Here is a 109,682-nt window from a genome sequence, read left to right as displayed (position 1 = left end):
GTGGCGGTGGGCAGCTTGCCCTTCGTCAGCACCCAGCGGACCTCGTCGTCGAGGATCTCGGCGGCGGTGCCGGGGATCGAGTCGAGCCCCGCCTCCTTCGCCGCCGTCAGCCACTCGCGGATCGAGAGCCCCGTGCGGGTGGCGCCGTTGACGACCTCCATCGGGGAGAAGGCGTGCACGTGCATCCCGGGGACGCGCGCCTTCACGGCCCGCGCGATGTCGAAGTACGCGGTGCCGGGCAGGTCCGGGTGGATGCCGCCCTGCATGCAGACCTCGACCGCGCCGACCTCCCACGCCTGCTGGGCCCGGTCGGCGACCTGGTCCAGGGAGAGGGTGTACGCGTCGGCGTCGGTACGGCGCTGGGCGAAGGCGCAGAAACGGCAGCCGGTGTAGCAGACGTTGGTGAAGTTGATGTTCCGGGTGACGACGTACGTCACCTCGTCGCCGGAGACCGACTTCCGCACGTCGTCCGCGACCGCGCACAGCGCGTCCAGCGCCGGCCCTTCCGCGTGCAGCAGGGCGAGCGCCTGCGGGTCGGTGAGCCGCGTCGGGTCGTCGGCGGCGACCCGGAGGGCCTCGCGGACGTCGGCGTCGATCCGCTCCGGGACCATGCCGGGCGCGGCGGCCTCCCGCAGCGCCTCCCAGTCGCCGTACACCTCGTCGAAGTCGGCCCGCCGGTCGCCGGTGCGGCCCTCGGTGTCGATGGCCGTGTGGAGGTCCGTGCGGCCGGTGGACGCGAACGCCTCGTCCGGCTCCTGCCACGGCAGACCGCGGACCACCGCGTCCGGGTTCGCGAGGCCGGTCTCCGGGTCGGCGAGCGCGCGGACGTGCGGCACGATCCGCGGGTCCAGCCACGGCTCGCCCCGGCGGACGAACTCCGGGTAGACACACAGCCGTTCACGCAGCTCGAAGCCGGCCGCCGCGGAACGCTCCGCGAGCTCGTCGATCCGCGGCCACGGCCGCTCGGGGTTGACGTGGTCGATGGTGAGGGGCGAGACACCGCCCCAGTCGTCGATACCGGCCGCGATCAGCCGCTCGTACTCCGCGTCCACCAGGTTCGGCGGCGCCTGCAGGCACGCGGACGGACCCATGATGAGGCGCGCGACGGCGACCGCCGCCACCAGGTCGTCGAGTTCGGCGTCCGGCATCGAGCGCATCGCCGTGTCCGGCTTCGCCCGGAAGTTCTGGATGATCAGTTCCTGGATGCCGTGGTACGCCCGCGCGACGCGGCGCAGCGCGAACAGCGACTCCGCCCGCTCCTCGTACGTCTCCCCGATGCCGAGGAGCAGCCCCGAGGTGAAGGGCACGGAGGAGCGGCCCGCGTCCTCCAGGACCCGCAGCCGCACGGCCGGTTCCTTGTCCGGCGAGCCGAAGTGCGGGCCGCCGGGCTCGGACCAGAGACGGGTGGCGGTGGTCTCCAGCATCATGCCCATCGACGGCGCCACCGGCTTCAGCCGCTGGAAGTCCGTCCAGGACAGCACGCCCGGGTTGAGGTGCGGCAGCAGCCCGGTCTCCTCCAGGATCCGCACCGACATGGCCCGCACGTACGCGAGCGTGTCGTCGTACCCGTGCGCGTCCAGCCACTCGCGGGCCTCGGGCCACCGGTCCTCCGGCTTGTCGCCGAGGGTGATGAGGGCTTCCTTGCAGCCCAGCGCGGCGCCCTTGCGCGCGATGTCCAGCACCTCGTCCGGCGACAGGAACATGCCGTGGCCCTCGCGCCGCAGCTTGCCGGGCACGGTCACGAAGGTGCAGTAGTGGCACTTGTCCCGGCACAGGCGCGTCAGCGGTATGAACACGCTCTTCGAGTACGTGATCACCCCGGGCCGCCCGGCCGCCTCAAGCCCGGCGTCCCGCACCCGCCCGGCGACCGCCACGAGCTCCGCCAGGTCCTCCCCGCGCGCCCGCAGCAGCACCGCCGCCTCGCCGACGTCGAGCGCGACCCCGTCCCTGGCCCGCCGCAGCGCCCGCCGCATCGCGTTCCTGGTCGGGGCCGCACCGCTCTGCCCGTCGCCCTGCCCCTGCTCCCGGTCGCCCACCCGCTGGTCCGTCATCCCCCGAGCATACGAGCGCGGCCCGCGCCGCGGAGACGGGTCCCCGTACCTGGTCACGGGCCCGTCACCCCAGGTGCTCCGCGTAGGCGTCCAGGACCCGCAGCACCTCGGACTCGCCGGCGGACGGGAGCTGGAGGACGGTCTCCTCGCAGCCGAGTTCGGCGTAGTGGGCGAGCTTGCCCGGGGTGGGGAGGACGGCGTACGGGACGACCTGGAGGGCCTTGGGATCGCGGCCCGCCTCCTCCCACGCGGCACGCAGCGGGGGCAGGGACTCCGTGAGGCCGCGCCCGCCGATCGGCATCCAGCCGTCCGTCTGTCCGGCGATCGCGGCGAAGAGCTTGGGTCCCGCGGCGCCGCCCAGCAGGATCCGCGGGGCGCCGCCGACCGGCTTCGGCCAGACCTCGGAGGCACGCACCGAGAACCCGGAATCGCCCTCGTACGCGGTCGGTTCCGGCGCCCACAGGGCCCGCATGAGGGCCAGCCGGTCGCGGACGAGCTCCCGGCGGCCGGCCCAGGCGACGCCGTGGTCGGCGGCCTCCTCGCGGTTCCAGCCGTAGCCGAGGCCGAGGGTGAACCGGCCGCCGGAGAGGTGGTCGAGGGTGGCGATCTGCTTGGCGAGCGCGATCGGGTCGTGCTGCGCGAGCAGCGTGATGCCGGTGCCGAGCGCGAGCCGTTCGGTGACGGCGGCGGCCTGGGCGAGCGCGACGAAGGGGTCGAGGGTGCGCGCGTACTCGCGCGGCAGCTCGCCGCCGGCCGGGTAGGGGGTCTCCCGGGAGACGGGGATGTGGGTGTGCTCGGGCAGATAGAGCCCGGCGAAGCCGCGCGCCTCCAGCTCGCGGGCGAGCCGCACGGGCGAGATGGTCTCGTCGGTCAGGAAGATCGTGGTCGAGATCCGCATGACGGCACGGTAGGGGCTACGGCCACGGATTCCGAGGCCCGTGACATCACCGGCTCGTCAGGTGGCGGGCGCCGGCCTCCTGACCATGAACACGTCCACCCCGTCCTCCGCCTCCACGGTGAACCCGGCCCGTTCGTAGAGCCGGCGGGCCGCGCTGCCCCGGAGGACGGCGAGGCGTACGACGGCGTCGGCCGCGTCGGCGCGGGCCAGCAGCCGGGCGAGGACGGCCGTGCCGAGGCCCCCGCCCTGGAGGTCCGGGGCGAGGTAGAAGTGCTCCAGGTGGAGGCCGTCTCCGCCGCTGTCCGGGCGGAGGGTGACGCAGCCGGCGAGCGCCCCGTCGCGGGTCTCGACGATCGAGGTGTACGCGGGCGAGAAACCGTCGCGCAGCCGCTGCCGGACCCGGTGCGGGTCGTACCGGCCGAGCCGTTCCAGGTCGGGGCGCATGACGAAGGCGCGCAGCTCCGCGACCGCCTCGACGTCCTCCGCCCGGCCGGGCCGCAGCGACCAGTCCCTCGTCACACGCATGGCGCGATGGTAGGCAGCGGTCCGTAACCGCTCCCCGCCGACCCCCGTTGGAGCGGGCATGAAGAAGCTCCTCACCGCAGCCGCCCTGACCGCCTTCGCCGCCACCGGCGGCCTCGCCTCCGCAGGCTCCGCCGCCGCCGACACGAGCGGCCTGAACCTGCCGTCGGTCGTCCCCCTCAGCGGCGTCCTGAACCCGAAGCCGCTCCCGCCGCAGGCGGCCGACCTGCCGCCCGCCAACCAGGCGGTGAGCAAGCTGCTGCCCGGGCAGAAGTAGCCCGGGCGAACGAAAGCGGCGGGACCCCCCACGGGCCCGCCGCTTTCGCGTTCTGGGTGACTCAGGTGTGTGCGGAGGCGGTCAGTCGGTGACCACCAGGGAGGGGGTTTCCTTCGTGAGGATCTCGCCTCGGAAGAAGGCGGGGCTGCGGCGCTGCATGACGAGCATGATGACGGCGCCGAGGAGGAGGAGGCCGACGGCGATGACGAAGACGGAGCCGACGCCGAAGACGGCGGAGCCGGAGCCGTAGGCCGGGTCCCACATGTCGTAGAGGGTCTTGCCGAAGACCGCGGTGAGCATGACGCCGCCGAGGGCCGGCATGAGGCCCTTGAAGGCGAAGTCGCGGAAGGAGCGGAAGAGCTCGGCGCGGAAGTACCAGACGCAGGCGAAGGCCGTGATGCCGTAGTAGAAGCAGATCATGAGGCCGAGCGCGTAGATGGTGTCGACCAGGACGTGCTCGCTGACCAGGGTCATCACCGTGTAGAAGGCGCCGGTGGCGACGCCCGCGACGACGGTGGCCTTGCCGGGGGTCTTGAAGACCGGGTGGACCTTGGTGAAGGACTTCGGCAGCGCCTCGTACGTGGACATGGCGAGGACCGTGCGGGCGACCGGGATGAAGGTGGTCTGGAGGCTCGCGGCGGCGGAGGCCAGGACGGCGACGAAGAGGAAGACGCCGAGGACGGGGCCCATGACCGGTCCCGCGAGGGCGGCGAAGACGTTGTCGGAGGTCTCCGGGTTGGCGAGGCCGAGGCCCTGGTCGCCGGAGCCGACGGCCATCTGCGCGGCGATGCCGGTGGCGAGGTAGGAGCCGACGAGGACGACCATCGCGATGAGCGCGGCGCGGCCGGGGGTCTTGTCGCTGCCGGTGGTCTCCTCGTTGGTCGCCATGCAGGCGTCCCAGCCCCAGTACATGAAGATCGAGAGGGAGAGGCCGGCGGTGAAGGCGGCGAAGGACTGGACCGCGAAGGGGTTCATCCAGGACCAGGAGAAGTCGACCGAGGTCTCGAAGGAGCCGGCCTTGGAGAGGGCCAGGGCGACGAAGACGGCGAGGACGACGAGCTGGAGCCCGACGAGCGCGTACTGGACGCCCTTGGTGGCCGTCATGCCGCGGTAGCTGATCGCGGTGGCGGTGGCGATGAGGGCGAGGCAGGTGAGGATGTGGACGGCCTTGTTGCCGTCGAGGGCGGCGATGGACTCGCTGCCGGTGATCTCGCCCGCGAGGAGCCAGAAGTAGGAGGTGGCGACGCCGGCGAGGTTGGAGAGCACGATGATCGTGGCGATCACCAGGCCCCAGCCGCACATCCAGCCGATCTTGGGGCCGAACGCCTTCACGGTCCAGGTGAAGGAGGTGCCGCAGTCGGGCATGGCCCGGTTGAGCTCCCGGTACGCGAAGGCGACGAGGAGCATCGGGAGGAAGCCCGCGAGGAAGACGGCGGGCATCTGGAGGCCGACCTCGCCGGCGGTGGAGCCGAGGGTGGAGGTCAGGCAGTACACCGGGGCGACGGTGGAGATGCCGATGATCGCGTTGCCGAAGAGGCCGACGGAGTTGCCGCCCAGGCCCTTCTTGCGCACACCGGGGGTGTCGCCGGGGGCGGTGGCGCCCCTTACCGTGTCTCCGGCCTGGGGCCGCGCTTCCACCTGAGTCATGAACAGGACGTTAAGTGCTGCGGTTTCCTTATCCGGAGGGGCGAACTCCGCTCAGGTGATCGATCAACGCCTTGCATTGCGAGGCCAGACCGGGCCGCTCGCCAATGATTGAAAGATCGACCACCCTGCCGTACCGACCAACTGGTAGGTCGGGCGGCGGGTGTCCGATATGCGGGAACCGCAGCAAGGGGCGAAATGTCCGTTTCGAAATTTTCCCGAGGAATTTTCCCGGGCGCCGCCGAGAGGGCCGGAACCCTTGGGAGGACTGGGCTCCGGCCTTTTGTACCGGGCGGTCAGCCGGGCCAGACCACCGCCTGGAGCTCGCTGTAGGCGTGGAGGGCGTAGGAACCGACGTCCCGGCCCACCCCGCTCTTCTTGAAGCCGCCGAAGGGGGCCTCCATGTTCCGGCCGACGGTGTTGATCCCGACCCCGCCGGCCCGCAGCCGGGCGGCGATCCGGAAGGCGCGGGCGACGTCCCCGGACCAGACGTAGTCGAGCAGGCCGTAGTCGCTGTCGTTGGCCAGCGCGACGCCCTCCTCCTCGTCGTCGAAGGGGACGACCACGACGACCGGGCCGAAAATCTCCTCCCGCACCACCCGCATCTCGGGGGTGCAGTCGGCGAGGAGCGTCGGGGCCACGTAGAAGCCGCGGTCGAGGTCGGGGCGCTCGCCGCCGGCGACGACCCTGGCGCCCTCCTTCCGCCCCAGCTCGACGTAGGACTCCACCCGGTCGCGGTGGGCGGCCGAGATCACCGGACCGACGACCGTGCCCGGCGCGGCCGGGTCCCCCACCGTCATGAAGGCGAGGTAGCCGGTGAGCTTCTCCACGAGCCGCTCGTAGATCCCGCGCTGGGCGAGCACCCGGGTCGGCGCGGTGCAGATCTGGCCGCTGTAGAAGGAGAAGGTCGTGCCGATGCCCAGGACGGCCGAGTCGAGGTCGGCGTCGTCGAACACGAGCGCGGCGCCCTTGCCGCCCAGCTCCATGAGCTGCCGCTTCATGCCCCGGCCGCAGACCTCTCCGATGGCCTGGCCGACGGCCGTGGAGCCGGTGAAGGAGACCATGTCGACGTCCGGGGAGTCGACGGCCGCCTCGCCGACGGCGGGCGCCGAGCCGGTGACCAGGTTGACCACGCCGGGCGGGACTCCGGCCTCCTCCAGGGCGCGGACCATGGCGAAGACCGACAGCGGGTCCTGCGGGGCCGGCTTCACCAGGACGGTGTTGCCCATGGCGAGCGCGGGCGCGATCTTGCCGGCCGGGTTGGCCCAGGGGTTGTTGTACGAGGTGACGCAGGTGACGACGCCGACCGGGCGCCGGACCGCGACGGCACCGAAGACGCCCGCCTTCCCCATCGGGCCCGCCTCGTTGACCTGCGGCGGGAGGGGCTGTTCGACCGGCTCCAGGGCGCCCCTGGCGTACCGCCGGAAGCGGGAGGAGCCGACGGCCACCTGCATGCCGCGGGCGGTGCCGGTGGTGGCGCCGGTCTCGGCGCGGGCGAGGGCGGTGTGCGCGTCGGCGTCGCGGGCCATGATCGCGGCGGCCCGGTCGAGGAGCGCGGCCCGCTCCTCGGGCTTCGTCCGGGACCAGGACGCGAAGGCGTCGCGGGCGGCGGCGGCCGCCTCGTACACCTGGGCCCTGGACGCCTCCGGGGCGAGCCCGACGACCTCCTCGGTGGCCGGGTCGACCACCTCGTAGTGCCCGCCGTCGGGCTCGGTCCACTCCCCTCCTATGTACAGCCGCTCGGTGATGCCGCTCATCGGGTGCTCACCGTCCTCGTGTCGCGGCCCGAGCGCAGCACGCGCCCGGGGACGGCTCCGGTGACCTCGTCGTCCCTGACCGTCTCCACGCCGTTGACGCGGACGGAGACGATGCCGACCGCCCGCGAGTCCAGGCGGGGGCTGTCGCCGGGCAGGTCGTGGACGAGGGTGGCGGGTCCCGCGTCGATCCGCTCGGGGTCGAAGAGGACCAGGTCGGCGTGGAAGCCCTCGGCGATCCGGCCGCGCTCGCGGAGCCCGAAGAGCCGGGCCGGGTCGTCGCTGAGCATCCGCACGGCCTGCTCCAGCGGCACCAGCCTCCGGCCGCGCAGGCAGTCGCCGAGGAAGCGGGTGGTGTACGGGGCTCCGCACATGCGGTCCAGGTGGGCGCCGGCGTCGGAGCCGCCGAGCAGGACGTCCTCGTGCTGCCAGGTCTCGGCGCGCAGCGCCCAGGAGGCGGGGTCGTTGTCGGTGGGCATCGGCCACAGGACGGTCCGCAGGTCGTCGTTGGCGCAGATCTCGACGAGGCACTGGAAGGGGTCCTGGCCGCGTTCGGCGGCGATCTCCCCGACGACCCGGCCGGTCAGGCCCTCGTTCTCGCGGCTGTACGTGTCGCCGACGACGTACCGGCCGAAGTGCGCGAGGCGGCGGAAGACGCCGGCCTCCTTGGAGTCGGCGCGGCGCAGCATCTCGGCGCGGACGTCCGGGTCGCGCAGCCGCTCGATCCGCTCGGGGACGGGGAGGCCCAGGATCTCGCCCCAGCCGGGGATGAGGTTGAGGGCGCAGAAGGTGCCGAGGGACATGTTCATGGGGGTGAGGATCGGCATGGTGAGGGCGACGATCCGGCCGCCGGACTTGCGGGCGCGTTCGGAGGCGGTGAGCTGGCGGGGGACGCGTTCGGGGACGGCGGCGTCGATGGTGAGGACGTTCCAGTTGAGGGGGCGTCCGGCGGCGGCGGACATCTCGACGAAGAGGTCGATCTCGGCGTCGGAGAACTGGTCGAGGCAGCCCGCGAGGATGGCCTCGATCTGGGTGCCCTCGTGTTCGCCGACGGCCGTGGAGAGGGCGATGAGTTCGGCGGGGGTGGCGTGCCGGGAGGCGACGGGGGCGCCGTCGCCGTCGGAGTGGGTGGCGGACTGGGTGGTGGACAGGCCCCAGGCGCCGGCCTCCATGGCCTCCTTGAGGAGGGCGGTCATGGCCGCGAGCTGTTCGGGGGTGGGCGTGCCGCCGACGGCGTCCTCGCCCATGACGTACCGGCGCAGGGCGCAGTGGCCGACCATGAAGCCGGCGTTGACGGCGATCCGCCCCTCCAGGGCGTCGAGGTACTCGCCGAAGGTGGACCAGCTCCAGTCGACGCCCTCTTCGAGGGCGGCCAGGGCCATGCCCTCGACCTTGGACATCATGCGGCGGGTGTAGTCGGCGTCCTCGGGCCGGTCGGGGTGGAGCGGGGCGAGGGTGAAGCCGCAGTTGCCGCCGGCGACGGTGGTGACGCCGTGGTTCATGGAGGGGGTGGCGTACGGGTCCCAGAAGAGCTGGGCGTCGTAGTGGGTGTGCGGGTCGACGAAGCCGGGGGCGAGGACGAGTCCGGTGGCGTCCTCGGTGGTGCGGGCGGTGGCGCCGGGTGGGGGGAGGGTGATCCGGCCGTCGCGGATGCCGACGTCGGCTACGCGGGCGGGGGCGCCGGTGCCGTCCACGACGGTGGCGCCCTTGATGAGGTGGTCGAGCATGGCGATCCCTTTCTGTACGTGCCTGTGCGTGCCTGTGCGTGCCCGTGCGTGCCTGTACGGGGCCACGCGTGTGCCCCGGCCGGGGCCGCCGCGGAACGGCCGCCGGCCGGGGCGGGTACGGGGCGGCGGTCCGGGAAGACACCGCCCCGCGTTTCGGTCCGTTGTGGGCAGGCGTTCCGCGGGGCGGAACGGGTGGGCACAACGGGACGGCGCCCTGCCGGCGCCAGAGGCTTCCGGGCCTGGACCCGCACCGGGACGGCGCCGCACTCGTGGTGCGGGTCCAGGCGCGGAACGCGGAGGCGCCGCTGAGGGCGCCGTTCCGTGTGCCCACCCTCCCCCAAGCTCTCGGCTTCGCTCGAGCAGGGGGGACCCCCATCGCCCCTGCGGAACGCCTGCCCACACGGCGGTGGTGGGGGTGGGCGCGTCTCGTGTGCCCGCGCGCGGCGGCCGCCGCCCCGCCGCCCCGCCCCCCCCCCCCCGGGCCCCCGGCGGCGCCGCCCCCCCCGCCGCCCCGCGGGGCGGGCGGGACCGGGACGCGGGCCGCCGCGCCGGGGGCGCTACGCGCTCGAGGACTGGCGGAAGCGGGTGGTGCGGTGGATCGGGTCGGTGTCGATCTCGGGGATCACGTGTTCGCCGATCAGCTTGATCGAGTTCATCGTGTCCTCGTAGGAGATCCCGATCGGGAGGCCGAAGGAGAGCTGGTCGGCGCCGGCCTGCTCCCAGCGGCGGCACTGGGCGAGGACCTCGGAGGGGTCGCCGCAGATCATCAGTTCCTCGGCGATGAGGAGTTCGATGATCTCGGCGGAGTACTCGGGGAGCAGCTCGGGCCACTCGGGGATGCCCTCGGGGCGCGGGAAGGTGTCGTGGTAGCGGAAGAGGAGCGACTGGAGGTAGTTGAGCCCGCCGCCGACGGCGATCTCGACGGCCTTGTCGTGGGTCTCGGCGCAGATCGCGGTGGAGGTGACCATGACGTTGTCGTTGACGAAGTCGCCGACGGCCTTGGCCTCCTTGATCGCGTTCTTGTAGGACTCGACGACCCACTCCATGTCGGAGACCTTCTGGACGCTGAAGCCGAGGACGCCGAGGCCCATCTTCCCGGCCATGGCGTACGAGGAGGGGGAGCCGGCGGCGTACCACATGGCGGGGTGGGAGGCGCCGTACGGCTTGGGGAGGATCTTGCGGGGCGGGAGGGACCAGTGTTTGCCCTGGAAGCCGGCGTACTCGTCCTGGAGCCACATCTTGGGGAACTCGGCGATGGTCTCTTCCCAGAGTTCCTTGGTGTGGTTCATGTCGGTGATGCCCGGGAAGAAGCCGAGGATCTCGTGGCTGCCGGCGCCGCGGCCGGAGCCGAACTCGAAGCGGCCTTCGGAGAGGTGGTCGAGCATCGCGACCTTCTCGGCGACCTTGACCGGGTGGTTGACCGGGGCGAGCGGGTTGAAGATGCCGGAGCCGAGGTGGATGCGCTCGGTGGCGTGGGCGAGGTAGCCCAGGTAGACGTCGTTGGCCGAGAGGTGCGAGTACTCCTCCAGGAAGTGGTGCTCGGAGGCCCAGGCGTACTTGAAGTTGGACTTGTCCGCCTGGATGACGTACTCGGTCTCCTCCATGAGGGCCTTGTGCTCGGCTTCGGGATCGGTCTCGGCGCGCTTGCCGACGTATCCCTGTACGAAGATCCCGAATTCCACGGAAGTCACCGTCCTCGTGAGTTTCTGACGTGTCGTCAGATTCTTGGATGCACTGCGCCGTGTCAATACCTGACGACTCGTCAGATCGGTTTGTGGGGGCGGTCAGAAGAGGGAGACGCCGGCCAGCCAGCCGCCGTCGACGACGAAGGGCTGGCCCGTCACGTACGAGGAGTCCTCCGAGGTCAGGAAGAGGGCGAGGGCCGCCACCTCCTCCGGGCGGCCGATCCGGCCGAGCGGCACGAGCGAGCGGTACAGCTCGGCGGTGGCCGCCGGGTCCACCCCCTCCGGGTTGCTCATCGGGGTGTCGATCGCTCCCGGGCAGACCGCGTTCACCCGGATCCCCTGCGCCGCCAGCTCCAGCGCCGCCACCCGGGTCAGGCCGACCACCGCGTGCTTGGAGGCCGCGTAGGCGCCGACCCCGGCCATCCCGGTCACGCCGGTGTACGAGGCGGTGTTGACGATCGTGCCGCCGCCGGCCGCCGCGATCTCCGGGGCGACCGCCCTGATGCCCAGGAAGCAGCCGGTCTGGTTGACCGCGACGATCGCCTGGAACTCCTCCAGCGGCGTGGAGAGCAGCGCGTTGAAGCGGAGGATGCCGGCGTTGTTCACCAGCGCGTCGATCTTCCCGAACCGCTCCTTGGCGGCGGCCACCGCGGCCGTCCACTCCTCCTCGCGGGTCACGTCCAGGTGCACGTAGACGGCCCGGTCCTCCCCCAGCTCCTTGGCCAGGGCCTCCCCGGGGCCGTCCAGCACGTCCGCGAGGACGACCCTGGCCCCCTCGGCGGCGAAGAGCCGCGCCTCCCGCTCGCCCTGCCCGCGCGCCGCCCCCGTGACGATCGCGACCCGCCCGTCCAGCTTGCCCATGCCCACACTCCCTACAGCTGCGGGGCGACCTCCGACGCGAAGGCCGCCATCTGGTCGATGAGTTCGGTACGGCTCCGGCTGCGGAACCGCACCTGGATCTGGCCGACGCCCATCGCCCCGTACTCCCGGAGCGAGGCCGCCAGCTCCTCCGGCGGGCCGGCCAGCGTGCGCCGCCCGACCTCCCAGCCGGGGGCGCCCACGTACAGCGGCTCGGCGATCGCGCCGAAGACGAAGGGCCCGGTGAGCCCGGCCTCCTCGCGCAGCCGCCGGATCCGCTCGATCCGGCGGGCCAGCACCTCCCGGGGGTCGCCCTGCGGCAGCCAGCCGTCCCCCCTGAGCGCGGCCCGCCGCACGGCCGCCGGGGAGGAGCCGCCCACCCAGACCGGGACCCGCTCCTGCGCGGGCCGGGGCCGCTGCCCGAGGTCCTTGAAGGCGAACCGCTCCCCCAGGTGCTCCGGGTACTCCTCCGGGCCGAGCGCCGCCCGCAGCGCGTCGATCGTCTCGTCGAGGACCCCGCCCCGGCCCGCGAAGTCCGCCCCGACCGCCTCGAACTCCTCCTGCACGTGCCCGGCGCCCACCCCGAGGACCAGCCGGCCGCCGGAGAGGTGGTCGACGGTCGCGTACGCCTTGGCGGAGACCAGCGGATGCCGGAGCCCGACGACGGCGACGTGCGAGAGCAGCCGGACCCGCTCGGTGGCGGCGGCGAGGAAGGAGAGCGTGGCGACCGGGTCGTACCAGACGGTGCTCATCCCGGCGGCGAGCCGGCGCGGGATGGCGACGTGGTCGCAGCAGGCGACGTAGTCGAAGCCGTGCGCGTCGGCGGCGCGGGCGACGGCGAGCAGGTCGGCGGGGCCGGCCGTCGCCTCCCAGGCTTCGGCGTAGATCGCGGACTGGGACTGGACCGGCAGCTGCATTCCGTAGACCACCACGGGAATCCCCTCCATCTGACGCAGCGTCAGTTATGGCGCGTGGGCCATGCTGGCGGCTGACGGCTCATCAGGCAAGGGGCTGTCGGCGGCGGTGCGAAAGGGCGGGCGAGCGAGCGCCGGATCGCCCTGCGTGCCGGATGTGGAAGGAGTACAATTTTTTGTACATGTTCCCTAGAGACGGAGGGACCGCCGTGGCCGTGACCCAGATCGACATAGACGAGGACGCGCTGGAGCGGGCCATGGCCCTGTCCAAGGCGCGGACCAAGAAGGAAGCTGTCAACCTGGCCCTGCGCTTCTACGCCGACCGGCAAGAGCGCGCGGCTCGTATCGGGCGGCACTTCGAGCGCGCCCGCCACTGGGGGGCGGTCGAGGACGCGGAGCGGCGTCATCGGGCCGAGAAGGACGCCGGGTGATCTACCTCCTCGACACGTCCGGCCTCGTCCGGATCCTGGGCGACCCCGCACTCCAGTCGGCCTGGTACGACGCGATCGACGCCGAGGCGATCGCGTCGTGCTACCCGCAGCGCGCCGAGTTCCTGCACAGCGCCCGGAACGGGCGCGAGTACGACGAGATCGCCGAGATGTTCACCGAGCTCTACCCCGACGTCGCCGTGCCCAAGAACGCCGGACGCTGGATCGACTCCGTGCAGCGCCGGATGGCGCGGGCGGGGGAGCACCGGAGCGCCTCGGCCGTCGGCCTGATCATCGCGGCCACCGCGGCCCACCACGGCCTGACCGTCCTCCACGACGATGACGACTACCGGACCGTCGCCCGGCACGCGCCCGACGTGAGCGAGCACAACGTCCGGAACGTCCTGCCGTAGGCGACACGGGGCGGAGATCCCCGGAGGGGCGGCCGCCCCGCCCCTCACCCTCGCCTCACGGCCGCCACAGGCCCTCCGGGGTCAGGCCCAGCAGGTCGATGGCGTTGCCGCGGACGATCCGGTCCACGACGTCCGGGGCCAGGTGGCCCATCTGCGCCGCGCCGACCTCCTTGGACTTCGGCCAGGTCGAGTCGGAGTGCGGGTAGTCCGTCTCGTAGAGGACGTTCGCCGCGCCGATCGCGTCGAGGTTGCGCAGGCCGAAGGCGTCGTCGAAGAAGCAGCCGAAGACGTGCCCGGCGAAGAGCTCCGACGGCGGCCGGGTCACCTTGTCGGCGACCCCGCCCCAGGCGCGGTTCTCCTCCCAGACCACGTCCGCCCGCTCCAGGATGTACGGGATCCAGCCGATCTGGCCCTCCGCGTACATGATCCGCAGGTTCGGGAAGCGCTCGAACTTGCCGCTCATCAGCCAGTCGACCATCGAGAAGCAGCAGTTGGCGAAGGTGATCGTGGAGCCGACCGCCGGCGGGGCGTCCGCCGAGGTGGACGGCATCCGGCTGGACGAGCCGATGTGCATCGCGACGACCGTGCCGGTCTCGTCGCAGGCCCGGAGGAACGGGTCCCAGTGGTCGGTGTGGACCGACGGCAGCCCCAGATGCGGCGGGATCTCGGAGAAGGCCACCGCCCGCACCCCGCGCGCCGCGTTCCGCCGCACCTCGGCGGCGGCCAGCTCCGGGTCCCAGAGCGGGACGAGGGTCAGCGGGATCAGCCGGCCGCGCGCCTCCGGCCCGCACCACTCCTCCACCATCCAGTCGTTGTACGCGCGCACGCACAGCAGGCCGAGATCGCGGTCGGCCGCCTCGGTGAAGGTCTGGCCGCAGAAGCGCGGGAAGGTCGGGAAGCAGAGCGCGGACTGGACGTGGTTGACGTCCATGTCGGCGAGCCGGTCGGGGACGGAGAAGGATCCCGGCCGCATCTGCTCGTACGTGATGACTTCGAGGCGTATCTCGTCGCGGTCGTAGCCGACGGCGGTGTCCAGGCGAGTGAGGGGCCTGTGCAGATCCTCGTAGACCCACCAGTCGCCGATCGGGCCGTCGTCGCCGGGCGCGCCCATGACGGGCGCGAACTTGCCGCCGAGGAAGGTCATCTCCTTCAGCGGCGCCCGGACGATCCGCGGGCCGGTGTCCCGATACCGGGACGGGAGCCGGTCCCGCCAGACGTGCGGGGGCTCCACGGTGTGGTCGTCCACCGAGATGATCCTGGGGAAGGTCTCCTGGGTCTCCATGCCCTTCACGGTAGCGCCGATCTGACGAACCGTCAGCTACCGCGACGGCCGGAACGCGACACGGTGCGGGGAGACCCGGTCACAGCTCCCCCACAACCGCGCCCCGATGCTGACGCGCTCCCTCCGGACAAGGCAGACTGACGGGGCGATACCACCGGTAGGGGCAGGGGGAGCCATGGGGCAGGAGAACGGGCCGCGCGTCCCGGCGCAGGGCCCCGGCGGGAACGAGGCCGGGCCGGACGTCGGCGTGCCCCGGCAGCGGGCACGGACGGGCGGGGGTACGGGAGCGGGTTCGGGTTCGGGAGCGGGTTCGGGAGCGGGTACGGGAGCGGTCACCGGTACGGGAGCGGGCGCCGGCGCGGGGGCGAGCAGCGGCGCCGGCGTGGGTAGCGGCGCGGGCCCCGGAGCCGCTGCCGGCACCGGCGCGGCCCCCGGCGGCAACTCCGGAACCGGAACCAACGCGGCCCCCGGCGGCACTACCGGAACCGGAACCGGCACCGACACCGGCGCCGGCAGTGACACCCGCACCGGCACCGGGCTTCGTTTCGGTGTGCTCGGGCCCGTGCGGGCCTGGCGGGACGGGGAGGCGCTGGCCACCGGCTCGCCCCAGCAGCGGGCCCTGCTCGCCGCCCTGCTCCTGCGCGAGGGCCGTACCGCCACCGCCGCCGAGCTCATCGACGCCCTCTGGGGCGAGGAACCCCCCTCCCAGGCGCTCGCCGCGCTCCGCACGTACGCCTCCCGGCTCCGCAAGGTCCTCGGCCCCGAGGTCCTGGTCAGCGAGTCCGGGGGCTACGCGCTGCGGACCACGGGACTGGACCTCACGCGCGCCCGCGCGCTCGCCGCCGACGCGGAGAAGCTGCGGGCCGGCGGCGAGCGGACCGCCGCCCGCGCCCGGCTCGCCGAAGCCCTCGACCTGTGGGACGGCGAGGTCCTGGCCTCCGTGCCGGGGCCGTACGCCGACACCCAGCGGACCCGCCTGGAGGAGTGGCGGCTCACCCTCCTGGAGACCCGCGTCGACGTCGACCTGGAGATCGGCGCGCACGCCGAGGCCGTCTCCGAGCTGACCGCGCTCACCGCCGCGCACCCGCTGCGCGAACGCCTCCGCGAACTGCTGATGCTCGCCCTCTACCGGGGCGGACGGCAGGCCGAGGCGCTCGCCGTGTACGCCGACACCCGCCGGCTCCTCGCCGACGAGCTCGGCGTCGACCCGACCCCCGAACTCTCCCGGCTCCAGCAGCGCATCCTCCAGGGCGACACCGAACTGGCCCGCCCCGTCGAGGAGCAGGCCCCCGCCGCCGCCCCGCTCGCGCGTCCCGCGCAACTCCCGGCCACGGTCGCCGACTTCACCGGCCGGGCGGCGTTCGTACGGGAGCTGGGCGCCCGGCTCGCCACCGCCGAGGGCTCGGTCATGGCGGTCTCCGCGCTGGCCGGCATCGGCGGCGTCGGCAAGACCACCCTCGCCGTCCACGTGGCGCACGAGGCCCGCCCGCACTTCCCCGACGGACAGCTGTACGTCGACCTCCAGGGCGCCGGGGCCCGCGCCGCCGCCCCCGAGACCGTCCTCGGCTCCTTCCTCCGCGCCCTCGGCACCCCTGACTCGGCCATCCCCGACTCGCTGGAGGACCGGGCCGCGCTCTACCGCTCGACGCTGGACGGCCGCCGGGTCCTGATCCTCCTCGACAACGCGCGGGACGCGGCCCAGATCCGGCCCCTGCTGCCCGGGACGGCGGGCTGCGCGGCCCTCGTCACCAGCCGGATCCGCATGGTGGACCTGGCGGGCGCGCACCTGGTCGACCTCGACGTGATGTCCCCCGAGGAGGCGCTCCAGCTCTTCACCAGGATCGTCGGCGAGGAGCGGGTGCGGGCGGAGCGGGAGGCGGCGCTCGACGTGGTCGCCGCGTGCGGGTTCCTGCCGCTGGCGATCCGCATCGCCGCGTCGCGCCTGGCGGCCCGCCGCACGTGGACGGTGTCGGTCCTCGCCGCCAAGCTGGCCGACGAGCGGCGCCGCCTCGACGAGCTCCAGGCCGGCGACCTCGCGGTGAAGGCCACCTTCGAGCTGGGCTACGGCCAGCTGGAGCCCGCCCAGGCGCGGGCCTTCCGCCTCCTGGGCCTCGCGGACGGCCCGGACATCTCCCTGGCGGCGGCCGCGGCCGTCCTGGACCTGCCCCTCTGGGACACCGAGGACCTCCTGGAGGCCCTGGTGGACACGTCGCTCCTGGAGTCGGCGGCCCCCGGCCGCTACCGCTACCACGACCTGGTCCGCCTCTACGCCCGCGCCTGCGCCGACCGCGACGAGCACCCGCCCACGGAGAAGGCGGCGGCCCTCTCGCGCCTCCTCGACTTCTACCTCTCGACGGCGGCGCGGGTGTACGCCATCGAGCGGCCCGGCGACCGGCTCGTCGACCACCTGGAGCCGACGACGTACGAGGGCCTGTCCTTCACCGACCGCCACGAGGCCCAGGACTGGCTCTACGCCGAGTCCCACTGCCTCCTCGCCTGCGTCCGCCAGTCGGCCACGACCCCCGGCACCCTCCGCCGCGCGGTGGACCTGCTGTGGGCGTCGCTGGACCTCGGCGAGTCGGGAGCCAATTCGAGAGAGTTCGAGGCGACCGGGGCCGTCGTCCGGGATGCCGCCCGCGGCTGCCGGGACGACAAGGCCGAAGGGCGCGCCTTGATGGTCCTCGCGGGAGTCCACCACACGGCGGGCCGCTTCCAGGAGGCCGATCGTGACGCCGAGTCGGCGCTGCCGTGCGCGGAACGCGCCGGGGACCCCATCCCGGCCTGCTGGTCCGCCAACGCCCGAGGCATCATCGCGCTGTACCAGAACCGCTTCGCGGAGGGCGAGCAGCACCTCACCCAGGCCATCGAAAGGTTCCGGGGGATCGGTGACGAGCCCGGTGAGGCGAGCGCCCTCTGCAACCTCTCACGCATGCATCTCGCGATGGGACGGACCTCGAGCGCGATCGAGCTGGCCCTGCGCGGAACGGAGATCTACGACTCCATGGGGCATGCCCTGCGCGGTGCCAACGGACGGTACGCGCTCGGGCTGGCCCTCACCCAGGACAACCAGCTCGCCGCCGCGAGCGAGCGGCTGCGGGAAGCCCTGGCCGTCTTCGCCGACAGCCGCCAGAGGCTGTGGGAGGGCATGACCCTGTTCCGCCTCTCGGAGCTCGACCTGGCCGCCCGCAGGTACGCCCACGGGGCGTCCAACGCCGAGATGGCGCTCACGGTCCTCCGGGGCATCGGCGGCGAGTGGCGGCGGGCCAACGTACTGACCGTCCTCGGCCGCGCCCTCCACCACCTCGGTCAGACCGGACGGGCACAGGCGTGCTGGAAGGAGGCGCTGGGCGTCTTCGACTCCCTGGCGTCTCCGGAGGCGGCTCAGGTGAGGGAGCTCCTGGCACCGGCCACGGCCGCCTAGACCCGCCCCCGCCAGCACGTTCATCGTTCGTTTATCGCCGCCCGGCATGCTCGTACCCACAACAGGCCGCCGCCTCGGGGGGCAGGCGGACTGACGGCGAGGCCGAAGACCCTGGGGGTTAGGGTGATCGGCCCGGGAGATTCGGCCGGTCGTCCACGGGGGAAGGCCGGCCGGATCTCCTCACCTCTCTTATCCCACACGCAGGAGTTGACGAGCATGACCGATCCGCTGAAGCAGGACCCGATCATCAAGCCCCTGGACATGCACGCGACCTCGACGCCCGCCGTCGACGCCATCACCGACAAGGTCACGGGCCCGGGCGAAGCGGACATCACCACCAAGGACATGCACGCCACTTCGGAGCCGGCCGTCGACGCCATCACGGAGAAGGTCGTCGGCGAGGGCCACGAGCCCGCGGCCAAGTAGACCATTCCCCACGGGGAGATCGGCACCGGCGACGCCATCGGGGGAGCCGCCGGGGCCGTCCGCAGCGGCCCGCTCGACGGGGGAGCGCGAGGTCCCGGGGGACCCAGTACGGAACCAGGGGGGATCCGTACGGGAGGGATCGCGCGCGACGCGATCGGGCCGCCGACTGGAGGGCCGGGCAACTGCCCGGCCCTCCAGTCGGTTTCGGCCACCTGACGAAGTAGAACCTTCCACTTCGCGGCCGGTGGAGTTCCGCCACGAGGATCGATCCGCCCGATTCCCACCCCTTCATGAGGAGTCAGTAATGCGCAGCGCCAAGCGCCTCTTCGCCCTCGCAGTCGTCACCGTGGCCCTCGCCCTCGGAGTTGCCGCACCCGCCTCGGCGGACATGCACATCACCGGCACCACCGCCTACAACGACCTCCGCGCCGACTGACCCCCCGCGGGGAAGCGGGCCACCAGCAAGGCGCCGCCCAGCTCCGTGTCCTCGATGGTGAGGGTGCCGGCGTGGGCGGTGGCGAGGTCGCGGGCGATGGGGAGGCCCAGGCCCGCGCCGCCCGCCGCGCGGGTGCGGGACTCGTCGAGGCGGGTGAAGCGGGCGAAGACGCGGGCGCGGTCGGCGGGCGGGATGCCGGGGCCGTCGTCGCGGACCGTGAGGGTCAGGTGCGCGGGCGACGTGCGGACGGTGACCGTGACCTCGGATGTCGCGTGGCGGCAGGCGTTCGCCAGGAGGTTGCGCAGGAGGCGGTCCAGGTGGCCGGGGTTGCCCGGGAGGACCGCCGGGACCGGCGCGTCGCAGCGGAGGCGCAGCGCGGCCGCCTCCGGGAGGTGCTGGTGCTCGCGTACCAGGTCCTCCGCCAGGGCCGACAGGTCGACCGGTTCGCGTACCGGGGGGACCGAGCCGTGGCTGGCCAGCAGGAGCAGGTCGTCGGCGAGGTGCTGGAGGCGGACGACGTCCGCCGCCGCCTCCGTCACGACCTCCCGCCAGTTGTCCACCGACTCGGGGTGGCGCAGGGCCGACTCCAGCTGGACCCGCACCGCGGCCAGCGGGCTGCGGAGTTCGTGGGCGGCGTCGGCGGTGAACTCGCGCTGTCGCGCCGAGGCCGTCTCCAGCCGGTCGAGCGTCGCGTTCGTCGTGCGGGCGAGGTCGGCGATGACGTCGGCCGTCGGCGGGACGGGGACGCGCCGGTCGAGCGACTGGCCGCTGATGTCGGCGAGTTCGCGGCGGATCGCCTCGACGGGACGCAGGGCGCGGGCGACCATCCGGTGGACCAGGAAGCCGGTCAGGAGCGCCGCCAGCGGGGCCCCGGTGGTGAGGGCGATCCAGTAGACCTTGTCGAGGTCGTCGTGGGCCTCCTCGATGGTCTGGAAGGTGTGGACCGCCCCGAGGAACAGCGCCCCCGTCACCGCCCCGGCGGTGAGCGCCACCCGCCCCCGGAAGGAGATCCGGGCGCCGCCCCGCCCGACCGCGACCGCGACCGCCGCCGCCGTGATGACGCCCGCGGAGGGGCCGACGCAGGCGACGGCCCAGCGGAGCGCCTTCTCCGCGACGTCGACCTTGCCGAACTCGTTCTCCTTCAGCAGCCAGCTGCCGTACGTGGCGTACAGGGCGGCCGTCACCGTCGCCGCGACCGCCGCGCCCCGGAGCCGTACCCACCACGGGCCGCCCTTGCCCGCGACGAGGCAGACGGCGGCCACGTACGCCGCCCCCGCCCAGGTGCCCCAGGTGGTGATCGCCTCGATCTGGGGGCCGACGCGGTCGTGGTTGATGTGGACGGCGGGCCAGGTGGAGCGCAGGCCGGCGGCCCGGTCGGCGTACTGGAGCCAGGCCACGGCGCAGCCGACGACCAGGGCCGCCGCCAGGCCGGAGGCCCAGACCGGGCGGGTCGCCCACGCGGGGCGTGCGGTGTCACGCACGGCCGCTCACCCGGTAGCCGGCGCCTCTCACCGTCTCGATGGTCTCCCGCCCGAAGGGGGCGTCGATCTTCTTCCGTACGGCGCTGATGTAGACGTGCACGATGTTCGGGTCGCCGGTGAAGTCCGCGGACCACACCTCGTCGAGGACGTCGACGACGGGCACGACCTCGTCGAGGCGGCCCAGCAGGCAGTGCAGCACCGCGAACTCCTTCGGGGTGAGGTCGATCCGCTCGCTCCCCCGGCCGCAGGTGCGGCGGGCCGGGTCGAGCCACAGGTCGCCGGCCTCCAGGAGGGCGGGGACGCGGGCGCCGCCACGGCGGACGAGGGCGCGCAGCCGGGCCTCCAGGACGACGTACGAGAAGGGCTTGGCGAGGTAGTCGTCGGCTCCGGTGTCGAGGCCCTCGGCCTCGTCGTACTCGCCGTTCTTCGCGGTCAGCATCATCACCGGCACATCGTTGCCCTCGGCGCGCAGCCGGGCGCAGACCTGGTAGCCGCTGAGGCCGGGCAGCATGAGGTCGAGGAGGACGGCGGAGTAGCGGTGTTCGCGGGCCAGGTGGAGTCCGGTGACGCCGTCGTGGGCGACGTCGACGGTGTAGCCGACGGCTGTGAGGCCGCGCCGGAGCGAGGCGGCTATCCGTTCCTCGTCCTCGATCGCCAGGATGCGCATGGCCCCGAGTATCGCCTGCGTGGTCACAGCGGCCTGAGGAAATCCTCAGGGAGCTTCAGGGAGGCTTCAGGGGCTCGTGGCGAAGCTGCCTCGCATGCTCATGATCACCACGCCCGAAGCGACCCATACGGCTGAGGCGCCCGCCCTCCGCCGGCCGGAGGTCCCGTCCAGGACCGGGCCCGCGTTCGTCGCCGCCGTCCTCTTCGTCCTGCACTGCGCCTTCGCGCTGCGCAACCACGCCCGGTTCCGGACGACCGGCTACGACCTGGGGATCTTCGGGCAGGCGGTGCGGTCCTGGGCGGAGGGGCGGCTGCCCGCTTCGGAGATCCGGACGGCGACGGCCCCGGCGGGGTTCGGGGGCGAGGCGCTGCCGCTGCTCGGGGACCACTTCCATCCGGTGCTCGCGCTGCTCGGTCCGGTGTACCGGCTGGTGCCGCACGTGGAGGTGCTGCTGGTGGCGCAGGCGGCGCTGGTCGCGGTGGCGGTGTACGTGACCGGGCGGACGGCCCAGGCGCACCTGCCGGGGCGGCCGTTCGCGGGGCCGCTGGTCGGGGTGGCGTGCGGGCTCGCGTGGGGGACGCAGACGCTGGTCGGCTTCGACTTCCACGAGGTGGCGTTCGCGCTGCCGCCGCTGGCGCTGGCCTGCCGGGCGTATCTGGACGGGCGGCTGCGGGCGGCGGTCTGGTGGGCGGCGGCGCTGCTGCTCGTGAAGGAGGACCTGGGGGCGACGGCGGCGGTGTTCGGGCTGCTGGTCGCGCACCGGGCGCGGGGCCTCGGGGACCGGCGGGGGCGGCGGGCGGGGTGGCTGCTGGCCGGTGGGTCGGTGCTGGCGGCGGCGCTGGTGCTGAAGGTGGTGATCCCGGGGTTCGCGCCGGACGGACGGTATCTGTACGCGGAGCAGGTGGGGGGCGCGTACGGGCTCCTGGACGGCTGGCCGGTCAAGGCGCTGACGGTCCTGGCGCTGCTGGCCGTCACGGGCGGTCTGGTGGTGCGCAGTCCGCTGGCGTGGCTGCTGCTGCCGACGCTGGCGTGGCGGTTCACGTCGTCGGTGCCGTCGCACTGGGAGCCGGGGCTGCACTACTCGGCGGTGCTGGTGCCGGTGGCGTTCGCGGCGCTGGTGGACGCGGTACGGCGCGGGGCGCGGCCGCCGGTGCCGGGGCTGCGCGGGGCGGGGCGGCAGGGGCCGGGGCCGCTCCGGGCGGGGGCTCCGCTGCTCGTACCGCTCGGGGTGGCGCTCCTGCTGCTGCCGCTCCAGCCCACCGCCCAGCTCGCCACGCCGGGCTTCTGGCGGGAGAGTCCGCGCGAGGCGGCGGCGCGGGCGGCGGTGGAGCTGGTGCCGGACGGGGTGCGGGTGGCGGCGAGCAACACGCTGGCGCCGCACCTCACGGACCGGACGGTGGTGCGGCTCGCGGCGCCGGGGCTGCTGGACCGGGACCCGGCGGTGGAGTGGCTGGTCGCGGACCGGCTCGACGGCTTCCCGGCGGGCGCGGTGGACGGCGCCCTGCGGGAGGCGGCGGCGGATCCGGGGTGGCGGGTGGTGCGGGAGGAGGCCGGGATCGTCCTCCTGACCCGCGTCCCGTGACGGCCCGGAGCCCGCGCCCGCGCCCGTACCCGCGTCCCGTGACGGTCAGCCGCGCGCGTACGACCCCAGCCCCACCAGGCAGTAGACGTACTCGCTGATGGTGGTGCCGTTCATCGTGTAGCGGTGCGAGAAGGCGTACTGGGTCTTGGGGTTGGCGTTGCACCGGTCCATGTCGGAGGTGAAGGGGAAGGTCTGGATGACCTTGTAGTGGGCGTCCGAGGCCGAGCAGGGGACCTCCTCGACGCCGCTGACGGACTGGGCGGTCTCCGAGTCCGGGAGGGTGCCGTTGAGGCAGGTGCCCTTCTCGTACGGGTCGGGCTCCTCCTCGGTGGGGGTGGCGGCGGGGTCGGTGGGGAGGTCGAGGTCGAGGCTGGGGAAGGGCGAGACGGAGAAGGTGGGGAAGGTCGGGCGGGAGTCGGCGGGTTCGTCCTTGTCGTTGCTGTTGAAGAGGTACGAGCCGCCGATGATCGCGCCGATCACGAGCAGCGGGACGAGGCAGCCGGCGACGCCCGACTTCCGCTGCCGCGGGCCCTGCCCGGCGGCGACGGTGATGCGGAGGAGGACGGTCGTGCCCGCGAAGGGGACGGGGATGACGTCGCCGTTCCGGCAGGGCGGGACGTGGAGCTGGGTCGGGCCGCCGGCGTTGCCGGGCAGGGTGACCGGGATGACGACTCCGGTGGCGGCCTGCTGGGGGGTGAGCGTGAGCGGGAACTCCTGCATGGACACCTGGTGCTCCTCGGTGGGAGAAGAAGGGGGAGGTGGGGAGGTGGGGTGCGCCGGTATGACGTGCACACGCCGTCGTCCGGTTGCCGCTCCCCCACCATTTCCATAAACGGATTCCAATACTCCGGAGTGGGGCGGACACCGGCGTCAACCCCGCTTCCGCAGCTCCCCCTTGACCACCTTCCCGCTCGCGTTCCGGGGAAGTTCGGTCACGAACTCCACCTGCCGGGGCACCTTGTAGTTCGCCATCTCCCGCCGCGACCAGGCGATCAGGTCGTCGGCGGTGACCCGCGCGCCCGGCCGCCGCACCGCGAACGCCTTGCCGACCTCGCCGAGCCGGGGGTCGGGGATCCCCACGACGGCGACGTCGGCGATGTCCGGGTGGAGGCCGAGGAGCTGCTCGATCTCGGCGGGATAGGCGTTGAAGCCGCCGACGATGAACATGTCCTTGAGCCGGTCGGTGATCCGCAGGTTCCCGGCCTCGTCGAGGACGCCGACGTCGCCGGTGCGCAGCCAGCCGTCCGCGTCGATCGCGGCGGCCGTCGCCTCCTCGTCCTCGAAGTAGCCGCGCATCACGTTGTGCCCCCGGACCAGCACCTCTCCCGAGGCGGAGAGCCGGACCTCGGTGCCGGGGACGGCGCGCCCGGAGGTCGTGGCGATCGTCTCGTCGGGGTCGTCGCGGCGGCACATGGTGACCAGGCCGCTCGCCTCGGAGAGGCCGTACGCGGTGAGGACGGTGCCGATGCCCAGCTCGGAGCGGAGGCGCTCGACGAGCAGCAGCGGGACGACGGCGGCGCCGGTGACCACCAGGCGGAGGCTGGAGAGGTCGTGGGCGGCGCGGGCCGGGTGGTCGAGGAGGGACTGGTGGAGGGTGGGCGGGCCGGGGAGCACGCTGATCCGCTCGGCGGCGATGTTGGCGAGGACGGTGTCGACGGTGAAGACGGGCTGCGGCACGATCACCGCCCCGCGCATCAGGCAGGCGAGGACGCCCGCCTTGTAGCCGAAGGTGTGGAAGAAGGGGTTCACCACCAGGTACCGGTCGCCCTCGGCGAGGCCGGCGAGGGCGGCCCACTCCTCGTAGCAGCGCAGCGTCTGGGCGTGGCTGATGACGGCGCCCTTGGGCCGGCCGGTGGTGCCGGAGGTGTAGACGATGTCCGAGGGGCTGTGGGGGTCGATGGCGTCGGCGCGGGCCCGGACGCGGGCGGCGGGGGTCTGGTCGCCCTCGGCGAGGAACGCCTTCCAGGTGGTCCACTCGGCCTCGTCGGGCGCGGTGTCGCCGAGGACGACGACCCGCTCCAGGTCGGGCAGGGGCACCCCGGCGCGGCGCAGCGAGGCGACGTACGAGGTGCCGAGGAAGGTGCCGGTGACGAAGAGGAGCCGGGCGCGGGAGCGAGCGAGGACGTCGGCGGCCTCGGTGCCCTTGAAGCGGGTGTTGAGGGGGACGAGGACGGCGCCGGCGGTGACGGCGCCGAGGGCGGCGACGATCCAGTCGAGGCTGTTGGGGGCCCAGACCGCGACCCGGTCCCCGGTCCGTACCCCGGTGGCCAGGCAGGCCGCGGCGGACCGCTCGACGCGGGCGGCGAGTTCGGCGTACGAGACCCGGGTGCGCCCGTCGGCGACCGCCTCCCGCTCGCCGTACCGCTCCCCCGCCGACCGGACGAGTCCCGGGATCGTGCCCCACTCCAGGTCACCGCGCATCTGATGCCTCCACCGTTCCGGCGCCACACCGTAGCTGACTATCCGTCAGATTAGTTGTAGCCTGACGCGCTGTCAGCAGTGCTGCCCCATGAGGAGGTCCGGTGCTCAAGGACGCCACCGCCATCGTCGGCATAGGACAGACCGCCTTCGCGAAACAGCTCCCCGAGACCGAGAGGACACTCGCCTGCCGGGCGATCCTCGCCGCCCTCGACGACGCTGGCATCGCCCCGTCCGAGGTCGACGCCTTCGCCTCGTACACCATGGAGGAGACCGACGAGGTCGAGGTCGCCAAGGCCATCGGCGCCGGCGACGTCACCTTCTTCTCCAAGGTCGGCTACGGCGGCGGCGGCTCCTGCGCCACCGTCGGCCACCTCGCCGCCGCCATCGCCACCGGCCAGGCGAGCGTCGGCGTCGCCTGGCGCTCCCGCAAACGCGGCTCGGGCCCCCGCCCCTGGAAGAACACCGCCGTCCAGCTCCCCACCCCGGGCCAGTGGACCCGCCCCTACGGGCTGCTCCGCCCCGCCGACGAGATCGGCATGCTCGCCCGCCGCTACATGCACGAGTACGGCGCCACCCGCGACCACCTCTTCAACGTCGCCCTCGCCTGCCGCAACCGCGCCAACCAGAACCCCGCCGCGATCATGTACGAGCGCCCGCTGACCCGGGAGATGTACATGACCTCCCGCTGGATCAGCGAACCCCTCTGCCTCTTCGACAACTGCCTGGAGACCGACGGCGCCCTCGCCTGCGTCATCGTCTCCGCCGAACGCGCCCGCGACTGCCGGCAGAAGCCCGTCTACGTCCACTCCGCCGCCCAGGGCCTGCCCGCCCAGCACCACGGCATGGTCAACTACTGGAACGACGACCCGCTCTCCGGCCCCGCCTGGACCGCCGCCCGCCACCTGTGGAAGACCGCCGACTTCGGCCCCCAGGACGTCGACGTCGCCCAGATCTACGACGCCTTCACCCCCCTCGTCCCGCTCTCCCTGGAGGGCTACGGCTTCTGCGGCCGCGGCGAGGGCGCCGCCTTCACCGAGGGCGGCGCCCTAGAACTCGGCGGCCAGCTCCCCCTCAACACCGGCGGCGGCGGCCTCTCCGAGGCGTACGTCCACGGCTTCAACCTCATCAACGAGGGCGTGAAACAGCTCCGCGGCACCTCCACCGCCCAGGTCCCGAACGCCGCCACCTGCCTCGTCACCGCCGGCGAGGGCGTCCCCACCTCCGCCGTCCTGCTGCGCGCCTGAACCCGAGGAGCCGATCACCGTGCTGAACCCCGTCATCGACGAAGACGGCGCCCCCTTCTGGGAGTTCACCGCCCGCGGCGAACTCAGGATCCAGGCGTGCGCCGAGAAGAACTGCGGAGAACTCCGCTTCCCGCCCCGCCCCTGCTGCCCCCACTGCCAGTCCTTCGCCACCGAGTGGCGGCTCATGTCCGGCCGCGGCCGGATCTGGTCCTACGTGCTCCCGCACCCGCCTCTCCTGCCCGACTACGCCGACCAGGCCCCGTACAACGCCGTCCTCGTCGAACTCGCCGACGCGCCCCGCATCCGCCTCGCCGGGAACGTCGTCGCCGAAGCCGGCGCCCGCCTCGACTCCGTCGACCCGGCCCGCCTCCGCATCGGCGCCCCCGTCCGCGTCGCCTTCACCGAGATCGACGGCGTCGCCGTCCCCCGCTGGATCCTGGAGCGCGGATGACACCCCCCGACACCCCCGGCGCCCCCGGCGCCCCCGGCGTCACGGTCGAGCGCGACAAGGAGACCGGCGTCGCCGTCGTCACCCTCGACCGGCCCGAACGCCTCAACGCGATCACCCTCGCCATGGCCCGCGAACTCGCCGCCGTCTGGCGGGGGTTCCGGTACGAGGACGACATCCGGGCGATCGTCCTCACCGGCGCCGGCGGGCGGGCCTTCTGCACCGGCATCGACCGAGACGACGCCGGCCGGGTGCCGCAGCCCGCCTCCCCGTACACGATCGACGACCCGCTGCTCACGATCGGCCCCAAGGCCAACGACCTGTGGAAACCGGTGATCGCCGCGGTGGAGGGGATGGCCTGCGGCGGCGCCTTCTACCTGCTCGGCGAGGCCGAGTTCCTGATCGCCGGCGAGACGGCGTCCTTCTTCGACCCGCACACCACCTACGGCATGGTCAGCGCCTTCGAGACCATCCACATGGCCCAGCGCATGCCCTTCGGCGAGATCGCCCGGATGGCCCTCATGGGCTCCGCCGAACGGGTCTCCGCCCGGCGGGCCTACGAGACCGGGCTCGTCAGCGAGGTGACCGAGCCCGGCGGGGCGCTCGCCGCCGCGCGGGAGGCGGCGGCCGTCATCGCCTCCTGCCCCACCGAGGCCGTCCAGGGCACCGTACGGGCCCTGTGGACCGCCAAGGAGGCCGTCAGGTCCCAGGCCCTCGCCCAGGCCCCGCACCTGGTCGCGCTCGGCAACCTGCCGGCGGACCGGCAGGCGGAACTGTTCACGAGGAGGGCTACGGGGTACCGGACGCGGTAGGCACCACGATCTCGACGGCGTCGCGGATCACGCACGTCCGCACCTTGTCGACGAGCCGGGGCTTCGCCATCTTCACCTCGAAGTCCTTCCGCTGCCCGCCCTCGACCGTCACGGTCGTCTCCGCCGTGTCCACGACCGAACCGGCGGCGTTCCTGAACTCCAGGGTCACCCGGCGGGTCTCAGTGGTGCTGTACAGCCCCTCGTTGACGATCCGCAGCGTGGCCGTGGTGTCCGCCTTGCGGGCGGGCTTGCCCTTGCGCTTCTTCTGCGCGGGCTTCACGCAGTCGACCACCAGCACGTCGACACCGGGGCCGTACGTGGCCGTGGCGGTGGCCGTCGGCTCGGCGGTGTACTCGCCGCCGCTGCCGCTGCCGCTGCCGCCGTCGCCGTTCGACCCGGAGCCCTGGTAGTCGTCGTTGTCCTTCTTGTCGCTGGAACAGCCGCCGCTGCTCTTGCTCTTGCTCTTCCCGCTGCCACCCTTGCCGCCCGAGCTCGTCTGGAAGCCGGTCAGCGCCAGCACCACCACGGTCAGCGTGGCCGCCATCTTCAGCCGCGTCCGTCCCACCGTCACCGTCTCCCCGTCCGTCCGGTCATGTGCGCGCCACACCCTAGCGGGCGCCCGCATCCCGCATGGCGGGCCCCCGCCACCGGGCGTAGCGTCGACAGCGAGAGCCGGACCGCGAAGCCCCCGAGGAGGCCGATCGATGATCCGCAACGTCGTCGGCTCGGTCCTGGCCCTCGCCGGAGCGACGGCCGCCGTCTGGAGCCCCTTCCGTGCCTGGTACGACGGCCGTCACGGCAGCGACTACGCGATCGGCGACCTCTTCACCGGCATCACCGGCACCGGGTCCGGGGTGATCGGCTCGACCCTGCTGCCGTTCGCCTTCGCCGCCCTCGTCACCGTCCTCGGCGTGGTGCTGCGCTCCCGGCTGCTCGTCGCCACCGCCGGTCTCGTCGTCCTCGGCTTCACGGTGCTGTGGATGGTCCGCGTCGGACAGGCCGAGGGCAGCCTGGTCGTCTCCGGGGACGGGCGCGGTCTCGGCGACGGCGTCGCCAACGCCTTCGGCGGCGCGGTGCTGCTCCTGCTCGGCGCCCTCGTCATGTCCGGCCGGCCGAAGGCCCACCGCCTGGAGCCCGCCGCGCCCCGGCCCACGCAGCCGACGCTCGACGACCGGCCGCCCGAGGAACCGTACGGAACGGGGCAGCCGTACGGGACGGGGCAGCCGTACGACACCGAGACCCGCTCGATGCCGTACGCCGCCCCCGGCCGCTTCGACGTCCCCGTCGAGCCGCCGCGCGACCGGGACGACCGCCCCGGGACCGGCTAGGGCCTGCCCCGGCCGGTGGCCGTGCCCTTCGCCGCGTCGAGCGCGTACACGCAGCGGTCCTTGCTGCACGCGTACACGACCCCGCCCTTCGCCACCGGCGAGCCGGTGATCTCGCCGCCGGTGGCGAGCTTCCAGCGCAGCTGGCCGCCGGTCGCGTCCAGGGTGTAGAGGACGTGGTCGGCGGAGCCGAAGTGGACCCGGCCCTCGGCGACGACGGGGGTGCCGACCAGCTCGCCGCCGGCCGCGAACCGCCACCGGGGGGTGCCGGTGACCGCGTCCAGCGTGTACAGCGCGCTGCCGCTGCCGACGTGCACGTTGCCGTCCGCGACGAGCACCGGCTCGGACGACTGGCGCTGCTCGGTCGCGATCCTCCACCGGTCCTGGCCGGTGGTGGCGTCGATCGCGTACACCGTGCCGAGGTGGTCGGCGAGGTACACGCCGCCGCCGGTGACGGCCGGGCCGGGCGCGAAGGCGGGCGGGGAGAGGAAGACGGCGGGCGCCTCGAAGTGCCAGCGGACGTGCCCGGCGGCGATGTCGATGGACAGCACGCGGGTGCCGGCGGAGACGTACACGCAGCCGTCCTCGGCCGGGGCGACCCGGACCGGCACGTGGCCGCAGGAGGCGGCGTCGCCGATCGGGTACGACCAGCGCTCGGTGCCCGTGCGGGCGTCGAGGGCCTGGAGCCGCGCGTCCCGCCACACGTACACCGTGTCGCCGTGCACGGCCGGGCCCGCGTCCGGGGTCTCGAAGTCCGTCTGGCAGCCGGTGATCTCCCACAGCTTGGCGCCGTTGGACGCCTCCCAGCCCTGCACGCCACCGCCCCGGGTGCCGGTGACGACGGTCCCCCGGTCCACCTGGAGGGAGTACACCCAGGCGTCGGTGCCCAGCCGCCACCGCTCGCTGCCGTCGGTGGCGTCCAGGGCGTACAGCGTCGGCCCGTCGGAGGCGTGGATACGGCCCTGGGCCACCGCCATCGACCAGGCGACGTCCCGGGTCTTGAACTGGCGCCGGCCCGAGCCGGTGTCCAGCGCGTGCACCTCGAAGGAGGTCACGTACAGCAGGTCGCCTTCGACGACCGGCGTCCCCCACACGTCGTTCGACATGCGGAAGCGCCACGGCCGCCACGGTCCCGGCTGCTCGGGCCCGGCCTGCGACTGTCCCTGCGGCTGCGGCTGCCGGGGTACGGGCGCGGGCGCGGGCTCGCCGCCGCCGGGCGGCCGGAGCCAGCCGGTGGCGTGCGGGTCGGCGGCCTGGCCGAGGGCGAGGGCCGCGCGGGTGTCGGCGACCCGGGGACCCGGCCCGATCGGCACGGTGGCGCCGCCGAGCCGCACCGGACCGCCGGACTCCTCCGCCGGTCCCGCGTGCCGGCCGCCCGCGTGGGCGGGCTCCGGGTCGCGGGGATCGCGGCCGTCGTACGGGACGGGCGGGCGCGGCGGCATCGGCGGCGGGGAGACCGGCGGCGGGTTCGGCCGCCCGCCGCGACGGGCCTCGATCATGGCGACGGCGCTCTCCGGCAGCCACGCGGAGGCGGTGCCGCTGTCGTCGCTGCCCGGACCGAAGAGGTGCGGGGCGAGCATGGCCTGGAGGTCGGCCGGGGTGGGCCGCTGGGCCACGTCCATCTGCATGCACGCGTCGATGAGCGGCCGCAGCTCGTCCGGCAGGCCCTCCAGGTCCGGCCCGTCGCGGAGCAGCATGAAGACGGTCTCCACCGGGTTGGCGCCGTGGAAGGGCGCGTGCCCGGTCGCGGCGAACACCAGCATGGAGCCGAGCGAGAAGACGTCGCTGGCGCCGGTGACGCTGCGCGAGTCGCGGGCCTGCTCGGGCGACATGTAGGCGGGGGTGCCCACGGCGACGTTGGTCATCGTCAGCCGCGTGTTGGAGACGCCGGACGCGATGCCGAAGTCGATCACCCGGGGGCCGTCCTCGACGACGAGGACGTTCGACGGCTTGAGGTCGCGGTGGACGAGCCCGGCGCCGTGGATGGACTGGAGGGCCTCGGCGACGCCGGCGGCGAGCCAGCGGACGGCCTGGGCCGGGAGCGGCCCGCACTCGTTCACTATCTCTTCGAGCGAGGGCGCCGGGACGTACGCGGTCGCCAGCCACGGCACGGCGGCGCGCGGGTCGGCGTCGACGACGGCGGCCGTGTAGAACCCGGACACCGCCCGGGCGGCCTCGACCTCCCGGGTGAAGCGGACCCGGAACAGCTGGTCCTCGGCGAGCTCCGTGCGCACGGTCTTGATCGCCACGCGCCGGCCGGACGCCGACCGCGCGAGATAGACCAGACCCATGCCGCCCGCGCCGAGCCGGCCCAGCACCTCGAAGGGCCCGATGCGTCTCGGGTCGTGCTGCGTCAGCTGTTCCACTTGCCTGCCACCTCCCCGTACGGGCCATGACGGTACGGCCCGGGCCCCTGATTCTTCCTGTCCGGAGCCCTTGTTGCGAACCCGGGGGCGGATCGGGGTGTCATAGCTCATATCGAGCGGAAGGCTCACCCGTCCGAGGAGGGCTCCGAGAGGGTGGAACCGGGGGGTGCGGGGACGCTCAGGGGGGCGGTGTCGGTGGAGAGCGCGGCCGGCTCGGAGGTGGTGAGGAGGGGGTCGGCGGGGACGTCCGGTTCGGCGAGGACGGCGAAGCGGGCGCCCTGGTTGTCGTGGAGGACGGCGATCCGGCCGTAGGGGGTGTCGACGGGGGGTTCGGCGACCCGGCCGCCGAGGCGGACGGTCACGGCGCACGCCTCGTCGCAGTCGTGGACCGCGAAGTAGACGAGGACGTGGCCGGGCATCTCGGCGGGGAAGGCGTCGGTGATGACGGCCCGGCCGCCGAAGGCGGTGTCGTCGCCGGGGCGGGAGCCGGGCGGGGACCAGACGCGGTAGTCGAAGCCGGGTTCCTTGCCCTCCTCGGCGGGGTCGGCCTGGCGGCCGAGCCAGCCGAAGACGGAGGCGTAGAAGGTGTCCACGGGCTCGGGGCGGCGGGTGTACACCTCCATCCAGCAGAAGGAGCCGGGTTCGTTGATCACCTCGAAGCCGTCGTCCTCGCCGGACTGGCGCAGGCCGACGACGGCGCCGCCGGGGTCGGCGGCGAGGGCGAGGACGCCGAAGGGGCCGACCGGGTACGGCTCCATGACCATCTGCCCGCCGGCCGCCTTGACGCGCGCGGCGACGGTGCCGGCGTCCTTGGTGGCGAGGTAGACGGTCCAGGTGGTGGGCATGCGGCCGTCCCGCTTGGGGAGGAGCCCGGCGACGCGGCGGCCGTCGAGCAGGGCCTCGTCGCGGTCGTCGTCGAAGGTCCAGCCGAAGAGCTCGCCGTAGAAGCGCTTGCCCGCCTCCAGGTCCGGGAGCTGCGCGTCCACCCAGCTGGGGGTGCCCTCTGTGTATACGGCCATGCCTCCACGCTAGGACGGCGGGCGCGGGGGCGCGCTCCGGTGTGCGCCGTCCGGGGGCGGGGTGGGGGCTGGGTCCCCGGCGACTCGGTCCGAGGCTCGGTCCGGGGTGGGGTCCGGGGTGCGGTTGTCCACGGAAGTTGTCCACAGGCTGTTCATAAGGAGGGGCGGCGGGCGGGCGGCGCGACACGGTCCCGCGACGCGCCGAGGACACCCCCGCCGACCTCGGGGAACGGGGTGCACCCCATTTGCAGTCGGCCGAATCGCGCGCTGATCCCCCCTCGGTAAGCTGACGGCATGACAGGACAAGTACGCACCGTCGACGGCCGCGTGGCCGGACGACGCGGCCAGGCGACGCGGCAGAAGCTGCTCGACTGCCTCGGTGAGATGCTCAGCTCCTCGCCGTACCGGGACGTCAAGGTGATCGACGTGGCCCGGAAGGCGGGTACTTCACCCGCGACGTTCTATCAGTACTTCCCGGACGTCGAAGGCGCCGTCCTGGAGCTCGCGGAGGAAATGGCGAAGGAGGGCGCCGGGTTGACCGAGCTGGTCTCCGGCCGTTCCTGGGTCGGCAAGGCGGCCTGGCAGACCTCCGAGGAACTCGTCGACGGCTTCCTCGACTTCTGGCGGAAGCACGACGCCATCCTGCGCGTGGTGGACCTCGGCGCCGCGGAGGGCGACAAGCGGTTCTACAAGATCCGCATGAAGATCCTGAACTCGGTCACCAACTCCCTGACGGACGCGGTGAAGGAGCTCCAGGCCAAGGGCAAGGTCGACAAGGAGGTCAGCGCGGCCGCGATGGCGGGCTCGCTCGTGGCGATGCTGGCCTCGGTCGCCGGCCACCAGAAGGGCTTCACCACCTGGGGCGTGAAGCAGGCCGAACTCAAGCCGAACCTGGCCCTGTTGGTGCATCTGGGCATCACCGGCAAGAAGCCGGTCAGATAGCCCGGAGACCCCCTGCCCGGGCCCGCCCGGAGCCCTCTCCTTCACCCGTCCTGTCGTCGACGCCGACGCCGGCCACCGCCCCTCGTGGGCGGGACCGCCGTCGGCGTCGTCGTGTCCGGACCCGGATCACCTGCGGCTGAGGCGGAAGAGCCGGATCTCGCGGTCGATCCGGGCCTGGTAGGAGGCGTACGGGGGCCAGAAGGCGAGGGCCGCCGTCCAGGCGGCGGCCCGCTCCTCCCCCGTCAGCCGTTCGGCCCGTACGGGGATGGCCTCGCCCTTCCAGCTGATCTCGGCGTCCGGGTGGGCGAGCAGGTTGGCCGTCCAGGCGGGGTGGCCCGGGCGGCCGAAGTTGGAGCCGATGAGCAGCCAGGTCCCCCGGTCGGGCTCCGGCATGCAGGCGAGCGGGGTGGTGCGCTCCCGCCCGGTCCTCGCGCCCTTGGCGGTGAGCACGACGCCGGGCAGCATCTGGGTGCTGAGCAGCGTCTTTCCCCCGCTGAGCCGGTGGACGGCCTTGTCGAGGGCGGGGATGACGTGCGGGGCCACCCGGGCGAAGATCCGGGTGGAGGAGACCTTCTGGACGAGTTTCACTCCGATGGGCATCAGGCGGCCGCCTCTCCGAGGAGTCCGGTGCGTTCGGCCGCGCGGGCGCGGAGGCGTCCGGCGGGCCCGAAGAGGAGTTCGTCGGCTGCGGCGCGGCGGAAGTACGGGTGGGCGTCGGGCGCCGGTACGGCTTCGCCCGCGGCGGCGCGGAGGGCGTCGAGGGCCTGGGCGAGGGCGAGGGGGCCGCTCTCGGGGCCGGGGCCCGGTTCGCGGGCGGCGCAGTAGGTGAGCGTCCGGGCGGCCTCGACCTGGACGTACAGGTCGGCGAGGCGGTGCGGGGCGGGGCGGGGTGAGCCGTCGGCGGGGTGGGAGCGGAGGTGGCCGCGGGCGCGTTCCAGGGCGCCGCGGGCGGCTCCGGTGGCCTCGGCGGCGAGGAGCACGGCGGCGGTGCGGCCGGCGGCGGCGAGGGCGCGGGTGATGTCGGCGGGGTCGGCGGGGTCCTCGCCGAGGAGGGTGGCCGGGACGTCGCGGAGCTGGACGCGGGCCGGGGAGCGGGTGGGGTCGAGGCCGGCGCGGCGGGCGCGGACGAGTCCGGGGCCCGCGTCCTCCGGCCGGACCAGGTAGAGGAGCGTACGGCTGCGGGCGTAGCCGCCGGTGTGGGCGGCGACGAGGAGCAGGCCGGCGCTGTGGCCGTCGAGGACCTGCTCGGCCTCGCCGTACAGGAGCCAGTCGCCGTCGGGGGCGGGGCGGGCCTGGACTCCGCCGGCCCGGCCGTCGCCGGACCAGGCGCCGGTGGTGTTGTCGCCGGTGAGCCCCAGGGCGTGGCCGAGGGAGCCGCCGGGGACGGCGAGCGCGCAGGTGAGGGTGGCGTCGGCGATGCGGGGCAGCAGGTCGGCGCGCTGGGCGGGGGTGCCGAGGGCGGCGACGAGGGGGGCGGCGAGGACGCTGGTGGCGAGGAGCGGGGAGGGGGCGAGGGCGCGGCCGGTCTCCTCGCAGGCGAGGGCGAGTTCCGGGGTGCCGTGGCCGGTGCCGCCGTACTCCTCGGGGAGGGCGAGGCGGGTGAGGCCGAGTTCGCCGGCCATGCGGGCCCAGAGGGCGGGGTCGTACCCCTGGGGGGCGGGGGTGGCCGGGGGGCCGGCGTGCTGGTCGAGCAGGTCCCGCAGGGTGCGGCGGATCTCCCGCTGTAGCTCGGTGAGCGCGGGGTCCGCGCCTTCGGCGGTGTCCATGGGGCTCCCTCCGTATCTGACGGGCCGTCATGTTAGGTCGGGGAGGGGGCGGTTGCCCAGAGCGACGCGGGTCACGATCGTACGGATCTGATGTACCGTCAGATCCATGACCGCTTCCACGCGCACCGCTCCCCCCGGCCGCCGCCGGGTCGCCGTCGCCGGCGTCGCGCTCTCCGACTGCGGCCGGGTCGACGAGGCCACCCCCTACGCCCTGCACGCCCAGGCCGCCCGCCGCGCCCTCGCCGACAGCGGCCTCGACCGCTCCCTCGTCGACGGACTCGCCTCCGCGGGGCTCGGCACGCTCGCCCCCGTCGAGGTCGCCGAGTACCTGGGCCTGCGCCCCACCTGGGTCGACTCCACCGCCGTCGGCGGCGCCACCTGGGAGGTCATGGCCGCCCACGCCGCCGACGCCATCGCCGCCGGCCACGCCAACGCGGTGCTGCTGGTCTACGGCTCCACCGCCCGCGCCGACATCAAGGCCCGCCGCCGCACCTCCAACCTCTCCTTCGGCGCGCGCGGCCCGCTCCAGTTCGAGGTCCCCTACGGGCACACCCTGATCGCCAAGTACGCGATGGCCGCCCGGCGCCACATGCACCAGTACGGCACCACCCTGGAACAGCTCGCCGAGGTCGCCGTCCGGGCCCGCGCGAACGCCGCCCTCAACCCCGAGGCCATGTTCCGGGAGCCGGTCACCGCCGACGAGGTCCTCTCCGGCCCGATGATCGCCGACCCCTTCACCAAGCTGCACTGCTGCATCCGCAGCGACGGCGGCTGCGCGGTGCTCCTCGTCGCCGAGGAGTACGTCCCCGACACCGCGAAGGCCCCCGTCTGGGTCCTCGGCGCCGGCACCCACGCCTCGCACACCACCATGTCCGAGTGGGAGGACTTCACCGTCTCCCCCGCCGCCGTCAGCGGCCGCCTCGCCTTCGAGCGCGCCGGCGTCACCCCCGCCGACATCGACGTCGCCGAGATCTACGACGCCTTCACCTACATGACCCTGGTGACCCTGGAGGACCTCGGCTTCTGCCCCAAGGGCGAGGGCGGCGCCTACTTCGCCGGGAAGGACGCGGTCCCGGTCAACACCGACGGCGGCGGCCTCTCCGCCTGCCACCCCGGCATGCGGGGCCTCTTCCTCCTCGTGGAAGCCGTCCGGCAGCTCCGCGGCGAGGCCCCGGGGCTCCAGGTCCGCCGCCCCGACGGCTCCCTCCCCCGCCTGGCCCTGGCCTCCGGGACCGGCGGCTGGTTCTGCTCCTCGGGCACGGTCGTCCTGGCCCGCGACTGACCCCGCCCCGCCGCCGCCCTACGCTCACCCCATGAGCGACTTCCACCACGCCCTGCGCTCGCTGCGCGTCTGGGACTCCGAGCTGCCCGCGTTCGACCCGGACACCGCGCCGGCCGAACCGCTCGCCCTCTTCCACGACTGGTTCCTCTCCGCCGTGGCCGCCGGCCAGACCGAGCCGCACACGCTGTCGCTCGCCACCGCCGGCGAGGACGGCCGGCCCGACGTCCGGACCGTGATGCTGCACGACGCCGACGCCCGCGGCTGGCACTTCGCCTCGCACGCGACCAGCGCCAAGGGCCGCCAGCTCGCCGCCCGCCCCGAGGCCGCGCTCGGCTTCTACTGGCCGGTCCAGGGCCGCCAGGTCCGGGTCCGCGGCCACGTCACCACCGCGAGCCGGGAGGAGGCGTACGCGGACCTGCACGCCCGCACCACCGGCGCCCTCGCCGCCGCCCTCACCGGCCGCCAGAGCGAACTCCTCGACTCCCCGGGGACCCTCGCGGCGGCGAGCGACGCGGCCTGGCGCCGCGCCGAGGCCGAACCGGACGCCGACGCCCCCACCTGGACCCTCTACGTGGTCGAGCCGGCCGAGGTCGAGTTCTTCCAGGGCGACGCCCGCCGCCGCCACCTCCGCCTCCGCTACCGCCGCGACCCCGCCGCCCCCGCCGGCTGGGCCAGGGAGCTGCTCTGGCCCTGAGGGCGCACCATGGAAAGGGAGGTGTGAGAACCATGGCCACCTACATGGACGTGCACCGCGGCATGGTCGGCATCACGGAGGAGCAGCTGCTCGAAGCCCATCGCGCCGACCTCGCCATCGAGAAGGAGGAAGGGGTCCACTTCCAGAAGGCGTGGGCGGACCCCGCGTCCGGCACCGTCTACTGCCTGTCGACCGGCCCCTCCGCCGACGCCGTGCAGCGGATCCACCAGCGGACCGGACACGCGGCCGACGAGATCCACGAGGTACCCCTCGTGGTGTGAGCGCGGGGCGCCGTACGGCACGGGCGCGCGGGGCCGCCGCGCCTACTCGTGCTCCTCCCGGTACATCTCCTCGATCTCCCGCGCGAAGTCCCGCAGCACCGCGCGCCGCCGCAGCTTCAGCGACGGCGTGAGGTGCCCCGAGGTCTCGGAGAACTCCGTCGTCAGCACGCGGAAGGCGCGGATCGACTCGGCCCGCGAGACCAGCCGGTTCGCGTCGTCCACCGCCTTCCGCACCACCTCCAGGAGCTCCTCGTCCCGGGTCAGCTCCCACAGCGCCAGATGGTCCTTCCGCCGCATCCGCCGCCAGTGGGCGAGCCCCTCGTGGTCGAGGGTGATCAGCGCGGAGACGTACGGGCGGTTGTCGCCGACCACCATGCACTGGGCCACCAGCGGATGGGCCCGCAGCCAGTCCTCCAGGGGGGCCGGTGCCACGTTCTTGCCGGCCGAGGTGATCAGGAGGTCCTTCTTGCGGCCGGTGATGGTGAGGTAGCCGTCCGCGTCGAGCGAGCCGAGGTCCCCGGTGGGGAACCAGCCCTCGTCCGTGTACGGCACGGCCGCGCCGCGCCGCGCGTCCCAGTAGCCGGCGAAGACGTGCGCCCCGCGCAGCCACACCTCCCCGTCGTCCGCGATCCGCACCCCCGTACCGGGCAGCGGCAGCCCCACCGTGCCGGTGCGCGGCGCGAGCGGCGGGGTCACCGTGGACGCCGCCGTCGTCTCCGTCAGGCCGTACCCCTCGAAGACCTCGACGCCCGCGCCCCGGAAGAACTCCGCCAGCCGCACCCCCAGCGGCGAGCCGCCGCAGATCACGTACCGCACCCGCCCGCCCAGCGCCGCCCGGATCCGCCGGTAGACCAGCGGGTCGTACAGGGCGCGCGCGGCCCGCACCGACAGCGACGGTGCCTCGCTCCCCCCGAAGCGGCGGGCGGCACGCGCGGCCCGGTCGAAGGCGGCGCCCTTCCCGGCCCGTTCGGCGGTGGCCCGCGCCCGGTCGTGGACCTTCTCCATCACGTACGGGATGGCCAGCAGGAACGTCGGCCGGAAGGAGGCCAGGTCGTCGAGGAGCGCGTCGCCCTCCACCACGGGCGCGTGCCCCACCCGTACCCGCGCCCGGACGCAGCCGACCGCGACCATCCGCCCGAAGACGTGCGAGAGCGGCAGGAAGAGCAGGGTGGACGGCGGCTCGGCCCCCTCGGGGGCGAAGACGGGGTGGAGGAGCTTCACCGCGTTGTCGACCTCGGCGAAGAAGTTGGCGTGGGTGAGCGCGCAGCCCTTCGGCCGGCCGGTGGTGCCCGAGGTGTAGACGAGGGTGGCGAGCGCGTCCGGGGTGAGCAGTCCCCGCCGGGCGGTCACCGTCTCGTCCGGCACCCGCGCCCCCGCCTGCCGCAGCTGCTCCACCGCCCCGGCGTCAAGCACCCACAGCTGGGTCAGCCCCGGCAGTTGGCGGCGCTCGGCGGAGACCAGCCGTGCCTGGGCCGTGTCCTCGACGACGCAGGCGACGGCGCCGGAGTCCTGGAGGATCCAGCGGGTCTGGAAGGCGGAGGAGGTGGGGTAGACGGGGACGGTGACGAGTCCGGCGGCCCAGGCGGCGAAGTCGAGGAGCGTCCACTCGTAGGTCGTCCGGGCCATCAGGGCGAGCCGGTCGCCGGGGCGGAGCCCGTGGGCGATGAGCCCCTTGGCGACGGAGTGCACCTCGGCGGCGAACCGGGCGGCGGTGACGTCGCTCCAGCGGCCCTCCTCGTCCTTCCGGGAGAAGACGACGGCGTCCGGGTCCTGGCGGGCGTTGTCGTACGGGAGGTCGGCGAGCGAGCCGCGGTCCACCCGGGGCACGAGGGCGGGGGCGGAGACCTCCCGCACCCGGCCGTCGACGCGGATGAGGGCGAGGTCGGTCGGCACGGGCGGCTCCTCGGTCTGCGCGATGGACGAAGGGCGTGCGTCGTGGAGCGGAAGTGCGGCCGTACGGAGGCCACATGAGGGTGACCAGCGGGTAACCTTACTGCGCGGTAAGGCTCAACGGGGAGACCAGCGGCGGTTTTTCATGAGGTTTCCGAGCCCGGACCAGGCGAAGTTCATCAGGGTGCCCGCCGCCTCCCGCGCCGTCACCCCGGGCGTCTCGTTGGCCCAGGTGGCCAGCGACTCCGCCGACCCCACCAGGGCCTGCGCCAGCGCGGCCACGTCCCGCTCGCCGATGACGACAGGCCCGCGCGCGGCCCGCGCCGCCTCGCCGATCAGCCCGGTCACGAACCCGGCGATCTCCTCCCGCATCCGCGCCGCCTCGGTCGCGAAGGGCTCGCCCTGCGTCCGGGCGTGCCGGCTGAGCACCGCCCAGGCGTCCGGATGATCGGCGGCGTGCCCGAAGAACGCGAGCAGCCCGGCCCACAGCCGCTCGTCCGGCGGCACCGACGCGTCGTCCACGGCCTCCGCGACCGCCGAGAGCAGCGCCTGCGCCTCCCGCCGGATGCACGCGGTGAAGAGCTCCTCCTTGGAGTTCAGGTAGAGGTACACCAGCGGCTTCGACACCCCGGCCAGCTCGGCGATCTCGTCCATCGACGCCGCCTGGTACCCCTGCCGGGCGAAACACACCACGGCGGCGTCCATCATCTGCCGCTCCCGCACGGCCCGCGGCAGTCTCTTGGTCCCCGCCACGCCTCGCTCCGCCCCGCTTCCAAGATCCGTCGTTCGCTCCGAAAGCCTACGTGCCCCCCGCCCGGACGGGGGCGAGGGGCACGGAGGCGTACGGGGTGCGCGGGACGGGGTCAGGCCGTGGCCGCGACCGCCGTCTTCGGCTCGGCCTCGCGGGAGCCGGTCAGCTCGTCGATCGGGGACGAGGAGGCGTTCTCGTACGCGGTGAGGTCGAGGATCTTCTCGCGGGCGGAGACGATCACCGGCACCAGCGCCTGGCCGGCGACGTTCGTCGCCGTCCGCATCATGTCCAGGATCGGGTCGATCGCCATGAGGAGACCGACGCCCTCCAGGGGGAGGCCCAGGGTGGAGAGGGTCAGGGTCAGCATGACCGTCGCGCCGGTGAGGCCGGCGGTGGCGGCGGAGCCGATGACGGAGACGAAGGCGATCAGCAGGTAGTCACCGATGCCGAGCTGCACGTCGAAGATCTGCGCGATGAAGATCGCGGCGAGCGCCGGGTAGATCGCGGCGCAGCCGTCCATCTTGGTGGTGGCGCCGAACGGGACGGCGAAGGAGGCGTACTCCTTCGGGACGCCGAGGCGCTCGGTGACCTTCTGGGTGACCGGCATGGTGCCGACCGAGGAGCGGGAGACGAAGGCCAGCTGGATGGCGGGCCAGGCGCCCTTGAAGAACTGGAGCGGGTTGACCTTGGCGACGGTGGCGAGCAGCAGCGGGTAGACGCCGAAGAGGACCAGGGCGCAGCCGATGTAGACGTCGGCGGTGAAGGTCGCGTACTTGCCGATCAGCTCCCAGCCGTAGTCGGCGATGGCGAAGCCGATGAGGCCGACGGTGCCGAGGGGGGCGAGGCGGATGACCCACCAGAGGGCCTTCTGGAGCAGCTCCAGGATCGACTCGGAGAGGGTGAGGATCGGCTGGGCCTTGTCGCCGAGCTTGAGGGCGGCGATGCCGGCGACGGCGGCCATGAAGACGATCTGGAGGACGTTCAGCTCGGTGAAGGGCGTGATGACGTCCGTGGGGATGATCCCCGTCAGGAAGTCGATCCAGGAGCCCTCACGCTTCGGCAGCTTGCCGTCCTGCGGGGTGAGGCCGGTGCCGGCGCCCGGGTTGGTGATCAGGCCGATGGCGAGGCCGATCGCGACCGCGATCAGCGAGGTGATCATGAACCAGAGCAGGGTGCGGGTGGCGAGCCGGGCGGCGTTGTTCACCTTCCGCAGGTTGGTGATGGACACCAGGATCGCGAAGAAGACGAGCGGGGCGACGGCCAGCTTGAGCAGCTGGACGAAGATGTCGCCGACCTGGGCGAGGGTCTCCTTCAGCCAGGAGACGTCCTGGCTGCGGGCGATCCAGCCGAGCAGGACGCCGAGGACGAGACCGGCGACGATCTGGGCCCAGAAGGGGACCTTGGGTATCCGGGACGAGGGCTTGGCCTCGGTGGCGGACGCGGACGCGGACACGGGCACTCCACAGGTACGTATCGGGGAATACGGGGACGGGGGTGCGGCTCACACGCGTTTTCACGCGGGCCGCTGCATGATGCCGGATCAGAGCACGCGACAACAGGCCGCGTTCACACAGCGGCAGAGATCGACGTGCAGGCGCGCCACGAGCACGATGCCCGGGGCGTGAGAGAGGCGCACTGCTGTCGTCATGGCCGATACGTTAACACTTGAACTTTGAGAACCTCAAAGCTGTTCTTTGAGATCGAGATCCGGCCACCCCACCCCGAACGCAGAACACCCCTGGTGGGAGCCGCGGGGCTCACACCAGGGGTGCGCGATCTGTGAGGAACCTTACGCGGCTCTTACGTGATCGGAAGCCGGTAGCGCATCCGGTACCGGTGCGCCGCCTTCGTCATCAGCGTGGCCTCGATCGGGCGCCCGCCGTCGGAGTAGACCACCCTGAAGGCGACGAGGACGGGCATGTCCTTCGGAAGTTCCAGCGCGACGGCCTCCTCCTCCGTCGGGATCTCGGACGACAGCTCGTCCACGAACTCCCGCGGAGGAAAGCCCATGGAGGCGAGCAGTGCCGGCGTGCCGCCTCGGATCCGCTTCTTCTCCAGCACGGCCGTGCCCTCGACCAGCCCCAGGGGGTAGTACGACCGCGTGAGCTCGGTCGGTTCGTCGTCGAGCAGGAGGAGCTGCCTGCGGAGCACCGCCCGGTCGCCCTCCTCCAGCCCCAGCGCCTCGGCCACCTCCGCCGGCGGGACGACGACGTCGACATCGAGGAGCCGGACCCGGCCGACCTGCCGCCGCTTCGCGGCCTCGGACACCCACGGGTACGCCTCGTCCGGCCCGGCGGGGCTGACGTAGGCGATCGGCTCGACCGACTCCTGCGCGTGCTGCCGCACGTACACGCCCTTGCCCGGAAGTCCTTCGAGGAGCCCTTCCGCCTTCAGCATCTGGAGCGCCTTCTGGACGGTGGTGTTGGCCACGCCGCCGTACTGCTCCATCAGCTCGGCCGTCGATCCCAGCTTGCTGCCGGGCGGCAGGTCCCCGCGAGTGATCCGCCGCCGGAGCTCCGCCGCGATCTTCTGGTGCGGCGATCTCGGATCCTTGAACTCCTTCGCCATCACGCGCCTTGCTTCCCGAGCCGGTACGTGAGGTGCCTGCCGGCCGGCATGGTCATCAGGGACGCCTCCATCGGCACCCCGCCGGCGGTCCGCGCCAGGCGGAGCAGACGGAGGACGGCGCTCCCCTCGGCCAGCCCCAGGTGCCCGCACTCGGCCGGGGTGGCCAGACCGGCACTCACGTCCTCGACGACCTCGGCGCCCACGTATCCCAGCTCCTTGAGCAGGGTGACGGCCCCGCCGGGCACCTTGCGCGGTTCCGCCAGGGCCGTGCCGGCAGCGACGGAGAGGGGGTAGTAGGAGTCGGCGAGCTCGACGGGGAGCCCGTCCAGCAGGATCAGACGCCGCCTGACGATCACCCGCCCGCCGGCGGGCAGGCCCAGGGCCGCGCGGACCACCTCCGGCGCCTCGACCTCGCCCGCCCGCAACAGCCGCTGGCCACCGGTGCGGCCGCGCCGGGCGGCCTCGTCGGACCACGCGTCACCCTGGCCGGGCGCACGCGGGGCCAGATATGGCGCGGTCTCGCTGATCCACGCGTCGCCCGACATGTCGCTACCTCCAGCTCGCTGTTGCCAGTGACCCTACTTCCCCGCGCCTCGGCCACACCGACCCCATCCATAAGCCCTTGCCGCTTAAAGCGCATTGCGCTTAAGGTTGGACGCATGGAGACCACGGATCCTGACGAGTCACAGCATGGCGTTCCCGTACCGCCATCGGGCCTGAGCCCGGCCCTCCGGGCGCGCTCCGAGGCCGGATGGCGAGAGTTCCTCGACCGCTGGTTCGACGCCTGGGAGGAGTCCGAACGGTGAACGATCCGGGCGGCGAAGGAAAGGAAGGGCATCCCCTGCTCCATCAACGCGTCCGCGACATCGCGAGCGGCGGCGAGGGGGTGCTGACGGCCGTTGTCCACGAGCGGCACGGGGACCGACTCCTCCGCATCGCCCACGTCCGACCCGCCACCGGGGTCGCCTGGACCACGGCGGCCGACAACGTCAGGCCGGCCCCCGAGGCCCCGGCAAGGGCTTCGCCCTAGACCGCGTCCTCGCGGGTGCGGTTCTCCTGGAGGCGGTCCTTGGCGCGGTCGACCTTCTCGACGATGTCGGCGCTCAGGCTGTCGCGCTGCTTGCGGAGCAGGACGAAGCTCAGGGGGGCCGAGACGACGATGGAGAGCAGGAGGACCCACAGGAGGTTGGAGTCACCGAGGCCGCGCGGCAGCGCGCCGACGTAGACGAGACCCCACAGGGCGAGGAAGCACCCGGCGAAGATGCCGAGCCGCATCAGCGAGTAGCGGAGCATGACCCACTCTTTCGTTCCGAGGTTCCGAACCTTCCCATTACGGGACGAGCGTCCCCCAGTGAAGCACGCCGGGGGGATGCGGCCGGAAGCGGGGCTGGGCCGGCGGCGTGCCCCGGGGCGCGGCCGGGCGCGGTCGGGCGGGGGCCGGGCGCGGCCGGGCGGGGCCAGGTGTGAGCGAAAACGCTTGAGTCCGGCCGGAGGTAATAGTTACGATGCCACTATGACCCTTACCTTTGAGGCCGATCCCTCGGTCGACCAGGCCCTGACCGACGGCATCCTCGCCCTCTGGGCCGACGTCTCCAACGCGGGCGGCGCCGTCGGGTTCGTCCCGCCCGTCACCCCCGACGAGATCCGGCCCTCCCTCCTCCGGCACCTCGCCGGCATGGCCGAGGGCGCCCAACGGCTGGTCGTCGGCCGGGACGAGCACGGCGAGGTCGCCGCCACCGCCTTCTTCAGCTTCAACAGCCACCGCCTGATGACCCACTGGGTGTGGCTGTACACCGTGATGGTGCACCCGAAGCACCAGGGCGAGGGGTACGGCCGCGACCTGATGGCGGCCGTCGAGCACACCGCCCGTACCGCCCCCGGCTTCGAGGCGATCGAGGCCGTCCGGCTCGGCGTCCGCGGCGGCACCGGCGTCGACACCTTCTACGCCAAGTGCGGCTACAAGGAGGTCGGCCGCGTCCCCGGAGCCATCCGGGTGGCCCCCGGCGACGACCGCGACGACATCACCATGCTGCTGCCCCTGACGTGAACGCGCGCGTCCGCCGAGACGACGAGGAGGCCCGGCCAGGGGCATTCCCCCGGCCGGGCCTCCTCGTCGTACGGGAACGCCTCAGACGCGCATCGCCTGCGGCGTCTCGCGCCGGTCCGCGTCAGGGCCCGGGTACTCGCGGATGATCTCGTACCGGGTGTTCCGCTCGACCGGCCGGAAACCGGCGTCGCGGATCAGCTCCAGCAGGTCGTCACGGGTGAGCTTGTTCGGCGTGCCGTAGTTGTCGGCGTCGTGCGTGATCTTGTACTCGACCACCGAGCCGTCCATGTCGTCCGCGCCGTGCTGGAGCGCCAGCTGCGCGGTCTGCACGCCGTGCATGACCCAGAAGACCTTGACGTGCGGCACGTTGTCGAAGAGGAGCCGGGAGACCGCGAAGGTCTTCAGGGCCTCGGCGCCGGTCGCCATCGTCGTCCGCGCCTGGAGCTTGTTGCGGACCTTGCCGTCCTGCATGTCCACGAAGTCGTGCTGGTAGCGCAGCGGGATGAAGACCTGGAAGCCGCCCGTCTCGTCCTGGAGCTCCCGCAGCCGCAGCACGTGGTCGACGCGGTGGCGCGGCTCCTCGATGTGCCCGTACAGCATCGTCGAGGGGGTCTTCAGGCCCTTGGAGTGGGCGAGCCGGTGGATCCGGGACCAGTCCTCCCAGTGGGTGCGGTGGTCCACGATGTGCTGCCGGACCTCCCAGTCGAAGATCTCGGCGCCGCCGCCGGTGAGCGACTCCAGGCCGGCCTCGATGAGCTCGTCGAGGATGTCGGAGGCCGACATCCCCGAGATGGTCTCGAAGTGGTGGATCTCGGTCGCGGTGAACGCCTTCAGCGAGACGTTCGGCAGCGCCTTCTTCAGCTCGGAGAGCGAGCGCGGGTAGTACCGCCAGGGCAGGTTGGGGTGGAGCCCGTTGACGATGTGCAGCTCGGTGAGGTTCTCGTTCTCCATCGCCTTGGCGAGACGGACGGCCTCCTCGATGCGCATCGTGTACGCGTCCTTCTCGCCCGGCTTGCGCTGGAAGGAGCAGTAGGCGCAGGAGGCGGTGCAGACGTTGGTCATGTTCAGATGCCGGTTGACATTGAAGTGGACCACGTCGCCGTTCTTGCGGGTCCTGACCTCGTGGGCCAGCCCGCCGAGCCAGGCGAGGTCGTCGGAGTCGTAGAGGGCGATGCCGTCCTCGCGGCTCAGCCGCTCACCGTCCCGGACCTTCTGCTCCAGCTCCCGCTTGAGCCCCGCGTCCATACGGCCGCCTCCCATGTATCCGACGAAATCAGGCTCCACCACCGTACTCTCAGCCTTCCTCAGGCAGGTCCCCGACCCGGTTCTCCCACTTGGTGGAGAGCACGATCGTGGTGCGCGTCCGGGAGACCCCCTTGGTCCCGGAGAGCCGGCGGATCGTCTTCTCCAGGCCGTCGACGTCGTTGGCGCGGACCTTGAGCATGAAGGAGTCGTCGCCGGCGATGAACCAGCAGTCCTCGATCTCGGCGAGGTCCTTCAGCCGGCGGGCCACGTCCTCGTGGTCGGCGGCGTCGGAGAGCGAGATGCCGATGAGGGCGGTGACGCCGAGCCCGAGGGAGGCGGCGTCCACGGTGGCGCGGTAACCGGTGATGACCCCGGCCGCCTCCAGGCGGTTGATGCGGTCGGTGACGGAGGGGCCGGAGAGCCCGACGAGCCGTCCCAGCTCGGCGTACGAGGCGCGGCCGTTCTCGCGCAGGGCCTGGATGAGCTGCCTGTCCACGGCGTCCATAGGTTTACGACCTTCCATTGTCCAGCGATACCGCAAGTTTAGGTGTAGAATCTAAGGCATGCAGGGCCGTCACCCTGCGAATCTTTCAGCAGATCAAAGACGATCTTTCAGGAGTGAGAACACCGTGTACACGATCGAGATGGCCTACGCCCGTATGCGCGAGCTGCAGGACCTGGCCAACCGCTCGCGTGCCCACCAGCCCACCGACGCCTCGAAGCGCGCCCGCAAGAAGGCCGCGAAGAAGCGCTAACCGGCACGGGGAACCCCCGGAGCTCCTCCTCCGAGTTCCCCCCGCCACCGGCGGTACAGCTCGTGCGGCACCCCTGCCGCGTCGAGCACCCGCCCCGCGACGAAGTCCACCAGATCCTGGATGTGCGTCGCACCCGCGTAGAACGCCGGAGAGGCGGGCAGCACCACGGCGCCCGCCTCGTCCAGCGCCACCATCTGCTTCAGCGTCTGCCCGCTCAGCGGGGTCTCCCGCACCGCGACCACCAGCGGACGCCGCTCCTTGAGCGTCACGCTCGCCACCCGCTGCAACAGGTCCTTCGACAGACCGAGCGCCACTCCCGCCACCGCGGCGGTCGAGGCCGGCACGATCAGCATCCCCTTCGCCGGGTACGACCCCGAGGACGGCCCCGCCGCCAGGTCGCCGGCCGCCCAGTACCGCACGTCGCCCACGTCCACGGAGCCGTACGCGTCGGGCTTCCCGTCCGCCCCCCGCGCCAGCCACGCCACCAGGTCCTCGCGCCAGTGCGCGTCCCGGAAGGCGAGCCCCGTCTCGTCGAGCAGGGTGAGCCGCGAGGCCCGCGACACCACCAGGTCGACGCTCTCCCCCGCCGCCAGCAGCCCCCTGAGCACGGACGCGGCGTACGGCGTCCCCGACGCCCCGGATACCCCCACGACCCAGGGGGTGCGCTTGCCGTCGTTCATGGCGCCGAGCCTAGAGGGTGAGCCCGCGGACCAGCAGGTCGAGCAGGGCGCAGACGAAGAGCGAGATGCCGATGAAACCGTTGGTCGTGAAGAACGCCCGGTTCAGCCGCGACAGGTCGTGCGGCTTCACGATCGAGTGCTCGTAGCAGAAGGCCACGGCCACGATCACCAGACCGGCCCAGAAGAAGATCCCCGCCCCGGTGGCCAGCGCGTACCAGACCAGCAGCCCCGTGGTGACGACGGCGGAGGCGCGGGCCCCCCACAGCGCCGCCGGGATGCCGAAGCGGGCCGGTACCGACATCACGCCGTGCGCCCGGTCCGCCTGCACGTCCTGGCAGGCGAAGATCAGGTCGAAGCCGCCGATCCAGACGCCGACCGCGAGGCCCAGGACGACCGCGTCCCAGGACCACTCCCCGGTCACCGCGAGCCAGGCGCCGATCGGGCCGATCGCCTGGGCGAGGCCGAGGATCGCGTGCGGGAAGTTCGTGAACCGCTTGCCGTACGGGTACACGACCATCGGGATGACGGCCAGCGGCGCGAGCGCCAGACAGAGCGGGTTCAGGAGCGCCGCCGCGCCGAGGAAGACCACGACCGCGATCCCGGCCCCGGTCCACGCCGACCGCACCGACACCGCGCCCGTCACCAGCTCCCGGTTGGCCGTGCGCGGATTACGCGCGTCGATCTCCCGGTCGATGATCCGGTTGCAGGCCATCGCGAAGGTCCGCAGCCCCACCATGCACACCGTCACCAGGAGCAGCGTCCACCAGTGGATCCTCCGGTCCAGCTGGAACATCGCGGTGAGCGAGGCGATGTAGGCGAAGGGCAGCGCGAAGACCGAGTGCTCGATCATCACGAGCCTGAGGAACGCCTTGGTACGCCCCGGCTGGGCGCCCGGCACCGCGGCCGTGGTCACAGCCCGTACTCCTTCCAGCGACGGTCCACCAGCGCCGCCGTCGCCGGGTCCGACTCCACCATGTCCGGCCAGCCGCCGTCCCGGGTGTAGCCCTCCTCCGGCAGCTTCTTCGTGGCGTCGATGCCCGCCTTGCCGCCCCAGAACTGCTGGTACGAGGCGTGGTCGAGGTGGTCCACCGGACCCTCCACCACCGTCAGGTCGCGCGCGTAGTCCGTGTTGCCGAGCGCCCGCCAGGACACCTCGTGCAGGTCGTGCACGTCGCAGTCCTTGTCGACCACGATGATCAGCTTGGTCAGCGACATCATGTGCGCGCCCCAGATGGCGCTCATGACCTTCTGCGCGTGCTTCGGGTACTTCTTGTCGATCGAGACGATCGCGCAGTTGTGGAAGCCGCCCGACTCCGGCAGGTGGTAGTCGACGATGTCCGGCACGATGATCTTGAGGAGCGGCAGGAAGAAACGCTCCGTCGCCCGCCCCAGCGGCCCGTCCTCGGTCGGCGGCCGGCCGACCACGATCGACTGGAGCAGCGGGCGCTTCCGCATGGTGACGCAGTCGATCGTCAGCGCGGGGAACGGTTCCTGCGGCGTGTAGAAGCCGGTGTGGTCGCCGAAGGGGCCCTCCGGCAGCATCTCGCCCGGCTCCAGCCAGCCCTCGATGACGACCTCGGCGTTCGCCGGGACCTGGAGCGGCACGGTCTTGCAGTCGACCATCTCGATCCGCTTGCCCTGCACGAAGCCGGCGAAGAGGTACTCGTCGATGTCACCGGGGAGCGGGGCGGTCGAGGCGTACGTCACGGCCGGCGGGCAGCCGAAGGCGATCGCGACCGGCAGCCGCTCGCCGCGCTCGGCGGCGACCGCGTAGTGGTTCCGGCTGTCCTTGTGGATCTGCCAGTGCATGCCGATGGTGCGCTTGTCGTGCCGCTGGAGCCGGTACAGCCCCAGGTTCCGCACGCCGGTCTCCGGGTGCTTGGTGTGGGTGAGGCCCAGGTTGAAGAAGGAGCCGCCGTCCTTGGGCCAGGTGAAGAGCGCGGGCAGCCTGTCGAGGTCGACGTCGTCGCCGGTGAGGACGACCTCCTGCACGGGGGCGTCGGAGGACTTCACCTTCTTCGGCGGCACGTGGACCATCGAGCCCAGCTTGCCGAACGCCTCCCGGACGCCCACGAAGCCGTGCGGCAGCTCGGGCTTGAGCAGCCCGCCGATCTTCTCGCTGATCTCCTCGTACGACTTCAGGCCGAGGGCCTTGAGGAGACGGCGGTCGGTGCCGAACACGTTCATCGCGAGCGGCATGGCGGAGCCCTTCACGTTCTCGAAGAGAAGCGCGGGCCCTCCTGCCTTGTTCACCCGGTCGACGATCTCCCCGACCTCCAGGTACGGATCGACTTCGGCCTTGATGCGCTTGAGGTCGCCCTCGCGCTCCAGCGCCCTGAGCAGCGAGCGGAGATCGTCGTAAGCCATACGGGCAAGTATCGGTCACCGGCTACGCTGGAGGTGTCACCGGGGCCGACTCGACGCGCCCCCGCCACCGTTTCCAGGGGGCCGCACCACATGCTCAGGGCACTGATGATCCTTCTGCCGCTGGCGCTGACGATCTACGCCTTCATCGACTGCCTGAACACCCCCGAGGACGAGGTCAAGCACCTGCCCAAGGTGGTGTGGGTCGTCATCATCCTCCTGGCCTGGGTCGTCGGCCCGGTGGTGTGGCTCGTCGCGGGGAAGAAGCGGCAGACCGCCGGCGGCGGGTTCGGTGGATTCGGTGGCCGGGGCGGCCGGGGCGGCGGCTGGGTCGCGCCGGACGACAACCCGGAGTTCCTGAAGTCCCTCTCCGAGGAGAAGCCCAAGGAGAAGCGGGAGAAGCCCGAGGAGAAGGACGAGACGGAGCGGGACGACGCCCTGTTCGAGGACGGGGAGGCGGACCCGCGCCGCCGCGAGGAGGAGCTGAAGCGCCGCGAGGACGGCGACGAGGAGAAGGGCGCGTGACTCCCGCCCCGCGCCGCGCCCCCGGGACGGGCGCCTGATGGAGCTGCGGCTCCTCGCCACCTTCGAGAAGGCCGCCGAAGTCCTCTCCTTCACCCGCGCCGCCGCCGAGCTCGGCTACGCCCAGTCCAGCGTGACCTCGCAGGTCAAGGCGCTGGAGTCGGCGCTCGGCACCGAGCTGTTCGAGCGGCTCGGCGGCCGGATCCGGCTCACCGCCGCGGGCGAGCGGCTGCTGCCGTACGCGCGCCGCATGGCGGAGCTGGCCGAGGAGGCGCGGGCGGCGGTGGCCGCCGGCGAGCCCGCCGGGACCGTCACCATCGGGACGATGGAGTCCCTCACCACCTACCGGCTCCCGCCGCTCCTGGAGTACGTCCACCACCGCCACCCGGCCGTCCGGCTCGCCCTGCGCCCCACGCTCGGCGACGCGACCCGGCAGGCGCTGCGGCAGGGCACGTACGACCTCGGCTTCCTCATGGAGGCCGACACCGAACACGAGGGCCTGGAGTCCGAGGTGCTGGCGCCCGAGCCGCTGGCCCTGGTCGCCGCCCCCGGGCACCCGCTCGCGGGCCGCGCCGGGCTGACCACCGCCGACCTCGCCGCCGCCGGTCTGATCGGCACCGAGCCGGGCTGCGCCTACCGGGACCTCTTCGAGCGGGAGCTGGCGCCGTGGCGGCCGGAGTTCCTGGAGTTCGGCACGATCGAGGCGAGCAAGCGGGCGGTCGCGTCCGGGCTCGGGATCGCGCTGCTGCCCCGGATCGCCGTCCAGGAGGAGCTGGCGTCCGGGGCGCTGACGGCGCTGGACTGGGAGGCGCCGTTCACCCTCTTCACGCAGCTCGCGTGGCGGCGGGGGAAGCGGCTTCCGGCCCACGTGCGGCTGTTCGTGGAGCAGGCGCGGCGGCTCGCGCGAGAGTGACCTTCAGGCCGGCGAGGACGATCAGCGGGACGCCGAGGGCCTGTACGAGGCCGATGTGGTGCCCGTAGACCGCCCAGTCGGCGAGCATCGCGACCGCCGGGTAGGTGAAGGCGAGCACCGCGATCTTCGGGGTGGGCAGCTTGGCGTAGGCCGCGTACATGAGGACGTACATCAGCCCGGTGTGGATCAGCCCGAGCCCGGCCAGCCACGCCCATCCGGCGCCGAGCCCGGAGACCGCGCCGAGGTCGGCGAAGGGCAGCAGCAGCGGCACCCCGGCGGCCACCTGCACGAGGGCGATCAGATGCGGCCGTACGCCGCTGATCCTCTTCGTCACGAAGGTGGCGAGCGCGTAGAGGACGGCGGCGGCGAGCGCGTACCCGAGCCCCGCGAGGGAGGCGGTGTCACCGGGCCGCACCCCGGAGACGAGGACGAGCCCGGCGAAGGCGACCGCGAGCCAGCCCAGCATCCCCGCGGTGATCCGCTCCCGCGCGAACACCGCCCCGAGCAGCACCAGGAAGAACGGCTGCGTGTGGTAGACGACGGTGGCCAGCGAGATGGAGCCGGCCGCGTACGCCTCGAAGAGGAACACCCAGTTGAAGACGATGAAGACCCCGCCGAGCAGGGCGAGTCCGAGCGACCGCCGGGTGAAGCCGTGCCCGGTGAGGTACCCCCGGGCCAGGCTGTACAGGCCGAGCGCGACGGCCCCGAAGAGGCACCGGAAGAACACCACCTCGAAGGGCGAGGCGCCCGACTCCACGACGAAGACGCCCAGCGTGCCCGACAGCACCATGGCGAGGGTCAGTTCGAGGGTTCCCCTGGTCTCGTTTCTCATGGCGCCGACGCTACGAACGGGGGCGGGCGCGGGTCCACGGGCCAGTGGGGCGTCCTTCCGATGGGGCCGATCGGAAAAATCGATGGGCGGAGGCGGAATACCCGCGTGCGAGGGCTAGTTGTCGCGGGGGAAGCGGGCACGCCCGCGCACGCCCACGAACCAGGAGCACTCATGTCACCCGACGCGACCCCCGCCCAGGACCGCTCGTTCCTCTTCGTCCTCGGCAGCTCCCGCGCCGACGGCAACTCCGAACTGCTGGCCCGCGAGGCCGCCGCGCACCTCCCGGCCGGGGTGCGGCAGCGCTGGATCGACCTGAACAAGCTGGACCTGCCCGACTTCCAGGACGGCCGCCACGAGGCCGACCACAGCCCCGGCGAGGTCGAGGCGGAACTGCTGCGGGCCACGGTCGAGGCCACCGACGTCGTGATCGTCTCCCCGCTCTACTGGTACAGCCTCTCCGCGCAGACCAAGCGCTACCTCGACTACTGGTCGGGCTGGCTGAACGTGCCGGACTCGGACTTCAAGGACCGCATGGCGGGCGGCACCCTGTGGGGCGTCACGGCCATGGCCGACGACGACCACGCGGTCGCGGACGGCCTGGTCACGGGCCTGAGCCTGTCGGCCGCCTACCTGCGCATGCGCTTCGGCGGCGTCCTCACCGGCACGGGCTCCCGCCCGGGCCGCGTCCGCGCCGACACCCGCGCCCTCACCGCCGCCCAGACCTTCTTCACCCGCGAGGCCCCCTTCGCCCGCTTCCCTTACGAGGAGCCGGCGGGCGCGGGGGTGTGATCCGCGGCGGATCGCGGCCACGGGCTGAGGCGCGTGTCCCTGCTGTCGGCGAGTACCCCGCCGGGGCACTCGCCGACGGCTGTCAGAGGCAGGTCACCTGCCGGTGCGCGGCGCGGATGATGTCGCCGGCCGCGCGGACGTACCGACGGCTTTCCTCCGGGTCCTCGGTGACCTGCGCCAGGTACTCGGCGCGTCGCAGTGCGCGCGCGGTGTCCGGGAACCGTTCGATCTCGATGACGGCGGCCCACTCGGTGAGGAACATCCGCAGCGGGGCGATGCCGCTCTGTTCGATGGCCTCCGTCACGGCCGCGCGCTGACTGGCGTCCATCTCGGGCAACCGCTCGGGAGCGACGACGGCGAGGGCTGCCCGCAGGGCGGCGGGAGTCCGCTCGGGGCGGGGGATGAGTTCTCCGGCGTGGTCGGCCTGTGTCGTCACCATGTCCTCCAGAAGGGGTGCCCCGGCCGGCGTATCCAGCGGGAGCCGACCACCGCTCACAGCTGCCCGCCGGGGTGGCAGGCGCACGCGCACACCAGGTACCGCACCCCCGGTACGCCGCTGTCGCGGGGGGCGTGGTCGCGGCAGCGGTCGTGGCGGCCGACGATGCAGCGGGGCGAGCGGAACTCGGGTTCGGGCTCCGGCGTGAGGGCGTCGGCCAGCAGGGACACGCTCACCGCGTCGGCGATCTCCGGCGTGACCCACCAGCCGTCGCCCGCGCGGTCGCGGTGCAGGCCGTCGTGGCCCGCGTCGAGCACGCAGACCGAGCCGGCCCAGACGGGGCGGACCGTCTCCGCGACGGCGTACACGGAACGCCGGGCCCCGCAGCGGCTCATCGGGCGACCCCGGCGTGGATGTTCCGGCGGTCGAGGTCGACCCCGACGGTCGCCAGCCAAAGGGCCCGCCGGCGGCGGCGCTGCACCGCCGCGTGGCGGGGGCGCGCGGGGCGGGTGCGGTGCCTGCCGGTGGGCGGCAGCGTCAGCATGAGGAGCCAGAGGAGGAGGGGGAACAGGGCGCGCGCGATAGGGTTCGGCACGTCATCAACTCCGTTGAGGTTGGTGGCCATGCCCCGGGAGGTCTAGCCACCTCGCCGGGGTCTTCTGTGCGCCTCACAACGTAGTTCGCGCCACACCTTGATGCACAGTGATGTAGCTAGATCCATCCGAACGTGTCTTAGTATGACTATCTAGTGTTGACACATGAGCCTTGACCCGCAGTCGGGACGCCCGCTGTACAAGCAACTGGCCGACGTGATCGCGGCGAAGATCGCGAGCGGGGAGTACGCCCCCGACCGGATGGTTCCCGCACCGACGCGCCTCGCCGAGGAGTACGGCATCGCCGTGCTGACCGCCCGCCGTGCCATACGGGAGCTGTCAGAGCATGGGCTCGTCTACACCGTGCCCGGCAAGGGGTCCTACGTCACGCCGGTCGGGGACGCCGTCCAGCCCGCCCCGGGTAGTCCAGGCACCCCGCCGGGTAGAGCTCCCCGCATGGACGAGGAACAGGCACGCCCCTGGCTAGCCACCGCCCTCGAAGAGGCTCGGGCCGGGCTCGCCGAAGGCGGCGTGCCGATCGGGGCCGCGCTCTACGGGGCCGACGGGGCGCTGCTCGGGCGGGGGCACAACCGGCGCGTGCAGGACGGGGATCCGTCGGCGCACGCGGAGACCGACGCGTTCCGGCAGGCCGGGCGGCAGCGCTCGTACCGGGGGACGACCATGGTCACCACCCTGTCCCCGTGCTGGTACTGCTCCGGGCTCGTGCGGCAGTTCGGGATCTCGCGGGTCGTCGTCGGGGAGGCACGGACCTTCCACGGCGGGCACGACTGGCTGGCCGAGCACGGCGTCGAGGTCGTCGTGCTGGACGATCCCGGCTGCGTCGAGCTGATGCGGACGTTCATCGCGCACCACCCCGACCTGTGGAACGAGGACATCGGCCATGACTGAGGCACGGCTCCCGACGCTCGACCTCGCCCGTGACCCGGGCCCGCAGCTGCCCGCCGTGGACCGCGCCCTGCGCGAGGCCGGGTTCCTGCTCGTCACCGGGCACGGGGTGGACCCCGGACTGCGGGACGCCATCCGGGAGACGGCACGGGGCTTCTTCCACCTCCCCGCCGCCGCCAAGGAGCCGTACGCCGTGCGGGTCGGCGGGCGCGGCTGGCTCGGGCCCGGCGCGGAGGCCAACGCGTACGCGGAGGGCACGGCGACCCCGCCGGACCTGAAGGAGTCGCTGTCCTTCGCGGCGGAGGAGCCGACCGGCGACCCGGCGGTGGACGCCGAATGGTTCCTGCCGAACGTCTGGCCGGCCGAGGTACCGGAGCTGCGCGCGCTGGTGGAGGCGTACCTCGCGCGGATGAAGGCGCTGTCGGACCGGGTGCTCGACCTGCTCGGGGTCGCGCTCGGCGAGGAGCGCGACTTCTTCACCCGGCACACCGGGCACCCCACGTACGGCTTCAACATCAACTGGTACCCGGGGCGGGAGCGGACGGGGGACCCGGAGCCGGGCCAGTTCCGGATCGGGCCGCACACGGACTTCGGGACGGTGACGGTCCTGGACCGGCAGGCGGGCAAGGGCGGGCTCCAGGTCTTCTCGGAGGCCGGCGGCTGGCAGGACGCGCCGTACGATTCCGACGCCTTCACCGTCAACATCGGCGATCTGATGGCGGGTTGGACCGGCGGGCGGTGGCGGTCGGGACGGCACCGGGTGCTGCCGCCGCCGGCCGACGCGCCCGCCGAGGAGCTGATGTCGCTCGTGTACTTCTACGAGTGCGCGCCGGGGACGACGATCAACGGCATCGAGTCCCACCGGTACCTGCGGGCGCGGCTGGACGCCATCGCCGCGGACTGACGTCCCCTCACGACCGGCCCGCCACGCTCCGCAACAGCTCGACAACAGACTCGAATTATCTCTCCAGTTCCCAACACACCGTCGATATCCTTGAGTTGACTGCGACGGGGGTGGCGGGTGCGGAGAGTGCTGTACGGCCGCGAGGCGGTTCTGGAGACGCGCGGACTCGCCGCGCGGCTCGTCGGGCTCGGACCGGACGGACAGGGCCGGGTGCCCTTCGAGCACGGCGAGGACCCGCCCGTCACCGTCTTCACCGGCGGCCGCGGCATGGGCAAGACCGTGCTGCTCAAGGAGATCCGCAACCACTACCTCGGGTTCACCCCGCTCGCCCTCCTCGACTGCGCGGCCGTCGAGGAGCCCGCCGACCACGGCGCCGGCTGGTCCCCGGTCACCGGCGCCCTCGCCGAACTCGCCGTCCAGCTCGGCAAGCGCGGCGACGCCGTCAAGCCGGTGCCCTTCCCCCGGCTCTCGCTCGGGCTCGTCGCCGTCACCTCGGTCGGCTGGACCCGCGAGGACGACGAGCGGGCCCGCCGCGACCTGCTGCGGCTCGGCCCGCTGCTCGCCACCGTGGACGCCGGCCGGGCGGCCGCCGCCGCCTGGGTCGGCCGGGTCCTCGCCAAGCTCGCCGGCACCGCCGCCGAAGCCGGCGCCCCCTTCGCCGGGCTGGTCGCCGAGGCGACCGTCGAGACCGTCGTCGAGGAGTTCTTCCACCGCTTCCGGCAGGCCCCCGACGACTGGTTCGGCGGCTACCGCAACGCCGGAGGGCGCGGGCGCGCCGGACTCCAGCAGCTCGCCGTCGACTTCGCCCAGGGCGGCCCGCGCCGCGAGGAGGCCGAGGCGTTCCTCGCCGTCACCCTCACCGAGGACCTGCACCGCGCCTACACCGGACTGCGCCGCGGCAGCCGCGTCGGCAGGCCCCTGATCCTCCTCGACAACGCCCACGAACCGGTCGGCCGCGCCCTCGTCGAACCGATTCTGCGGGCCCGCGCCGACGGCCGCCGCGACCACACCGTCGTCCTCGCCGCCTCCCGGCTCCGCGAGCACGAGGCCCTCCGCCACGCCACCCGCGTCCGGCTGCCCGAGACCGCCCACCAGGCGCCCTGCCCGCGCACCAGCCGGGTCGGCTCCGGGCTGCTCGCCGTGGAGCTCACCCCGCTCACCCCCACCCAGACCCGCGCCGCCTTCGACCACCACGACCCCGCCGGCCGCACCCCCGCCGACCTCGCCCGGGCCGTCCACCGGCTCACCGGCGGGCGCCCCCTCGGCGTCGACCTGCTCGCCCGCGCCGCCGGCGAGGCCCCGCCCGCCGTCCGCGCCGCCCTCACCCCCGGCGGCCTCCTCGACCTCGCCGTGGAGCTCCGCGAGGACACCGCCCCCGTCCCCGTCGCCCCCGCCCTGCTCACCGCCCTCCTCCCGGTGCCCCGGCCCGGCCCGTACGCGGTCCTGGCCGCCGCCCACGACGAGGAGTCCGCCCGCCGCCTCGCCCAGGCCCGGCTGCCCGCCGAGTCCCTCGACGGCGACGTCGCCCTCCGGGTCCGCGACCGGCTCCGCGCCGAGCACTGGCCCGAGCACCCCGGCCGCTTCGTCGGCGACCCGCTGCTGCGCGCCCTGCTGCTGCACCGGCTCCGCTTCGAGGACGACGACCACCCCGACTACGCCGCCTGGCGGGCCGTCCACGAGACGCTGCGCCGCCACTACGGGCCGCAGCCCGGCCCGTACCGGCTCCACCACGACCTCGCGCTCGGCGAGACCGCGGAGGCCGTCGCCCACCTGCGGCTCACCTTCCCGGGCCCCGACATCCTCGGCTGGCTCGGCGTGCTGCGGTTCGTCGCCTCCGCCCCGTACCCGCGCGAGCGGGACCGCGGCGGACCCGACCCGCGCCGGGCCGTCGCCCTCGGCCAGGACCCCGACCGGGGGCTCCCCGACGGACTCGGCCCCGACGCCGCCGAACTGCACCTCTCCCTACGGCGGCTGCTGCACGCCGTATGGCTGCTCACCGATCCGCTCGCGCTGCCCGACGAGGAGGTCGCCGACCGGCTGGCGCACGAACTGCGCCGGCTCTCCGGCCGCCACCTCACCGGCAGCGGTCCACTGTGGGACGCGGCAGGACACTGGCCGCGGGACATCCGCGCCTGGCGGGAGCTGTCGCTGCCGCCGGGGCGCGAGGACGGAGTCTGACGTCATGCTCGACCGGCTGCGCCGCCGCTTCTTCTGGACACCCCGGCAGAAGCTCCTCAGCACCCTCGTCGCCACCTCGCTCGTCCTCGGCCTCGGCGGCTGGGGCCTGTACGCGCTCCTCGAACCGGAGGACCGTTCCTGCACGGCCGGGGTCGCCCGGCCCTCCGGCAGCGAGGAGTGCATCGGCGTCGACGGGACCGGACACGACTTCCGCGTCCCCGCGCTGACCGCGATCACCGCCGCCATCGGCCGCGAGAACGCCACCCTCAAGGCCGGCGAGTACGCCACCGTCGCCGTGCTCCTCCCGATCACCGCCACCGACCCCGGCACCGCGGAGAAGATCCTCCGCGAACTCCAGGGCGCCTACGCCTACCAGTACCGGGCCAACCACGAGTCCAACAGCGAGACCCCCAAGATCCGCCTGGTCCTCGCCAACACCGGCAACAAGAACGCCCACTGGCGGACCGTCGTCGACCGGCTCACCGCCATGACCGGCGCCCCCGACCGGCTCCGCGCCGTCTCCGGCGTCGCCACCTCCTCCGCCGAGGTACGCGACGCGGTCACCGCCCTCACCGGCGCCGGGATCGCCGTCGTCGGCACCACCATCACCGCCGACGACCTCGCCAACGGCCCCGGCCGGGACCGCTTCCCCGGCCTCGCCCGGGTCTCCCCCACCAACGGCGACGAGGCGAAGGCCCTCGCCCACTTCGGGAAGGTCGACGCCGCCCGCGCGATCCTCGTCCAGGACTCCCGCACCGGCGACCACTACATCGACACCCTGCGGTCCGCCTTCGCCGCCTCCCTCAAGGGCGCCCCCTACGAGCCGCAGCTCTACACCTCGCCGAAGGACAACACCGAGGAGGGCACCACCGCCAACACCTTCCGCCAGATCACCCACCTGATCTGCGACACCCGCGCCGAGACCGTCTTCTTCGCCGGCCGCCACACCCAGCTCCGCCAGTTCATCAACGCGCTCGGCTCGCGCGGCTGCGCCGACCGCGCCTTCACCGTCCTCACCGGCGACGAGGGCTCGTACCTCGGCGCCGACGAGAAGCTGAACCGCGCGGCCCTCGGCAAGAAGCTGACCGTGCGGTACGCGGCGCTCGCCCACCCCGACGCCTGGCAGCCCGCACCCGGCCGGCCGGTGCCGACGACCGGCGGCTCGGTCGTCGCCTTCCGGACCTTCCTCACCGACATCGCCCGCGCCGACGCGAAGCCGGTGCCGCTCCGGGACGGACAGGCGATCGTGGCGTACGACGCGATGGCGACGGCCGTCCACGCCATCCGCCAGGCCACCCCGGCCGACGCGCCCTACCCGGCGCTCGCCGACGTCGGCACCCAGTGGCCGCAGGTCAAGGGCTCGCTGCGGGTGCAGGGCGCGAGCGGCTGGATCTGCCTGGACAACCACGGCAACCCCTACAACAAGGCGGTCCCCATCGTGGAACTCGCCCGCGACGGCACCCAGCGCTTCGTCCAGACGGCCTGGCCCGAGGGAACGCCCCCGACCGCCGACTGCCTCCCCCCGAAGCGGGGCTGATCCCGCGTCCGCCCGGACGCATCCACGCATGAGCGGGGTGCCGTCCGGGCAGGCGGACGTCCTGACGGCCCCTCGCGGGCGGCAGGGACGGCGACGGGACGAGGTGGCACGTGGCACGCGACACCGGACGGCAGGGCCGGAACGGCACCCTGCTCGCACGCCTGCGCCGTGACCCCTTCGCCGTCCAGACCCTCCGCTCCACGGCGGCGGCCACCCTCAGCTACGTCGTCGCCCTCCGGCTCAGCAGCGAACCGGTCCCCCTCACCGCGCCCCTCACCGCCCTGCTGGTCGTCCAGGTCACGCTCTACTCCACCCTCACCACCAGCCTCCGCCGGGTGAACTCCGTCGTCGTCGGCGTCCTCATCGCCATCGCGTTCAGCGCCGTCGTCGGCCTCTCCTGGTGGAGCCTCGCCCTGGTGATCCTGGCCTCGCTGCTCGTCGGGCGGGTCGTCCGGGTCGAGGAGTTCATCCCCGAGGTCGCCATCAGCGCCATGCTCGTCCTCGGCGTCACCCAGGTCTCCGACACCGCCTGGGACCGGGTCCTGGAGACCCTCATCGGCGCTGTCGTCGGCATGCTCTTCAACCTGTTCCTCGCCCCGCCCGTCTGGGTCGACACCGCCGGCGACTCCATCGAGGACCTCGCCCGGCGGATGCGCCTGCTCCTCCTCGACGTGGCGGACGAGTTCACCGGCGCGCCGCCCGTCGCCCAGGCCGCCGCCCGGCTCCACGAGGCCCGCCGCCTCGACAACGACGTCGCCGACGTCGACGGTGCCCTGCGCACCGCCGAGGACAGCCTGCGGCTCAACCCGCGCGTCAAGGAGGGCCTCCTCCACCGGGTGGTGCTCCGCACCGGCCTCGACACCCTGGAGATCTGCGCCGTCGTCCTCCGGGTCCTCGCCCGCACCCTCACCGACCTGGCGAAACACCGCGACGGGCAGGCGCTCCTGCCGGACCGGGCCGCCCTCTCCGTCCGCGAGACCGCCCAGTACACCGCCGACGCCCTCGTCAGCTTCGCCGTCCTCGTCACCGCCCGCGGCAGCGAGGGCGCCGAGGCGGCGGAGACCCGGCTCGCGGGCGAGCTGCGGGCGGCCCGCGCCTGCCGGGACGACGCCGCCGACCGGCTCCTCGCCCTCGCCCTCGCCGATCCCGGCACCTGGCAGCTGTACGGGGCGCTGCTCGCCGAGGTCGACCGGATCCTCGACGAACTCGACCCCGAGCACCGCGGCCGCCGGCTGATGGAGGAGCTGGACCGGCAGGTCCGCGAGCGCCGCGACCGCCGCGACCGGCTCACCCGGCGCGACCGCTGGATCCCCCGCCGCGCCCGCGCCGGGAGCTGACCGGACGCGCGGGGACACCCGTACCACCGACGTGAGGAGAACCATGAGCGCGCCGTCGCCTTCCGCGAGCCCCGGGACGGGAACGGTCACCACCGCCGTACCGGCGCGGCTCGACCGCCTTCCCTGGTCCCGCTGGCACTGGATGATCGTCATCGGCCTGGGCACCGTCTGGATCCTCGACGGGCTCGAAGTCACCATCGTCGGCAACGTCGCCGGCCGGCTGGCCGAGGAGGGCAGCGGCCTCGACATCACCGCCGCGCAGGTCACCGGCGTGGCCGCCGCCCTCTATGTGGCGGGGGCCTGTTCGGGCGCGCTGTTCTTCGGCTGGCTGACGGACCGCTACGGCCGCAAGAAACTCTTCATGATCACCCTGGCCGTCTACCTCGGCGCCACGGCGATGACCGCGCTGTCCTTCGAGTCCTGGTGGTTCTTCCTCTTCCGCTTCCTCACCGGCTTCGGCATCGGCGGCGAGTACGCGGCCATCAACTCCGCGATCGACGAGCTGATCCCCTCCCTCTACCGGGGGCGGGTCGACCTCATCATCAACGGCAGCTACTGGCTGGGCGCCGTCGGCGGCGCGCTGCTGTCCGTCGTCATGCTGGACACCGACATCTTCCCGCAGAACCTCGGCTGGCGGCTCAGCTTCGCCCTCGGCGTCGTCCTCGGCCTGGTCATCCTGCTGGTGCGCCGGCACGTCCCGGAGAGTCCACGCTGGCAGTTCATCCACGGCCACGGCGAGGAGGCCGAGCGGCTGGTCTCCTCGGTCGAGCGGGAGATCGAGGCGGAGAAGGGCGAGAAGCTGCCTCCGCCGGCCGGCGAGATCACCATCCACCAGCGCAAGAGCATCGGCTTCGGCACGATCGCGAAGACCGTCTTCGGCCGCTATCCGCGCCGCGCCGTCCTCGGCCTGGCGCTCTTCATCGGCCAGGCGTTCCTCTACAACGCGATCACCTTCGGCTTCGGCTCCATCCTGATCACCTTCTTCGACGTGCCGACCGGCAGCACCGGCTACTACTTCGCGGTGATCGCGGCGGGCAACTTCCTGGGGCCGCTGCTGCTCGGCCGGCTCTTCGACACGGTCGGCCGCCGGATCATGATCTCGGGCACGTACCTGCTCTCGGGCCTGCTGCTCTTCGGGACGGCGTGGCTCTTCGACCGGGGCTCGCTGTCGGCGGCGACGCTGACGGCCTGCTGGTGCGTGGTGCTGTTCTTCGCGTCGGCGGGGGCGTCCAGCGCCTATCTGACCGTCTCCGAGATCTTCCCCATGGAGACCCGCGCGATGGCCATCGCGTTCTTCTACGCGCTGGGCACGGCGGCGGGCGGCATCAGCGGCCCGCTGATCTTCGCCGAGCTGACCGAGTCGGGCGTCGTCGGCGACACGGTCCTCGCCTTCCAGATCGGCGCCGGCCTCATGTGCGCGGCGGGCCTGGTGGCGGCTTTCCTCGCGGTGAACGCGGAGCGCCGCTCCCTGGAGGACATCGCGGAGCCGCTGTCGGTGGTCAAGGAGGTCCCGTAGGGCGGGTCGGGGAAGCGGCGTCGGGCAGGCCCTGGGACACCCGATTCGGCCAGGGCGGACGAGAGACCCTAGGGCACCCACGTCGGCCAGGGCGGACGAGAGACCCTAGGGCACCCACTTCGGCCAGGGCGCCGCGTCGCGGGCGTACAGCTCGCGCAGCTCGTTCCAGCGGCCGGTGGTCCACTGCCGCCAGTCGGTCGGCCGGCCGGCCAGCGCGTCCCGCAGCCGCTCGAAGTGCTCGTGCCAGCCGGCCAGGCAGTCGAGCAGCAGCGCCTGATCACCGCGCATCTCGTTGGTGAAACGCAGGACGGTCGACGCCCCGCCGGGGGACGGTTCCAGATGGAACCGGATCCGTCCGTGCGGGGCGCCGACCGTGTACTCGGCCACGTGGTCCGGGTCCCAGGCGGTGACCCGTCCCGAGAGCTCGGTGTCGCCGTTGAGCCAGCGGAGCGTGACCCGCCCGCCGAGCCTCGGCTCCAGCGGGTCCGCCGCGCACAGCCAGGACGGCAGCCCCTCGGGCGAGGCGATCATCGCCCACACCACGGGCTGCGGATGCGCCAGCTCGACCTCGTACCGCAGCAGGTGCGTGTCGCCGTCGCCCTTGGTGGGCTCGCTCCTGCCCCGGGGAATCTCGCTCATACCTCCAGCGTGGCCCCCCGAGGGGGGCCGTGCCAGCTCAGACGCCCGCGTAGGAGTGCTTGCTGTTCACGAAGATGTTCACGCCGTAGTAGTTGAAGAGGAAGCAGCCGAAGGCGATGAGCGCGATGTACGCGGCCTTGCGGCCCTTCCAGCCGGCCGTGGCGCGGGCGTGCAGGTAGGCGGCGTACCCGACCCACGTGATGAAGGACCAGACCTCCTTGGCGTCCCAGCCCCAGTAGCGGCCCCAGGCGTCGCCGGCCCAGATGGCGCCCGCGATGATCGTGAAGGTCCACAGCGGGAAGATCGCCGCGTTGACGCGGTACGCGAACTTGTCGAGGGTCGCGGCGGCGGGCAGCCGCTCCAGGACGGAGCGGGCGAAGCCGCCCGGCGTACCGCCGTTCGCGAGCTTGTTCTCGTACGAGTCGCGGAAGAGGTACAGCAGGGTGGCGACCGCGCCCAGGTAGAGCACGGCGCCGCAGAAGATCGCGGTGGAGACGTGGATCCACAGCCAGTACGAGTCGAGCGCGGGCACCAGCTGGTCGCTCTCGGTGTACAGCAGGGTGGTGGCGACGCCCAGGTCGAGCAGGACCGTCGTCACCAGCGGCAGGCCGATCCAGCGGACGTTCTTCTTGGCGAGCAGGAACGCCAGGTACACGCCGACCGCCACCGTGGAGAAGGTGGTGGAGAACTCGTACATGTTGCCCCAGGGGGCGCGCTGCACGGAGATCGCGCGGGTGACGACGCCGGCCGCCTCCAGGGCGAAGGCGAGGACCGTGAGCGAGACGGCGATCCGGCCGTACAGGTCGCCCTTGACGGTGCCGCCGGCGGCGCCGGGGCCGTCGGGGACGTCGCGGGCGCCGGAGGCGGAGCGGGTGACGACCTTCGGCCGGTCCAGGACGGTGGTGCCACCGGCCTGCTTGACCTGGACCGACACCGTCGCCTTGGTCCCGGACGGCGTGAGCGCGGCGGCGGTGCGGCCGACCTTGCTGCGGCTGCCGAAGACCCACTCGGCGATGTGGGCCAGGAAGGCCAGCGTGTACACGGCCATCGAGGCGTAGACGAGCTCGTTGCTGAGCGTCGCCAGGCTCTCGTTGGTCTCGGCGGCGAGGATCACTTCTCGGCCCCTTCTGATGCTTCTGCTTCGGCGGGTTCGGGCGCCGGGGGCGCCGTGGCGGTGAGCGCGACCGCGAGATCGGCGAGCTCCTCGGGCAGCTTGGCGGACTCGCTGCGGCCGAGGCCCGCCATCTCGACGACGGTCACGCCGTCCTCACCCCGGACGGCGCGGACCCAGACCCGGCGCCGCTGGATGAAGAGCGAGCCGATGAGTCCGGCGATGGCGGCGAGCGCGCCGGTGAGGGCGAGGCCGTTGCCCGGCTGCTGCGAGACCTGGAAGCTCGCCCATTCCTTGATGTCCTTCTCGAACGTGATCGAGCCGGCGCCGTCGGGCAGGGTCATGGTCTGGCCGGGCGCCAGGCGCTGGGCGACTCCGGTGCCCCCCTCGACCTCGAACTGCTCCATCTTGGTGGTGTCGAGCTGGTACACGTTCTGCGGCAGGCCGGAGTCCACGCCCAGGCTGCCGTGGTAGGCGGTGAGCGCCATCCTGGGGTCGGCGAGGGCGGGGAACTGGGAGAACATGGTGCCCTTGCCGTCGCCCGCGAAGGTGGGCACGAAGAACGCCTTGAAGCCGAGCTGCTTCTTGTCGCCGTTCTTGTCGCGGTAGCCGTCCATCACCTTGATGGCGCCGGTGGAGGTGATGTTGTTGTCGATGGGCAGCAGCGGGACGGCGCCCTTGAAGACGACCTTGCCCTTGCCGTCCTTGACGGTGACGACGGGCGCGTACCCGTGGGCGATCAGGTAGATCTTGGAGTCGCCGATCTTCAGCGGCTCGTTGACCTTGATGACCGCCTTCTCGCCGGCGCCGTCGTCCCGCGTGTACGTGACGGCCGCCTCGAAGGTGCGGGGGGTGCCCAGCTGCGGGCCGCTCGTCTCGTACGTGCCGGTGAAGCTGTCCAGGGTGAAGTTGAACGGTTCCAGCTCGTCGATGCCGAACTGGGAGCCGGCCCGGAAGTCGTCGTACTGGGTGAGCGTGTTGGAGAAGCCGTCGCCCTCGACGATCAGCTTGCCGCCCTCGGACTTGAAGAGCTGGCCCCAGGCGAAGGCGACCAGCATCACGATGAGCGCGATGTGGAAGACCAGGTTGCCGGCCTCGCGGAGGTAGCCCTTCTCGGCGGCGACGGCGTCGCCCGTGGCGCGGGCGCGGAAGCGGCGGCCCTTGAGGACGGCGAGCGCGGCCTCGTGGACCTCCTCGGGGCCGGCGTCGGTGCGCCAGGTCGTGTACGCGGGGAGGCGGGTGAGCCGCTTGGGGGCGGCCGGCGGCAGGCCGCGGAGCTGGCCGACGAACTGCCAGGTGCGGGGGACGATGCAGCCGATGAGGGAGACGAAGAGCAGGATGTAGATCGCGGAGAACCACACCGAGCCGTAGACGTCGAAGAGCTGGAGCTTCTCGTAGATCGGCGTGAGGGTCTCGTGCGCCGCCTTGAAGTCGGCGACCTTCATGTCGTCCACGCCGGACTGCGGGATCAGGGAGCCGGGGACGGCGCCGACGGAGAGCAGGAAGAGCAGGATCAGCGCCACCCTCATGGAGGTGAGCTGGCGCCAGAACCAGCGGATCCAGCCGACGATCCCGAGGGTGGGGCCGCCGATCGTCTCGGCGCCGGTCTCCTCCTGGGGCGCGGTGGAGAGGTCCGCGCCCGCGGCCTCGTCCCCGCCCGCGGCGCGGTTCGCGTCGGTCGGGTCGGTCGTGTCCGTCGTGTCGGTCTTGCTCATCAGATTCCCACCGTGAAACCGCTGGACCAGCCCTGCATCGTGGAGACCATGCTGTCCCAGACGCCTGTGAGGAGCAGGACGCCGGTGACGATCATCATGGCGCCGCCGATCCGCATGACCCACACATAGTGCTTCTTCACCCAGCCGAACGCGCCGAGGGCCTTGCGGAAGGCGACGGCGGCGAGGACGAACGGGACGCCGAGGCCGAGGCAGTACGCGAGGGCGAGCAGCGCCCCGCGTCCGGCGCTGGCCTGGTCGAGGGCGAGCGCGTTGACCGAGGCGAGCGTCGGGCCGATGCAGGGCGTCCAGCCGATGCCGAAGAGCGCGCCGAGGACGGGCGCGCCGACGAGGCCGGCGACGGGCTTCCGGTGAAAGCGGAACTCGCGCTGCGTGAACCACGGCATGAGGCCGGCGAAGAAGAGCCCCATGAGGATCATGAAGACGCCGAGGACCGTGCTCAGCGTGGAGCTGTACTCCTGGAGCGTGGAGCCGAAGAAGCCGAAGAGGGCGCCGCCGGAGACGAAGACGGCGGTGAAGCCGGCGACGAAGAGCAGCGCCCCCGCGGTCATCCGGCCGCGGCGCTGGTCGGCGAGGTCGGTGCCGGAGACGCCGGTGACGTAGCTGAGGTAGCCGGGGACGAGCGGGAGCACGCACGGCGAGAAGAAGGAGACAAGCCCGGCCAGGAGGGCGACGGGGACGGCGAGCAGGAGGGCTCCGCTGGTGACGGTCTCGTTCACCGGCCCTCACTTCTCCTTGAGCAGCGGGTCGATCATCGACCGCAGCTTGGTGTCGTCGATGGCCATGACCGCGCGGGCGGCGATCTTGCCCTCCTTGTCGAGGACGACGGTGGAGGGGATGCCCTGGGGGCTGAGGGTGCCCTTGGGGAATCCGAAGAGGATCAGCTTGCCGTCGTGGTCGTAGAGGCTCGGGTACGGGACCTTGTAGTCGGCCTCGAAGGCGAGCGCCTGCTGCTTGTTGGCGTCGCGGGTGTTGAGGCCGACGAAGGCGACGTCCTCGCCCTTGAGCTCGTTGGCCACCTTGGTGAAGTGGGGGGCCTCGGCGCGGCAGGGGCCGCACCAGGAGCCCCACACGTTGAGGACGACGACCTTGCCCTTGAGGTCGGCGACGTCGAGCTTCTCGCCCTCCAGCGTCTCGCCCGCGATCTGGTTGATCGAGGCGCGCTCGCCCTTGGGGGCGGTGGAGATCCCGCCCTTGCTGGTGACGAAGTTGGTGCTGTTGCCGCTCTCGACGCCGTTGCTGTCGCCGCCGCAGGCGGAGAGCGCGAGGGCGGCGGACAGCACACCGACGGCGGCGACGGCGCGTCGGGGGGCACGGCGGAGGCCACGGCTAAGGCTCATGTGAAAAGTTTCGCATGGGCGTTTGGGGGATCTTGGGCACCCCCCTACGTGCCCGGAACGCCCCTTGTCAAGATCGCCTAAGCGGATCTGAGACGTACCGGCTGCGACGCCCTAGGCGGCCTTGAGGTAGGTGCGCCAGCCGCCGGCCGGCTTCTGGCCGACGTCGAGGCCGCGGAGACGGTCGAGGATACGGGGGTCCTGGACGTCCATCCAGTCGGTGAACTGCCGGAACGACACGAGCCGGACGTCCTTCTTCCCGGCCATCGCCTTGAGCGCGTCCTCCACGGCGTCCATGTAGATGCCGCCGTTCCACTGCTCGAAGTGGTTGCCGACGAAGAAGGGCGCCCGGTTCGACTCGTACGCGCGCGTGAAGCCGCCGATCAGCGCGTCGGTGGCCTGCTTGCGCCAGCCGGGATAGCGGGAGGGCATGCCCTTGGTCGAGTTCTTCGACTGGTTGGCGAGCATGTTGTAGTCCATGGAGAGGACTTCGAAGGAGTGCCCGGGGAAGGGCACGGCCTGGAGCGGGAAGTCCCAGATCCCCTTGCGCTTGACGGGCCAGGTCTGCCGGCCGCCGGGCGAGCTGGCGTCGTAACGCCAGCCGAGGCGCTTGGCGGTGGGCAGCAGGTTGTCCTGGCCGAGGAGGCAGGGGGTGCGGCCGCCGACGAGCTCCTTGGAGTAGTCGAAGGGCAGCGGGTCGAGGTCGGTCCAGCCGCTGTTCGTCTTCCACTCCGTGACGAACTTCACCGCCTGGTCGATCTCGCTCTGCCACTGCGCCGGGGTCCAGTTGCCGACGGAGCCGGAGCCGCCGCAGAAGTGCCCGTTGAAGTGGGTGCCGATCTCGTGCCCGTCGAGCCACGCCTGCCGGACGTACTTGAGGGTGTCCTTGATGTGCCCGTCGGTGAGGTAGCCGATGTCGGAGGCGCCGACGCGGTTGTTCGGCGGGCGGTAGAGGTTCTTCTTCGACTCGGGCAGCAGGTAGATGCCGGAGAGGAAGAAGGTCATGGCCGCGTCGTGGTTGCGGGCCAGTTCGAGGAAGCGGGGGAAGAGGCCGTTGCCGACCTCGCCGGCGCCGTCCCAGGAGAAGACCACGAACTGCGGCGGGGTCTGGCCGGGTTCGAGCGGGACCGGGGTGTCCGGCTGGTGCGGCTGCTTGCCGGTGTCCGCGGTGGAACCGTCGCCGATCGGACGGACGTCGTCCTTGGTCGGGGCGGGGGTGGTGGGTTCGCCGCCGGTCGAGGGCGCGCCCCCCTTGTCCGGGCCGGAACTGCCCGTGCCGCCCTGGCTCTTGTCGCTGCACCCGGCGACTCCGAGGGCCGCCGCGGCCCCGACTCCCGCCCCGAGAAGACTCCTCCGACTGAACCCGCGCATGGCATCCCCAATCACCTGTGACGCACGAAATATCATCCAAACCGACAATGAGTGAGATGCAGGGAGGAACACGGAGGTTCCGACAAATAGCACAAAAATTTCAGGGCGGTCGGAGAGAAACCACTCTCCGACCGCCCTGACCATGTCCCGTCAGGCCCACCCCTGTCCAGGGGGGTCACGCCCCGGGGGGGCTCAGCGCCCCAGGGGGGGTCACGCCCCGGGGGGGCTCAGCGCCACGCCGCGGGGCCCGGGGGGCTCGGTTCTACGCCCCGAACGCCTTCTGCTTGCCCTTCACCGGCTTGGCCCCGGCCCGCAGGTGCACCGGCACGAGGTCGATGGCCGGCTCGCTGTACCCGACCGAGACGATCTTGTCGCCCTTGTACGTGAACGAGGTGAGCGAGGCCAGCGTGCACTGCCGGCGCCGCGGGTCGTGCCACAGCCGGCGCCGCTCGACGAACGACCGCACGATCCAGATCGGCAGCTGGTGGCTGACGAGGACCGCCTCGTGACCGCGCGCCGCGTCCTTCGCCGCGTCCAGCGCGCCCATCATCCGCACGACCTGCTCGATGTACGGCTCGCCCCAGGACGGCTGGAACGGGTTGGTGAGGTGCCGCCAGTTCGCCGGCCGGCGCAGCGCCCCGTCACCGACACCGAAGGTCTTGCCCTCGAAGACGTTCGCCGCCTCGATCAGCCGCGCGTCGGTGGCCAGGTCCAGGCCGTGCGACTTGGCGATCGGCGTGGCCGTCTCCTGCGCCCGCTCCAGCGGGGAGGCGACGACGTACGTGACGTCCCGCTCGGCCAGCGACTCCGCTACCCGGTCCGCCATCTTCCGGCCCAGCTCGGAGAGGTGGTACCCGGCCTGGCGCCCGTACAGCACGCCGTCCGGGTTGTGCACCTCGCCGTGGCGCAGCAGGTGGACGACGGTGATGTCCTGGTCGCTCATCCCGTTCCCGCCCGTGTTCCCGCTCATGCGGTGGCCTCCGCGGCGGCACGCGCGGCGGCGGGCAGCGCGGCGGCGATCCGCTCGATCGCCCGCTCGTCGTGCGCGGCCGAGACGAACCACGACTCGAAGGCGGACGGCGGCAGGTACACCCCGTCGGCCAGCATCGAGTGGAAGAAGGCGTTGAAGCGGAAGGACTCCTGCTTCTTCGCGTCGTCGTAGTTCCGCACCTCGTCGGCGGTGAAGAACACCGAGAACATGTTGGACGCGGTCTGCAGCCGGTGGGCCACGCCCTCCTTGCCGAGCGCGGCGGTGACCAGGCCCTGGATCTCCTTCGAGACCGCGTTCACCTTGTCGTACGCGGCGTCGTCGAGCAGCCGCAGCTGCGCGAGCCCGGCGGCGGTGGCGATCGGGTTACCGGAGAGGGTGCCGGCCTGGTAGACCGGGCCGGCCGGGGCGAGGTGGCCCATGACGTCCGCGCGCCCGCCGAAGGCCGCCGCCGGGAAGCCGCCGCCCATGACCTTGCCGAAGGTCAGCAGGTCGGGCTTGACCCCGTCCACGCCGTACCAGCCGGCCCGGCTGGTACGGAAGCCGGTCATGACCTCGTCGGAGATGTACAGCGCGCCGTTCTCCCGGCACAGGTCCGCGAGGCCCTGGTTGAACCCGGGCAGCGGCGGGACGACGCCCATGTTGCCGGGCGACGCCTCGGTGATCACGCAGGCGATCTCGCCCGGGTGGGCGGCGAACGCGGCCCGCACGGCCTCCAGGTCGTTGTACGGCAGCACGATCGTGTCGCCTGCCTGCGCGCCGGTCACGCCGGGCGTGTCGGGCAGGCCGAAGGTGGCGACGCCGGAGCCGGCGGCGGCCAGCAGCGCGTCCACGTGTCCGTGGTAGCAGCCGGCGAACTTGACGACCTTCGCGCGCCCGGTGAACCCGCGCGCGAGCCGGATCGCCGACATCGTCGCCTCGGTGCCGGAGGAGACGAGCCGGACCTGCTCGACCGGCTCGACCCGGGCCACGATCTCCTCGGCGAGCGCCACCTCGCCCTCACCGGGCGTGCCGAAGGAGGTGCCGCGGGCCACCGCGGCCTGCACGGCGGCGGTCACCTCGGGGTGGGCGTGGCCGAGAATCATCGGCCCCCAGGAGCAGACGAGGTCGACGTACTCGCGACCGTCCGCATCCGTGAGGTACGGACCGGTGCCGGACACCATGAACCGGGGCGTACCGCCCACGGCCCGGAAGGCTCGCACCGGTGAGTTCACGCCGCCGGGCGTGACAAGGGACGCGCGGTCGAAAAGCGTCTGTGAGACTGGGGCTTCGTATGAATACGACACAGTGATCCTGACCTGCGAGTACGACGTCTGGTACGGAGGGACGGTGTGGGCACCCTGTGCATCACGCCGGGGCGGCCTGCCTCCGCGTCTGCGAAACTGTGGCGGCAGGGACCTCATGGGGTTGGCTCACGCGTTCCATGGTGTCAGAGGCCGCGGCGATTCTTGCGGACAGGTGTTTCACCGCAGGAACGCGGGGGAGGTCACTGACACGATGATCGGGTTGCGCGGCGGGGTCGTGTTGCCGAGAAACAGCAGTCGGGTGGAGATATGCATCGCGGTGGCGGGCCGGGCGAGGGGACGGACGACCTGGGTCCGGAGCCTGTCCGGCGGGGGAGGCACCGGCGGCGACGGGCCGAGGACCCGTCCGCGCCGGACAATCGCGCGTCCCCCGAGCAGCCGGCGGCTGATCCGCCCCTCGGAGGCCGCAGCTTGGCCGTGACGTACAAGTACTTCGGCGCGCCCGACGGCGCCACCGCGTCCCGCGTCCCGATCTCGATGCGCCCGGAGGAGCTCGGCGGCGACGAGCTGGGCATGGGCGGCATGTTCTCCAAGATCAAGCCCGAGACGATAGCGGCGATGGTCCTCACCGGCATCCAGGGCCTGCCGCTGCACAAGGTCCCCCCGCTGGAACTGGTCGTCCTGCACCCCGACTACGCCGTGGTGAAGCTCCCCACGACCGTGGTCGACCCGCTGCGCGCGATCGGCGAGGAGTCCGTCGGCGCCGCCGCCTTCATCTGGTCCACCGTCCCCGACCGCGGCGGCCCGCGCGACGCCTTCGACGTCTACCAGCTGCTCCACGAATGGCAGGACTTCTCCGTCCGCCTCCACGAGGCCGGCCACCAGCCGTACTGCCTGGTCTGGCCCTGACGGCTGGCTCTCTCCGCGTTTCCGACCGTCATAGCGCCTGAAATTAGGACGAATCGGATCTAATGCATGGAGGTTGGTTCAGAGAGGCGCCGCACGAGGAGGACCCTGTCGTGACCGGAACGACCCGAATGACCGGAGCGGCTGGAGCACGGGCGTCCGCCGACCGCATGCCCGGAGCCCGCACCGCGACCGGCGAACCCATGCAGATCGCCGAGGTCGCCGCCCGCACGGAACTCCCCCTGCGCACGATCCGGCAGTACGAGGACTGCGGCCTCGTCGTCCCGTCGGCCGCCTCCGAGGGCGGCTTCCCGCTCTACACGGAGGCGGACGTGGCCCGGCTGATGGTGATCCGCCGCATGCAGCCGCTGGGCTTCGGGCTGGACGAGACCCGCGAACTCCTCACCTCGGTCGACCGCCTCGCCGCCGACCTCCCCGGCACGGACGGCGAACTCGAACCGGCCGAACGCGACGCCCTCGCCGCCCGCGTCCGCCGCTACGAGGAGGCCGCCGCCGCCCGCGTCGCCGACCTCCGCGCCCAACTCGCCCGAGCCGAGGAATTCGCCACCTCCCTCCGCACCCGCCTCACCACCTGACCCACCCACCCCCCGAACCCGGCGACCGGCCGCCCCGACCAGCGAATGGTTACGGGTCCGGAGGCTGGGCGCGCGGCTAGGGGCTCTCGGCGGGCGGGTCGGCTACGGGGTCGGCGGGCAGGCTCGGCGGGGCGGGGACTCGGCGGAGGCGGACCCGCGACGGCAGGGCCGGCTAGGCGGCGGTGAGGGCTTCGGCCAGGGCGTGGAAGAAGCGGGCGTACGCGGCGGGGCTGGGCGGGATCTCGGGGTTCCACGGCACGAGGCGCGCACCCGCCGGCAGCCGCTCCGGGCCTTCGGGCCGGGTCGCGTGGGCCCTGCTGTCGTAGAGGACCAGCGCGGGGGCGAGATCGAGGGCCCGCTCCCACCCGGTCGTCAGCCAGTTCGCGCCCGGCCCCGGCCCGGGGTCGATCAGCCGGACGCCCAGCCCGGCGAGCCGCGCCAGCTCGGGCCACGCCCCCGGGCGCGCCAGGTACACCTGTTCGGCGCCGCCCCCGGAGAGCGCCAGCACCCCGAACCCGGCCCCCGCCGCCACGGCGGCCGCCCGCACCGCCGCCTCCGCCTCCGCCAGTCCCGCGCCCCCCGGCCCGGCATCCCGGGCGCCGAGCGCCGCCCCCAGCTCCCCGAAGCGGCTGATGATCGCCGGCAGGCTCAGATCATTGCCGACGGAGAGCGCCGCCAGCGGCACCCCGATCCCGACGGCGAGCTCCTCGTCCAGGGCGTACGGGCTCTTCCCGTCGTACGTGACGTCCACCACCAGGTCCGGGCGCAGCTCCCGCAGCCGCTCCTCGTCCAGCGCCCGCCCCGGGCCGAGGTACGGCACCCCGGCCGCCGCCAGCCCGCAGTCCTTCGCCGGGTCCGCCTCCGCACCGTCGTGCCCGGAGCCGTACACCGCGACCGGCGTCACCCCCATGTCGAGCAGGGCGGCCCCGGCCCGCACGTAGGCCACCACCCGCGCCGGCCTCTCCGGCGCCCCCAGCTCCACCCCTCTGTCGTCCGTGAAACCCCAACCGTGCGCACCCGCTCCGGACATGTGGCTGCTCCCTCCCCGGCCGGACATATGCCTCCGCCGCCACCTTCGGACGGTTCCCCGTCCGGCACAAGAGGGCCTGCCCGACCTCACCGCCCACCCCAGCCGTCCGGGACTTTGGTCCCGGACCCCCCTGCCGAAAGTCCCCCAGGGTGGTGTTAACTGAACGGGTCGGGAGGAAGCAGTAGGAATCGTCTGCGCCGCCGCCGTGCCCGCACGCCGCCTGCCGGTGCGTGCGCCGCGCCGCCGGCCCTTTCGCCCTGGAGTGAACGTCATGTCCGTGCCCGGCCAGTTCTCCGACCCCCGTGTCCTCACCCTCTTCGCCGTGCTCGCGGTCGCGACGGGCGTGTGGCTGGCGGCGGGCCTGCGCGCCCGCGCCCGCCGGAACCGCTCGCTGACGCCGCTGGACCGCGTCTGGCACCCGCAGGAGTCCGTGCCCCTGACCCCGGCGGAGGAGCTCGCCTTCGGCCAGGTCGTCTCCCGCCTCTCCCTGACCTCCACCGGCCGCCTGCGCTGACGGCCACCCGCCGCCCACCGCCCCACCGGCGGGTCCCGCTGCCCGGCAGGCCCTCTGTCTTCTCGGCCGGTCCCGCTGCTTCGCCGGCCCGGGCGCCGCTGCTTTCCTGGCGGGTCCCGCTGCTTTGTGGGCCGGGCCCCGCTGCGCCGCAGGGCCGGGCCACGCTCCCGCCCGCTCGGGGGGCATCAGCGGGTCGGTCCGCCCCGGGGGTCGCGGCCGGTCGTCGCGAGCAGCCTCTCGAAGGTGCTCGCGCCGGGCGGGAGCTCGACGGCGTCGCCGAACACATTCATCTTCCGGGCCATCGGCGCCATCCCCTCCACCTCGTCCACCAGCCCGGCCACCACCTCCGGGTCGGGCTCGAACTCCCGCCCAGTCGCCCTCGCCAGGTCCCACGCGTGCACGGTGAGGTCGAGCAGCACCATCGACCCGACCGTCCTGGCCGGCAGCCCCATCGCCCCCGAGGTCCCCTCCTCGGCCCCCGGCGCCGCCCACGCCTCCACCAGCTTCCCGGTCTCCGCCGCGAAGCTCTCCCTCCACCCCGGCTCCGCGACCCGGTCCGGAGTCTCGGAGAAGTCGGCCCCCTCCTTGGCCGCGAGCGCCTGGAAGTTCACGACCACCGAGAACAGGTGGTTCAGCAGGGCACGGACGTCGTACTCGGCGCAGGGCGTGGGCGCGCCGAGCGAGGCGTCGTCCGTGCCCGCGACCAGGGGGACGGCCCGGTCGGAGGCGGCGCGGAGCAGAACGCCGAGGGAGACATCACTCTTCTCGAAGGCAAGGTGCGACTCGTCGGTGCGAGCGGTCGTACCGTCGGGGCCAGGGTGCTTGTCGTCGTACGTCATGGCCTCGACGCTATGAGAACTCCCCGGCCCAGGCTTGAAAAACGCGCCACGAACCCCGACCCGCCCCGGATCCCGGCCCCTAGGGCCTGCCCAGGCCAAAGGTCGCCCCGCCGACCGACCTGGCCCGCCGACCGCCCCGACCCGCCGAGCCGGCGCCGCGTCCGGGCGCCGAACGACCTGACCCGCCGACCGGCCCGACCGGCGTCGCACCCCTAGGATCGAAACCATGTCCGAGCCCGCCCCGCGCCGGGACACCCGGGGCATCGTCGCCCCGTCCGAGCTGCTCTCCCGGGTCCGCTTCCGCCGGCACCTCCCGGCGCCGGAGCTGCGCCCGTACCTGGAGCACTACTGGCTGATCGACTGGGCGCTGCCGGAGCCGTACACCACGCATGTCGTCCCGCACCCGTCGGTGAACGTCGTCTTCCAGCGATACGGCCCCCTCGGCGGCGGGCCCTCGGCCGCCCGCCCGGCGGCCGAGGTCTCGGGGATCGGGCTGGGTCTGTTCACCAAGCGACTCGAAGGAGAGGGCCGGGTCTGCGGCGTGCAGTTCCGGCCCGGCGGCTTCCGCCCCTTCGCCCCGGCGTGGCCGGTCTCGGAGTGGACGGGCCGCCGGGTCCCGCTGCACGAGCCGTTCCCTGACACGAGGGACCCGGCGGGCGACGGCGCCGCGGACGGGACCGTGCTCTCCGCCGTCCTCTCCCCCGACGACGACCACGCGCGCGTGGCGGCCCTCGACGCCTTCCTCCTCGCCCACGGTCCTGCCCCGGACCCGGCCGCCGACACGGCGATGGCGCTCGTGGACCTGGTCCGCGCCGACCGCACGGTCCTGCGCGTGGGCCGGCTCGCCCGGCTCTCCGGCCTCTCGCCCCGCTCCCTCCAGCGGCTCTTCGCCTCCCACGTCGGCGTCGGCCCGAAGTGGGTGATCCTGCGCTACCGCCTCCACGAAGCCCTGGAGCGGGCCGAGGACGGTGCTGCGCCGGACTGGGCGGGCCTCGCCGTCGAACTCGGCTACAGCGACCAGGCCCATCTCGTCCGGGACTTCACCGCCACCGTCGGCCTCTCGCCGACCGCGTACGCCCGGGGGATGTCGGTGCCGTGACATACGGTGCGGGCATGAACGAGCAGCCCGAGAAGACCGCGGCGACGACCGCCCCGTCCGTGCGTCTCGAAGCCTGGTCCGAGGACGACGCCGGACTGCTGCGCGCGCTGAACGCGCCGGAACTGATGGGACACCTGGGCGGGCCGGAGACCGAGGAACAGCTGGACCGGCGCCACCGGCGGTATGTGGACCTGAGCGCCGACACCTCGGGCAAGGGCCGGATGTACCGGGTCGTGCTGCTGCCCGACGGACTCGTCGCGGGCAGCATCGGCTTCTGGGCCACCACCTGGAACGGCGAGCCGGTGTACGAGACGGGCTGGGCGGTCCTGCCGGGCTTCCAGGGCCGCGGCGTCGCGACCCTGGCCACGCGCGCGGTGGCGGAGCAGGCCCGGGCCGCGGGCCTCCACCGCCACCTGCACGCCTTCCCCTCGGTCGAGAACGCCGCTTCGAACGCGGTGTGTCGCAAGGCGGGGTTCGACCTGCTCGGGGAGCAGGACTTCGAGTACCCGCCGGGCAACCCGATGCGCTGCAACGACTGGCGGCTCGACCTGGGCGCTACCGGGGATCGGTGAGCGGCCGCACGAAGTGGAAGGCGGCGATGTCGAAGCGCTCACGCAGGTAGAAGCGGTGGGCGCCGGTGCGGTGAGTGCCCGAGTCGAGGTTCAGCTCGTGGCAGCCGGCCGCGCGGGCGTGGCCTTCCAGGTGCGCGATGAGCGCGTGGCCGACGCCCGTCGAGCGGACGGCGGAGGCCGTCACCAGATCGTCGACGTACAGCTTGCTGAGCGAGCTGGTGTTGAAGACGAGCCGCCAGCCGGCCGCGCCGACGCACCGGCCGTCGTCCCCGTAGGCGGCGGAGAATCGCAGGCCCTGCGCGTGGCCGCGCGCGTACACGTCCCGGAAGACGGCGGGGGTGAGGTGCGGTCGCAGTTCGACGAGGACCGGCAGGAGGTCGCTCTCCAGCCGGGGGTCGCCGGGTTCGAGGTCGATGATCTTCATGCGGGGACGGTAGCCCAGCCACGCCCGGACGTCTCCGGCGGTCACCACCGCGCCCAGCCGGGAATTGCCTGGCCCGCCGTCGGGGACCGGTGCGATCCTGTCCCCGTGAACGGACCGGAGATCCAGATCAGCTTCGCCCCCGGCCTGGCCGTCTTCGTCGCCGCCGAGCGGCGTACGGGGCGCACGGCCGTGACCACCGACGGCGTCTCCTCGCTGGGCCACGTCGTCGAGTCCCTCGGCGTACCGCTCACCGAGGCGGGCCGGCTCCTGGTCGACGGCCGTCCCGTGGAGCACGCGCACGTGCCGTCGGCCGGCGAGAGCGTCGAGGTCGAGGACGTCACCCGCCCGCAGCCGGTGCCCGGCGCGCCCCTCCGGTTCCTGCTCGACGTGCACCTGGGCACCCTGGCCCGGCGGCTGCGGCTGCTCGGCGTGGACGCGGCGTACGAGAACGAGGACATCGGCGACCCGGCGCTCGCCGCGCTCTCCGCCCGGGAGCGGCGGGTCATGCTCTCCCGCGACCGGGGGCTGCTGCGCCGCCGCGAGCTGTGGGCGGGCGCGTACGTGTACAGCGACCGGCCCGACGACCAGCTCCGCGACGTCCTGGAACGCTTCCAACCGCGACTGGCACCCTGGACCCGCTGCACGGCCTGCAACGGCCTCCTGACGGACACCGGCAAGGACGAGGTGCGCGAGCGCCTGGAGCAGGGCACCGAGAAGACGTACGACGTGTTCGCGCGATGCGAGGAATGCGACCGGGTCTACTGGCGGGGCGCCCACCACGCCCGCCTGGAGGCGATCGTCGACGAGGCGGTACGCGAGTTCGGCGCCGCCGCACCCTGAGGCCCGGCCCCCGCCTCAGGGGCTCTCGGCGGTGAGGTACCGCTGGACGGTCGGCGCCAGCCAGGCGACCAGCTCGTCCCGGCTCATCGCCGCGGCCGGCGGCAGCCGGAGCACGTAACGGGCGAGCGCCATGCCGAGGATCTGCGAGGCGACGAGCGCGGCCCTGGCGGGGGCCTCCTCGGGCTTCGGGCAGACGCCGAGGGCGACGGGGCCGAGCTGCGCCCCGAAGATCGCCTGCATGCGGGCGGCGCCCGCGTCGTTGGTGACACCGACCCTGAGCAGCCCGGTGAGCACGTCGTCGCGCTCCCAGCGGTCGAGGAAGTGGTTCACGAGCACGGCGCCGATGTGCCTGGACGGCAGCGCGCCGAGGGCGGGCAGGGCCAGGTCGATCTCGGAGGCGGCGGCGAACAGCCCCTCCTTGTTGCCGTAGTAGCGCATGACCATCGAGGGGTCGATCCCGGCGTCGCGGGCGATGGCCCGGATCGTGGCGCGCTCGTACCCGTCGGCGGCGAAGCGCTCGCGGGCGGCCTCCAGGATCGCGGCCCGGGTGGCGTCGGAGCGGCGTGCGGTCGTCATACCCACAACTGTAGGCCAACGGGTGTTGACACGCCACGACGAGAGGCTCTACCGTTGCCAACAAGCGTAGGCCAACAAGCGTTGACCATCGGAGGGCAGCCATGCGCACCACCGACCACCGCACCACCGACGGCACCACCACCGACACCGACGTCATCGTCATCGGCGCCGGACCCACCGGACTCCTCCTCGCCGGCGACCTCGCCGCCGCCGGCCTCCGCGTCACCCTCGTCGAGCGCCGCCCCGCCGGCCGCTCCAACCTCACCCGCGCCTTCGGCGTCCACGCCCGCACCCTCGAACTCCTCGACGCCCGCGGCCTCGCCGACGCCCTGGAAGCCACCGGCACGCCCCTCACCCGCATGCGGCTCTTCGGCCACCTCTCCCTCGACCTCCGCCGCCTCCCCTCCCGCTTCGACCACCTCCTCATCACCCCCCAGTACGAAGTCGAGCGCCTCCTGGAACAGCGCGCCGCCGACTCCGGCGTCACCTTCCGCCACGACACCACCCTGCACGCCCTCCACCAGGACGCCCACAGCGTCACCGCCGAACTCACCGGCCCCGACGGCACTCCCCTCACCCTCCGCGCTCGCCACCTCGTCGGCACCGACGGCCACCGCAGCACCGTCCGCACCGCCCTCGGCCTCCCCTTCCCCGGGACCAGCGTCATCCGCTCGATCGTCCTCGCCGACGTCCGCCTCGCCGACGAACCCGCCGAATCCCTCACCGTCAACGGCTCCGGCGACACCTTCGCCTTCATCGCCCCCTTCGGCGACGGCTGGTACCGCGTCATGGGCTGGGACCGCACCCGCCAGGTCCCCGACAGCGAACCCGTCGACCTCGACGAGGTCCGCGCCCTCGCCCGCCGCGCCCTCGGCACCGACCACGGCATGCACGACGCCCGCTGGATCTCTCGCTTCCACAGCGACGAACGTCAAGTTCCCGCCTACCGCGTCGGCCGCGTCTTCCTCGCCGGCGACGCCGCCCACGTCCACTCCCCCGCCGGCGGCCAGGGCATGAACACCGGCCTCCAGGACGCCGCCAACCTCTCCTGGAAGCTCATCGCCGTCCACCGCGGCGACTCCCCCGATCCCGAAGCCCTGCTCGACAGCTACCAGGCCGAGCGCCACCCCGTCGGCGCCATGGTCCTGCGCACCAGCGGCGCCCTCGTCCGCCTCGCCATGGCCCACACCCCCGCCACCCGCGCCCTGCGCGCCCTCGCCGCCGCCACCCTCAACACCCTCCGCCCCGCCTCCGCCAAGGCCCTCGGCATGATCAGCGGCCTCGGCATCACCTACGCCCCCACCCCCGGCGCCGGCCGCAGCTCAGGCCGCCGCGCCCCCGACGTACCGCTCCGCGAGGGCCGCCTGCACACGCTGCTCCGCGCGGGCGAGTTCGTCCTCATCGCCCCCGAAGGCGCCACCCCGACCCTGCCGCGCCTCGCCCCGACCACCGCTACCCGCGTCGTCCGGGCCACCTGGACCGACCCCGCCCGCCGCACCACGACCCTCGTCCGCCCCGACGGCTACGTGCTCTGGAGCAGCCGGTGACCACCCCACCACCACCGGAAACAGAAGTCGCCCGGAATCAGAAGACGTACGGGTCCCCGGTCGCGAGCACCAGCACCCGATGCCGGTCGTTGGCCGGATTCCGGTCCGCCCCGCCGGCCCGCCACGCCGTGCTCACATCCACCGTCAGCTCCTGCGGCAGCCCCGCCGCCCGCAGATCCAGCGCCAGCTCACCGGCCCCGCCCCCGACCGACAGCGCGCCCGTCCGGCAGGACACCACCCGGTCACTGCTCCACAGACAGCCCGGCGGCAGCACCTGGCCACCCGCCATGGGCACGGAGAAGGCCAGCCGCACGGTGGCGTCCGCGACTCCGGAGGGCCCGTGGTTCTCCGTCACGAGCCACACCCCGACCCGCCCGTCCCACAGGGACACATGGCCGTGATGGGCGAGATCCGCCTCACCCCCGACCACCTCGACCCCGACCACTTCGACCCCGGCAGCCCCGGCCCCGACCGCCCCGGCCCCGGCCCTACCGCCACCCGGACCGCCACCCCGACCGCCGGCCGGACCGTCGGCCGCTCCGGCGGCCGTCCCGGCACCCAGCACCATCAGCGCCGCGAGCACGGCCCCGAGCACACCCTGAGAGATCGCACGCATAAGCCAAAAATAACCACAGATCATCGCCTTCTCTGACAATAGGTCAGCCCGCGTGTCCGCTGCCGCCACCTATCCTGGCCACCACACCACCCGACCACCTGTGCGAGGAGCCTCCGCCATGTCCGCCCCCATCGCCGTCATCACCGGAGCGAGCAGCGGCATCGGCGCCGCCACGGCCCGGCAGCTGGCCGCCGCCGGCTACCGCGTGGTCCTCACCGCCCGGCGCAAGGACCGCATCGAAGCCCTCGCCGCCGAGATCACCGACGCCGGCCACCAGGCCACCGCCTACGCCCTCGACGTCACCGACCGCGCGGCCGTCGACGAGTTCGCCACCGCCTTCCGCACCCTCGCCGTCCTCGTCAACAACGCCGGCGGCGCCCTCGGCCTCGACCCCGTCGCCACCGGCGACCCCGAGGACTGGCGCCGCATGTACGACGTCAACGTCCTCGGCACCCTCCACATGACCCAGGCCCTCCTGCCCGCGCTCACCGCGAGCGGCGACGGCACCGTCGTCGTCCTCTCCTCCACCGCGGGCCACAGCACCTACGAGGGCGGCGCCGGCTACGTGGCCGCCAAGAACGGCGCCCGTGTCCTCGCCGAAACCCTCCGCCTGGAGATCGTCGGCACCCCGGTCCGCGTCATCGAGATCGCCCCCGGCCTGGTCAAGACCGAGGAATTCGCCACCACCCGCTTCCGCGGCGACACCGACCGCGCCGCCAAGGTCTACGCCGGCGTCGCCGAACCCCTCACCGCCGACGACGTCGCCGACACCATCACCTGGGCCTGCACCCGCCCCCCGCACGTCAACATCGACCTCCTGGTCGTCCGCCCCCGAGCCCAGGCGTCCAACACCAAGCTCCACCGCGAGCCGTAGACGCGAACGGGTGCGGGAAAGGGTCGGGGCCCCGAAATGACCCCGACCCTTCAGCCCACAGCAGCCAGCCCACAGCCGTTCAGCCCACACCCCTTCAGCGCTTCACCGCTTCAGCGCTTCAGCCCTTCACGCAGATGACCTGCTTGAGCTTGGCGACGACCTCGACGAGGTCGGTCTGCTGCTCGATGACCTTCTCGATCGGCTTGTACGCGCCCGGGATCTCGTCCACGACGCCGGAGTCCTTACGGCACTCCACACCCCGCGTCTGCTCCTCCAGGTCCCGCGTCGAGAAGCGCCGCTTGGCCGCGCTGCGGCTCATCTTCCGGCCCGCGCCGTGCGAGGCGGAGTTGAACGAGGCCGCGTTCCCGAGGCCCTTGACGATGTACGAGCCGGTGCCCATCGAGCCGGGGATGATGCCGAACTCCCCCGAGCCCGCCCGGATCGCGCCCTTACGGGTCACGAGCAGGTCCATCCCGTCGTACCGCTCCTCCGCCACGTAGTTGTGGTGGCAGGAGATCACCGGATCGAAGGTGACCTTCGCCTTCCGGAACTCCCTGCGGACGACCTCCTGGAAGAGCGCCATCATGATCGCGCGGTTGTACTTCGCGTACTCCTGCGCCCAGAAGAGGTCGTGCCGGTAGGCGGCCATCTGCGGCGTCTCCGCCACGAACACCGCCAGGTCGCGGTCGACAAGCCCCTGGTTGTGCGGCAGCTTCTGCGCCACGCCGATGTGGTGCTCGGCCAGTTCCTTGCCGATGTTCCGGGAGCCCGAGTGCAGCATGAGCCACACCGAACCGGATGTATCGATGCAGAACTCCACAAAGTGATTGCCGGCTCCGAGCGTTCCCATCTGCAGCGCCGCCCGCTCCCTGCGGAACTTCACCGCGTCCGCCACCCCGTCGAAGCGCGACCAGAAGTCGTCCCAGCCGGCCGTCGGGAACTGGTAGAGCCGCTTCGGGTCGACCTCCTCGCGGTGCATGCCGCGGCCGACCGGGATGGCCTGCTCGATCTTCGAGCGGAGGCGCGAGAGGTCGCCCGGGAGGTCGTCGGCCGTCAGGGAGGTCTTCACGGCCGACATCCCGCAGCCGATGTCCACGCCCACCGCCGCCGGACACACCGCGTCCCGCATGGCGATGACCGAGCCGACCGTCGCGCCCTTGCCGTAGTGCACGTCCGGCATGACCGCGAGGCCCTTGATCCACGGCAGCGTCGCCACGTTCCGCAGCTGCTGCATCGCGCCGCCCTCCACCATGGAAGGATCGGCCCACATCCGGATGGGCACCTGCGCACCCGGTACCTCTACATACGACATACTTCCTCGATTCCCCCGAAAAGCCTGATAACGCAAAAACCGGAGCCAAAGCCCGTACAGGTGACGGCGGACCGGCATCGACGGCTGCGTGTGCGATAGACATTGTGTCCATCCGCCTTCAGGGGGCGGCAAAGGGTTTTCGGGAATGACTTCGGGAGAAGGGAGCCTGGGACGGTGCAGCGAAAGAGGTACTCACCCGGCCGCGCTCCCGGCACCCTCCTCGGTCTCGGCGCCGGGATCGCCGTCACGCTCGGCGCACTGACCGGCTGCTCCGCCGCCGACCCCACCGAGGACGTCACCCTCGACGCGAAGGCGGGCGCCGCCGCCGCGGCCGTCGCACCGCCCGGCCGCTACCGCACCCTCTTCGAGCCCTGCGGCGCCGTCACGCACGCCATCCTGCGCGAGCTGCTGCCCGGCACCGCCACGATGACCGACGCCGATCGCGCCAAGGCCCTCCGCGGCACGCCCGCCGTCACGTACGACACCGACCGGCGCGTCGGCTGCGCCTGGAACGCGGACGCGGAGAACGGCGCGCACCGGCTGGTGCTCGACGTGGAGCGGGTGGTCTCGTACGACCCGACGGTCAGTGACGCCACCCGGGCGCAGGAGGTCTACGCCCGCAAGCAGCTCGCGGCCGGGATCGTCGTACCGGAGACGCCCACGGCCACCACCACCTCGACGGCCGTCGCCCCGTCCTCCACCGCCGCCTCTCCGTCCTCCTCAACCCCTCCCGCGACACCCACCGAACCCGCCACACCCACCGCACCCACCACACCCCCCACGGACGCGGCCACGGGTACGGGTACGGGTACGGCGTCGCCGACCGGGGCGCCCGCCACCGCTCCCACGAACACCCCCTCCGCGCCCGCGGCCACCGGTCTCGAACCGCGGACGCTGGGCGGGCTCGGGGACATCGCGTTCGTCGACGACGCGCTGGGGAAGCCCGGCGGGAACGGTCAGCAGCGGGTCGTGAGCGTGGTGTTCCGCACATCGAACGTGATCGTGACGGTCGAGTACCGGCAGCGTACGACCGGGGCGGCGGCCGCCCCGGACAGCAAGGAACTGCAGGACAGGGCGCAGAATCTGGCGCGGCTGCTGGCCGAGCGGCTGGAGGAGTAGCGGGCCGTCCGGGCGGGCGGCTCGACCCCCCGGGCGCCGGGGGACCACGTAACGTGTCGCCGTACCCAGGGCCGCCAGGCCGCCGTACGACAAGCGACTGAAGGAACCATGCAGCGATCAGCTCCGCGACTCACCCGCATTCTCGCCGCCGCAGCCGTCCCGGTGATGCTCGTCGTCGCCGGCTGCTCCTCGGACTCGGGAAGCGGCGGCGGTAACGGGGCCGGTGACGCCGGTGCGGGGCAGGGGAAGGCGTCGGCGACCGCGTCGGCGACCCCCTCGCCGACGCCGACGGTCGAGCCGGCGAAGTTCTCGAAGCTGCCGTCGGCGTGCAAGGCGCTCGTGGCGAAGACGACGGCCTCGCTGGTGCCGAAGGCCAAGAGCGCGAAGGGGACGGCGGCGGCGTCCACCGACCTGTCGCAGCGCGGCGGCTGCTCCTGGAACGGCCTGGAGGACAAGGGCGTCAAGGGGTCGCAGTACCGGTGGCTGGACGTGTCGTTCTACCGGTACGACTCCGAGGTGTCGCTGGGCAGCGGCCAGGCCCGCGCGCAGGAGAACTTCACCAAGGAGCTCGGCAAGATCCAGGCCACCACGGGTGCGAAGAAGCTGAGCACCGTGGCGGCGAAGGGCATCGGTGACGAGGCGAAGACGGTGACGTACACCGTGAAGAAGACCGACGAGGACTTCGTGTACGCCTCGGTCGTCGCCCGGACGGGCAACGTGCTGGTGCTGCTGTCGTACAACGGCGCCGGGTACGCGGGCGCGCCGACGCCGGACACGAAGAAGATCGTCGAGGGTGCGACGAAGGCGGCGAAGGAAGCGGTCGCCGCGGTGGCGGCGGCCAACAAGTAGTCGTACCCGTCGCACGGGGCCGGCAACCCCCGTCGGCTGCGCGGGTAGTGGCACAAATCAACACAGACAGGCGTGTCCGAGCGGAGCCCGTCCCTCCCCAGGGGGTCGGGCTTCGTTCAGGTGTGCCACTCTGGGGCCCGCGAACGTCGAAACACGGGAGGGGATCGCGGGTGGCCGCGATGGAGCTGACACGCACACACCGCATACTCATCGGGCTCGTCATCGGCGGCGCGGTGATCATCGCGGGGATCGGTTTCGCTGGTTCGTACGCGGCCGTGCGCGAGCTTGCCGTGCACAAGGGCTTCGGTACGTTCTCGTACTTCTTCCCGATCGGCATCGACGCGGGCATCTGTGTGCTGCTCGCCCTGGACCTGCTGCTGACGTGGCTTCGGATCCCGTTCCCGCTGCTGCGGCAGACGGCGTGGATCCTGACGGCGGCGACGATCGCGTTCAACGGCGCGGCGGCGTGGCCCGACCCGCTGGGCGTGGGCATGCACGCGGTCATCCCGGTGCTGTTCGTGGTGGCGGTCGAGGCGGCGCGGCACGCGGTGGGCCGGATCGCGGACATCACCGCGGACAAGCACATGGAGGGTGTGCGGCTGACCCGCTGGCTGCTGTCGCCGGTGCCGACGTTCCGGCTGTGGCGGCGGATGAAGCTGTGGGAGCTGCGCTCGTACGACCAGGTGATCAAGCTGGAGCAGGAGCGGCTGATCTACCAGGCGCGGCTCCAGGCCCGTTTCGGCCGTGGCTGGCGGCGCAAGGCACCGGTGGAGGCGCTGATGCCGCTGCGTCTGGCCCGGTACGGCGTTCCGCTCGCGGAGACGGCTCCGGCGGGGCTGGCGGCGGCGGGCGTGGAACCGGTGCTGATCCCGCCTCACCCGGCGCAGGCGCAGATCCCGGCGCAGGCCGGGCAGCCGCAGCCGCAGCCCCAGCCGCTGACCATGGTCCAGGCGCCGGCGCAGGTCCTTCAGGGGCTCCCGGCAGCGCAGCCCGCGGCGGGACAGCAGCCGCCGGCGCAGGCCGGGCAGCCCCAGCCCCAGCCCCAGCCCCAGCCGCACGCCCTCCAGACCGCGCAGGCCGCGCAGGCAGTCGAGGAACCGCCGCATCCCAACCACGAGAGTCCGTGGTTCGACACCCCGCAGGTCACCCCTGAGGGTTACGGGGGCTCGTACACGGCGCAGGCGGGCGAGCAGGTCGGGGAGCAGGCGCAGGAACTGGCACAGGAGCAGGCGCGGGAGCGGATTCCCGAGCGAGTCCAGGAGAGCGCGCCCGACGGCGTCTCGGAGGACGTCCCTGGGGCGGACGGGACTCCGGAGCCCGAGCAGGGGCGTCCGGAGCTGTACGGGGTGCTTCAGCAGCCCGACCCGCTCCAGCCGCCCGACCCGCAGATGGAGGAGTTCCGGGAGATCGCCTACAAGGTGACGTACGGGTTCGTGCAGGAGTACGAGCGCTTCCCGACTCCGTTCGAGCTGGATCAGATGGTGGCGGAGGCGTACGGCTTCCAGCAGCTCCCGGAGCCCCAGTCGGACCTGCTCCAGCTGGTCACCCCGGAGGTGCAGGAGCGCGTCCGTGAGGAGATGCAGGAGTTCGACCCCTCCTGACCCACTCGCCCCCTCCTGACCCGCTCGCCCCCTCCTGACCCGCTCGCGCCACGTGCGCACACGCAGAAGGGCCGCCCCCCGAACAACCCGGGGGCGGCCCTTCCGTATGCGTTCAGCTCACGCGCCAAGCAGCTTCCGCACCCGGTCCGCGCCGACGGCGAGGAGGAGGGTGGGGAGGCGGGGGCCGGTCTCGCGGCTCACGAGGAGCTTGTAGAGGAGGGCGAAGAAGGAGCGCTGGGCGACCTTCAGCTCGGGGGTGGGCTTGGCCTCGGGGGTGAGGCCGGCCATGACCTTCGGGACGCCGTAGACGAGCGTGGTGAGCCCGTCGAGCGACCAGTGGCTGTCGAGGCCCTCCAGGAGCAGGCGGAGCGATTCGCGGCCCTCGTCGTCCAGGGAGCCGAGGAGCTCGGTGTCGGGCTCGTCGCGGACGATGGTGCGCTGGTCGGCCGGGACCTGGGTGGTGATCCAGTTCTCGGCGCGGTCGAGGCGCGGCCGGACCTCGTCGAGCGAGGTGACCGGGGACTCGGGGTCGAGGTCGGTGAGGATCCGGAGGGTCTGCTCGTCGTGGCCGGCGGTGATGTCGGCGACCGAGGCGAGCGTGCGGTACGGGAGCGGGCGCGGGGTGCGCGGCAGCTCGCCGGCCGCGGTGCGGGCGGCGCGCGCGTGGGCAGCGGCGTCGGCGGGCAGGACGGTGCCGTCGGCGACCTTGGCCTCCAGCTTGTCCCACTCGTCGTAGAGCCGCTGGATCTCCTGGTCGAAGGCGATCTTGAAGGACTGGTTGGGCTTGCGGCGGGCGTAGAGCCAGCGGAGCAGCTGCGGCTCCATGATCTCCAGGGCGTCGGCGGCGGTGGGGACGCCGCCCTTGGAGGAGGACATCTTGGCCATGCCGCTGATGCCGACGAAGGCGTACATGGGGCCGATGGGCTGGACGCCGTCGAAGATGCCGACGATCTGGCCGCCGACCTGGAAGGAGGAGCCGGGCGAGGAGTGGTCGACGCCGGAGGGCTCGAAGATGACGCCCTCGTAGGCCCAGCGCATGGGCCAGTCGACCTTCCACACGAGCTTGCCGCGGTTGAACTCGCTGAGCTTGACGGTCTCGGCGAAGCCGCAGGAGGTGCAGGTGTAGGCGAGTTCGGTGGTGTCGTCGTCGTAGGCGGTGACCGTGGTGAGGTCCTTCTCGCACTGCCCGCAGTAGGGCTTGTACGGGAAGTAGCCGGCGCCACCGCCGGAGCCGTCGTCCTCGGCGGCCGCTCCGGAGCCTTCGGCGGCTTCCAGCTCGGCCTCGTCGACCGGCTTCTGGGACTGCTTCTTGGGGGCCTTCTTGGTCCGGTACTGGTCGAGGATGGCGTCGATGTCGCCGCGGTGGCGCATGGCGTGCAGGATCTGCTCGCGGTAGACGCCGGAGGTGTACTGCTCGGTCTGGCTGATCGGGTCGTACTCGACGCCGAGTTCGGCCAGTGCCTCGACCATGGCGGCCTTGAAGTGCTCGGCCCAGTTCGCGTGGGGCGAGCCGGCGGGGGCGGGGACGGAGGTCAGGGGCTTGCCGATGTGGTCGGCCCAGCTCTCGTCGATGCCCTCGATGCCGCCCGGCACCTTGCGGTACCGGTCGTAGTCGTCCCAGGAGATGAGGTGGCGGACGGTGTACCCGCGGCGGCGGATCTCGTCGGCGACCAGGTGCGGGGTCATGACCTCGCGGAGGTTGCCGAGGTGGATCGGGCCGGAGGGGGAGAGGCCGGAGGCGACGACGACCGGTTTGCCAGGCGCACGTCGCTCCGACTCGGTGATGACCTCGTCCGCGAAACGGGAGACCCAGTCGGTCTCGGTGCTGCTCTGAGCCACGGTCGGTACGTCCTTCTTTCCAGATCCTTGCGGGAATCCCGGGAATCCCTCGAAGCCTTACGTCTGCCATTGTCCCAGACGGAGCGGGGCGCCCCGAGGTTGTCCACAGGCGGATTCTTCGCGGGTCGCTTGTCCACAGACCGGGCACGGCCGTGGAAAAAGCCTTGCCTGCCCATGGGACACTTGACAAGCGATTCAGACCACCGGGACACCCGGACACGACACAACAGGAACGGAAGCTCATGGCCTCGGTCCCTTCCCTCGCTTCTACCGTGCAGCAGCGCCTCGCGGAAGGTCTCTCGGCAGCCCTGCCGGAGGCCGGTTCCGCCGACCCGCTGCTGCGACGAAGCGACCGGGCCGACTTCCAGGCCAACGGCATCCTGGCGCTGGCCAAGCGGTTCAAGGGCAATCCGCGTGAGCTGGCGGCGAAGGTCGTCGAGTCGATCCCGGCGAACGACGTGCTGAAGGAGATCGAGGTCTCGGGCCCCGGCTTCCTCAACATCACCGTGTCGGACGCGGCGATCGTGAAGACGCTGGCGGCCCGTGCCGCCGACGCGCGCCTGGGCGTGCCGCTGAACGAGGCGGCGGGCACGACGGTCCTCGACTACGCGCAGCCGAACGTGGCGAAGGAGATGCACGTCGGCCACCTCCGGTCGGCGGTGATCGGCGCGGCGATGGTGGAGATCCTGGAGTTCACGGGCGAGACCGTGATCCGCAGGCACCACATCGGCGACTGGGGCACCCAGTTCGGCATGCTGATCCAGTACCTGATCGAGCACCCGCACGAGCTGGACCACAAGGGCGAGGGCGCGGAGGTCTCCGGCGAGGAGGCCATGTCGAACCTGAACCGGCTGTACAAGGCGTCGCGTGCGCTGTTCGACACGGACGAGGAGTTCAAAACGCGGGCACGCGCCCGCGTGGTGGACCTCCAGGCCGGTGACGAGGAGACGCTCGCCCTGTGGCAGCGGTTCGTGGACGAGTCGAAGATCTACTTCTACTCGGTCTTCGACAAGCTGGACATGGACATCCGTGACCCCGACGTGGTCGGCGAGTCCGGGTACAACGCCATGCTTCAGGAGACGTGCCGTCTGCTGGAGGAGTCGGGTGTCGCGGTCCGCTCCGAGGGAGCGCTGTGCGTGTTCTTCGACGACATCAAGGGCCCGGACGGCAACCTGGTGCCGCTGATCGTCCAGAAGTCCGACGGCGGTTTCGGCTACGCGGCGACGGACCTGTCCGCCATCCGCGACCGGGTGCAGCACCTGAAGGCGACCTCGCTGCTGTACGTGGTGGACGCCCGCCAGTCGCTGCACTTCAAGATGGTCTTCGAGACGGCCCGCCGGGCCGGCTGGCTGAACGACGAGGTGAAGGCCGTCCAGCTGGCCTTCGGCACGGTCCTCGGCAAGGACGGCAAGCCGTTCAAGACCCGTGAGGGCGAGACGGTCCGGCTGGTGGACCTGCTGGACGAGGCGATCGACCGTGCCTCGGCCGTGGTCCGCGAGAAGGCCCAGGACCTCACCGAGGAGGAGATCGCCGAGCGGGGCGCCCAGGTGGGCATCGGCGCGGTGAAGTACGCGGACCTGTCGACCTCGGCGGCCCGTGACTACAAGTTCGACCTGGACCAGATGGTCTCGCTCAACGGCGACACCTCGGTCTACCTCCAGTACGCGTACGCCCGTATCCAGTCGATCCTGCGGAAGGCCGGGGACGCGAAGCCGGTCGCGCACCCGGAGCTGGAGCTGGCGCCGTCGGAGCGGGCCCTCGGTCTGCACGTCGACGGCTTCGGCGAGGCGATCGAGGAGACCGCCGCGGAGTACGCCCCGCACAAGCTGGCCGCGTACCTGTACCAGCTGGCCTCGCTGTACACGACGTTCTACTCGGAGTGCCCCGTGCTCAAGGCGGACACCCCGGCGCAGGTGGAGAACCGCCTCTTCCTCTGCGACCTGACGGCCCGGACGCTCCAGCAGGGCATGGCGCTGCTGGGCATCCGGACGCCCGAGCGCCTCTGACGCCGCCGGGGCGGGTGGGTCACTCCTGAGCGACCCACTCGCCCTTGTCGGGCCAGTAGCCGTAGACCGTACGGCCCTCGATGGCGTCCGTACGGAACGGCTCCCCGCCGTCGTCGATGCGCAGGACCCCCTTCCTGTCGCCGGTGCTCCACTCCAGCTCCAGGTACCAGGCGACGGCGTGCTCCTCGGTGTGGACGTCGAGGTTGAGGACCTCCGCGTTCCCGGTGGCGACCTGGTACGGAAAGTCCTTCGCGGGCACGACCCGGTCCCCGTCCTGTCCGGCGACCGGCTTCACGTACGGCCGGGACGCGTCGAGGTCGACGTCGAAGGTCTGCGGGGTGATCCCGCTGCCGCAGCCGTCGCCCATGGAGTACGCGGCCCGCTCCGGCGGCTCGTCGCGGTCGACGACACGGACGTGGAGCCGTGACAGGACGACCGGCTCCCGGGTGCGTCCGGTGACGGTGACCTGGAGCTGCATGTGCCCGCCGTCGATCCCGCCGAGCGCGCGGGCCCAGCCGCGGGTGTCCTGCGGCGGGGGCGGCGGGGGCACGTGCTCCGGCTTCTGGTCGAGGACGTAGTACTGGCCGCAGGGCTCGGCCCAGTTGTACGAGCTGATGCCGGCGTTCAGCGGCGCGGGAGCGGCGGGAGCGGCGGAGCCCCCGCGCGGCTCCTTCTCCCCGTCCCGCGTCACGAGGTAGGCCCCCGGTACGGCGAGCGCGACGACGGCCACGGCCGCGAGGACGGTCATGAACCGCGCCCGGGAGCGCGGAGGGGCACCGCCCCCGCCCGGGGACTCCGCGGAGACCACGACGACGGGGTCGACGGACCCGACGACTTCGGCGGACTCGGCGACTTCGGCGGGCTGGACGACTTCGACAGGCTCGACCGCCTCTGCGGCCCTCGCCGCTTCTGCGGCCCCAGCCGCCTCGACGGCCCCGGAATCCACGTCGGGGGCCGGCACATCGGCGGCGGCCACGCCCGCGGCCGCCACGCCCGCGGCCGCCACATCGGAGGCGGCCACCTTTGAGGCCGCCACATCGGCGGCGTACTCGCTCCCGCTCCGCCCCCGGGTCTCGTCCGCGACGATCCAGGCGCGGTGGAGGGCGACGAGTTCCTCCCGTGAGGCGCCGCAGAGCCGCCCGAGCCGTTCCACGGGGGCGAAGTCGGTCGGCACGGCGTCGCCGTTGCAGTACCGGTGGAGGGTGGAGGTGCTGACGTGGAGGCGCTTGGCGAGGGCGCCGTAGCTCAGCCCCGACCGCTCCTTGAGGCCCTTGAGCAGCCCCGCGAGCCGGTCCCCGGTGTCCATCCGTCGCTCCCCCGTCACTGTCGGCGTCCCAGGAACGCGTTCCGGGCGAGGTACGTCTCCCCAGGTCACCGGGGGTGGAAGCGTTCCAGCGTTCCTCATTGTCCCGTGCCGATCGACACCGGGTCACACCGGCTCGCAGCATGGAGCCATGCCGAACAGCCGCGTCACCGACGCCCTGGCACTGACGGTGCTGGTCATCTGCACCGCGATCGTGATCACCCTGCTCGACGGCCGCTGAAGACCGGAACGACCGAACCGACCACTACGGGGGAACCACCATGCGCACGTCCGTCCGCCGCCTCGCCCTGCCGGCCGCCGCCCTGGCCGCCGCGCTCGCCCTCACGGCCTGCCAGTCCACCGACCAGGAACCGGCGGCCAAGGCCCCGGAGAAGCCGCAGCAGACCACCACCGCGCCGGCCACCGGGCCGACTCCGACCACCGAGCCGACTCCGACCAGCGAACCGACCTCGACCACGCCGCCGAAGCCCGCTCCCACCACCGCCGCGCCCACCGCCACACGTACCCCCGCGTCCACCCCCAGCCCCGCCCACACCCCCACCCGCACCACGCCGAAGCCCCAGCCGCCCGCCGACGGCGACGACGCCCCCGCCAGCCGCCCCTGCACCGCCGCGGACGTGAAGGTCGTGGCGAGCAAGGTCACCCGCCCGATCAACCACCTGGCGCTGACGATCACGAACACCGGCGGCCGCCGCTGCGACGCGATGGGCGCGCCCCTGGTCGGCTTCGACCACAGCCAGGCGCCGATCAGGATCGTGGAGGAGAGCAAGCCGCACGCCGTGGTGACCCTGCTGCCCGGGGAGTCGGCCTACGCCTCCCTGATCCTCACCGGGGAGCCGGGCGGGGTCACGCACGGCATGACCATCCGCACGATCAAGGTGAACCTGACCACGGACAGCATGAAGACGGTGACGGCGCCGGAGGGCACGTACGTGGACGACGGCGCCGCCGTGTCGTACTGGCAGCGGGAACTGGAGGACGCCCTCCAGTACTGAAGCCCTACTGACGTCCGGATCCGCCGCGAAAGCCCGGATCCGCCGCTACCGGTTGATCGGATACGACTTCCGCCCGGACGCCTCGTCGATCTCCGTGTGCGCCTTCTGGAGCAGCTGCGAGGCCAGGTCCATCAGGGCGCGGGCGCCGGCGATCTCCTCGCCGACCCGTAGCTGTTCCGGGTCGGAGGGGTGGCGGTGGGCATTGCCGTGGGCCCGGAACTCGGAGCCGTCCCCGAGCCGGACCATCGCCGCCGCCCGCGTCCGGTCCCCCTCCTCCTTGAACTCCATGTCGACGTGCCAGCCGACGAGCGTGTTCATCATGAGGACCACCTCCGGGAGGTACCTGTCGGGTACCTCTCCAGGGTGCGCCGCCCGCCGGTCGGCGGCGAGCCGAGGTCAGCCGCACGCCTGGCTCAGCCGCACGCCTGGCTCAGCCGCACGCCTGGCTCAGCCGCACGCCAAGGTCAGCCCCGACCCGCCCCGAGCTTCCGCGCCACCTCCGTGGCCCAGTAGGTGAGGATCATCTGGGCGCCGGCGCGGCGGATGCCCGTGAGGGTCTCCAGGATCGCCTTGTCGCGGTCGATCCAGCCCTTCTCGGCGGCGGCCTCGACCATCGCGTACTCGCCGCTGATCTGGTACGCGACGACCGGCACGTCCACGGACTCGGCGACCTTCGCGAGCACGTCCAGGTAGGGCCCGGCCGGCTTCACCATCACCATGTCCGCGCCCTCCTCCAGGTCGAGCGCCAGCTCGCGCATCGACTCGCGGAGGTTGGCGGGGTCCTGCTGGTAGGTCTTGCGGTCGCCGGTGAGGGACGAGCCGACGGCCTCGCGGAAGGGGCCGTAGAAGGCGGAGGAGTACTTCGCGGTGTACGCGAGGATCGACACGTCCTCCTTGCCGATGGTGTCGAGCGCGTCGCGGACGACGCCGACCTGGCCGTCCATCATCCCGGAGGGGCCGACGACGTGGACGCCTGCGTCGGCCTGGACCTGCGCCATCTCGGCGTACCGCTCCAGCGTGGCGTCGTTGTCGACCCGGCCGTCCTCGGTGAGGACGCCGCAGTGGCCGTGGTCGGTGTACTCGTCGAGGCAGAGGTCCGACATGATCACGAGCTCGTCGCCGACCTCGGACCGCACGTCCCGGATCGCGACCTGGAGGATCCCGTCCGGATCGGTGCCCGCCGTACCGAGCGCGTCCTTCTTGGCGTCCTCGGGCACGCCGAAGAGCATGATCCCGGAGACGCCCGCCTCCAGGGCCTCCACCGCGGCCTTCCGCAGGGTGTCCCGCGTGTGCTGGACGACGCCGGGCATCGCGCCGATCGGCACGGGCTCGGTGACGCCCTCGCGCACGAACGCGGGCAGGATCAGGTCGGCCGGGTCGAGGCGGGTCTCGGCCACCATCCGCCGCATGGCGGGCGTCGTCCGCAGCCGGCGCGGTCGGGCCCCCGGAAAGCTTCCATACGAGTTCATCCCTCGAATCTACGCCCGCCCCCGCACCCCACTTACCGACACGGTGTTGTGGTCGTGGCACACACGGCGAAGGCGCGGGCCCCCGAAGAGGACCCGCGCCCGGAACCGTCCCGCGACAGCGGCGCCTACGTGGTCCGCCGCCTGCGCGCCCCCGGACGCCGCTCGCTCGGCCGCGTGACCGGGTCGCCCGCCTCCAGGGCCGCCTCCCGCCGCCGCATGCCGAACTCCGCCAGCGCCTCGGCCAGCTTGTGCACGGACGGCTCGGGCGAGAGCACGTCGACCCGCAGCCCGTGCTCCTCCGCCGTCTTGGCGGTGGCGGGCCCGATGCAGGCGATGACGGTCACGTTGTGCGGCTTGCCGGCGATGCCGACCAGGTTCCGCACGGTCGACGAGGACGTGAAGAGCACGGCGTCGAAACCGCCGCCCTTGATCGCCTCGCGCGTGTCCGCCGGCGGCGGCGACGCGCGCACGGTCCGGTACGCGGTGACGTCGTCGACCTCCCAGCCGAGCTCGATGAGCCCGGCGACGAGCGTCTCGGTCGCGATGTCGGCGCGCGGCAGGAAGACACGGTCGATCGGGTCGAAGACCGGGTCGTACGGCGGCCAGTCCTCCAGCAGACCGGCCGCGGACTGCTCGCCGCTCGGCACCAGGTCCGGCTTCACACCGAAGTCGACGAGCGCGGCGGCCGTCTGCTCGCCCACCGCCGCGACCTTGATGCCGGCGAAGGCGCGGGCGTCGAGCCCGTACTCCTCGAACTTCTCCCGCACGGCCTTGACCGCGTTGACGGAGGTGAAGGCGATCCACTCGTACCGTCCGGTGACGAGCCCCTTCACCGCCCGCTCCATCTGCTGCGGGGTCCGCGGCGGCTCGACCGCGATGGTCGGCACCTCGTGCGGCACGGCGCCGTACGAGCGCAGCTGGTCGGAGAGCGACGCGGCCTGCTCCTTGGTGCGCGGCACGAGCACCCGCCAGCCGAAGAGCGGCTTGGACTCGAACCAGGAGAGCTGGTCGCGCTGCGCCGGGGCGCTGCGCTCGCCGACCACGGCTATCACCGGCCGGTGGCCCTCGGGCGAGGGGAGCACCTTGCCCTGCTTGAAGACCTGGGCGATCGTCCCGAGGGTCGCGGTCCAGGTCCGCTGGCGGGTGGTGGTGCCGGCGACGGTGACGGTGAGGGGGGTGTCCGGCTTACGGCCCGCCGCCACCAGTTCACCGGCGGCCGCGGCGACCGAGTCGAGCGAGGTGGAGACGACGACGGTGCCGTCGGAGGCTCCGACCTCGGCCCAGCAGCGGTCGTCGGCGGTCCGGGCGTCGACGAAGCGGACGTCGGTGCCCTGCGCGTCGCGCAGCGGTACACCGGCGTACGCGGGGACGCCGACCGCGGTGGCGACGCCGGGGACGACCTCGAAGGGGATGCCCTCGGCGGCGCAGGCGAGCATCTCGGCGCCCGCGTTCCCGTCGAGACCGGGGTCGCCGGTCACCGCACGGACGACCCGCCTGCCGCCGCGCGCGGCCTCCATGACAAGATTGGCCGCATCCCTCAACACGGGGACACCGGCGGTTGTTGACGCCTCGTCAACAACCGTCAGCTCAGGCGTGCTCACGCCCGCGCGCGCATGGCCGCGGACGACTTCGAGGACCTCCGGCTCGGCGATCAGGACGTCCGCTCCGGACAGGGCCTCGACGGCCCGGAGGGTCAGGAGTCCGGGGTCGCCTGGGCCTGCGCCGAGGAAGGTGACGTGGCCGTGGCCCGCGAAGACGGGGGACACGGGGCGGGTGGTCGGGCTGGTGGGGCTCAAAGTGCTCGCTCCCCCATAAGACCGGCCGCACCCTTGGCGAGCATCTCGGTCGCGAGTTCGCGTCCGAGCGCCGCCGCCTCGTCGTACGAGGTGGGGACGGGACCGGTGGTGGACAGCTGCACCAGCGTCGAGCCGTCGGTGGTGCCGACGACGCCGCGCAGGCGCATTTCGGTGACAACCTGCCCGTGACCGGGGCCGTCGGCGAGGATGTCGGCGAGCGCTCCCACGGGTGCGCTGCAGCCGGCCTCCAGGGCGGCGAGCAGGGATCGCTCTGCGGTCACGGCGGCCCGCGTGTGCGGGTCGTCGAGAGCGGAGAGCGCGGCGACGAGGTCGGAGTTCGACGCCAGGCATTCGACGGCCAGGGCTCCCTGGCCGGGGGCGGGCAGCACGGAGTCGACCGGCAGGTGCTGGGCCGACAGGCCGCCGAGGAGTTCCTCGGTGCCGCCGATGCGGTTGAGTCCGGCCGCGGCGAGGACGACGGCGTCCAGCTCGCCCTTGCGGACGTAGCCGACGCGGGTGTCGACGTTGCCGCGGATGGGGACGCAGGTGAGGTCGAGGCCGTGGCTGCGGGCGTACGCGTGCAGCTGGGCCATGCGGCGCGGCGAGCCGGTGCCGACGCGGGCGCCCGCGGGCAGCCGGTCGAGGGAGAGGCCGTCGCCGGCGATGAGGACGTCGCGCGGGTCCTCGCGCCGCGGGATCGCGGCCAGCACGAGCTCGGGGTGCTGGGCGGTCGGCAGGTCCTTCAGGGAGTGGACGGCGAAGTCGACCTCGCCGTCGAGCAGCGCGTCGCGCAGGGCGGCGACGAAGACGCCGGTGCCGCCGATCTGTGCGAGGTGCTCACGGGAGGTGTCCCCGTACGTGGTGATCTCCACGAGCTCGACGGGCCGGCCGGTCAGCTGCCGGACCGCGTCGGCCACGTGGCCGGACTGGGCCATGGCGAGCTTGCTGCGCCTGGTCCCGAGCCTCAGTGCCCTCTCGGTCATACTCGCCCTCGGTTCTTGACGTCGGCGTCATTCAGGTCGGCCCGGGAGACGGAGGCGACCGTCTCCGGGTCGAGGTCGAAGAGTGTCCGCAGCGCGTCCGCGTACCCGGCGCCGCCGGGCTCGCTGGCGAGCTGCTTGACCCGCACGGTCGGCGCGTGCAGGAGCTTGTCGACGACGCGGCGCACGGTCTGGGTGATCTCGGCGCGCTGCTTGTCGTCGAGGCCGGGGAGGCGGCCTTCGAGCCGGGCGACCTCGCTGGCCACCACGTCGGCGGCCATGGTGCGCAGGGCGACCACGGTGGGGGTGATGTGGGCGGCGCGCTGGGCGGCGCCGAAGGCGGCGACCTCGTCGGCGACGATGCCGCGGACCTGGTCGACGTCGGAGGCCATGGGGGCGTCGGCGGAGGCGTCGGCCAGGGACTCGATGTCGACGAGCCGGACTCCGGGGATCCGGTGGGCGGCGGCGTCGATGTCGCGGGGCATGGCGAGGTCGAGCAGGTGGAGGCTCCCGTCGCGGCCGCCGGCGGCGGCCTCGATCGCGTCGCCGGAGAGGACGAGGCCGGTGGCGCCGGTGCAGGAGACGACGACGTCCGCCCGGTCCAGTTCGTCGCCGACGGCAACCATCTCGGCCGCGCGCGCGGCCACGCCCGTACCTCCGGGCTCGGCGAGGATCTCGGCGAGCCGCTCGGCGCGGGCGAGGGTGCGGTTGGCGATGACGATCTCGGTGACGCCGGCGCGGGCGAGGGTCGCGGCGGCCAGCGAGGACATGGAGCCGGCGCCGATGACGAGGGCGCGCTTGCCCCGCGCCCAGCTCTCGACGTCGGTGCCCTGGGCGAGCTGTTCCAGGCCGAAGGTGACGAGCGACTGCCCGGCCCGGTCGATGCCGGTCTCGCTGTGGGCGCGCTTGCCGACCCGCAGGGCCTGCTGGAAGAGGTCGTTGAGGAGCCGGCCCGCGGTGTGCAGGTCCTGGCCGAGGGCGAGGGCGTCCTTGATCTGGCCGAGGATCTGGCCCTCGCCGACGACCATGGAGTCGAGGCCGCAGGCCACCGAGAAGAGGTGGTGGACGGCCCGGTCCTCGTAGTGCACGTAGAGGTAGGGGGTGAGCTCCTCCAGGCCGACGCCGCTGTGCTGGGCGAGGAGCGTGGAGAGCTCGGCGACGCCCGCGTGGAACTTGTCCACGTCGGCGTAGAGCTCGATGCGGTTGCAGGTGGCGAGGACGGTGGCCTCGGCGGCCGGTTCGGCGGCGAGGGTGTCCTGGAGGAGCTTGGCCTGGGTGTCCGCGGGCAGGGAGGCCCGCTCCAGGATGGAGACGGGAGCGCTGCGGTGGCTCAGGCCGACGACGAGGAGGCTCATGCCGGCATCACCGCGGGGACGTCCCCGTCGGGTCCCTTGCGGCCGCTCGCGGCGGTGGTACGGGTGGCGGCCGGCGGCGCGGCGGGCGCGGCGGCCTGCGGAGCGGTCTCGTCGGCGGACTCCTCGCCGGCCTTCCGCTGCTCGTGGAAGGCGAGGATCTGGAGCTCGATGGAGAGGTCCACCTTGCGCACGTCGACGCCGTCGGGCACGGAGAGCACGGTCGGGGCGAAGTTGAGGATGGAGGTGACACCGGCGGCGACGAGCCGGTCGCAGACCGCCTGGGCGACGCCGGCCGGGGTCGCGATGACGCCGATGGAGACGCCGTCCTCGGCGATGATCTTCTCCAGGTCGTCGCTGTGCTGGACGGGGATCCCGGCGACCGGCTTGCCGGTCATGGCGGGGTCGGCGTCGATCAGCGCGGCGACGCGGAAGCCACGGGAGGCGAAGCCGCCGTAGCCGGCGAGCGCGGCGCCGAGGTTACCGATTCCGACGATCACGACGGGCCAGTCCTGGGTCAGGCCGAGTTCGCGGGAGATCTGGTAGACGAGGTACTCGACGTCGTAGCCGACACCGCGGGTGCCGTACGAGCCGAGGTAGCTGAAGTCCTTGCGCAGCTTGGCGGAGTTGACGCCGGCCGCGGCCGCGAGCTCCTCGGAGGAGACCGTGGGTACGGAGCGCTCCGACAGCGCGGTCAGGGCGCGCAGATACAGCGGAAGGCGGGCGACGGTGGCCTCGGGAATTCCTCGGCTACGGGTCGCCGGTCGGTGAGTTCGGCCAGTTGCCACGGTGCTCCTGCGGGATGAGCGGGGCTGCAGGCGGCCATACGTCCCAGGACCGCCCCGTCGAATGCAGGCTATGCCTTTGTGAACGCGTGCACAAAGATAGTGTCCGTTTTGTCCGCCCAAAGTGACCGGGGTCACGCGACTGGTTCTCGTCGCTGTGGAACCGTCGCACGGCGCGACGCGTTGGAATCCCGAAGGGGGCAAAGCCGTACACACTCCTCACGACGTGGCCCCCGAACGCCAACAAAACGTCCATGATGGTAACCGGCTTTCGGTCACGCACCCAGTTCGCGCCGCAGCCGCTCCGCGTCCACCCGCCAGAAGGTGTGCTGCTCCCCGTCGACCAGGACGACGGGGATCTGCTCCCAGTACTCCTTGTAGAGCGCCTCGTCCTGGAGGATGTCCCGCTCCTCCCAGCGCGCCCCGGTCTCGGCGCACACGGCCTCGATCACCACCCGCGCGTCGTCACAGAGATGACAACCCGGCTTCCCGATCAGCGTCACGGTCCGCGCGGCCGGGTCCTTCGCCGCGTCCTTCTTCTTGGTACGTCCGAACATGCCGTCCATTGTCCCGCCCCGTCACGGCGGGGACCCGCACTGTTCACACGACGGCATCCCCACAAGTCGGGAAGTACCGAACAGACTGGCTATGCTCCAGACATGGCCGCTCTGGGATGGCTCACCCCCCGTAGGCGCTCCGCCACCGCGCGCAGCGTCCTGGCAGGCGAGGCCGCCGCGGAGGCGGCCCGCAAGACCTCGCTCCAGCTGGAGCAGGAGCGGGAGGAGGAGCTCGCCGCCATCGAGGCGGCCTCCGAAACCGCTCCCGAGGAGCCCGAGTTCCCGGTCGTCGGCGATGTGCGGGCCGCCGCCTTCTTCGATCTCGACAACACCGTGATGCAGGGCGCCGCGATCTTCCACTTCGGCCGCGGCCTGTACAAGCGGAAGTTCTTCCAGCGCCGCGAACTCGCCCGCTTCGCCTGGGCGCAGGTCTGGTTCCGGCTGGCCGGCGTCGAGGACCCCGAGCACATGCAGGAGGCCCGCGACAGCGCGCTCTCCATCGTCAAGGGCCACCGCGTCTCCGAACTGATGTCGATCGGCGAGGAGATCTACGACGAGTACATGGCCGACCGGATCTGGCCGGGCACCCGCGCCCTGGCCCAGGCCCATCTCGACGCGGGCCAGAAGGTCTGGCTGGTGACGGCCGCCCCGGTCGAGACGGCCACGATCATCGCCCGCCGCCTCGGCCTGACCGGCGCGCTCGGCACGGTCGCCGAGTCGGTGGACGGCGTCTACACCGGCCGGCTGGTCGGCGAGCTGCTCCACGGCCCGGCCAAGGCCGAGGCGGTACGGGCGCTGGCCGCGGCCGAGGGCCTGGACCTCGCCCGCTGCGCCGCGTACAGCGACTCGCACAACGACATCCCGATGCTCTCGCTCGTCGGGCACCCGTACGCGGTCAACCCGGACACCAAGCTGCGCCGACACGCCAGGGACCGCGAGTGGCGGCTGCGCGACTACCGGACCGGCCGCAAGGCGGCGAAGATCGGCATCCCGGCCGCCGCGGGCCTCGGCGCCGTCGCCGGCGGCACGGCCGCCGCGGTCGCGCTCCACCGCCGCCGCCGCTGACCCCGGGCGCCGCGCCCGTGCCGATACGTTTCGGCTGCGATCATCTGCGACAACCCCGGACCAAGGGGGCTCACCCGTCCGTGGTCGAACAGCCGCGCACCCCTCGACTCCCGGGCATTCCCGCGCCCTTACCCACGAGCGGCCCCGATCACTCCCCTCTACCGCACATGAGCACAACGCAACGCCGACGCAGTCACACTCGGAAGTCACTCGATCAATAACCGGTCACCAAGTGCTACTTGAAGCGGCCGCAAGCTATAACCGAAGCGACGTAATCGATGATTTAGGCAACTGGGTGTAGCGCTGCCTGTACGAAGCGTTATTCTCCTCAGACGCACAGCGGAACCCTCCCGTCGCCACGACGAGTGAACGGCTCCGCACTGCACGTGATGGAAGCTCTGCCTCTGGGAGTCCCGTGTACCCACACGTCGGGGTTGACGCCTCGGGCCTGGCTACGCTGCGCGCAACGGTCCTCGACCACTTGCGTGGCTTCGTCCCCACCGCGTACGTCGGTCCTGCGCCCGCCTTCGCCTTCGCCGCACCGGCACCGGCCGGTCCTTGCTATGCCCTCGCCGACGGCGGTGCCGCCGTCGGCAGACGGAGCGCGCGCGGCGGCGCCGGGAGCCCGGCCACCGCCCGACGCCCCACCGCCGACAGCGACAGCGCCCGCATGATGGATCTGGTCGAACGCGCCCAGGCCGGCGAGGCCGACGCGTTCGGCAGGCTGTACGACCAGTACAGCGACACCGTCTACCGCTACATCTACTACCGCGTCGGCGGGAAGGCGACGGCGGAGGACCTCACCAGCGAGACGTTCCTGCGCGCCCTGCGCCGGATCTCCACCTTCACCTGGCAGGGCCGCGACTTCGGCGCCTGGCTCGTGACCATCGCCCGCAACCTGGTCGCCGACCACTTCAAGTCCAGCCGCTTCCGGCTGGAGGTCACCACCGGCGAGATGCTCGACGCCAACGAGGTCGAGCGCAGCCCGGAGGACTCCGTCCTCGAGTCCCTCTCCAACGCCGCGCTCCTCGACGCCGTCCGCCGTCTCAACCCCCAGCAGCAGGAGTGCGTGACCCTCCGCTTCCTCCAGGGCCTCTCGGTCGCCGAGACCGCGCGGGTCATGGGGAAGAACGAGGGCGCGATCAAGACCCTCCAGTACCGGGCCGTCCGCACCCTGGCCCGACTCCTGCCCGAAGACGCCCGCTGACCCCGGGCCGCCGACCGCCGCCACCCTCCCCACCCGTCTCCGTCCCCCCATCCCGTCCCCCTTCCTCATCCCCGTCCCCATCCCCGTCCCCATCCCCGTCCCCGTGAAGCCACTTGTCCCCCTCACCCACACGCACCCATCCCCACATCCCCCACGCCACCACTGCCCGTCCCACCTCACAGTCGGTGACGCATCGATGACGCACTGGTCCGATCATCCTTCGCGCGTAACCCAAGTGCCGCGCCGCTCGTTGTGCGAAATGCAGGCTCCCTGTGGTCACGCCCTGCTCGCAGACACTCACTCGTTCGTGTGGATCTGCTCAAGCAGGGCAACCTTCCGGACCCCTTGGGGAGTCGACCGTCATGACGAGAGGAGGTGCCGCCAGTGATCGCGAACGTGCACCGGCGGGCGAACGCCTTCGCCCAGGCCCTGGAGGACCGGACGCCCGAGGGCGAGGCGGCCGACCGGCCCGACGCCCCGGCCGACACGGGCGACCAGGGACGGCTGTTGGCCTTGGCGAGCGGTCTCGGCGAACTGCCGAAACCAGAGCTCGACCCCGAGGTCAAGGTGGTGCAGCGAGCCCAGCTCGTCGCCGCCATGGAGGCGATGTTCGCCCAGGGGACGGCCGCCGGGGGCCCCACCGTCCCGGAGCAGCGGACCACGAGGGGCGCCCACCGCGCCTCCCCGCTACGCAAACTCCGCCCCCGCTCCCGCTGGACCAAGGGACTCGCCGCGGGCGGCCTCACCGTCGGGGTGGCGGCCGGAGCCTTCGGCGGCGTCGCCGCCGCCAGCTCCGACGCCCTCCCAGGTGACTCGCTCTACGGACTCAAGCGGGGCATGGAGGACCTCAAGCTCGGCATGGCCGACGACGACGCCGACCGCGGGGGCATCTACCTCGACCAGGCGTCCACCCGGCTCAGCGAGGCCCGCCGGCTCATGGAGCGCACCCGCTCCGGCGACCTCGACCACGAGTCCCTCAGCGAGATCAGGCGCGCCCTCGGCGGCATGAAGCACGACGCCGAGGAAGGCCACCGGCTGCTCCGCCAGGCGTACGACCGGGACGGCGAGATCGCCCCCATGGCCCGGCTGAACTCCTTCGCCCAGGCCCACCGCGACACCTGGAACGGCCTCCGCGACCGCCTCCCCGTCCAGCTCACCGACGTCGGCCAAGAGGTCAGCGGCGTCTTCGACGCCATAGACCAGGAGGTCGAGCCGCTCCAGTCGATGCTGCCCCGCACCCCCCAGACGGGCGCGGTCGACCCCGGCGGCTCCAGCAGCAGCCCCACCACCCCGCAGAACCAGCGGGGCACGGAGACCCAGCAGCCCACGGCCACCCAGGACGCCCCCACCCAGGGCAGCCCCCCGGCCACCACCACCCCCCGCCCCGCCGGCACCACCCAAGGCACGGGCGGCCAGGGAGACACCCCCACCACCGGCACCGGCACCACCCCGAGCCCGGGCGCCGAGACGGGCACCACCTCCCCCGAGGACGACGGACTCCTCGGCGGCAACACCGGCGGCCTCCTGCCCACCCCCACGGGCACACCGCCCACCCCGGAGGACAGCCACACCACGCCGACACCCCCCGACGTCACCATCCCGCCACTCCTGCCGGGCCTCCTTCCGGGCCTCGGCATCGACAGCGAGGACGCTCGCTGACAAGGAGAAGGGGCGCCCCCACGGACGGGGGGCGCCCCTTCTGCCATGCCACGAAAAGCCGAGAGCCACACGAAACAGCCGGCGCGCCACTCGGAACAGCCGGCGCCTAGAAGAAGACCGACCTCCGCTGCACCAGCAGCTTGTACAGCGTGTGCTGGATCTGCTCCCTGACCTGATCCGTCAGATTGAACATCAGCATCGGATCCTCCGCCGCCTCCGGCGGATACGCATCCGTCGGAATCGGCTCACCGAACTGGATCGTCCACTTCGTCGGCAGCGGCAGCATCCCCAGCGGCCCCAGCCACGGAAACGTCGGCGTCACCGGCACATACGGCAGCCCGAGCAGCCGCGCCAGCGTCTTCGCGTTCCCGATCATCGGGTAGATCTCCTCGGCGCCCACGATCGAGCACGGCACGATCGGCACCCCCGCCCGCAGCGCCGTCGAGACGAACCCGCCCCGCCCGAACCGCTGGAGCTTGTACCGCTCCGAGAACGGCTTCCCGATCCCCTTGAAGCCCTCCGGCATCACCCCGACGACCTCACCGGCCCGCAACAGCCGCTCCGCGTCCTCCGCGCACGCCAGCGTGTGCCCCGCCTTCCGCGCCAGCTCGTTGACGACCGGCAGCACGAAGACCAGGTCCGCCGCCAGCAGCCGCAGATGCCGGCCCGCCGGATGGTGGTCGTGCACCGCGACCTGCATCATCAGCCCGTCCAGCGGCACCGTCCCCGAGTGGTTCGCGACGATCAGCGCCCCGCCCTTCTCCGGGATGTTCTCGACGCCCTTCACCTCCACCCGGAAGTACTTCTCGTACAGCGGGCGCAACAGCGACATCAGCACCTGGTCGGTCAGCTCGGCGTCGTAGCCGAACTCGTCGACCTCGTACTCCCCCGTCACCCGGCGCCGCAGGAACGCCAGGCCGCCCGCGAGCCGCCGCTCCCAGCCGGCCCGCCCCGCCCCGGCCGCCGCCCCGGAGCCCTCCCCGCCGCCCTCCGGAGCAGCAGCGGGCCCCTCAGGAGCCCCCGCGGCCCCAGAGCCGACAGACGCCTCCTCCTGCACCTCCCGGGCCCCCGGCACCTCCCGGGCGCCGGGCAGCGCCCGTACCGCCGCCGCGCCCGCGCCCGGACCGGCGTCGGACGGCTCCTCCGTCCGGGCCGGGCGGCGCCGGGCCCGCGACCGGTCGTCGTCAAAGGGAATGACCTTGGCGTCCGCCATCGCTGTCGCCGCTCCTCAGGATCCGTCGTGGGAAGGAATCGGATACGCCTCCGGGGCGACCCGGCCCGCCAGCCGGTCCACCGCCCCCGCGAGCGCCGCCGGCGGCAGCAGCCCCGGCTCCCGGCTCGCCGCGAAGTCCGCGAACGCCTCCGCCGTCGAGTACCGCGGCCGGAAGCCCAGCACCTCCCGCAGCTGCGCGGTCGACACGACCCGCCCGTGGGTGAGGAGCCGGATCTGCTCGGGCGCGAAGTCGGTCAGCCCCACCGTCCGCAGCGCGGAGCCCACCCAGGTCACCGCGGGCAGCAGCAGCGGCACCGTGGGCCGCCCGAGCCGCCGCGCGCACTGCGACAGCAGCAGCACCCCGTCACCCGCCACATTGAAGGTCCCGCTGTTCAGCGACGCCCGGCGCGGCTCGTGCGCCACCAGACGCAGCACGTCGATCACGTCGTCCTCGTGGACGAACTGCAGCCGCGGGTCGTAGCCCAGGACCGTCGGCATCACCGGCAGGGACAGGTACTCGGTCAGCGGGGACTCCACCCGGGGCCCCAGGATGTTCGCGAACCGCAGCACGCACACCGCCACGTCCGGCCGCCGCCGGGCGAAGCCCCGTACGTACCCCTCGACCTCGACCGCGTCCTTCGCGAAGCCGCCGCTCGGCAGCGACTTCGCCGCGGTGGTCTCGGTGAAGACCGCCGGATCGCGCGGCGCGGAGCCGTAGACGGTCGTGCTCGACTTCACCACCAGCCGGCCGACCCTGGGCGACTTCTGGCAGGCGCCGAGCAGCTGCATGGTGCCGATGACGTTGGTCTCCTTGACCGCCGTCCGGCCGCCCGCGCCCAGCGCCGTCCCCGTCACGTCGAGGTGCACCACCGTGTCCACCTCGTGCTCCGCGAGCACCTTGGCGATGGCCGGCCGGCGGATGTCCGCCCGGACGAATTCGGCGGCCCCCAGCGGATGCGCCGGCTCGACCGCGTCCACGGCCACCACCCGCTCCACCTCCGGGTCCCGCTGGATCCGCCGCACGAAACGGCCTCCCAGATGCCGAGCGGCACCGGTGACGAGCACGACCTTGCCCAAGATCAGCGCCTTCCGTCCGAACTTCCGTCCGTCTTCCCGTAGCCGCCACCGTAGCGCCTGCGTATCGCGGCGCAATGACGACGTGGCCCCTCACCGATCCCGGTGAGGGGCCACGTCTGGTCACGCACGGAGGACCGCTCGCGCGGCCGCCGCTCTTACTTCTTGTTGCGACGCTGAACGCGCGTGCGCTTGAGCAGCTTGCGGTGCTTCTTCTTGGCCATCCGCTTGCGCCGCTTCTTGATAACAGAGCCCACGACTACCCTCGCTCACTTCTTCTCACTGGTGCGGGGCGTCTGGGCCCACACGACCTACGAGGGGTCAGCCTACCGCCCCTGGCACCGCACGAGTAATCCGAGGGTCGGACGCGGCTTCACCGGCCGTTCGGCCGCCGGACGACCGCGCGCCCGCTACGCGGTCCCCACCCCCACGTACGACTCCCTCAGGTACGCGTGAACCGCCTGTTCCGGGACCCGAAAGGACCTGCCCACCCGGATCGCGGGCAGATGACCGCTGTGCACCAAGCGGTACACGGTCATCTTCGACACGCGCATCACCGCGGCGACTTCCGCCACGGTCAGGAACTTGACCTCGTTGAGAGGCCGATCGCCAGCAGCCATGACCCACCTGTACCTTCCGCCGCGACGCCCACCGGCTTCCCCTCCGGTGACTCTTCGTCGTCGAACGCTCACGAATCAGACTAGGGGCGGGTGGTACGAGTGGGGAAGAGGAGCCCCTATCGCCCGTTTACCGTGACAGACACGCTCGATTGAGTACATAGCGCGTGAGGGGACGGTAGTACGCCGAGGGCACCCCGTCATCGAGCGGGACGGCCACCGCCACCTGCCCCTCGGCCTCCCCCACGAACAGCGCGGGATCGTCCGTGTCGGCCACCCCGATCGCCTCGATACCCAGCTGACCAGCGCCGCAGACCCAGCCGTGGTCCCCGACGACCAGCTCCGGCAGTGGCCCGCCGGCCTCCGCCGCGCTCTCCAGCACGGCCCGCACCGGCAGCGCCGAGTGCGAGTGCGCCCCCGGCTCACGCCCGGTCTCCGACGGCCCCGCCTCCCGTACGAACGCGACGCCGTGTACGTAGTCGAGGAGGTACGTACGTAGACCGAACCGGGTCGTTATGTCGACACATCTCCCCTGCGCGGGGGTGAGTACGTCACATCCCGCCGCCGACAAAGCGTCTGCGAGAGCGGCGTAGAAACCAAGCAGCCGGTGCGGATGCCCCGTCCCGAACAGCACGGGGGCCCGCCGCGCCGCCGCCGCCGCGAGCCGCCCCGCGAAGGCGTCGAGCCCCCTCAGCGTCCGCTCGGGATCGATCACGTCCGGCCCCGAGCGGTGCGCCGGATCCGCCGACACCCCGCACTTCTCGGCCATCAGCCGCAGCAGTTCGGCCTCGTCCCAGCCCCCGGCCGGCACCAGGCCCAGCGTCACCCTGGGGTCCCGCACGGCGAAGAGCCGATAGCTCCGCAGGCTCTCCTCCCGCGACGTCGCCACCGTCCCCGCCAACCCCGCCGCCAACAGATGCGCCCGCAGCGCCCCGGTACTCAACACCTCACCGATGCTGCCGGATCACCCCTGCCGGATCGTCAAAACAGCGCCCCTACCGCACAGTTGGCGTAATACCGCGCGTCAGGCGAGCAGCCCCCGCAGCGGGAAGGCCGCCTTCCGGGTCGCGAGGACCGCCTGGTCGAGCCGGTCGGCGGGGTCGTAACCGGCGCTCCACTCGCGGAAGTCCACCGGCCACCGCCCGTCGGTCATCCGCCCCGGCCCCAGCTGACGCGTCCGCGCGTACGCCTCGTCCCGCCACGAGGACGGGATCACCGTCTCCGGCGCCACCGGCGCGTGCGCCGCGATTCCCACCAGATGCGTCCACGATCGCGGTACGACGTCCACGACGGCGTATCCGCCGCCGCCCAGCGCCACCCAGCGCCCGTCGGCGTACGCGTGCGCCAGCTCGTGGCACGCCTCCTGCACGGCCCGCTGCGCGTCGAGCGACACCGCCAGGTGTGCCAGCGGGTCGTCGAAGTGGGTGTCGGCCCCGTGCTGGGTCACCAGCACCTGCGGCCGGAAGTCGGCGAGGAGCTCCGGCACGACGGCGTGGAACGCCCGCAGCCAGCCGGCGTCCCCGGTCCCGGCCGGCAGCGCCACGTTCACCGCGCCGCCCTCGCCGGCTCCGGGCGCCCCGGTCTCCTCCGGCCAGCCGGTCTGCGGGAACAGGGTCCGCGGGTGCTCGTGCAGGGAGACGGTCAGGACCCGCGGGTCCTCCCAGAACGCCGCCTGCACCCCGTCGCCGTGGTGCACGTCGACGTCGACGTACGCGACCCGCTCCACGCCCAGTTCGAGCAGCCGGGCGATGGCGAGCGAGGCGTCGTTGTAGATGCAGAACCCGGCGGCGCCGCCCGGCATCGCGTGGTGCAGCCCGCCGGCGAAGTTCACGGCGTGCTCGGCCTCGCCCCTCCACACGGCCTCCGCGGCCGCCACCGACTGCCCGGCGATCAGCGCGGACGCCTCGTGCATCCCCGCGAACGCCGGGTCGTCGACCGTCCCGAGCCCGTACGCCTGGTCGGCGTGGCGCGGGTCGGCCGAGGCCGCCTTCACCGCGGCCACGTAGTCCTCGCGGTGCACGAGCCGCAGCGTCGACTCCCCGGCCGGCTTGGCGGCGACCACGTCCACCGCCCGGTCGAGCCCGAAGGCCCGGACCAGCCCCATGGTCAGTGCGAGCCGCACCGGGTCCATCGGGTGCTGGGGTCCGAAGTCGTACCCCGTGACAGCTTCATCCCACATCAACAGTGCGCGGCCGCTCATGCCCGCCACCGTATCGGGCCTCCCGCGCGCCGAACGACGTGGCATACACCACCGTCACCAGGACGAGCACCATCGGCACGAGCATGGCACCGCGGTAGTTCCACGCGTCCCCGAGCGCCCCCACGAGCGGCGAGCCGACGAGGAAGCCGACGTAGTTGAAGACGTTGAGCCGCGCGACGGCGGCGTCGCTGTTCCCGGGGAAGAGCCGCCCGGCCGCCGCGAAGGTCTGCGGCACGATCACGCTCAGCCCGAGCCCGAGGACGGTGAAGGCGGCGATCCCCGCCCACGGCGCCCGCGCCACCGCCACCAGCGCGAACCCGCAGGCCGCGAGCACCGCCCCGGCCCGCACGACGACCGCCGCCCCGAAGTGCCGCACCCCGAGGTCGCCCACGGCCCGCCCGAGCAGCGTCGTCACCATGTACGCGTTGTACGGGACGGTCGCCGCCGCCTCGGACCCGCCGAGCACGTCCTGGAGGTACTTCGCCGACCAGTTGGAGACCGTCGAGTCCCCGATGTACGCGAACGTCATCACCAGGCACAGCGGCAGCAGCAGCCGGAACGACAGCCCACCGCCCTTCGTCTCCGGGGCGCCGCCGTCCGGGTCCGCCGCGGAGTCCACGTACCACCGGCTGCCGAGGAGCGCCGCCGGCGCCAGGACCACGACCACCGGCAGGTACGACCAGAGCAGCGACAGCTGCCAGTGCGCCCCCACCCAGGCCAGGGAGGCCCCGGCGATCCCGCCGAGGCTGTACGCGGCGTGGAAGCCGAGCATGATGCTGCGCCCGTACGTCCGCTGGAGGCTCACGCCGAGCATGTTCATGGACGCGTCGAGCGCGCCGACCGCGAGACCGAACACGCCCAGGGCGACGGCTGCCGTCCACAGCGCGTCCCCGGCCCCGACGGCGAGCAGGGCCAGCAGGACGACGGGCTGCGACCACCGCAGCACCACCGAGGGCGCCACCCGGGTGACGAGCTTCTCGGTCGCGACGCTGGCCACCCCGGCGAGGACCGGCACGGCCGCCAGGAAGAGCGGCAGCAGCCCGTCGGAGATCCCGTACCGGTCCTGGATCCCGGGGATCCGGGTCACGAGCAGGGCGAAGGCCACGCCTTGGACGAGGAAACTGAAGGCCAGGGAGGACCGCCCCCGCCGCAGCCGCGCATCGGTCATGGCGGCACAGCGTAGGCCCGTCACCTACCGATGGGTAGATGGATCACAGACCCAAAATGGCGGGCAGTTCGCGCATCGCGGAGAAGAACCCCTCGGACCCGGCGAGCCGGTCCTCGGGCGTCATCGCCGTGAACCCGTAGACGTCCATCCCGGCCGCGACGGCCGCCTGGACGCCGAGCCGGCTGTCCTCGACGACGACGCACCGCTCGGGCGGCACGCCCATCCGCGCGGCGGCGTGCAGGAAGAGGTCCGGCGCCGGCTTTCCCCGCCCCACGTCCTCCGCGCTGAAGACGACCTCCTCGGGGAACCAGACGTCGAGCCCGGTCTTCCGGTGCCCGACCCTGATCCGCTCGTGGCTCCCGGAGGACGCCACGCAGTAGGGGACCCCCGCGGCCGTCAGCCGCTTGAGCACGTCCTCGGCCCCTTCCACCGGCTCCAGTTCGGCCTGGAAGGCGGCGAACACCCGCGTGTGGAAGGTGTGGTCGAAGTCCTCGGGCAGCCGTTCCCCGGTCCGTTCCCGCACGAGGTCGTGCACCCGGTGGATGGCGGCGCCCATGTAGTCGCGGAGGGAGTCCTCGTACGTGGTGGGGTGGCCGAGCTCGGTGAGGTAGCCGGCCAGCAGCCGATTGGAGAGCGGCTCGCTGTCGACGAGCACGCCGTCGTTGTCGAAGATGACCAGGTCGTAGCGCATGGACCCCAGCCTAGAGCGCCCCTGAACGCAGAAAAGCCCCGCACCATAAGGTGCGGGGCTTTCCCACAATGATTGTTCGGCGGCGTCCTACTCTCCCACAGGGTCCCCCCTGCAGTACC

General features: G+C 72.7%; 108 protein-coding genes and 1 pseudogene (1 of these 109 running past the window's edge). 44 read left to right on the top strand and 65 right to left on the bottom strand.

Going from position 1 to position 109,682, the window contains the following annotated elements:
* The 3 genes from ACIGHB_RS32040 to ACIGHB_RS32030 all read right to left on the bottom strand — a co-directional run.
* Window positions 1-2,051 carry the 5' portion of a bifunctional FO biosynthesis protein CofGH gene (locus ACIGHB_RS32040; RefSeq protein ID WP_360316682.1) on the bottom strand. The gene continues 571 nt to the left of window position 1, outside the view, so the window shows 2,051 of its 2,622 coding nt (coding positions 1-2,051); its start codon is at window positions 2,049-2,051; its stop codon lies off the left edge, out of view.
* A 64-nt stretch (window positions 2,052-2,115) separates the two neighbouring features.
* Entirely contained in the window at window positions 2,116-2,949 is an 834-nt protein-coding gene (locus ACIGHB_RS32035) for an LLM class F420-dependent oxidoreductase (RefSeq protein ID WP_399918020.1), read from the bottom strand.
* 57 nt (window positions 2,950-3,006) lie between these two features.
* Window positions 3,007-3,474 (bottom strand): GNAT family N-acetyltransferase, encoded by a 468-nt coding sequence (locus ACIGHB_RS32030; RefSeq protein WP_399918018.1) that lies wholly within the window; start codon window positions 3,472-3,474, stop codon window positions 3,007-3,009.
* 58 nt (window positions 3,475-3,532) lie between these two features.
* Between ACIGHB_RS32030 and ACIGHB_RS32025 the strand changes: the two genes are divergently transcribed.
* The gene (locus ACIGHB_RS32025) at window positions 3,533-3,748 is read left to right on the top strand and encodes a hypothetical protein (RefSeq protein ID WP_360316688.1); all 216 of its coding nucleotides are present in this window, start codon (window positions 3,533-3,535) and stop codon (window positions 3,746-3,748) included.
* A gap of 81 nt (window positions 3,749-3,829) precedes the next feature.
* Here ACIGHB_RS32025 and ACIGHB_RS32020 read toward each other — a convergent pair whose 3' ends face one another.
* The 6 genes from ACIGHB_RS32020 to ACIGHB_RS31995 all read right to left on the bottom strand — a co-directional run bounded on the left by ACIGHB_RS32020 (window position 3,830) and on the right by ACIGHB_RS31995 (window position 12,348).
* Window positions 3,830-5,395: an amino acid permease gene (locus ACIGHB_RS32020; RefSeq protein ID WP_391082190.1), complete on the bottom strand. Its 1,566-nt coding sequence runs from the start codon at window positions 5,393-5,395 to the stop codon at window positions 3,830-3,832.
* Between the two features lie 293 nt (window positions 5,396-5,688).
* Window positions 5,689-7,149 carry an aldehyde dehydrogenase family protein gene (locus ACIGHB_RS32015; protein ID WP_399918015.1) on the bottom strand — a complete coding sequence of 487 codons (1,461 nt, stop codon included), beginning with the start codon at window positions 7,147-7,149 and terminating at the stop codon, window positions 5,689-5,691.
* A complete protein-coding gene (locus tag ACIGHB_RS32010; RefSeq protein WP_399918013.1) occupies window positions 7,146-8,873 on the bottom strand; it encodes an amidohydrolase family protein in 1,728 nt (575 codons plus the stop codon). Before ACIGHB_RS32010 ends, ACIGHB_RS32015 begins: the two co-directional genes overlap by 4 nt.
* A gap of 557 nt (window positions 8,874-9,430) precedes the next feature.
* Window positions 9,431-10,555, bottom strand: a complete 1,125-nt coding sequence (locus tag ACIGHB_RS32005) for an LLM class flavin-dependent oxidoreductase (protein ID WP_399918011.1) — start codon at window positions 10,553-10,555, stop codon at window positions 9,431-9,433.
* A 102-nt stretch (window positions 10,556-10,657) separates the two neighbouring features.
* Window positions 10,658-11,419: a glucose 1-dehydrogenase gene (locus ACIGHB_RS32000; RefSeq protein WP_360316700.1), complete on the bottom strand. Its 762-nt coding sequence runs from the start codon at window positions 11,417-11,419 to the stop codon at window positions 10,658-10,660.
* An 11-nt stretch (window positions 11,420-11,430) separates the two neighbouring features.
* Window positions 11,431-12,348 (bottom strand): TIGR03619 family F420-dependent LLM class oxidoreductase, encoded by a 918-nt coding sequence (locus ACIGHB_RS31995; protein ID WP_399918054.1) that lies wholly within the window; start codon window positions 12,346-12,348, stop codon window positions 11,431-11,433.
* A gap of 191 nt (window positions 12,349-12,539) precedes the next feature.
* On the opposite strand from ACIGHB_RS31995, the gene ACIGHB_RS31990 reads away from it, so the two are divergent.
* Together ACIGHB_RS31990 and ACIGHB_RS31985 are read left to right on the top strand one after the other, a co-directional pair.
* On the top strand, window positions 12,540-12,761 hold the full coding sequence (locus ACIGHB_RS31990; RefSeq protein WP_030495222.1) for a type II toxin-antitoxin system VapB family antitoxin: 222 nt from the start codon (window positions 12,540-12,542) through the stop codon (window positions 12,759-12,761).
* On the top strand, window positions 12,758-13,171 hold the full coding sequence (locus ACIGHB_RS31985) for a PIN domain-containing protein (protein ID WP_399918008.1): 414 nt from the start codon (window positions 12,758-12,760) through the stop codon (window positions 13,169-13,171). Before ACIGHB_RS31990 ends, ACIGHB_RS31985 begins: the two co-directional genes overlap by 4 nt.
* 55 nt (window positions 13,172-13,226) lie before the next feature.
* Here the strand turns inward: ACIGHB_RS31985 and ACIGHB_RS31980 are convergent, their stop codons facing one another.
* Window positions 13,227-14,453, bottom strand: a complete 1,227-nt coding sequence (locus tag ACIGHB_RS31980; RefSeq protein ID WP_399918006.1) for an amidohydrolase family protein — start codon at window positions 14,451-14,453, stop codon at window positions 13,227-13,229.
* A gap of 175 nt (window positions 14,454-14,628) precedes the next feature.
* On the opposite strand from ACIGHB_RS31980, the gene ACIGHB_RS31975 reads away from it, so the two are divergent.
* The 3 genes from ACIGHB_RS31975 (at window position 14,629) to ACIGHB_RS31965 (ending at window position 18,736) form a co-directional block, all read left to right on the top strand.
* Window positions 14,629-17,874: an AfsR/SARP family transcriptional regulator gene (locus tag ACIGHB_RS31975; RefSeq protein WP_399918004.1), complete on the top strand. Its 3,246-nt coding sequence runs from the start codon at window positions 14,629-14,631 to the stop codon at window positions 17,872-17,874.
* 216 nt (window positions 17,875-18,090) lie between these two features.
* Window positions 18,091-18,300 carry a hypothetical protein gene (locus ACIGHB_RS31970; protein WP_360316712.1) on the top strand — a complete coding sequence of 70 codons (210 nt, stop codon included), beginning with the start codon at window positions 18,091-18,093 and terminating at the stop codon, window positions 18,298-18,300.
* Between the two features lie 304 nt (window positions 18,301-18,604).
* Window positions 18,605-18,736 (top strand): hypothetical protein, encoded by a 132-nt coding sequence (locus ACIGHB_RS31965; protein ID WP_399918002.1) that lies wholly within the window; start codon window positions 18,605-18,607, stop codon window positions 18,734-18,736.
* Here the strand turns inward: ACIGHB_RS31965 and ACIGHB_RS31960 are convergent.
* Entirely contained in the window at window positions 18,712-20,217 is a 1,506-nt protein-coding gene (locus ACIGHB_RS31960; protein WP_399918000.1) for a sensor histidine kinase, read from the bottom strand. The two genes, ACIGHB_RS31965 and ACIGHB_RS31960, sit on opposite strands and share 25 nt — an antisense overlap.
* On the bottom strand, window positions 20,210-20,884 hold the full coding sequence (locus tag ACIGHB_RS31955; protein WP_360316721.1) for a response regulator transcription factor: 675 nt from the start codon (window positions 20,882-20,884) through the stop codon (window positions 20,210-20,212). The genes ACIGHB_RS31960 and ACIGHB_RS31955 overlap by 8 nt, the downstream gene beginning before the upstream one ends.
* Before the next feature lie 94 nt (window positions 20,885-20,978).
* On the opposite strand from ACIGHB_RS31955, the gene ACIGHB_RS31950 reads away from it, so the two are divergent.
* Complete coding sequence (locus ACIGHB_RS31950) at window positions 20,979-22,466, top strand: DUF2079 domain-containing protein (RefSeq protein WP_399917997.1); 1,488 nt, start codon at window positions 20,979-20,981, stop codon at window positions 22,464-22,466.
* A gap of 45 nt (window positions 22,467-22,511) precedes the next feature.
* On the opposite strand, the gene ACIGHB_RS31945 is transcribed toward ACIGHB_RS31950, so the two are convergent.
* A complete protein-coding gene (locus tag ACIGHB_RS31945) occupies window positions 22,512-23,186 on the bottom strand; it encodes a hypothetical protein (RefSeq protein ID WP_399918052.1) in 675 nt (224 codons plus the stop codon).
* A gap of 150 nt (window positions 23,187-23,336) precedes the next feature.
* Complete coding sequence (locus ACIGHB_RS31940; RefSeq protein WP_399917995.1) at window positions 23,337-24,887, bottom strand: FadD3 family acyl-CoA ligase; 1,551 nt, start codon at window positions 24,885-24,887, stop codon at window positions 23,337-23,339.
* Between the two features lie 101 nt (window positions 24,888-24,988).
* On the opposite strand from ACIGHB_RS31940, the gene ACIGHB_RS31935 reads away from it, so the two are divergent.
* From ACIGHB_RS31935 to ACIGHB_RS31925, 3 genes are read left to right on the top strand one after another with little or no spacing between them, the layout of a single operon-like run.
* On the top strand, window positions 24,989-26,131 hold the full coding sequence (locus ACIGHB_RS31935; protein ID WP_399917994.1) for a lipid-transfer protein: 1,143 nt from the start codon (window positions 24,989-24,991) through the stop codon (window positions 26,129-26,131).
* A 19-nt stretch (window positions 26,132-26,150) separates the two neighbouring features.
* Window positions 26,151-26,582: a Zn-ribbon domain-containing OB-fold protein gene (locus ACIGHB_RS31930; RefSeq protein ID WP_399917992.1), complete on the top strand. Its 432-nt coding sequence runs from the start codon at window positions 26,151-26,153 to the stop codon at window positions 26,580-26,582.
* Window positions 26,579-27,391: an enoyl-CoA hydratase/isomerase family protein gene (locus tag ACIGHB_RS31925; RefSeq protein ID WP_399917990.1), complete on the top strand. Its 813-nt coding sequence runs from the start codon at window positions 26,579-26,581 to the stop codon at window positions 27,389-27,391. Before ACIGHB_RS31930 ends, ACIGHB_RS31925 begins: the two co-directional genes overlap by 4 nt.
* Here the strand turns inward: ACIGHB_RS31925 and ACIGHB_RS31920 are convergent.
* Entirely contained in the window at window positions 27,369-27,956 is a 588-nt protein-coding gene (locus ACIGHB_RS31920; RefSeq protein WP_399917988.1) for a hypothetical protein, read from the bottom strand. The genes ACIGHB_RS31925 and ACIGHB_RS31920 overlap by 23 nt on opposite strands.
* A gap of 139 nt (window positions 27,957-28,095) precedes the next feature.
* Here ACIGHB_RS31920 and ACIGHB_RS31915 point away from each other — a divergent pair, with 139 nt between their 5' ends.
* Window positions 28,096-28,719: a hypothetical protein gene (locus ACIGHB_RS31915; protein WP_399917986.1), complete on the top strand. Its 624-nt coding sequence runs from the start codon at window positions 28,096-28,098 to the stop codon at window positions 28,717-28,719.
* Here the strand turns inward: ACIGHB_RS31915 and ACIGHB_RS31910 are convergent.
* Window positions 28,716-31,082 carry a PQQ-binding-like beta-propeller repeat protein gene (locus tag ACIGHB_RS31910; RefSeq protein WP_399917984.1) on the bottom strand — a complete coding sequence of 789 codons (2,367 nt, stop codon included), beginning with the start codon at window positions 31,080-31,082 and terminating at the stop codon, window positions 28,716-28,718. The two genes, ACIGHB_RS31915 and ACIGHB_RS31910, sit on opposite strands and share 4 nt — an antisense overlap.
* A gap of 125 nt (window positions 31,083-31,207) precedes the next feature.
* The gene (locus ACIGHB_RS31905) at window positions 31,208-32,101 is read right to left on the bottom strand and encodes a VOC family protein (RefSeq protein WP_399917982.1); all 894 of its coding nucleotides are present in this window, start codon (window positions 32,099-32,101) and stop codon (window positions 31,208-31,210) included.
* A 294-nt stretch (window positions 32,102-32,395) separates the two neighbouring features.
* On the opposite strand from ACIGHB_RS31905, the gene ACIGHB_RS31900 reads away from it, so the two are divergent.
* Window positions 32,396-33,043, top strand: coding sequence for a TetR family transcriptional regulator (locus ACIGHB_RS31900; RefSeq protein WP_360313073.1), 648 nt, complete (start codon window positions 32,396-32,398; stop codon window positions 33,041-33,043).
* A gap of 126 nt (window positions 33,044-33,169) precedes the next feature.
* On the opposite strand, the gene ACIGHB_RS31895 is transcribed toward ACIGHB_RS31900, so the two are convergent.
* Entirely contained in the window at window positions 33,170-33,643 is a 474-nt protein-coding gene (locus ACIGHB_RS31895; protein ID WP_399917979.1) for a nitroreductase/quinone reductase family protein, read from the bottom strand.
* Window positions 33,643-34,809, bottom strand: a complete 1,167-nt coding sequence (locus tag ACIGHB_RS31890; RefSeq protein WP_399917977.1) for an acyl-CoA dehydrogenase family protein — start codon at window positions 34,807-34,809, stop codon at window positions 33,643-33,645. The genes ACIGHB_RS31895 and ACIGHB_RS31890 overlap by 1 nt, the downstream gene beginning before the upstream one ends.
* A gap of 106 nt (window positions 34,810-34,915) precedes the next feature.
* On the opposite strand from ACIGHB_RS31890, the gene ACIGHB_RS31885 reads away from it, so the two are divergent.
* From ACIGHB_RS31885 to ACIGHB_RS31875, 3 genes are read left to right on the top strand one after another with little or no spacing between them, the layout of a single operon-like run.
* The gene (locus tag ACIGHB_RS31885; RefSeq protein WP_399917975.1) at window positions 34,916-36,091 is read left to right on the top strand and encodes a thiolase C-terminal domain-containing protein; all 1,176 of its coding nucleotides are present in this window, start codon (window positions 34,916-34,918) and stop codon (window positions 36,089-36,091) included.
* Between the two features lie 31 nt (window positions 36,092-36,122).
* Window positions 36,123-36,785 (top strand): pyridoxal 5'-phosphate synthase, encoded by a 663-nt coding sequence (locus ACIGHB_RS31880; RefSeq protein WP_360313065.1) that lies wholly within the window; start codon window positions 36,123-36,125, stop codon window positions 36,783-36,785.
* Window positions 36,786-36,817: 32 nt separating this feature from the next.
* On the top strand, window positions 36,818-37,066 hold the full coding sequence (locus tag ACIGHB_RS31875; RefSeq protein WP_360313063.1) for an SCO4226 family nickel-binding protein: 249 nt from the start codon (window positions 36,818-36,820) through the stop codon (window positions 37,064-37,066).
* A gap of 42 nt (window positions 37,067-37,108) precedes the next feature.
* Here the strand turns inward: ACIGHB_RS31875 and ACIGHB_RS31870 are convergent, their stop codons facing one another.
* The 6 genes from ACIGHB_RS31870 to ACIGHB_RS31845 all read right to left on the bottom strand — a co-directional run bounded on the left by ACIGHB_RS31870 (window position 37,109) and on the right by ACIGHB_RS31845 (window position 43,568).
* Window positions 37,109-38,959 (bottom strand): AMP-dependent synthetase/ligase, encoded by a 1,851-nt coding sequence (locus ACIGHB_RS31870; RefSeq protein WP_399917972.1) that lies wholly within the window; start codon window positions 38,957-38,959, stop codon window positions 37,109-37,111.
* 114 nt (window positions 38,960-39,073) lie between these two features.
* Window positions 39,074-39,664 (bottom strand): TetR/AcrR family transcriptional regulator, encoded by a 591-nt coding sequence (locus ACIGHB_RS31865; protein ID WP_360313103.1) that lies wholly within the window; start codon window positions 39,662-39,664, stop codon window positions 39,074-39,076.
* Between the two features lie 155 nt (window positions 39,665-39,819).
* Window positions 39,820-41,160, bottom strand: coding sequence for a dicarboxylate/amino acid:cation symporter (locus ACIGHB_RS31860; protein WP_360313059.1), 1,341 nt, complete (start codon window positions 41,158-41,160; stop codon window positions 39,820-39,822).
* A gap of 347 nt (window positions 41,161-41,507) precedes the next feature.
* The gene (locus ACIGHB_RS31855) at window positions 41,508-42,275 is read right to left on the bottom strand and encodes a GntR family transcriptional regulator (protein WP_399917970.1); all 768 of its coding nucleotides are present in this window, start codon (window positions 42,273-42,275) and stop codon (window positions 41,508-41,510) included.
* A complete protein-coding gene (locus ACIGHB_RS31850; protein ID WP_399917968.1) occupies window positions 42,275-42,820 on the bottom strand; it encodes a GntR family transcriptional regulator in 546 nt (181 codons plus the stop codon). The genes ACIGHB_RS31855 and ACIGHB_RS31850 overlap by 1 nt, the downstream gene beginning before the upstream one ends.
* A gap of 481 nt (window positions 42,821-43,301) precedes the next feature.
* Window positions 43,302-43,568 carry a DUF4229 domain-containing protein gene (locus ACIGHB_RS31845; protein ID WP_360313057.1) on the bottom strand — a complete coding sequence of 89 codons (267 nt, stop codon included), beginning with the start codon at window positions 43,566-43,568 and terminating at the stop codon, window positions 43,302-43,304.
* Between the two features lie 220 nt (window positions 43,569-43,788).
* On the opposite strand from ACIGHB_RS31845, the gene ACIGHB_RS31840 reads away from it, so the two are divergent.
* Window positions 43,789-44,322, top strand: a complete 534-nt coding sequence (locus ACIGHB_RS31840; protein WP_399917966.1) for a GNAT family N-acetyltransferase — start codon at window positions 43,789-43,791, stop codon at window positions 44,320-44,322.
* An 81-nt stretch (window positions 44,323-44,403) separates the two neighbouring features.
* On the opposite strand, the gene mqnE is transcribed toward ACIGHB_RS31840, so the two are convergent.
* Window positions 44,404-45,567 carry an aminofutalosine synthase MqnE gene (mqnE, locus tag ACIGHB_RS31835; protein WP_360313101.1) on the bottom strand — a complete coding sequence of 388 codons (1,164 nt, stop codon included), beginning with the start codon at window positions 45,565-45,567 and terminating at the stop codon, window positions 44,404-44,406.
* Between the two features lie 49 nt (window positions 45,568-45,616).
* Window positions 45,617-46,072, bottom strand: a complete 456-nt coding sequence (locus ACIGHB_RS31830; protein ID WP_031013392.1) for an Lrp/AsnC family transcriptional regulator — start codon at window positions 46,070-46,072, stop codon at window positions 45,617-45,619.
* 124 nt (window positions 46,073-46,196) lie between these two features.
* On the opposite strand from ACIGHB_RS31830, the gene ACIGHB_RS31825 reads away from it, so the two are divergent.
* Complete coding sequence (locus ACIGHB_RS31825) at window positions 46,197-46,322, top strand: hypothetical protein (RefSeq protein WP_360313107.1); 126 nt, start codon at window positions 46,197-46,199, stop codon at window positions 46,320-46,322.
* Here the strand turns inward: ACIGHB_RS31825 and ACIGHB_RS31820 are convergent.
* From ACIGHB_RS31820 to ACIGHB_RS31810, 3 genes are read right to left on the bottom strand one after another with little or no spacing between them, the layout of a single operon-like run.
* Window positions 46,319-47,002 carry a UbiX family flavin prenyltransferase gene (locus tag ACIGHB_RS31820; RefSeq protein WP_360313053.1) on the bottom strand — a complete coding sequence of 228 codons (684 nt, stop codon included), beginning with the start codon at window positions 47,000-47,002 and terminating at the stop codon, window positions 46,319-46,321. The two genes, ACIGHB_RS31825 and ACIGHB_RS31820, sit on opposite strands and share 4 nt — an antisense overlap.
* Before the next feature lie 10 nt (window positions 47,003-47,012).
* A complete protein-coding gene (mqnP, locus tag ACIGHB_RS31815) occupies window positions 47,013-47,915 on the bottom strand; it encodes a menaquinone biosynthesis prenyltransferase MqnP (protein ID WP_399917963.1) in 903 nt (300 codons plus the stop codon).
* Window positions 47,912-49,369, bottom strand: a complete 1,458-nt coding sequence (locus ACIGHB_RS31810) for a menaquinone biosynthesis decarboxylase (RefSeq protein WP_399917961.1) — start codon at window positions 49,367-49,369, stop codon at window positions 47,912-47,914. Before ACIGHB_RS31810 ends, mqnP begins: the two co-directional genes overlap by 4 nt.
* Window positions 49,370-49,459: 90 nt before the next feature.
* Here ACIGHB_RS31810 and ACIGHB_RS31805 point away from each other — a divergent pair, with 90 nt between their 5' ends.
* A complete protein-coding gene (locus tag ACIGHB_RS31805; protein ID WP_399917959.1) occupies window positions 49,460-49,891 on the top strand; it encodes a PLD nuclease N-terminal domain-containing protein in 432 nt (143 codons plus the stop codon).
* Between the two features lie 37 nt (window positions 49,892-49,928).
* The gene (locus ACIGHB_RS31800) at window positions 49,929-50,801 is read left to right on the top strand and encodes a LysR family transcriptional regulator (protein ID WP_399917957.1); all 873 of its coding nucleotides are present in this window, start codon (window positions 49,929-49,931) and stop codon (window positions 50,799-50,801) included.
* Here the strand turns inward: ACIGHB_RS31800 and ACIGHB_RS31795 are convergent.
* A complete protein-coding gene (locus tag ACIGHB_RS31795) occupies window positions 50,713-51,633 on the bottom strand; it encodes a DMT family transporter (protein ID WP_399917955.1) in 921 nt (306 codons plus the stop codon). The genes ACIGHB_RS31800 and ACIGHB_RS31795 overlap by 89 nt on opposite strands.
* 171 nt (window positions 51,634-51,804) lie before the next feature.
* Between ACIGHB_RS31795 and ACIGHB_RS31790 the strand changes: the two genes are divergently transcribed.
* Entirely contained in the window at window positions 51,805-52,422 is a 618-nt protein-coding gene (locus tag ACIGHB_RS31790; protein ID WP_399917953.1) for a flavodoxin family protein, read from the top strand.
* An 82-nt stretch (window positions 52,423-52,504) separates the two neighbouring features.
* Here ACIGHB_RS31790 and ACIGHB_RS31785 read toward each other — a convergent pair whose 3' ends face one another.
* Genes ACIGHB_RS31785 through ACIGHB_RS31775 form a run of 3 tightly spaced genes read right to left on the bottom strand, consistent with a single transcriptional unit; the run spans window position 52,505 to window position 53,453 of the window.
* Window positions 52,505-52,861 (bottom strand): hypothetical protein, encoded by a 357-nt coding sequence (locus ACIGHB_RS31785; RefSeq protein WP_399917951.1) that lies wholly within the window; start codon window positions 52,859-52,861, stop codon window positions 52,505-52,507.
* A gap of 53 nt (window positions 52,862-52,914) precedes the next feature.
* Window positions 52,915-53,253: a hypothetical protein gene (locus ACIGHB_RS31780; RefSeq protein ID WP_360313037.1), complete on the bottom strand. Its 339-nt coding sequence runs from the start codon at window positions 53,251-53,253 to the stop codon at window positions 52,915-52,917.
* A complete protein-coding gene (locus tag ACIGHB_RS31775; RefSeq protein ID WP_360313035.1) occupies window positions 53,250-53,453 on the bottom strand; it encodes a hypothetical protein in 204 nt (67 codons plus the stop codon). The genes ACIGHB_RS31780 and ACIGHB_RS31775 overlap by 4 nt, the downstream gene beginning before the upstream one ends.
* Before the next feature lie 163 nt (window positions 53,454-53,616).
* Here ACIGHB_RS31775 and ACIGHB_RS31770 point away from each other — a divergent pair.
* From ACIGHB_RS31770 to ACIGHB_RS31740, 7 genes and pseudogenes are all read left to right on the top strand, one after another.
* Window positions 53,617-53,826 (top strand): annotated as a pseudogene (locus ACIGHB_RS31770) (GntR family transcriptional regulator); the annotation flags it as partial.
* Between the two features lie 81 nt (window positions 53,827-53,907).
* Window positions 53,908-54,360 (top strand): nucleoside deaminase, encoded by a 453-nt coding sequence (locus tag ACIGHB_RS31765; RefSeq protein ID WP_399918050.1) that lies wholly within the window; start codon window positions 53,908-53,910, stop codon window positions 54,358-54,360.
* Window positions 54,353-55,261 carry an isopenicillin N synthase family dioxygenase gene (locus ACIGHB_RS31760; protein WP_399917948.1) on the top strand — a complete coding sequence of 303 codons (909 nt, stop codon included), beginning with the start codon at window positions 54,353-54,355 and terminating at the stop codon, window positions 55,259-55,261. The genes ACIGHB_RS31765 and ACIGHB_RS31760 overlap by 8 nt, the downstream gene beginning before the upstream one ends.
* A 126-nt stretch (window positions 55,262-55,387) precedes the next feature.
* Entirely contained in the window at window positions 55,388-57,439 is a 2,052-nt protein-coding gene (locus ACIGHB_RS31755) for a hypothetical protein (RefSeq protein WP_360313031.1), read from the top strand.
* A gap of 4 nt (window positions 57,440-57,443) precedes the next feature.
* Window positions 57,444-58,976 carry an ABC transporter substrate-binding protein gene (locus tag ACIGHB_RS31750; RefSeq protein ID WP_388875314.1) on the top strand — a complete coding sequence of 511 codons (1,533 nt, stop codon included), beginning with the start codon at window positions 57,444-57,446 and terminating at the stop codon, window positions 58,974-58,976.
* Between the two features lie 110 nt (window positions 58,977-59,086).
* Window positions 59,087-60,313 carry an aromatic acid exporter family protein gene (locus tag ACIGHB_RS31745; RefSeq protein ID WP_360313027.1) on the top strand — a complete coding sequence of 409 codons (1,227 nt, stop codon included), beginning with the start codon at window positions 59,087-59,089 and terminating at the stop codon, window positions 60,311-60,313.
* 43 nt (window positions 60,314-60,356) lie between these two features.
* Window positions 60,357-61,829 carry an MFS transporter gene (locus tag ACIGHB_RS31740; protein WP_399917945.1) on the top strand — a complete coding sequence of 491 codons (1,473 nt, stop codon included), beginning with the start codon at window positions 60,357-60,359 and terminating at the stop codon, window positions 61,827-61,829.
* A gap of 105 nt (window positions 61,830-61,934) precedes the next feature.
* On the opposite strand, the gene ACIGHB_RS31735 is transcribed toward ACIGHB_RS31740, so the two are convergent.
* The 8 genes from ACIGHB_RS31735 to hemL form a co-directional block, all read right to left on the bottom strand.
* Complete coding sequence (locus tag ACIGHB_RS31735; RefSeq protein WP_360313023.1) at window positions 61,935-62,468, bottom strand: SRPBCC domain-containing protein; 534 nt, start codon at window positions 62,466-62,468, stop codon at window positions 61,935-61,937.
* Between the two features lie 37 nt (window positions 62,469-62,505).
* Entirely contained in the window at window positions 62,506-63,582 is a 1,077-nt protein-coding gene (gene ccsB / locus ACIGHB_RS31730; protein ID WP_360313021.1) for a c-type cytochrome biogenesis protein CcsB, read from the bottom strand.
* Window positions 63,579-65,294: a cytochrome c biogenesis protein ResB gene (locus ACIGHB_RS31725; protein WP_399917942.1), complete on the bottom strand. Its 1,716-nt coding sequence runs from the start codon at window positions 65,292-65,294 to the stop codon at window positions 63,579-63,581. The genes ccsB and ACIGHB_RS31725 overlap by 4 nt, the downstream gene beginning before the upstream one ends.
* Window positions 65,294-66,031 carry a cytochrome c biogenesis protein CcdA gene (locus tag ACIGHB_RS31720; RefSeq protein WP_360313017.1) on the bottom strand — a complete coding sequence of 246 codons (738 nt, stop codon included), beginning with the start codon at window positions 66,029-66,031 and terminating at the stop codon, window positions 65,294-65,296. The genes ACIGHB_RS31725 and ACIGHB_RS31720 overlap by 1 nt, the downstream gene beginning before the upstream one ends.
* A gap of 6 nt (window positions 66,032-66,037) precedes the next feature.
* A complete protein-coding gene (locus ACIGHB_RS31715; protein ID WP_360313015.1) occupies window positions 66,038-66,652 on the bottom strand; it encodes a TlpA disulfide reductase family protein in 615 nt (204 codons plus the stop codon).
* Between the two features lie 111 nt (window positions 66,653-66,763).
* A complete protein-coding gene (locus ACIGHB_RS31710) occupies window positions 66,764-68,020 on the bottom strand; it encodes a hypothetical protein (protein WP_360313013.1) in 1,257 nt (418 codons plus the stop codon).
* Between the two features lie 262 nt (window positions 68,021-68,282).
* Complete coding sequence (locus tag ACIGHB_RS31705; RefSeq protein ID WP_399917939.1) at window positions 68,283-68,990, bottom strand: histidine phosphatase family protein; 708 nt, start codon at window positions 68,988-68,990, stop codon at window positions 68,283-68,285.
* Entirely contained in the window at window positions 68,987-70,402 is a 1,416-nt protein-coding gene (gene hemL, locus ACIGHB_RS31700) for a glutamate-1-semialdehyde 2,1-aminomutase (RefSeq protein WP_360313097.1), read from the bottom strand. Before hemL ends, ACIGHB_RS31705 begins: the two co-directional genes overlap by 4 nt.
* A 159-nt stretch (window positions 70,403-70,561) precedes the next feature.
* Here hemL and ACIGHB_RS31695 point away from each other — a divergent pair, with 159 nt between their 5' ends.
* Complete coding sequence (locus tag ACIGHB_RS31695; RefSeq protein ID WP_360313010.1) at window positions 70,562-71,161, top strand: hypothetical protein; 600 nt, start codon at window positions 70,562-70,564, stop codon at window positions 71,159-71,161.
* Between the two features lie 167 nt (window positions 71,162-71,328).
* On the top strand, window positions 71,329-71,754 hold the full coding sequence (locus tag ACIGHB_RS31690) for a MerR family transcriptional regulator (protein ID WP_360313095.1): 426 nt from the start codon (window positions 71,329-71,331) through the stop codon (window positions 71,752-71,754).
* 172 nt (window positions 71,755-71,926) lie between these two features.
* Here ACIGHB_RS31690 and ACIGHB_RS31685 read toward each other — a convergent pair whose 3' ends face one another.
* Window positions 71,927-72,784, bottom strand: a complete 858-nt coding sequence (locus ACIGHB_RS31685; protein WP_399917936.1) for an ABC transporter substrate-binding protein — start codon at window positions 72,782-72,784, stop codon at window positions 71,927-71,929.
* Window positions 72,785-73,055: 271 nt separating this feature from the next.
* On the opposite strand from ACIGHB_RS31685, the gene ACIGHB_RS31680 reads away from it, so the two are divergent.
* The gene (locus ACIGHB_RS31680) at window positions 73,056-73,298 is read left to right on the top strand and encodes a hypothetical protein (protein WP_360313006.1); all 243 of its coding nucleotides are present in this window, start codon (window positions 73,056-73,058) and stop codon (window positions 73,296-73,298) included.
* Window positions 73,299-73,483: 185 nt separating this feature from the next.
* Here ACIGHB_RS31680 and ACIGHB_RS31675 read toward each other — a convergent pair whose 3' ends face one another.
* Entirely contained in the window at window positions 73,484-74,137 is a 654-nt protein-coding gene (locus ACIGHB_RS31675) for a TIGR03086 family metal-binding protein (RefSeq protein ID WP_399917934.1), read from the bottom strand.
* A gap of 226 nt (window positions 74,138-74,363) precedes the next feature.
* On the opposite strand from ACIGHB_RS31675, the gene ACIGHB_RS31670 reads away from it, so the two are divergent.
* Both ACIGHB_RS31670 and ACIGHB_RS31665 read left to right on the top strand, forming a co-directional pair.
* Complete coding sequence (locus ACIGHB_RS31670; protein ID WP_399917932.1) at window positions 74,364-75,236, top strand: DUF6597 domain-containing transcriptional factor; 873 nt, start codon at window positions 74,364-74,366, stop codon at window positions 75,234-75,236.
* Between the two features lie 14 nt (window positions 75,237-75,250).
* Entirely contained in the window at window positions 75,251-75,808 is a 558-nt protein-coding gene (locus ACIGHB_RS31665; RefSeq protein WP_360313000.1) for a GNAT family N-acetyltransferase, read from the top strand.
* On the opposite strand, the gene ACIGHB_RS31660 is transcribed toward ACIGHB_RS31665, so the two are convergent.
* On the bottom strand, window positions 75,792-76,232 hold the full coding sequence (locus tag ACIGHB_RS31660) for a GNAT family N-acetyltransferase (protein ID WP_399917929.1): 441 nt from the start codon (window positions 76,230-76,232) through the stop codon (window positions 75,792-75,794). The two genes, ACIGHB_RS31665 and ACIGHB_RS31660, sit on opposite strands and share 17 nt — an antisense overlap.
* Window positions 76,233-76,337: 105 nt before the next feature.
* On the opposite strand from ACIGHB_RS31660, the gene ACIGHB_RS31655 reads away from it, so the two are divergent.
* The gene (locus ACIGHB_RS31655; protein ID WP_360312996.1) at window positions 76,338-77,072 is read left to right on the top strand and encodes a Mut7-C RNAse domain-containing protein; all 735 of its coding nucleotides are present in this window, start codon (window positions 76,338-76,340) and stop codon (window positions 77,070-77,072) included.
* Between the two features lie 15 nt (window positions 77,073-77,087).
* On the opposite strand, the gene ACIGHB_RS31650 is transcribed toward ACIGHB_RS31655, so the two are convergent.
* Window positions 77,088-77,648 (bottom strand): TetR family transcriptional regulator, encoded by a 561-nt coding sequence (locus ACIGHB_RS31650; protein ID WP_360312994.1) that lies wholly within the window; start codon window positions 77,646-77,648, stop codon window positions 77,088-77,090.
* A 101-nt stretch (window positions 77,649-77,749) separates the two neighbouring features.
* Here ACIGHB_RS31650 and ACIGHB_RS31645 point away from each other — a divergent pair, with 101 nt between their 5' ends.
* Complete coding sequence (locus ACIGHB_RS31645) at window positions 77,750-79,195, top strand: FAD-dependent oxidoreductase (RefSeq protein WP_399917926.1); 1,446 nt, start codon at window positions 77,750-77,752, stop codon at window positions 79,193-79,195.
* Between the two features lie 37 nt (window positions 79,196-79,232).
* On the opposite strand, the gene ACIGHB_RS31640 is transcribed toward ACIGHB_RS31645, so the two are convergent.
* Complete coding sequence (locus ACIGHB_RS31640; protein ID WP_399917924.1) at window positions 79,233-79,550, bottom strand: hypothetical protein; 318 nt, start codon at window positions 79,548-79,550, stop codon at window positions 79,233-79,235.
* Window positions 79,551-79,586: 36 nt separating this feature from the next.
* Here ACIGHB_RS31640 and ACIGHB_RS31635 point away from each other — a divergent pair, with 36 nt between their 5' ends.
* Complete coding sequence (locus tag ACIGHB_RS31635) at window positions 79,587-79,847, top strand: hypothetical protein (RefSeq protein ID WP_399917922.1); 261 nt, start codon at window positions 79,587-79,589, stop codon at window positions 79,845-79,847.
* An 82-nt stretch (window positions 79,848-79,929) separates the two neighbouring features.
* Complete coding sequence (locus ACIGHB_RS31630; protein WP_360312988.1) at window positions 79,930-80,685, top strand: SDR family NAD(P)-dependent oxidoreductase; 756 nt, start codon at window positions 79,930-79,932, stop codon at window positions 80,683-80,685.
* A gap of 118 nt (window positions 80,686-80,803) precedes the next feature.
* Here ACIGHB_RS31630 and ACIGHB_RS31625 read toward each other — a convergent pair whose 3' ends face one another.
* Window positions 80,804-81,997 carry an RtcB family protein gene (locus ACIGHB_RS31625; protein WP_399917920.1) on the bottom strand — a complete coding sequence of 398 codons (1,194 nt, stop codon included), beginning with the start codon at window positions 81,995-81,997 and terminating at the stop codon, window positions 80,804-80,806.
* 174 nt (window positions 81,998-82,171) lie between these two features.
* Here ACIGHB_RS31625 and ACIGHB_RS31620 point away from each other — a divergent pair, with 174 nt between their 5' ends.
* The 3 genes from ACIGHB_RS31620 to ACIGHB_RS31610 all read left to right on the top strand — a co-directional run bounded on the left by ACIGHB_RS31620 (window position 82,172) and on the right by ACIGHB_RS31610 (window position 85,566).
* A complete protein-coding gene (locus ACIGHB_RS31620; RefSeq protein WP_399917918.1) occupies window positions 82,172-83,116 on the top strand; it encodes a DUF3558 domain-containing protein in 945 nt (314 codons plus the stop codon).
* A 108-nt stretch (window positions 83,117-83,224) separates the two neighbouring features.
* Window positions 83,225-83,965: a DUF3558 domain-containing protein gene (locus ACIGHB_RS31615; protein WP_360312982.1), complete on the top strand. Its 741-nt coding sequence runs from the start codon at window positions 83,225-83,227 to the stop codon at window positions 83,963-83,965.
* A 170-nt stretch (window positions 83,966-84,135) separates the two neighbouring features.
* Window positions 84,136-85,566: a DUF2637 domain-containing protein gene (locus ACIGHB_RS31610; RefSeq protein WP_399917916.1), complete on the top strand. Its 1,431-nt coding sequence runs from the start codon at window positions 84,136-84,138 to the stop codon at window positions 85,564-85,566.
* A gap of 117 nt (window positions 85,567-85,683) precedes the next feature.
* On the opposite strand, the gene lysS is transcribed toward ACIGHB_RS31610, so the two are convergent.
* Window positions 85,684-87,405 carry a lysine--tRNA ligase gene (gene lysS / locus ACIGHB_RS31605; protein ID WP_360312978.1) on the bottom strand — a complete coding sequence of 574 codons (1,722 nt, stop codon included), beginning with the start codon at window positions 87,403-87,405 and terminating at the stop codon, window positions 85,684-85,686.
* Between the two features lie 242 nt (window positions 87,406-87,647).
* On the opposite strand from lysS, the gene argS reads away from it, so the two are divergent.
* Window positions 87,648-89,411, top strand: a complete 1,764-nt coding sequence (argS, locus tag ACIGHB_RS31600) for an arginine--tRNA ligase (RefSeq protein WP_399917913.1) — start codon at window positions 87,648-87,650, stop codon at window positions 89,409-89,411.
* 19 nt (window positions 89,412-89,430) lie between these two features.
* Here argS and ACIGHB_RS31595 read toward each other — a convergent pair whose 3' ends face one another.
* The gene (locus tag ACIGHB_RS31595) at window positions 89,431-90,717 is read right to left on the bottom strand and encodes a helix-turn-helix domain-containing protein (RefSeq protein WP_399917911.1); all 1,287 of its coding nucleotides are present in this window, start codon (window positions 90,715-90,717) and stop codon (window positions 89,431-89,433) included.
* Window positions 90,718-90,995: 278 nt separating this feature from the next.
* Here ACIGHB_RS31595 and ACIGHB_RS31590 point away from each other — a divergent pair, with 278 nt between their 5' ends.
* On the top strand, window positions 90,996-91,730 hold the full coding sequence (locus ACIGHB_RS31590) for a DUF4232 domain-containing protein (protein WP_399917909.1): 735 nt from the start codon (window positions 90,996-90,998) through the stop codon (window positions 91,728-91,730).
* Between the two features lie 45 nt (window positions 91,731-91,775).
* Here ACIGHB_RS31590 and ACIGHB_RS31585 read toward each other — a convergent pair whose 3' ends face one another.
* The 7 genes from ACIGHB_RS31585 to ACIGHB_RS31555 form a co-directional block, all read right to left on the bottom strand.
* Window positions 91,776-92,048: a DUF1876 domain-containing protein gene (locus ACIGHB_RS31585; RefSeq protein ID WP_360313093.1), complete on the bottom strand. Its 273-nt coding sequence runs from the start codon at window positions 92,046-92,048 to the stop codon at window positions 91,776-91,778.
* Between the two features lie 146 nt (window positions 92,049-92,194).
* Window positions 92,195-93,199, bottom strand: coding sequence for a porphobilinogen synthase (gene hemB / locus ACIGHB_RS31580; RefSeq protein WP_399917907.1), 1,005 nt, complete (start codon window positions 93,197-93,199; stop codon window positions 92,195-92,197).
* Between the two features lie 125 nt (window positions 93,200-93,324).
* Complete coding sequence (locus ACIGHB_RS31575; RefSeq protein ID WP_360312968.1) at window positions 93,325-94,995, bottom strand: uroporphyrinogen-III synthase; 1,671 nt, start codon at window positions 94,993-94,995, stop codon at window positions 93,325-93,327.
* On the bottom strand, window positions 94,992-95,978 hold the full coding sequence (gene hemC, locus ACIGHB_RS31570) for a hydroxymethylbilane synthase (RefSeq protein WP_399917905.1): 987 nt from the start codon (window positions 95,976-95,978) through the stop codon (window positions 94,992-94,994). Before hemC ends, ACIGHB_RS31575 begins: the two co-directional genes overlap by 4 nt.
* The gene (locus ACIGHB_RS31565; RefSeq protein ID WP_399917903.1) at window positions 95,975-97,330 is read right to left on the bottom strand and encodes a glutamyl-tRNA reductase; all 1,356 of its coding nucleotides are present in this window, start codon (window positions 97,328-97,330) and stop codon (window positions 95,975-95,977) included. Before ACIGHB_RS31565 ends, hemC begins: the two co-directional genes overlap by 4 nt.
* Complete coding sequence (locus tag ACIGHB_RS31560) at window positions 97,327-98,115, bottom strand: redox-sensing transcriptional repressor Rex (protein ID WP_399917901.1); 789 nt, start codon at window positions 98,113-98,115, stop codon at window positions 97,327-97,329. Before ACIGHB_RS31560 ends, ACIGHB_RS31565 begins: the two co-directional genes overlap by 4 nt.
* Before the next feature lie 272 nt (window positions 98,116-98,387).
* Window positions 98,388-98,678 carry a glutaredoxin family protein gene (locus ACIGHB_RS31555; RefSeq protein WP_360312961.1) on the bottom strand — a complete coding sequence of 97 codons (291 nt, stop codon included), beginning with the start codon at window positions 98,676-98,678 and terminating at the stop codon, window positions 98,388-98,390.
* A 93-nt stretch (window positions 98,679-98,771) separates the two neighbouring features.
* Here ACIGHB_RS31555 and ACIGHB_RS31550 point away from each other — a divergent pair, with 93 nt between their 5' ends.
* From ACIGHB_RS31550 to ACIGHB_RS31540, 3 genes are all read left to right on the top strand, one after another.
* Window positions 98,772-99,734, top strand: coding sequence for an HAD-IB family hydrolase (locus ACIGHB_RS31550; RefSeq protein ID WP_360312959.1), 963 nt, complete (start codon window positions 98,772-98,774; stop codon window positions 99,732-99,734).
* Window positions 99,735-100,149: 415 nt separating this feature from the next.
* A complete protein-coding gene (locus ACIGHB_RS31545; RefSeq protein WP_360312957.1) occupies window positions 100,150-100,941 on the top strand; it encodes an ECF subfamily RNA polymerase sigma factor, BldN family in 792 nt (263 codons plus the stop codon).
* A gap of 384 nt (window positions 100,942-101,325) precedes the next feature.
* Window positions 101,326-102,600 (top strand): DUF5667 domain-containing protein, encoded by a 1,275-nt coding sequence (locus tag ACIGHB_RS31540; protein ID WP_399917898.1) that lies wholly within the window; start codon window positions 101,326-101,328, stop codon window positions 102,598-102,600.
* A gap of 106 nt (window positions 102,601-102,706) precedes the next feature.
* Here ACIGHB_RS31540 and ACIGHB_RS31535 read toward each other — a convergent pair whose 3' ends face one another.
* The 8 genes from ACIGHB_RS31535 to ACIGHB_RS31500 form a co-directional block, all read right to left on the bottom strand.
* On the bottom strand, window positions 102,707-103,813 hold the full coding sequence (locus tag ACIGHB_RS31535; RefSeq protein WP_399917896.1) for a lysophospholipid acyltransferase family protein: 1,107 nt from the start codon (window positions 103,811-103,813) through the stop codon (window positions 102,707-102,709).
* Between the two features lie 15 nt (window positions 103,814-103,828).
* The gene (locus tag ACIGHB_RS31530) at window positions 103,829-104,890 is read right to left on the bottom strand and encodes an NAD-dependent epimerase/dehydratase family protein (RefSeq protein ID WP_360312951.1); all 1,062 of its coding nucleotides are present in this window, start codon (window positions 104,888-104,890) and stop codon (window positions 103,829-103,831) included.
* 155 nt (window positions 104,891-105,045) lie between these two features.
* A complete protein-coding gene (locus ACIGHB_RS31525; protein ID WP_003948845.1) occupies window positions 105,046-105,144 on the bottom strand; it encodes a 30S ribosomal protein bS22 in 99 nt (32 codons plus the stop codon).
* A 153-nt stretch (window positions 105,145-105,297) separates the two neighbouring features.
* Window positions 105,298-105,507 (bottom strand): helix-turn-helix domain-containing protein, encoded by a 210-nt coding sequence (locus tag ACIGHB_RS31520; RefSeq protein ID WP_030495139.1) that lies wholly within the window; start codon window positions 105,505-105,507, stop codon window positions 105,298-105,300.
* Between the two features lie 127 nt (window positions 105,508-105,634).
* A complete protein-coding gene (locus ACIGHB_RS31515) occupies window positions 105,635-106,450 on the bottom strand; it encodes a phosphatase (protein ID WP_399917893.1) in 816 nt (271 codons plus the stop codon).
* 78 nt (window positions 106,451-106,528) lie between these two features.
* Window positions 106,529-107,704 (bottom strand): acetoin utilization protein AcuC, encoded by a 1,176-nt coding sequence (locus ACIGHB_RS31510; protein ID WP_399917891.1) that lies wholly within the window; start codon window positions 107,702-107,704, stop codon window positions 106,529-106,531.
* A complete protein-coding gene (locus ACIGHB_RS31505; RefSeq protein WP_399917889.1) occupies window positions 107,673-108,872 on the bottom strand; it encodes an MFS transporter in 1,200 nt (399 codons plus the stop codon). The genes ACIGHB_RS31510 and ACIGHB_RS31505 overlap by 32 nt, the downstream gene beginning before the upstream one ends.
* 43 nt (window positions 108,873-108,915) lie before the next feature.
* Window positions 108,916-109,563 (bottom strand): HAD family hydrolase, encoded by a 648-nt coding sequence (locus ACIGHB_RS31500; protein ID WP_399917887.1) that lies wholly within the window; start codon window positions 109,561-109,563, stop codon window positions 108,916-108,918.
* Between the last annotated feature and the right edge of the window lie 119 nt (window positions 109,564-109,682).

Origin of the sequence: Streptomyces sp. NPDC085460, assembly GCF_044541975.1 — a bacterium.
Lineage (GTDB): Bacteria > Actinomycetota > Actinomycetes > Streptomycetales > Streptomycetaceae > Streptomyces.
Note: the sequence above shows the minus strand (reverse complement) of the source record. Positions and strands in the feature narration are given on the sequence as shown.

Excerpts from the sequence above, each read along its gene's own strand:
- ACIGHB_RS32035 (WP_399918020.1), bottom strand. The coding sequence starts at position 2,949 with ATGCGGATCTCGACCACGATCTTCCTGACCGACGAGACCATCTCGCCC.
- ACIGHB_RS32030 (WP_399918018.1), bottom strand. The coding sequence starts at position 3,474 with ATGCGTGTGACGAGGGACTGGTCGCTGCGGCCCGGCCGGGCGGAGGAC.
- ACIGHB_RS32025 (WP_360316688.1), top strand. The coding sequence starts at position 3,533 with ATGAAGAAGCTCCTCACCGCAGCCGCCCTGACCGCCTTCGCCGCCACC.
- ACIGHB_RS32020 (WP_391082190.1), bottom strand. The coding sequence starts at position 5,395 with ATGACTCAGGTGGAAGCGCGGCCCCAGGCCGGAGACACGGTAAGGGGC.
- ACIGHB_RS32015 (WP_399918015.1), bottom strand. The coding sequence starts at position 7,149 with ATGAGCGGCATCACCGAGCGGCTGTACATAGGAGGGGAGTGGACCGAG.
- ACIGHB_RS32010 (WP_399918013.1), bottom strand. The coding sequence starts at position 8,873 with ATGCTCGACCACCTCATCAAGGGCGCCACCGTCGTGGACGGCACCGGC.
- ACIGHB_RS32000 (WP_360316700.1), bottom strand. The coding sequence starts at position 11,419 with ATGGGCAAGCTGGACGGGCGGGTCGCGATCGTCACGGGGGCGGCGCGC.
- ACIGHB_RS31980 (WP_399918006.1), bottom strand. The coding sequence starts at position 14,453 with ATGGAGACCCAGGAGACCTTCCCCAGGATCATCTCGGTGGACGACCAC.
- ACIGHB_RS31975 (WP_399918004.1), top strand. The coding sequence starts at position 14,629 with ATGGGGCAGGAGAACGGGCCGCGCGTCCCGGCGCAGGGCCCCGGCGGG.
- ACIGHB_RS31970 (WP_360316712.1), top strand. The coding sequence starts at position 18,091 with ATGACCGATCCGCTGAAGCAGGACCCGATCATCAAGCCCCTGGACATG.
- ACIGHB_RS31965 (WP_399918002.1), top strand. The coding sequence starts at position 18,605 with ATGCGCAGCGCCAAGCGCCTCTTCGCCCTCGCAGTCGTCACCGTGGCC.
- ACIGHB_RS31955 (WP_360316721.1), bottom strand. The coding sequence starts at position 20,884 with ATGCGCATCCTGGCGATCGAGGACGAGGAACGGATAGCCGCCTCGCTC.
- ACIGHB_RS31950 (WP_399917997.1), top strand. The coding sequence starts at position 20,979 with ATGCTCATGATCACCACGCCCGAAGCGACCCATACGGCTGAGGCGCCC.
- ACIGHB_RS31945 (WP_399918052.1), bottom strand. The coding sequence starts at position 23,186 with ATGCAGGAGTTCCCGCTCACGCTCACCCCCCAGCAGGCCGCCACCGGA.
- ACIGHB_RS31940 (WP_399917995.1), bottom strand. The coding sequence starts at position 24,887 with ATGCGCGGTGACCTGGAGTGGGGCACGATCCCGGGACTCGTCCGGTCG.
- ACIGHB_RS31925 (WP_399917990.1), top strand. The coding sequence starts at position 26,579 with ATGACACCCCCCGACACCCCCGGCGCCCCCGGCGCCCCCGGCGTCACG.
- ACIGHB_RS31915 (WP_399917986.1), top strand. The coding sequence starts at position 28,096 with ATGATCCGCAACGTCGTCGGCTCGGTCCTGGCCCTCGCCGGAGCGACG.
- ACIGHB_RS31905 (WP_399917982.1), bottom strand. The coding sequence starts at position 32,101 with ATGGCCGTATACACAGAGGGCACCCCCAGCTGGGTGGACGCGCAGCTC.
- ACIGHB_RS31900 (WP_360313073.1), top strand. The coding sequence starts at position 32,396 with ATGACAGGACAAGTACGCACCGTCGACGGCCGCGTGGCCGGACGACGC.
- ACIGHB_RS31895 (WP_399917979.1), bottom strand. The coding sequence starts at position 33,643 with ATGCCCATCGGAGTGAAACTCGTCCAGAAGGTCTCCTCCACCCGGATC.
- ACIGHB_RS31890 (WP_399917977.1), bottom strand. The coding sequence starts at position 34,809 with ATGGACACCGCCGAAGGCGCGGACCCCGCGCTCACCGAGCTACAGCGG.
- ACIGHB_RS31885 (WP_399917975.1), top strand. The coding sequence starts at position 34,916 with ATGACCGCTTCCACGCGCACCGCTCCCCCCGGCCGCCGCCGGGTCGCC.
- ACIGHB_RS31880 (WP_360313065.1), top strand. The coding sequence starts at position 36,123 with ATGAGCGACTTCCACCACGCCCTGCGCTCGCTGCGCGTCTGGGACTCC.
- ACIGHB_RS31875 (WP_360313063.1), top strand. The coding sequence starts at position 36,818 with ATGGCCACCTACATGGACGTGCACCGCGGCATGGTCGGCATCACGGAG.
- ACIGHB_RS31865 (WP_360313103.1), bottom strand. The coding sequence starts at position 39,664 with ATGATGGACGCCGCCGTGGTGTGTTTCGCCCGGCAGGGGTACCAGGCG.
- ACIGHB_RS31855 (WP_399917970.1), bottom strand. The coding sequence starts at position 42,275 with ATGGCGAAGGAGTTCAAGGATCCGAGATCGCCGCACCAGAAGATCGCG.
- ACIGHB_RS31850 (WP_399917968.1), bottom strand. The coding sequence starts at position 42,820 with ATGTCGGGCGACGCGTGGATCAGCGAGACCGCGCCATATCTGGCCCCG.
- ACIGHB_RS31845 (WP_360313057.1), bottom strand. The coding sequence starts at position 43,568 with ATGCTCCGCTACTCGCTGATGCGGCTCGGCATCTTCGCCGGGTGCTTC.
- ACIGHB_RS31840 (WP_399917966.1), top strand. The coding sequence starts at position 43,789 with ATGACCCTTACCTTTGAGGCCGATCCCTCGGTCGACCAGGCCCTGACC.
- mqnE (WP_360313101.1), bottom strand. The coding sequence starts at position 45,567 with ATGGACGCGGGGCTCAAGCGGGAGCTGGAGCAGAAGGTCCGGGACGGT.
- ACIGHB_RS31830 (WP_031013392.1), bottom strand. The coding sequence starts at position 46,072 with ATGGACGCCGTGGACAGGCAGCTCATCCAGGCCCTGCGCGAGAACGGC.
- ACIGHB_RS31820 (WP_360313053.1), bottom strand. The coding sequence starts at position 47,002 with ATGAACGACGGCAAGCGCACCCCCTGGGTCGTGGGGGTATCCGGGGCG.
- ACIGHB_RS31810 (WP_399917961.1), bottom strand. The coding sequence starts at position 49,369 with ATGGCTTACGACGATCTCCGCTCGCTGCTCAGGGCGCTGGAGCGCGAG.
- ACIGHB_RS31805 (WP_399917959.1), top strand. The coding sequence starts at position 49,460 with ATGCTCAGGGCACTGATGATCCTTCTGCCGCTGGCGCTGACGATCTAC.
- ACIGHB_RS31800 (WP_399917957.1), top strand. The coding sequence starts at position 49,929 with ATGGAGCTGCGGCTCCTCGCCACCTTCGAGAAGGCCGCCGAAGTCCTC.
- ACIGHB_RS31795 (WP_399917955.1), bottom strand. The coding sequence starts at position 51,633 with ATGAGAAACGAGACCAGGGGAACCCTCGAACTGACCCTCGCCATGGTG.
- ACIGHB_RS31790 (WP_399917953.1), top strand. The coding sequence starts at position 51,805 with ATGTCACCCGACGCGACCCCCGCCCAGGACCGCTCGTTCCTCTTCGTC.
- ACIGHB_RS31785 (WP_399917951.1), bottom strand. The coding sequence starts at position 52,861 with ATGGTGACGACACAGGCCGACCACGCCGGAGAACTCATCCCCCGCCCC.
- ACIGHB_RS31780 (WP_360313037.1), bottom strand. The coding sequence starts at position 53,253 with ATGAGCCGCTGCGGGGCCCGGCGTTCCGTGTACGCCGTCGCGGAGACG.
- ACIGHB_RS31765 (WP_399918050.1), top strand. The coding sequence starts at position 53,908 with ATGGACGAGGAACAGGCACGCCCCTGGCTAGCCACCGCCCTCGAAGAG.
- ACIGHB_RS31760 (WP_399917948.1), top strand. The coding sequence starts at position 54,353 with ATGACTGAGGCACGGCTCCCGACGCTCGACCTCGCCCGTGACCCGGGC.
- ACIGHB_RS31750 (WP_388875314.1), top strand. The coding sequence starts at position 57,444 with ATGCTCGACCGGCTGCGCCGCCGCTTCTTCTGGACACCCCGGCAGAAG.
- ACIGHB_RS31740 (WP_399917945.1), top strand. The coding sequence starts at position 60,357 with ATGAGCGCGCCGTCGCCTTCCGCGAGCCCCGGGACGGGAACGGTCACC.
- ACIGHB_RS31735 (WP_360313023.1), bottom strand. The coding sequence starts at position 62,468 with ATGAGCGAGATTCCCCGGGGCAGGAGCGAGCCCACCAAGGGCGACGGC.
- ACIGHB_RS31725 (WP_399917942.1), bottom strand. The coding sequence starts at position 65,294 with ATGAGCAAGACCGACACGACGGACACGACCGACCCGACCGACGCGAAC.
- ACIGHB_RS31715 (WP_360313015.1), bottom strand. The coding sequence starts at position 66,652 with ATGAGCCTTAGCCGTGGCCTCCGCCGTGCCCCCCGACGCGCCGTCGCC.
- ACIGHB_RS31710 (WP_360313013.1), bottom strand. The coding sequence starts at position 68,020 with ATGCGCGGGTTCAGTCGGAGGAGTCTTCTCGGGGCGGGAGTCGGGGCC.
- ACIGHB_RS31705 (WP_399917939.1), bottom strand. The coding sequence starts at position 68,990 with ATGAGCGGGAACACGGGCGGGAACGGGATGAGCGACCAGGACATCACC.
- ACIGHB_RS31695 (WP_360313010.1), top strand. The coding sequence starts at position 70,562 with ATGCATCGCGGTGGCGGGCCGGGCGAGGGGACGGACGACCTGGGTCCG.
- ACIGHB_RS31690 (WP_360313095.1), top strand. The coding sequence starts at position 71,329 with ATGCCCGGAGCCCGCACCGCGACCGGCGAACCCATGCAGATCGCCGAG.
- ACIGHB_RS31685 (WP_399917936.1), bottom strand. The coding sequence starts at position 72,784 with ATGTCCGGAGCGGGTGCGCACGGTTGGGGTTTCACGGACGACAGAGGG.
- ACIGHB_RS31680 (WP_360313006.1), top strand. The coding sequence starts at position 73,056 with ATGTCCGTGCCCGGCCAGTTCTCCGACCCCCGTGTCCTCACCCTCTTC.
- ACIGHB_RS31675 (WP_399917934.1), bottom strand. The coding sequence starts at position 74,137 with ATGACGTACGACGACAAGCACCCTGGCCCCGACGGTACGACCGCTCGC.
- ACIGHB_RS31670 (WP_399917932.1), top strand. The coding sequence starts at position 74,364 with ATGTCCGAGCCCGCCCCGCGCCGGGACACCCGGGGCATCGTCGCCCCG.
- ACIGHB_RS31665 (WP_360313000.1), top strand. The coding sequence starts at position 75,251 with ATGAACGAGCAGCCCGAGAAGACCGCGGCGACGACCGCCCCGTCCGTG.
- ACIGHB_RS31660 (WP_399917929.1), bottom strand. The coding sequence starts at position 76,232 with ATGAAGATCATCGACCTCGAACCCGGCGACCCCCGGCTGGAGAGCGAC.
- ACIGHB_RS31650 (WP_360312994.1), bottom strand. The coding sequence starts at position 77,648 with ATGACGACCGCACGCCGCTCCGACGCCACCCGGGCCGCGATCCTGGAG.
- ACIGHB_RS31645 (WP_399917926.1), top strand. The coding sequence starts at position 77,750 with ATGCGCACCACCGACCACCGCACCACCGACGGCACCACCACCGACACC.
- ACIGHB_RS31635 (WP_399917922.1), top strand. The coding sequence starts at position 79,587 with ATGGCCGTGATGGGCGAGATCCGCCTCACCCCCGACCACCTCGACCCC.
- ACIGHB_RS31630 (WP_360312988.1), top strand. The coding sequence starts at position 79,930 with ATGTCCGCCCCCATCGCCGTCATCACCGGAGCGAGCAGCGGCATCGGC.
- ACIGHB_RS31625 (WP_399917920.1), bottom strand. The coding sequence starts at position 81,997 with ATGTCGTATGTAGAGGTACCGGGTGCGCAGGTGCCCATCCGGATGTGG.
- ACIGHB_RS31615 (WP_360312982.1), top strand. The coding sequence starts at position 83,225 with ATGCAGCGATCAGCTCCGCGACTCACCCGCATTCTCGCCGCCGCAGCC.
- argS (WP_399917913.1), top strand. The coding sequence starts at position 87,648 with ATGGCCTCGGTCCCTTCCCTCGCTTCTACCGTGCAGCAGCGCCTCGCG.
- ACIGHB_RS31595 (WP_399917911.1), bottom strand. The coding sequence starts at position 90,717 with ATGGACACCGGGGACCGGCTCGCGGGGCTGCTCAAGGGCCTCAAGGAG.
- ACIGHB_RS31590 (WP_399917909.1), top strand. The coding sequence starts at position 90,996 with ATGCGCACGTCCGTCCGCCGCCTCGCCCTGCCGGCCGCCGCCCTGGCC.
- ACIGHB_RS31585 (WP_360313093.1), bottom strand. The coding sequence starts at position 92,048 with ATGAACACGCTCGTCGGCTGGCACGTCGACATGGAGTTCAAGGAGGAG.
- hemB (WP_399917907.1), bottom strand. The coding sequence starts at position 93,199 with ATGAACTCGTATGGAAGCTTTCCGGGGGCCCGACCGCGCCGGCTGCGG.
- hemC (WP_399917905.1), bottom strand. The coding sequence starts at position 95,978 with ATGACCGAGAGGGCACTGAGGCTCGGGACCAGGCGCAGCAAGCTCGCC.
- ACIGHB_RS31565 (WP_399917903.1), bottom strand. The coding sequence starts at position 97,330 with ATGAGCCTCCTCGTCGTCGGCCTGAGCCACCGCAGCGCTCCCGTCTCC.
- ACIGHB_RS31555 (WP_360312961.1), bottom strand. The coding sequence starts at position 98,678 with ATGGACGGCATGTTCGGACGTACCAAGAAGAAGGACGCGGCGAAGGAC.
- ACIGHB_RS31550 (WP_360312959.1), top strand. The coding sequence starts at position 98,772 with ATGGCCGCTCTGGGATGGCTCACCCCCCGTAGGCGCTCCGCCACCGCG.
- ACIGHB_RS31535 (WP_399917896.1), bottom strand. The coding sequence starts at position 103,813 with ATGGCGGACGCCAAGGTCATTCCCTTTGACGACGACCGGTCGCGGGCC.
- ACIGHB_RS31520 (WP_030495139.1), bottom strand. The coding sequence starts at position 105,507 with ATGGCTGCTGGCGATCGGCCTCTCAACGAGGTCAAGTTCCTGACCGTG.
- ACIGHB_RS31510 (WP_399917891.1), bottom strand. The coding sequence starts at position 107,704 with ATGAGCGGCCGCGCACTGTTGATGTGGGATGAAGCTGTCACGGGGTAC.
- ACIGHB_RS31505 (WP_399917889.1), bottom strand. The coding sequence starts at position 108,872 with ATGACCGATGCGCGGCTGCGGCGGGGGCGGTCCTCCCTGGCCTTCAGT.
- ACIGHB_RS31500 (WP_399917887.1), bottom strand. The coding sequence starts at position 109,563 with ATGCGCTACGACCTGGTCATCTTCGACAACGACGGCGTGCTCGTCGAC.